The sequence below is a fragment of the Microcystis aeruginosa NIES-843 genome, from assembly GCF_000010625.1.
Classification (GTDB): domain Bacteria; phylum Cyanobacteriota; class Cyanobacteriia; order Cyanobacteriales; family Microcystaceae; genus Microcystis; species Microcystis aeruginosa.
The window spans coordinates 2587544-2702886 of sequence record NC_010296.1 but is presented as its reverse complement, the minus strand read 5'-3'; the positions used below and the strand labels follow the sequence as shown (position 1 = coordinate 2702886).

The window sequence follows — 115343 nt, the reverse complement described above, 5'->3', positions numbered from 1 at the left end:
GTGGTGGCCACCGTCGCCCCGGCCTCCGCCCGCAGCTGGGCTGCGGTAAGGGTGGAGCCGCTCAGTCCTGCGTAGACGTTCTTGTCGAAGACCAGTTTGTCCAGAGTGGAGTTGAAGTCCCGCAGTTGATCCACCCCATTAAGACCTGGGGCCTCGTTGAAGGTGAAGAGATCGTTTCCTCCCCCCCCTGTGATGATGTCGTTCCCCTGGCCGCCGATGAGGGTGTCGTTACCCGCCTGTCCCTTCACCTGGTCGTTGCCCAGCCCACCGGAGACCAGGTCGTTGCCATTGCCGCCGTTGAGATCATCGATGCCATCCTCACCGAAGAGGCTGTCGTTGCCCTCTCCGCCATACATATCGTCGTTGCCAGTGCCGCCATAAATCTGATCGTTGCCGGCATCCCCACGCAACATGTCAAAGCCGTTTTCACCGTAGATGGTGTCATGTCCTTCACCGCCATCGGCAAAGTCATTGTCATCGCCGGCCCAGAAGGTGTCCGCGCCTCCATCGCCCCACATGCAGTCATCCCCAGCCAAGCCCTTGAATTGATCGGAGCCGTTGGTGCCGCCAAAGAGCTCACTGGCCTTGCCCTCCCCGTTGGGACTGAACACACCGCGGGCATCAAGGTAGTTGCCACCATTGCCGACAAGCACCCCATTCACATAGCCAGCCCTGCCCACCAGCCGTTGAGTTCCGGTGACATCCACCACCGTCTGAGTGGCCCCAAGCAATAAAGCTTCAGAAGAATAGGTGTTGAAGCTTTGCAGGGATCGCTCATAATCAGCATCATTCACCGCAAAGATCTTGTGGTAGAGATGCTTCACTCCCGTGGCAGCCATCACCATGTCGGCCACCGTCTTGCCCTTGATTTCCTCCACCAGATCCGTGGCAGCCAGCTTGCTCAGGTAGTAGGTTTCATCACCCCGCTGCAGTTGCTGCATCTGGTAGGCATAGATGAAATCATGGGTGGGGCCAAGCATACCGCCGGGGGTTTTGGCCTCTGCCAATCCCCCCAGCCAGAGGGAGATATTTTGGAAGTCCTGGTTGCCGCTGGGCGTGTTCACCGGCGCTGAGGGATTGAGGGCATCGGAGCTGCTGCCGCTGTAGAGCAGGCCCATGAAGGCGTCATCCCCCATGGCCAAATCCGCCGCAGCGGAGAGGGCCGCGGCGTAGGTGGCTGCCGCGCCTGGAGCCGAACTGGCTTGCAGTTGATTCCAATAGGAGAGATTGGCATTGCCCGAATAGCCACTGAGGATGGCATCGCGGGCGTAGGCCATGATGAACGTCTTCAAAGATTCGGGATGAAGCAGATGGGCTCCAAAATCCTTCCAGCTGATATAGGGCCGCAGGTTGGCCTCCAGGGATGCCAGGTTGGCGTCAATGGCATTGTTGGCCTGCACCAACCCGGTGGTGCCCCCTGGAGAGGTACGCACGTCACGAAGGTAGGTTTGAATCTGGCGACGGGCTTCATTGAGGGAGGTGATGCCGGTATCCAGGCCGCGGGCGATGTTGAGGGCACCCAGATCCAAGGGCAGGCCCACCAGGGCGTTTTGAAGGGTGTTGGTGATGAATTCATCGGTGGCGTTGCCCACCTGCTGGCTCATCCCTGCGGCGATCTGCCCTGCTGTGTGGCGCGTGTAGATCTGGGGGGCGAGAAAGGCCTGCAGCAGCGGGATGTCCATCTGCCCGCCGGGGTTAGCCAGGCCCGTTTGCTGGTTCACCGAGGTGAGGGCCACGGTTTCGGTGAGCTGGGAATGGCCGAAGCGAAAGGCGCTGGAGGCGAATTCCGCCAAGATGCTGGCATTGAAGCCGGCGTTGTTGTTGTTGCCCGCATTGGCACCTGCGAATGCACCCAGGTTGGGGGTAATGCGCCGCGCGTACTCCTGCAACACATGGTGTTGGTAGAAGTTTTCATTGGCCAGCTTGGCCATTTCAAACAGCTCTTGTCCGGAAAGGGCCTGGTTATTACCATTGTTTCCGGCATTTTGGGCCAGATTGGCCTCGATCTGAGACAGGATATTGTTGTGGGTGGTGACAAAGATCTCATGCATTGCCGTGAGACCAATATTTTCATTCAGGCGCCCATCTCCGCCCACAGCGTGTTCATTCAGCCGAGAGGGATCCTTCAGATCACCGTTGGCTTTGAAGGGATCGCTACCAGCAGGCTGGGGAGATCCTTTCCAGTCACGGGCCAGATCGATCAGAAACGCTGAACCCGCCTTGGCCAGCACCTGATTGGACGTGACATCCGCCGTATCAAAGACGTAGCTCTTCTGCCCCGACACCTTGTCGAGTACCACAAAGGCATAGCGGCCTGCATTGGGCTGGCCCTGGGGGATGATCTCCACTAGGGGTACAGACAGCACATCGCGATCACGCAAGGTCAGGCCAATGCGCTCGGCATTCTTTTTCAGGTCAAACCAGCGGGCGGTGGAGTTTTGCGGATCTGCGAGCAGCCGGCCCGTCAGTTCACCATTGCCCTTGTATTCCCGCATGAAAATGGCATGGCTCTCCACCGAGCCATAGACCTGGTTGAGATCAAAAAAGGCGGAGGTCTGGTTGAAGCTCTCGCCATTGCGTGGGGTGAGCTTCAGCACGCTCTGGCTGCTGCCGTTGGTGGTGGTGGAGGCAACCACGCCGGTGAAGGCCGCCTTGCTGTTGATGGTGGTCACTATATCGTTGAGGGTGGCACCCGCACTGATCACGATCAGCTGCTCATTGAGTACCAAGGTCCCCCCACTGGTGCCAGTGAAGCTGGTGCCGATGGCGGCGTTCTCATTGTCCACATCCCATTGGCTGGGGCGGCTGTAGCCCGCTAGGCCTAGCTCCGCCACCAGGGCATCGCGGCTGCCCTCGCCGATCTCCACCTGCACGGTGTTGGTGCGGGAGAGAGCCATGAAGTTGGTGGGCGAGCCAGGGGTGTAAAGGCTGTCTCCGGGGAGCAGGGGGATCAGCAGGCTGCCATCCTTACCCTTGGCGAGAAAATCCATGCCGTGGTCGTTGTATTGGCCAAACAGGGCGAAAAAGCCTGAATTCGGCAGGGGATTCCCAGTATTGGAGCCATTCACCCCATTGCCACCGGTGAGAATGGTTTCATGGCGGGTGTTGTTTTTCTGGCTCACCCGCTTGCCAGCCTGGGTGCCAGCCTGGGTCCACTCCCTGGCGTAGGGATCATCCAACACCTGCAGCGCTGTCTTGCCGCTTTGATTGGAAACCAGATTGCTGATCAGCCTGGGGCTGGCATCGAAGATGTGGGGATTGCTGGGATTGGCAGAGCCGCGAAGGCTGTAATCAAGCGTATAGTTTTGGTCGTAGACGACTGCTCCTGTCTGGAAGTTGATCGTGAAACCACCCGTGGCTTGCGTGAAGCTCTGGCTGGTGAGACGGCGAAACAGTGTGCCTGTCGCCCCGGCCATGAATTTCGGATCTGTGGTGGACAAGGGGTAGGGTGCCGAGATGGGGGTGATGCCGCCACCCACCTGGTAACGCAATTGATCCGTGCCATCGACAAAGCGGATGCCGCTGGTGGCCCTGGCACCCGTCACACCCGGACTGAAGCCAGGCAGAACGGCGAGACGGGGATCGTTGTTCCACTCCTTGTAGACGCGATATTGATAACGGAGAAAAAACAGATCGTCGATTGTGAACGTGTCAATCACCGAATCGAAATTGGGATTTGGCATGATTTGGTAGTGTGCAATACTTTTCCTACATTCATTATGGCACACTGAGGTACAGCCGACATCCATTTGACGCTCCCATCGCTAAAAGCGAGGGATTCCCTGTTCATCCAGTTACCTTATTTATTAGGCTTTCACCTAATAGACAGTGGGTAGTCTGTCCGAGGGCTTGAATTTCTGTCCGCCCGACAGTATTTGCTTTATTGAGAATGTTTATAGCGGCGTTTTCATCCCTGTCCAAGACACACCCACAAGAACAAACATGAGTTCTTACAGATAATGTTTTCTTGACAATATTGCCACAATCAGAACATTGTTGGCTAGTATATCGTGGATTTACCGCTACCACAAACTTCCCGTGTATTTTTCCAAAGTAGCCTAGCCAATCGGTGAACATTGACCAACTTGCATCTGAAATAGATTTAGCAAGCTTAGGATTTTTCACCATATTAGATACCTTCAAGTCCTCATAGACTACCAAATCGTTAGATTGGATTAACGCTTTTGCTGTCTTGACGGCAAAATCTTGGCGTTGTCTAGAAACTTTTAGATGAAGGCGAGCTACTTTAGATTTCTGCTTTAACCTTTTTTGGCTTCCCTTTTTCTTTTTTGAGAGTTTACGTTGAGCCTTTTTTAGTCTTTTTTCCGACTTACAAAGAAACCGTGGGTTATCAATTTTATCCCCATTAGAGTCAGTCAAGAAATGGTTTAAGCCTAAATCAATCCCTACTTCTTTTCCTGTAGAGTCAAGTGGTTCTTTTCTCTCAATGTCTAAGACAAATTGACAATAAAAGCCATCTGCTCGTCTAATAAGCCTGACTCTCTTGATTGTGGTTTTGTCTAAGAGTTGACGGTTAAAAGTGCCGATTAGCTTTAATTTTCCTATCCCTGTTTTATCCGTGATGTGGATAAACTTATTAGACCTCTTGCATAATTTTTTTATGGTATAATATAAGGTTTTGCTTTTTTCTCAATTCTTAGATTGAAGTGGAAAAAAGAATAAAATGTGATCTTAGGTCAGGAAATCATCTATAATTTTGCTATGTTTATTAGCAAAATTATGGATTATCAAAACTGATCAGATGAACAATTCAAACGCCGTTTCGGTGTGTATAAACAAACCTATAGAAAGATGGTAGAATCAGTAAAAAGTGTTGAAGCCGACTCTAATTCACCATCTAAAAGGGGACCGAAACCTAAACTATCTATAGAAGAACAAGTTTTAGTAACGTTAGAATATTGGCGAGAATATAGAACATATTTTCACATTGGTACAAGCTGGGAACTATCAGAATCAACTATATGTCGGATTGTAAATAAGACGGAAAAAATGCTTTTACAATCGGGAAACTTCCGTTTAAAAGGAAAAAAAGCTCTACTAAATCAAGCAGAGATACCGGTCGTAACGGTAATGGATGTAACGGAAACTCCCATTGAACACCCCAAAAAGAAACAGAAAGATTTTTTGGGGGGTAAAAGAGGTTATCATACTTTAAAATCCCAATTAGTAGCTGATCAAAATACCGAGGAAATTATCTGTGTCTTTTGTGGGAAAGGCAGAGGTCATGATTTTAGTTTATTTAAAAAAAGTCGAGTTCGTTTTCATCCTTTAACTACCAGCATAGAAGACAGTGGTTATCAGGGAATAGCTGCATACCATAGTAATAGTTATACACCGAAAAAGAAACCGAAAAATGGAAAATTAACAGACTTAGAAAAGGAGTATAACAAGGCTTTGTCCAAAGAAAGAATTATCATTGAACCTATAAATAGGAAACTCAAAATCTTTAAAATCTTATCCTGTAAATATCGGAATCGTCGTCGAAGATATAGTTTAAGAGTTAACTTGTTGGCGGCTATTTATAACTGTGAGTTAGGGATAGGTATAGCAGCTTCTTAAAAGTTGCCTAAAGATTAATCAAGTCAAGGAGAATTTATTCTCAATTATAAAAATTGAGATAGTTTGTGCCGCTTAAATAAAGAGGTTTTGATAACCAAATTAAAGCAGCTCTAAAGAGTTTTGAGTTAAAAGTTAAACTTCAAGTTTTCATTCAGGACGAATGTACTGATTAACTAATTTTTTTTGGGAAAATTAGTTAACCCATCATTACAACATATAATTAATTTGCAAGAGTTCTATTGATTATTTTATCTAAACCCAATTTTTTAATCGTCTCTAAAATAGCCATCACATGACCATGAGGAAGACTTCTAATCACTTCAAAATGATTGGGAATGCCTTCAGTCATTGACAGTGTTGCTCCTTTAAGAGCCAGTTTCAGATTGTCAATAATATCATCGGGTAATTTTGAGAGATTGGCAAGGGTTCTTTTTTTGACTTGTTCTCCTTCTCGGTAGGACTCTCGAAGAAGAACAGCGGGGGGGGAATTACGGTTAGGAACTTTTTCTATATACATGACCACTATTTTAGCAAATGGAGAGAATTCTTGTCCATTAAGAAATATTACAAATTACATGGGTATATTAATAAAAGTTAATGGGTGTATCCATTGATAGATAAGGGTTTTCGGCTGTTATGGTATATATGTATGGGGGAAGTTCAGATATATCAAGGAAAATCATAAATCGAGGTTAACCGTTTGTCCCGTAATGGTTTGAGCCTTTTTTGCTGACCGAAAACGCCTAAGTCCCATTATGTGGACTTCGGTGGAATTATAGAGGAAGAAGGCACATTCTGTGGCTATACCATTCCGACCCGTCTGCGGATTGGATGGTACTTTGGCACTGAGCGGTTTGAGTCAGAGGGTGAGTTTTTCCGAGTCACGATTGTTGACATCCTCACCGCCGTAAACGGACGGTGATTCCCAAACCTCACGATTTGGGTTTCTGCTTCTTTCCCGAAGGATTTTTCGCACCTGCCTTAACAGATTTACTCTGTTCTGGTCTTATGGTCGCTCTACAGACTGACACCGCAAGCCCTGCGGCCAAAATATTTTTACTAGCGTTAATATCTCGGTCATGGTGTGTTCCACAGATTGGACAGTCCCACTGTCGAATATTTAACGGCATTTTCAAGGGCAATATACCCGCAATTACTACACCTTTTAGAGCTAGGAAACCATCTATCTATTTCGATGTAGTTTCTCCCATACCAACGGCATTTATAGGCTAATTGTCGAGTGATTTCTCCCCAACTAACGTCAGATATTGCCTGAGATAATTTCGGGTTTTTGACCATATTCTTGACGGCTAAGTTCTCAACCACAATCGTTTGGTTTTCACGGACTAATTGAGTGGTTAGCTTGTGTAAATGGTCTTTTCTGTTATCAGTAATTTGGGCGTGAATCTTGGCTACTTTGATTCTCGCTTTTTCCCGATTTTTTGAGCCTTTCTGTTTTCGAGAAAGACTTTTTGGGTCCTTTCGCAGTCTCCGATAATGCTTTTTAAAGTGCTTAGGATTAGATACTTTATCGCCATTGCTGGTAATTACTAGGCTACTAATTCCTAAGTCAATTCCGATGGCTTTATCTGTTACTGGTAATGGCTTAATCGTTGGGTCATCAAATCTAATTGAAATATGCCAACGTCCTGAGGGATGTAATCTGACTGTTACTGTGCTTGGTTCACAGCTTTCTGGTATTTTTCTTGACCATCGAATAGGTAAAGGTTCTGTGCATTTGGCTAAATAGATTTGTTTGTCTTTAAATTTAAAAGCAGACTTGGTAAATTCGGCACTTCCTCCCTGATGTTTTTTCTTAAAGTTAGGATACTTAGTCCGACCAGCAAAGAAATTAGTAAAAGCTGTTTGTAAATGTCTTAACCCTTGTTGTAAAGGTACACAGCTTACCTCGTTGAGAAAGTCTAATTCTTCTTGTTTTTTCCACTCGGTTAGCATTGAAGAAGCTTGAGCGTAGCCTACTCTTTCTTGTCTTTCATACCAAGCTTGTGTTCGTTCGTGGAGAGCTTTGTTGTAAACTAATCTTACACAGCCCAATGTGCGCCGCAATAGCGACTCTTGTGTTGGTGTGGGGTAAAATCGGTAAGAATAGGCTTTTTCCATGTCTCACATTTTAGCGTATATCGTGTAAATGCGCTAGTATTTAACAGCAAAGCCGCCGTAAAACGGCGGGGTTTCAGACCCAAAATTTCCGATGATGCAATCTATCGGTAGAACGATCGGACATCAATAAAGAAATTACAGCCAACTTTGTAGAATGAAGTACAGCCAAAGTAAGGAGGGACTACGGGTGTGTGGCAAGTGATATGGAATACTGTGCTATCGGAATTCTCCGAGATCACCGATGTGGCTCAAATTATCCGCATCATTTTACGCTTCCTGCTTGCGGCGATCCTTGGTGGTCTACTGGGGTACGATCGGGAGATCAAGGGCAAGGCGGCAGGGTTGCGAACGCATATGCTGGTTTCTTTCGGGGCAGCACTCTTCGTCCTCATTCCTCAACAATCTGGGGCATCGATCGCAGATTTAACTCGTGTGTTGCAGGGCTTGATCGCTGGGGTGGGATTCCTTGGGGCCGGATCGATCATTATAGGAAGGCACCAAGAGGAGGCTAAGGGGATGACCACGGCGGCGGGCATATGGCTAACGGCGGCCATCGGCGTAGCGGCTGGGATGGGGCGAGAAGCGACGGCCATTCTCAGCACTCTCTTAGCCTTGGGAATCTTATCCTTAATTCCCAAGGTCGAACGGTTGTTTGAACGCCGTGGAAGGGGGAGTTAAACGGGGTCGGAGTATTCGGGCGGATAGGGGTTGAAGATGTACAAGTACTTCATACCCGCGTTAAACTGCATATCTTGCCCCATGCCGTTGGAGCCCAAAGATGATCAAAATTTCCGTTGATTCACAGGTGTCGTTTTCTCGATCCTTGGTTTATGCCACCTATCGGGACAAGCTGATGGAGTTGGGGCCGTATCTGCCCAATGTGCGATCGCTGCAACTCAAGTCTCGCCAGGAAGCGGAGCGACTGGTGCGACTGGTGCTGGAGTGGCATGGGGGTGGGGACATCCCAGCCGCTGCTCGGGCACTTTTGAGTGAAGAACTGTTCACTTGGACGGAATACGATATCTGGGACAACAATGAGTTTACTGTGGACTGGCAAATTGAAACCCATGCCTACCGAGAGGCGGTGTTTTGCGCTGGCAAGAACCGCTTTCTGGATCGAGGCAATTGCACATTGGTGGAAAGCCGAGGCGAAGTGAGGATTGACCTCAGCGCAGTTCACAGTGTGCCACCCTTCTTGCTCAGTCGCTTAGTTCACCTAGTCGAAGAGCTTCTGGCCAAAAAGATTGAACCGAATCTGGTGCAGATGGGACAGAGTGTGCGGAAGTATCTGGAGCAAACGCAGAAAACCCAGTAACGCCAGGAAAGGGATAGACTATGGGGTAGCGATCTGGAAGTAGTGGTGAGTCGAATTGCTTATTTAGGGTTTGCTGAAAAAGTTTGTTGGTGGGGTTAGGAGTCGGTCGTCGGTCGTCAGTAGCCGGTCGTTTCAGGCTTTGTTGCCCTCTTTTTTTTGTACCGGTTTATGTACTACAAGAAGGATAATGCAAGGTTTTTGAATGTCCCAATCCTATTTTCGCAGCATGAACATCGGATTTTAACAGGTCAAAAGCCTTATTTTAAAAGGGTTTTACCATTATTCAGCAAGCCCTATTTAGCGGGACTCAAACGATAACAAAAGATAACTGAGGGTATAATGCTTGGCAGATCAGCGCTTCACAATGCTAATACATAATCAGCGCCTTGCTCAATAATTGTAGAGGCAATTTCCGTTTGACATCCCATGGCATCAATACTTACTAAACAACCTCGAATTTCTCAAATCTTCAATAATTCAGGAATAGCAGTAATCTCATTGGATTTTTCAGCGACTTTTCGTTGACCAAGTACCAAATGATTAGTGGCTGACCAGACACTTACCATAGGAATTAAACTGCGGTTATTTCCTCGTTCTTTTGCCCCTCGTCAGGTTTTCCCGTCCACATTTAAGAGTTCTCCATTGGTCACCTGATGAACTGCTTGCATCCAACTAATAAAGCATGACTGGAGTTCTTCTGATTTTAAACGGGCAAATAATCGGATCAATGTATCATGAGAGGGAATCCCATTAGGCAGAGCTAGAAAAGTTTTTAGCCATTCATATTTGGTTATACCATAGGCAGCAACTGCTTCCCAGTTGTTCGCCCCACAAATGGTTGCACAGATAGTAATCACAATAATATCTATCAGCAAATGCTCAATGTTGTGTAACGCTCTAGGGTCTTTTAGAGTGCGTGTTTTTCAATCAGGGCTGTTGGTGATGAACATTTGTCCGTTAACATTGTTTTGTGCGAACCTGTAAACAGATAGTTAATATTCTGTATACTAACTTGAAAAATTTAATATTTATCTCCTAATTGCTATTACATGAGGATATCTTGTAGATTTATTGCGTATCTTCAAGAATTGTGTGCGATTGCCCTGGCCACCTAACGAGCATATATAAACGAGCATATATAATAATGAAGAGAATAAAATGCTTGACGAAACTCATTAGATCGGAGAAAGGAGGTCAGTCATGGATCTGGTACAGTTTGTGGTAGTTATCATCGTGGTTGGGGTTCTATTGTGGCTCGTGAACAACTACATTCCGATGGACAGCAAGATCAAGCAAATCCTGAACATTGTGGTTGTCATCGCCCTCGTTTTGTGGATTCTTAAGGTGTTCGGATTGCTGAGTTTTCTCAAGGGAATTCGTATCGGTAGGTGAGTGATGTTCTAGACGGAAGGAAAGGTTGAATTATTATGGATCTGATGTCCATCACACTGGTGGTGCGCTGGCTAATAGGCTGGGGATTGATGTGGCGGTTGCCGCGACTTCCAGACCTTTCAGTCGTCGGTTCGCCTAAAGTCTCGGTCTTGATTCCGGCGAGGAATGAAGAGAGTACCCTCCCTAATTTGCTAACAGCCTTAAAGCAGCAAACATTCAAGCCCTACGAAATCATTGTCATCGATGACCAGTCCGCCGATGCTACCCCACAGATCGCCGAACAGGCCGGGGTGAAAGTAGTGCAGACTAGCCCTTTGCCCACAGGTTGGACAGGGAAAAACTGGGCACTCAAAACCGGATATGCAGCCTCATCTGGCGATATTCTCGTCTTTCTCGATGCCGACACTGAGCCAGGGGAGGAGCTGCTCCGCAGGCTGGTGGCAACTGTTCAACACTTAGGTGGTCTGGTCTCAGTTCAGCCCTATCACCGCACTGAACGCCCCTACGAACTGTTAGCGGTTCTGTTCAATCTCGTCGGCTTGATGGCCGTCAAACTGGGAGCAAGAGGTGGTGTGGCTTTTGGACCGGCTATGGCTACCAGCAAGCATGACTATGAGCGGGTCGGCGGCCACGACGCTGTGGCAGGATATGTTGTAGAAGACTGGTTCATGGCTCATATTTATGAGAGTGCGGGACTGCCAGCAAGTGCCTACATTGGTCATGGCCAACTGGACTATCGGATGTACCCCGGCGGGCTGCGGGACTTGGTTGTTGGTTTCGACAAAAACTTTGCAACGGCAGCAGGGGAAGTCTCTTGGCTGCGGATGCTGGCGGTTGTGTTCTGGCTTTCAGGGCTGTTCTGGGCGGCTTGGTGTCTGCCCGCATCCCTATTCGGCTGGCCGATTGTCGGGAATTCATCCTTACTATATAACGTACTGCTTTATCTTGCCTTCGCCATACAGTTAGCCATAATTGTATGGCCAGTGGGTTCATTCGGAGCAATCGTCTTTTTCTTCCCCATTCCGGTTGCCTTCTTCATTGCAGTGTTCCTGCTGGCAATTCTGAATCTCGAACGTGGTCAAATCGAATGGAAAGGACGAAGGATAAGTACCCGATGGCAAGGTGAATGAATGAGATTATCTATACTACAGTTACCGGATGGGGTAATTGTCGGGCTTTGTGTGGTCGGTTGGACAGCCTGGTCACTTTTGATCGGTTTTGTCGGTCATCGACTTCCCCTGAAATTCCTAGAAACGGACACCTGCCTGACCCGGCCACGACCCTGGGGGGAAGATAGACAATGGTACAATCGGGTACTGCGGATCAAGCGATGGAAGGATCGGTTGCCAGAAGCAGGGGATTTCTTCCCAGGAGGTTTTCGCAAAACATCCGTTGGCGGTGGGGACTGTGCCGTAATGTCCCGTTTTTTGGCTGAAACCCGTCGCGCGGAATACGTTCACATCGCCATCTGGCTGTTTTGGTTAGTGACGATGCTCTGGACTCCTGGCTGGGGTGTGCTGGTAAACCTCGCCGTAGGAACAGCCTTCAACCTGCCTTGTTTGTGGGTGCAGCGTTACAATCGGCTTCGGCTCCAGCATCTGCTCGTATTGAAAGGACAGGGAAAAACGATATGCTAAAGTATGAGCTTGGCTGTGAATTAACCTACAGCATTGAGCAAGCAAGCACTCTAATTCTTAATGTTGCTATTGTCAGCAACAACCATCAGATTATTGTTCAGGAAGACCTCCATTCTAACTCTCAACGGTCGATTGAGGAATACATCACTTCTGTCAGTGGAAACCGATACTTTCGACTCAATGCCCCTCCTGGCAATTTGCAAATTTCCTATCGAGCAACCGTTGGCTTATCTCCTTATTATTCAGACCCCAGTACGATTTTTGAAGTAAAGCCGGCCGATTTACCCCTCGATATCTTGTACTATCTTTATCCGAGTCGTTACTGTCAGTCAGATCGATTATTGCGCTTTGTCGCGGCTGAATTTGGCAATTTAGTCCCTGGTTATTCCAGGGTGACAGCTATCTGTAACTGGATTTATGACAATGTTTTGTATCTCTCTGGTAGCAGTGATTCTTTAACTTCTGCTTGCGATACAGCGATAGAAAGGGTAGGCGTTTGCCGTGATTTTGCCCATTTAGGTATTGCTTTTTGTCGAGCTTTGAACATTCCGGCACGCTTTGTTTCCGGCTACGCCTATGGTTTAAATCCCCCCGATTTTCATGCCTGGTTTGAGGCTTATCTAGGGGGTCGCTGGTATCTTTTCGATCCTACCCGCCTTGTGCCTCAGAGCGGGCTAATTCGCGTTGGCACAGGACGAGATGCAGCCGATGTTTCTTTTGCCACTATTTTTGGTCCGGTACAAATGAATCAGATGAGGCTTTTTATGGACTACTTACCCGATGCCAAGCCGATTTCCGAGAATATTTTGATACCGACAACAGAGGCGATCGCCATCTCTTGAGCGTACCCCAGTCAGGTATTCTATTATCGAAAATTTGGGTTGAAAACCCCGTCCTTTGAGGACGGCTTTAAGCTACAATGGAAAAAGCGATAACCAAGCTAAAAACTGAACCCTGACCACAGATAGTAGGGGGTTTCGTTCAGAAAAGAAGTCAAATTCGGCCTTGAACGAGTAAAACTTTCTAGGAAATAAGGTTGAACATGAGATTTTTTCGACTTGTTCAAAGTGGCCGTCCGGCATTCGGACACTGAAAACGGACGGGTCGAAAGTGTCAGACTTAAGCAATTAAGCGTTTTTCGCTATCTGCGTCAACCCCATTGACGCGACCATCCAAAAAAAGTGGCGTGGTGAGGATGTCAATAGTATTGTCTTTGAAAAACCCATTTTAGGAGTTGCCCATGTCATCCTCATCCCTACCCATTAAACCGGCTGTACTGGTTGTCATCATTGGTGAAACCGTCTTGCAAGACCGCATGATCAAGCTGCTGCAAGAGTTAGGCGTAACTGGCTATACCCTCTCGCAAGCCCAGGGCGCAGGTCGCCACGGCAACCGCCAGGGAGATATGGTCGGTTATAACACCAATATTGAGATCAAAACCGTTGTCTCGCAGGAAGTCTCGGAGGCGATCTTCTCTGGTCTCGTCGAGTATCAAGCTAATCATGCCTTAATCGCTTTCCGACAAAATGTCGAAGCGTTGACTGGGTTTGAGATAATTTGATTCGTCACTAACCCCGCCCTAAAAGGGACGGGGCTTGCCTAGACCAATTTAGGCGACGCAAGTAGAGACTACCGCATCGAGACACAATCTGGCACAGACTTCCGAATGCTTCCCTAGTTCGGATTCTCTCTAAGCTTTATTGGTAAAGCGTTGTTAGACAAGACATCTTGATTGTGTTGCGGTAAGGGACATTAACTTCACTCTTAAGGATTATCTCCATAGCAAGAGTTCCTGTTATCTCAAAAGACGGAAAACCGTTAATGCCCACCAAACCCAGTCGGGCCAGGCGGTGGATTAAGGAAGGAAAAGCTATCGGTAAATTCAACGACTTAGATATTTTCTATGTCCAGCTAACCACTGAACCTTCCGATAGCAAAACCCAACCAATTGCTATTGGCATTGACCCGGGTAAATTATTCTCTGGAATTGGTGTTCAATCCTCCCTTTTTACTCTTTGGAAGGCTCACTTAGAACTTCCTTTTAAGCGAGTAAGAGAGTGCCTAGACAATCGCTGCTTAATGCGAAGAGGACGTAGAAAAAGACGGATTAACCGCCAACTTTCTTTTAATCTAAGAGCGCATCGACAAAAACGATTTTCAAATAGAAGACAAGGAAAATTAGCTCCCTCAATTAGAGCTAATCGTCAACTTGAACTTCGAGACGTTTCTGAACTAACCAAAATCTATCCAATTACTGACATTTACTTTGAGTATGTCAAAACCGATATTGATCTAACTTCCAGTAGAAAAGGAGCTAAGTCTAGAAAAGGTTTTTCGCCAGTTATGGTCAGACAGAAATGGGCGATTGAGCAACTATCTCAATTGGCAAAAGTCCATACTCGCTTTGGTTGGCAAACCTCTAATCTCAGAAAATATTTGCGACTAGAAAAATCCAAAAATAAAGCAAAACAATCACCAGAAAGTCATGCTAACGATGGCATTGCTAAGAGGGAGGGAGCATCTCACCTTTGTAACCCCTAAATCAGGTTTTATGTCAAGCTATTTTGAAAGCCTTGCTAGAAACCAGTTTTAGGGACAAGTATAATTAGGGCTGGCTGAATAATGGTAAAACCCTTGTTGGTTAAGACTTTTAGAGTTTTTGTAAATCAAAAAGTACCAGATATGGGAGTGATCGGGGGGAAAATTCAGGGACTTTTTCCCTGCCTTCAAAATCGGTAAAACCCTACACCCCAACTGCCCCCCCGATGTCGGGGGGGTTGGGGGGGCCACACCCTGCCCCCAAGAAAAACTTTTTCAGCAAACCCTAATTACTCACTTGCATAAATGAGATACTCCCAAAGAGGGATATTTATGAAGTGGAATCTGACCTGCGGAATGTTGGATATAATCTAATTATGTACTAAAAACAGGAAATTCATGACAAATATTCACTCGATCATCGGTATATTCCCCTCCAATGAAGAAGCAGACATAGTTGTAAGGTGGTAAACGACGTAAATGTGGTGGCTCTACCACAAGACATGGGTTCCGTAAAGGAGATTTAATTTCTTCTCCCAAAGGAATTGGTTATGTTAGTGGAGATACCGAAAAACAGCTATCTGTAAGCGATGCCAATGGTCAACGATTGGGACAGATAACTGTTAGTAAGATTCAGTTAATTCGTCGTTCTAACGGTTTAATTGTTTCTCACTAACTTATGTAAAGCCGCCCTCCGCTATCGCTAAAGGGCGGGGTTTCAGACCCAGTTTTTCGATGAAAGCCCTGTTACTCTACCCTGAGTTTCCCCAGTCTTTCTGGTCTTACGATCGCTTTATGGAAATCGCGGGACTGAAAGCCACCATTCCACCCCTCGGCATCATTACTGTCGCCGCCCTCCTCCCCCAAAACTGGGAAATTCGATTTTACGATCGCAACGTCAATCCTGAAACAGAAGCCGATTGGGAGTGGTGTGAGTTGGTTATCCTCTCTGCCATGTTGGTCCAGAAGCCAGATTTTCAAGCTCTGATTCAAAAAGCCGTGCAGTTAGGCAAAAAAGTCGCCGTTGGCGGTCCCTACCCCACCTCTGTCCCCCAGGATGCCCTGGATTCTGGAGCGAACTATCTCATTTTGGATGAGGGAGAGTTAACCGTTCCCCTGTTTTTAGAGGCGATCGCTCAAGGTCAAAGCCAGGGAATTTTCCGCTCTGGGGACAAGCCAGACGTGACCCTCAGCCCCATCCCCCGCTTCGACCTGCTTCAGCGAGACGATTACTTAATGATGGCAGTGCAATTCTCTCGCGGCTGTCCTTTTAACTGCGAATTTTGCGACATTATTTCCCTCTACGGGCGCAAACCTCGTACTAAAGAGCCGAGTCAGACTTTAGCAGAGTTGCAGACTCTCTACGACCTAGGCTGGCGCGGTTCGTTGTTCATCGTCGATGACAACTTTATTGGCAATCAGCGCAACGTCAAACGCTTTCTCAGAGACTTGATTCCCTGGATGAAGCAGCACGACTATCCCTTCACCTTTATTACTGAAGCCTCGGTCAATTTGGCAGAGGATGATGAATTACTGCACCTGATGGCTGAGGCGGGGTTTTATTCTGTCTTTCTGGGGATTGAAACTCCTGACCAAGATAGTCTGCAAGTGACGCGCAAACTGCAAAATACTCGCAATCCACTGGTGGAAGCCTGTCGCAAGATTAATGCAGCCGGTTTGCTAATCTATGCTGGATTTATCTTGGGGTTTGATGGAGAGCGCTCTGGTGCGGGGGAAAGGATTCAAGCCTTTGTGGAAGAAACCAGTATTCCTCAGCCCATGTTAGGCATCCTCCAGGCTCCGCCCAACACGGCGCTCTGGAATCGTCTCCAGCAAGAACAGCGTTTAGTTGAGGGTGACAGCATCCATCCGACGGGAGATCAGAATAGCTTGATGAATTTTATCCCCACCCGCCCGATTGCCGAAATTGCCAGAGAGTATGTCGAAGGCTTCTGGACGCTGTACGAACCCAGCCACTATCTCCGACGCTGTTTCCAACAATGTCTCGGTCTGGGTTTGCAGTCAAAACACAAGCAAACCATGCAATTTCCCGTGGGGAAGGGGTTACGGCTGATTACCCAGTTAATCTGGCATCAGGGTATCCGCCGAGGGAACATTCGGGGACAGTTTTGGCGGCAATTATGGACGATTTGGCAAAAAAAGCCCCAAGTTCTCAATCTGTATTTAGGTCTGTGCGCGGCGGGAGAACATTTTTGGGAGTACCGGGCCTTAGCCAGAGAACGGATTACTCAACAACTAGGCTACGATCCCTTAGAAGTTTCTGGTCGTCCCAACCAGAACTGATTCTGACTCGATAAGGAGGATTGGATTGTATGGTCAAGAGATCGCTCCAGGCTTCCCCTTCGGGAATTAAACAGGCTAAACGAGCCTTTGCGCTCAAGGGGTGGACTCAGGAAAATCTAGCAGGGGAAGTGAACTTAAAGACCCGCCAGCCGATTTGGCGGTTTTTCACAGGGAAACCCGTCGATCGCCAGGTTTTCCTGGAAATTTGTTCGATTCTGGATTTGGATTGGCGGGAGATTGCCCTCGCTCCGCCCGCAGAATTTCCTGAACCTGGAGAACTGGCGAAAACTAATATTGATGCTCTGGTGCAAGAGGTGCGAGCGCGACGCCGGGACACCATCCAAAACCAGTGCGGCATCTTGCAGTTACTAGATATCAGCCATCCAGTCAGCATTGATGACATCTATGTGGATGTCAATATTTTGGCAGAAATTGGCAGTCAACAGTGGGTGGAGATTGCCGATTGGCAAAACTTGGGTTCCGATGAATTCGATCGCGTCGGTTTGGGAGAGGTTGAGCAGAAGCAAATACCCGGAATGCAGGCTGTTGAAACTTACTCAAAGCTCAGAGTTTTGGGGAGACCGGGGGTTGGCAAAACTACCTTTTTGCAACATCTGGCGATTCAGTGCAACCAAGGCGAGTTTGCTGCGAATCAAGTGCCGATTTTTATCTTATTGAGAGAATTTGCCGAGGAGTCCAGTCCCAGTGGTGAATTTAGCCTGTTCAACTACATCCGTCAGGCATTGCTCACCTCGGGAATTTCCAACCCGTCTGTGCTGGAAACCTTACTGCAAGCGGGCAGAGTCCTGCTGTTGCTCGATGGCATGGATGAAGTTCTCAACCAGGACATTACAGCAGTTCTGAGAGAAATTCGCCAATTCTCAGAAAAGTATCATCGCAATCGATTTGTAGTAACCTGTCGCACCGCTGCCCAAAAACTCCAGATTAGAGGTTTCACTGATGTAGAAATTGCCCCCTTTACCCAGGCACAAATCAGCACCTTCGCGCAAAAGTGGTTTGTGGCACTGAGCAAAACGACTGCTCAAGCGGGGCAGGAGCAGTCGGCTCAGTTTATGCAGAAGTTGGACTTGCCAGAAAACTGGCAATTTCGGCAACTGGTGGTGACACCTCTGTTTCTGCATCTCGCCTGCTGGGTGTTTCAGGGTCAAGGGAAATTTCCGAGCAAGCGGGCTGAGTTTTATAAACAAGGGCTGGATTTGCTGCTGGGTAAATGGGATGAAGCGAGAGGAGTCGAACGCGATCAGGTTTACCGGGGGTTTTTATTGCCCCAAAAATTGAGGCTGTTGAGCCAGCTTGCAGCAGTGACTTTTGAACAGGGGCAGTATTTTTTTGAGCAACGCACGATTGAGCAATACATTGGCGACTATTTGCGGAATTTGCCAGGTGCAACCCTGGAAGCAGAGGAACTCCAACTCGAAAGCGAAGCCATGCTGAAAGCGATCGAGGCACAGCATGGAATCCTCACAGAAAGGGCGCGAGGCATTTTTTCATTTTCTTATCTGGCATTTCAAGAATACTTCACGGCTCGAAAAATAGTTGCCAGCCATAATTTGCAGGCATTAGAACAAGCACTGGGAGGGTTGGTGAGTCACATCACCGATTCCCACTGGCGCGAAGTCTTCTTGTTAACGGCTGCCATGTTGCGAAGTGCAGATGCGCTGGTGCAGTTGATGAAGCAACAAATTGATGCCTTAGTCGCGCAAGACTCCTATCTGCAAGAGTTTTTGAGTTGGGCCAGCCAAAAATCCCAGCAGCTCCCAGACGAAACCAAAGTGGCGACCGCACGCGCATTTTACCTTGCCCTTGCCCAAAGCCCGCATACGGCAGATCGCTTTGCCTTAGCCAGCACGCTCGATCAGGGGATGTTTTTAGATGCGGCGTTGGAGAACTTGCTGGTAGAGTTTGCCATCGACCACAGTCAGGATTTTGCCTATGTCAATGCTTGTAGCGAGGCACTCAACAACATTCTGGTGATGGTTCTGGATGCTGGATTTTATAAGTCTTTGCAACAATTGAGAGACCAACTGCCACCTCCGAGTCAAAACCCGGAACGGCTTCAGCACTGGTGGCAGAAAAACTATTCTGCCTGGGTGGAACAGTTGCGGGGTGCGATCGCCAATTATCGCAATATTCATCATCCCTGGCAGTTTACGACTGAGCAACAGCAGCTGCTCCAACGCTACTATGAGGCCAATCAACTCCTGATCGATTGTTTGAATAGTAACTGCGAAATAACAGCCGCAATCCGGCAAGAAATTGAAGCCACGTTGCTGTTACCTCAAAAGGACTTGGAAGATCGGGAATGGCAAGGAGATTAAATTGATAGACCACTCATTTGGATTTTACGGGTTCGCTTTCTTTGGGATCATCCTGGCGCGATACTTTCTCGTGGCTGGGGGAACCTATTTGTTCTTCTATTCGCCCTTGAGTCAGTCCTTTGTCAATCACAACCTGCGGCATTGGTCTCCCTCTTGGCGATCGATTCAACAAGATATCACGCTCTCGGTTCTTTCGGCGGGGGTGTTTGCGCTGGCGGCGGCTTTCATCATGACAGGATACAGTTGGGGCATTACCCGCTTATACAGCCACCCTCAACAGTATGGGCTGTGTTATTTAGGGGTTAGTTATGGCGCTGTGTTGGTTCTCCAGGATGCCTATTTCTATTTCACCCATCGCTTGTTTCACCACCCGTCACTCTTTCGGTGGTTACACCAGGGGCATCATCGCTCGCGCTATCCTACCCCGTGGACTTCGTTTGCCTTTGACCCACTAGAGGCGATCGTTCAGTCTCTCTTCCTGGTCGGCATTGTCTTTGTCCTTCCCCTGCATTTCATCACGTTAATTGCGGCACTCACCACGATGACGATCTGGGCAGTGTTAAATCATCTTGGGATCGATCGCTTGCCTTCCTCATTTCCCCATCATTGGTTGGGTCGGTGGTTTATTGGTCCTGCCCATCATTCCATTCATCATCGCAAGTACACCGTACATTACGGTCTATATTTCACGTTCTGGGACAAACTCCTCGGAACTCAAGACCCCGATTATGAGCAGAAGTTTGATGAGCGTCTGACGGGTAAAGTCGATGGAGTTTAACTCGTGCATCGCCCGTTACGTTTTGTGTCGTATTCAGGCAATTCATACAGTTTTAATCAATTCACACATCAAATCAAACAACCATCTATCAGGGTAATAGCAGAAGCAGAATTGTTGACTCGACTCAGGTAAGCAGTTCTCAAATTCTACAAATTCAATAAGGAGACTTCTTGACATCCTCGCCGCCGTAAAACGGACGGCGATTCCCAAACCTCACGATTTGGGTTTCTGCTTCTTTCCCGAAGGATTTTTCGCACCTGCCGCCCCAGATTTACTCTGTTCTGGTCTTATGGTCGCTCTACAGACTGACACCGCAAGCCCTGCGGCCAAAATATTTTTACTGGCGTTAATATCTCGGTCATGGTGCGTCCCACAGTCTGGACAATCCCACTCTCGAACATTTAACGGCATTTTCAAGGGCAATATACCCGCAATTACTACACCTTTTAGAGCTAGGAAACCATCTATCTATTTCGATGTAGTTTCTCCCATACCAACGGCATTTATAGGCTAATTGTCGGGTTATTTCTCCCCAGCTTACATCAGATATTGCCTGAGATAATTTCGGGTTTTTGACCATATTCTTGACGGCTAAATTCTCAACCACAATCGTTTGGTTTTCACGAACTAATTGAGTGGTTAGCTTATGTAAATGGTCTTTTCTACTATCGGTGATTTGAGCGTGAATTCTGGCTACTTTGATTTTTGCCTTTTCCCGATTCTTTGAGCCTTTCTGTTTTCGAGAAAGACTTTTAGATGCTCTTCGCAGTCTCCGATAATGCTTTTTAAAATGCTTGGGATTAGATACTTTATCGCCATCGCTGGTAATCACGAGGCTACTAATTCCTAAGTCAATTCCGATGGCTTTATCTGTTACTGGTAGAGGCTTAATCGTTGGGTCATCAAATCTAATTGAAATATGCCAACGTCCAGAAGGATGTAATCTGACTGTTACTGTGCTTGGTTCACATCCGTCTGGTATTTGTCTTGACCACCGAATAGGTAAAGGTTCTGTGCATTTAGCTAAATAGATTTGTTTGTCTTTAAATTTAAAAGCAGATTTGGTAAATTCGGCACTTCCTCCCTGATGTTTTTTCTTAAAGTTAGGATACTTAGTACGACCAGCAAAGAAATTAGTAAAAGCTGTTTGTAAATGTCTTAAGCCTTGTTGTAAAGGTACACAGCTTACTTCATTGAGAAAGTCTAATTCTTCTTGCTTTTTCCACTCGGTCAACATTGAAGAAGTTTCAGTATATCCTACTCTTTCTTGTCTTTCATACCAAGCTTGTGTTCTGAGATGGAGTGCCTTATTGTAAACCAATCTTACACAGCCCAAAGTGCGCCGCAATAGCGACTCTTGTTCTGGTGTGGGGTAAAATCGGTAAGAATAGGCTTTTTCCATATCTCGCATTCTAGCATATATCGTGTAAATGCGCTAATATTTAACGGTAAAGCCGTCGTAGAACGACGGGGTTTCAGACCCAAATTTTCGATGAAAGTAGAGGGACAAAATGAGCAATTTGGAAATCACTCGCGGCACCACGAACGTTTTCGCTGACCTTGGTTATCCAGACGCAACCGAACGGCAAACGAAAACACGCCTAGCCCTGGCCGTTAACGAACTTCTGAAAAGTCGCAAGCTGAAACAGAGGGAGATTGCCATACTGCTTAATATCCCGCAGCCCAAGGTTTCAGCACTAAAAAACTATCGGCTCGATCAATTTTCAGTTGAACGATTGATGGAATTTCTCACGGCATTGAATCAAGACGTAGAGATCGTCATCCGGCCTCGCAGCGATACAAAAGAGGTCGGACATATTTCTGTTCTAGCAGTGCAGTAAGAGCAGCAGACGTTACGTCTTGTATCGTATTCAATCAATTCAATCAATTCAATCATTAAATCAAACAACCGTCTATTAGAGTAATTACGGAAGCAGATTTGTTTCTGAATTGATTAGGAGTAAAACGTCATGAATTTAAGAGAAATGAACCATTACGTCAGTTCGGCAGTCGTGGGTTCTATCATAATGCTAAGCTTATCAGGCATCCCCGCCGCTCATGCCGCTTTTATCCAAAATAATTTCGGATTGAGTAATCCCCATTCAACGATTACATTTGATGAGCATATTTTTCCTTTCTTGACACGTGTAACCACAGAATACTCCGATTTGGGAGTTACATTCTCACCCTATGGGCTTTACTTTGATGCGGGAGCAAGTCAAAGCTGAAGAACAAATAAACTACTTGACAAAAGCATCAATTGGGTATGGGATAGAGAAAAGAGTAGGGAAAAGACAAAAATGACTCCAGAGCAACAACAAGAACTTAACCAACATATTCAAGCGATAGCCAAGATTCTTCATCAGGAAGCTGAGGCTGAAAAAATTCAAACTTTAGAGGGAATAGAGACGACAATAAGAGAACAGACCTGAAAATATATAACTCCGAAACTAGGATTTTTTTTGGTCACAAAAACGACAGGAACTCAAGCCGGGAGACCGAGAAAAATAAAAAGCATCATCGGAGAATTATGCCTGACAGAAAAACAAGCAATCCGTTTAAATATTCCTCGTAATAACCAAATTAGTCCTTACTTAGAACGCTGTTGTTTAAGAGCTAGTGCCAATGTTTCTTATGAAAATGCCGCCAGAGATATTCAATTTTATATAGGGATGAAGGTCTCGGCTAGGACTCAACAACGATTAGTCCATCGCCACCAATTTGCCGAAGAAGAATCAGGAAACCCCGTTCAAGAAATTAGTCTAGATGGAGGAAAAGTGCGCTTAAGAACCGAAACTAAGGGAGAGGCTTGTATCTGGAAAGATTATCAAGCAATCTGTGTTGATACTTTCCTAATGGGACTTAAACAAATTTCAAGCCCAAACAAAGCCTAAACTGGCTTTGTAAGCGGCAAACACATCCCGATTCTCGGTCAGCCACTCAAAGAAACGGAAAGACATCGCTGTCCGAAAAGCTTCCAAGGCTTCCACAAAAGTGTTTAAAGGTCGATTCGCCCACTGCCTTTGCAATCCCCCAGTTAACTTATGCCACAGGATAAATGTATAGGCACAAAACACCAGGATAAAATGACGAAGTAAGCTTCGTTTATCCCTGACTTGATATTCCCTTAACCCTAACCATCCTTTGGCTTCTCGGTAGAATACTTCCACCCAATTTCTTTCGGTGTAAGTCCTCACTATCCACGAAGCTGTTACTGTATCTGCCTCAACTACATTGGTGATGAAATAGTCCACCTCTGTGGCTTTTTCCATTGAACTTGCATTCATGACGATCGCCAAGTTCCTTTCTCCTTCTAGTTGAGATATTTTCGCTCTGAATACCGCTACCCAAACCGTTTTTTCTTTATCTAGATTTAGGGTGATTTTCTCCCAATCCTTTTCTGATAGGCTTTTTGCTAGTTGCTCAAGCTGGATTGTTTCTTCCACACCCCCTTCTTTTTCAATAATTACTTTTCGATTTTTTGCCAATCCTCCTAAGTATTTTAGCTTTCTTTCTTCCAGGGCTTTGAGAAAATTTGTGTTGTTGCCATAACCAGCATCTATTAAGACGATTTTCGGTCGATAGCCTCTGGTTAAGCTCCGGTCAATTAAATCTATCGCTATCTCTGGTTTCTTCTTAAATTCTTTGTCTTCTTTCCCCTCGGCTAAGGAACTAGCCGGTTGATAAATTTCAATGTCTAGGGGGACACTTTTTTTGCCGTCGTAGAGATGGGTAGTGACGGCGACTATTCCGTTGTCTGTCTTGCCAATTTCTCCTAGGTACTGCCTGCCAACTCCGGCGGTCAGATTGCCACTTTTTCGATGTCCTGAGTCATCGACAATCAGGGAAAATCCTCGGGGGATTTGCGTCTGGCGGCATTGGTTCATCACTTGCAACCGACATTCATTCACCTGACGGTCTGACCAGGGAGATTCGGTCAAAAAGTGATGTAATCGGTTATAAACTACTCCGACGGCATTATTGGCAATTTGAGTGAGGTTTTTCCTCTCACTTTCCCCTAATAATCCTCCTAAATATTGTCTGAAGCCGTTTTTTTGCGCTTCGTTTTTGAAGCAATTGTCAAACCGCCGACACCATCGGTCAAAGCATGGGGGCATCGCGGCTGGGGTTGTCTCTTTCATCGCTGATCTTTCAACGTAAAGTGCTTACTCTTTAACGATTATACTCGATTTGATCTTTATTTGGCGTTTAAGTCCCACTAAGAAAAGCTTGGTTTGGAGAGAATGAATCGTTAATATATTGGGTTAATCAACAACCTTTATCTGACCCCCTTACCTGTTTGGGAGACGGACATCCCGGTATTGGGAAAATTGTGAAAAACTGGGATTGTCCAGGAGAAAAAAGAGAAATACTTGACTGGTTTCATTTGGTAGAAAATCTTCATAAAGTCGGCGGTTCAGTGAAGAGATTGAAAAAAGCAGCAAGTTTATTATGGCAGGGCAAAATTGAGGAAACAATAGCATTAATCTCTCCTTTAAAAAACGAACGAGCTGAAAATTTCTGTCGTTATTTAGAGATTCATCGTCATCGAATTGTTAATTATAATTACTATCAACAAGAAGAGATTTGCTCTATTGCTTCGGGAGCCGTTGAATCCACGGTTAAACAGATTGACCGACGACTGAAAATTTCTGGAGCCCAGTGGAATGAAGAAAATATCCCTCAAGTGCTTAAACACCGCTGTGCTTACCTAAATAACAGTCTTTAGCTATTGAATAGTATTTATGTTCTGACAAAACTGACTTGCTCCCCTTTGATGCGGCTAATGGCGGAGGCAGTATCGGCAACTTTGTACCGTACGGCTTTGGGTCAGCCAGATTTCCCATAGGTATCAACTTCACCAAACCACAAACAGAGGCAGCGTTTAGCTTTAAAAGTGGAGATGGAACTACTACTTTCCAAGCTTTCTTGGGCGGAAACCTGGTTGAGTCATTCAATGCTGTGACCACAAACCCCGCAAACCCAGCATTTTATGGGTTTCGTGATATTACATTTGATGCAATAAGCATAACAACACCTGGTTGTGGAGCTGCGATTTGTCCTGAAATTGTGGATAATATCCAACTCCCGACTGCTTCGAGTTCAATTCCTGAACCCTCCTCTATTCTTGGGATTCTCGCCTTCGGAACTCTAGGAATAGGTGCAGCCTTAAAACGCAAATCTTGAAGATAGTGCTAGAGGCATTTCCTATAAATGCCTCACCTTGCTTTTTTACAGAGATCATCTAAACAAATTCTAACGATAACTTTCCCTTCTGTGTCGAACTCGCATCACTTTCACAACTTGGTTTTTATCATCAATTTCGTAAATAATTCGATACTCTCCAACTCGAACACGGTAATCTTGTAGGGAGTTTTTCAACTTAAGACATCCAGATGGTCTAGGATTAGTGTTTAAGGCTCTAATGACCGGAATAATACGCTCAAATAAATCAGCAGGTAATTTTCTTAAATCCCGTTCCGCCTGTTTTTCTAGAAGAACTTCATACATCCGTTGAATAATCTTTGAGAAAGTCATCTAGAGAACGAAACTCAAGGGGTTTCTGGCGCATTTCGGCTAAAGCCTTTAAATCTTCAATCGCTTCAATTTGCTCTAACATCTCTTGATAAACCTCAATATCGAGAATAACCGACACTGGTTTCCCATCGCGTAAAACTATTTCAGGGTCTTTAGGCTGAGTTGTCATAATTTAGCTGTTTAGTTAGTATTTATTTCTATTGTAGATTTTAGCAAAGGCCAATTCAAGTTTGAAGTGCACCAGTACCTGACTGATTGAAGAATACCTCAGATGGAGTGCGATAGTCAAGGGCTTTTCGGGGTCGATGGTTGATTAAGTCTGTCACTCGGTCTACCTCAGCTTGTTTGACGATGAGAGAAATTTGTCCCTTTCGGGAAAAACTGCCGCATGAGACCGTTAGTAAGCTTTTACGCATTTAAGTTACATTGACAGCATTACCCTTATTTTTAAGTTTTCTACTCCATTTAATAATCAATCCCCCTTCATTTAAAAGCTGATTGACTACTTTTTCCAGTTCTTCTTTATTTTCAAATTCTCGATTAGCTATGTACTCTTTAGCGGAATGCCACACTAATTCTATTAGGTTGTAATCTGGACTATAAGCTGGTAAAAACTCTAGCCTAATATTGGGCAACTCTTTTTCCACCTGCTCAATAACATCTTTCTTTTTGTGATAACTAGCATTGTCTAATATGATGATAATTTTCGGTCCTTTTTCTCGAAAATCTTCGGGCAGATTTCCCAAGTTTATCCATTCTTGACGAATCTCTTCATGAAGTTTCTTTAATTGTTCATGGAAAGTTTCTGAATTTCCTTTTTTGCTCATAAAACAGACTCGTTTTTTGTCATTATATCTTAAGGCTCCCATCACATTCACCCTTCCTCTTTTTCTTTGTCCATTCACTTTTTTTCGCTTTCCTTTTTTTGTCCAAGCTCTCCTTCTTATTACTCTCAAACTAAATCCACACTCATGAGGGGCTGTGTGGCGAACCTGCGTCGCCACCTTGAAAGCCCCGTCCCAAAACCATACCTGGATTGACTCTGGCTTTTCTTTAGCCAACCTTAAATATTCATCTAATTTTTCTTTAAATGCTTTTCTTAATTTCTTGTCTTGCTTATCTTCTAGACTATATTTCGCCCAGATATACACATACTTTTTTCTTCTCAATATTCTTCTCACTTGCGAGCCACTCAGTTTAATTCTTGTTTCCTTTTCTAGATGCTCTGCTAATCTTGCCGCTGTCCATCTCCCGAATTCATATCCAAATTCCTTCGGGTCTTCATCAACTATTTTTAATAGTAAATTAATATATTCCTCTGTGGCTTTTTTATGATTTCCATTTTTTCTCCCATCTTCTAGACTTTCTAAATTGTTAGGATCACCGTGAACACACCAAGGGGCGACCGTTTTGAGTGAACAGCCAATAAAGTCAGCTATTTCTCGTTGAGTTTTTCCGTCGTTTAGCAAGAGAAACATTAAAATTCTTTCCCTAACCTCTGCTCTTTCTTCTTCTTTAAGAGCTTTTTGTAAGTTTTTCTTTTCTTCTAAGTCTAGGAAATCTTTTGCTGGCATAAGTAGGATTTTTCTAAAATTACTATTTCTATTTTAGGTGGTTTAAGTGCGTTTTAGCTTATGCTCGTTGAGTCCTCGCTCCCAAGAATGGTAAGGATTAGCAAAGTAGCATTTAACTCCTAATTGATGTGAGGAGCTTCGTCTTGGGTTTCCTCTCTTGGTGGTACAAGTCAGGTTACCTTGATGAGCCTCCTCATTGGAAGACTACCCTAGTGGTGCACTTCATTTTTGAATCGGCGTTTGGTTGTTTTCGTCTTCCTAAGTCCAAAAATCGAATTTATCACGGCATTGAATCAAGGGGCGGCGCTATTTATTAATAAAAAAAGGTAGTTCTAGTGCATCGCCCGTTACGTTTTGTGTCGTATTCAAGCAATTCATACAGTTTTAATCAATTCACACATCAAATCAAACAACCATCTATCAGGGTAATAGCAGAAGCAGAATTGTTGACTCGACTCAGGTAAGCAGTTCTCAAATTCAATAAGGAGCGTACATCCCACATTCCGCACCCTCAACTGTCACATAAGCTGTCCCCCGCCAGAGACTTGAGTAAAAATACCTAGCTGGTGAAGGTTTTCTCGGTGGCCGCTAGGGGGGTCTTGAGACCCCTAATTATGAAAAAATAGGAATTGTTGGAAAACTGAGGCGAGTGGACTGTTCGACCATGAATCAATCAACAGAAATTGAAGTCAAAAATCTAGACCATCTGGGATTAGTAGCCGGAATTATCGATGAAATAGGAATCGTTGAAATTATCAACGAACAAGTCTCAATTGAGCGAGGAGAAATTGTCACAGCTGGGCAAGTCGTGAAAGCAATTATCCTGAATGGATTGGGATTTGTCTCCCGAGCCTTGTATTTATTTCCTCAATTTTTTGAAGATAAAGCAACCGAACATCTGCTGGGAGAGGGCATCGAACCAAAACACCTGAATGATGATAAAATTGGTCGAGTAATGGACAAACTTTATCAACTTAATGTTTCGGTCATTTTCCTACTGATTAGTTTAGCGGCCGTGAAAAAATTTGGTGTAGCAACCGAGAACTCCCATTTAGATTCGACTTCTCTATCAGTAGAAGGAGAATATAACAAGGAATACCCAACAGTAGAAATCCTGAAATCAGGAGCAGTGGGAGAAGAAATTGAAACCAGACAACAGCCAATAAAAATTACCTACGGATACTCCCGCGACCGAAGACCTGACTTAAAACAATTTATGATTGACTTAATCGTAAGTGGGGATGGAGATGTACCTTTATTCCTGAAAGTAGGGGACGGAAATGAAGCGGACAAAGCGGTTTTTGGTCAAATCGCCCGAGAATTTAAAAAACAAGTTGACTTTGACAGTTTAATAGTCGGCGATAGCGCCCTCTATAGCAAAGAGAATTTAAAACTAATGAAAGAAATGCGTTGGTTGTCTCGAGTACCATTAAGCATTAAAGAGGCTCAAGAGTTGGTTGATAGCATCTCAGAAAAAGAGTTAACCGATTCAGAAATACCGGGTTATTCCTGGCGGGAAACCATCTCTAACTATGGGGGGATAGAACAAAGATGGTTGCTAGTTGAAAGTCAAGCTAGACAAGAATCAGACTTGAAAAAATTAGAGAAAAAAATCGAGCAGGAAAAGAATTCTGCCCAAGAAAAAATCCGGCAACTATCCCGAAGAGAATTTGAGAATAGAGCGGTGGCGTTGGCGATAGCCAAAGGATTATCTGACTCCTTAAAATCTCATCAGTTAACGGAGATTAAAGTCAATCTCATTCCGCCTGAGTCCCAGGGGTCAAAACTCAAATCAAAAGACGATTTACCCTCTCAAAGCTATCAAGTCAAGCCGAATTAGAGTTGAATTTGACCGCCATTGAGAGGCTAAAGAAACGAGCAGGACGATTCGTTTTAGCAACTAACGATTTGGAGAAACAACGATTAAGCAGTGAGGATATACTCAAAAAATATAAAGGGCAACAAGCTCCGGAAAGAGGATTTTCTTTTCTCAAAGACCCCTGCTTTTTTGCCCACAGTGTCTTTCTCAAATCTCCCCATAGAATCGAGGTCATGGCCATGCTCATGGGCTTGTGCCTGCTGGTTTATACTATTGGTCAAAGACAACTTCGTTTAAGTTTAAAACAGCAGGAGACGGGACTGAAAAATCCGTTGGGTAAGTTAACTGACCGACCGACGTTACGCTGGATATTTCAGTGCTTTCAAGGGATTCATCTCGTCCGTATTCAAGACAATCAAAAGATTAGCAACTTAACGGATGAGAGGCGCAACATTTTGAGATTTTTTCCCAAACCTTGCCAGGAATATTATCTCTTATCTTGACCAGATGGATTGACTTCAAGGGGTGACAAAACAAAGCGAGCAACTGGAACATCTCCCCCTAGATGTTAAGTCTGATTGCCTAGTCATTCTCAACAAGCACTGTTTATTGAGAATGACCGGGGGAACTCTGAAATTTTCGGCTTAGTTGCCGGCAGCTTGCCGCCAACTCACTCCTCTAGATAAGTATTTTGACTCGCGCCCCTTCCTCTTTTGAGACGTTGTGACACTTAGGGTGCGGAATGTGGGGTACATGATGAGATTGATGAAAACTGGTGCTAAATTTGTGATCAAAGGTACTTTAAGTAGCGGAATTCTCTTCGGTGGATTGATAATTGTGGCTAATCCAATGTTAGCCGCTACAGTCACTGTCGGATGTGCTGCAACGGATTCGTGTACTCTAACTGAGCTTTTTAATGGTGGTTCTATTCAGGTAAGCTAAACGGCTTTTACTTCGGATCACCGATATAGACTCCAAAAGGGTTATAGCTGTTGGATCATGCAGGTTAAGCGCCGTTTAGCTTAGGACAAGAAATTCTAAGTAACTGGTCTTTGGTAAATAGTAGTATAACTGGGACAGCTACCAGCTTTGACTTCAATAATATTGTAGTACAAGAAGAAGACCCGATAGCCTTTGGTCATGGAGTAGCCTATTATGCTAACAATCAGGAACTGAGTGTTTTTGGTGCAGGGACGAAAAGCTTCAGTTACAATTTCAAGGTTACAAGCCTAGAGAACGATATCACTGAGATAACATCGCCTCTGCGATATCGTTCTCTCAATGGTTTCTCACCTTTTTTAACAGGGACTATTGACGTGGGAACTACACAAGGAAGTAACAACATTGGTAGTGCTACTTCAATATATTCCTTCTCTCAAGTCATCAATGGACCTCCTGTAGCTATTCCTAACCTATCTAGTTTTTGGGGTTCTTCGTTACTTGGTATGGTTCGATCAGGGGGCAGAAATCGGCTAAATCCTTATCTGGCAAAAGACTTAATTGATTAGCTCGTTCTAGATTGAAAACAATTGGCAAAAATCGAAGCAATGTCTTTCTATATAAGGGTTTCACTCCTTATAACTCCCGTCCATTGCATAACACAAACCGAAGAACCGTTTTTGGGTAGATACAAGTATTGATATTTTGTCTGATTATGATGTTGGTTTTGCCCAATTGGGATACCTTGGTGATGGATCACAGGGAAGGGCATACCAGCAACTTTTTCAACTTGCCCCTGTTTCCAGTTCAGTTCCCGAACCCTCCTCTGTTCTTGGGCTTCTTGCCTTCGGCACTTTAGGAGCAGGTGCAGTCCTCACGCGCAAAATTAAACCATCTAAATCCACTGGAAAAGAACTAGAAAAAGATTCCTAACAATCAGAAAACCCCACAAACGCCCCTTCAATAAGAAAATGAAGGGGTTTATTATTGCCTCAGCCTGAATCGAATGTTGATATTGACCCCGCAATGCAACTTCAAGCGATACCGCCGCTCTGTTAATTCCTTGACTGATTATTCCAGTTTGGGTATATTGTTGAGTGATATAAATTTCTAAAAGTATGTCGCGGGAAAAACCCTTGTATTGGGTGGCCTCTGCGAAAAAGGACTACCTGACTTTCCCTGCCGAGGTGCAGGACGATATGGGCTATGCCCTTGGTCTAGCGCAGTTGGGGGGTAAACATCCAAAGGCTAAACCTTGGAAGGGTGAAGGGGCAGGAGTATTTGAGATCGTCGAAGATCATCGAGGCGACACTTATCGAGCGGTCTATACTGTGCGCTTCGCTGAAGTTGTTTACGTTCTGCACGCATTCCAGAAAAAGTCGAAGTCTGGAATCAAGACACCTCAAGAGGATGTAAAGCTTATTGTTGAACGGATGAAACGCGCACAAGCGGATTATGAAAGTAGAGGGACAAAATGAGCTATTTGGAAATTACTCGTGGCACCACAAACGTTTTCGCTGACCTTGGTTATCCAGACGCAACCGAACGGCAAACGAAAACACGCCTAGCCCTGGCCGTTAACGAACTTCTGAAAAGTCGCAAGCTGAAACAGAGGGAGATTGCCATACTGCTTAATATCCCGCAGCCCAAGGTTTCAGCACTAAAAAACTATCGGCTCGATCAATTTTCAGTTGAACGATTGATGGAATTTCTCACGGCATTGAATCAAGACGTAGAGATCGTCATCCGGCCTCGTAGCGATACAAAAGAGGTCGGACATATTTCTGTTCTAGCAGTGCAATAAGAGCAGCAGAGACAAAAAGAGTGGCCTTACCGTCTGTTAAGGGCGGCGCTATTTATTAATAAAAAAAGGTAGTTCTAGTGCATCGCCCGTTACATTTTGTGTCGTATTCAAGCAATTCATACAGACTCAATCAATTCATACAGTAAATCAAGCAACCGCCTGTTACAGTAATGCCAAGAGCAGAATTATCAACTCGAATCAGGAAATTCAATCGCTATAGTTCGCCATACTATAGGATTTACAAAGCTTTTACCGCATAGCGTTGGAGGGAAAAATGACTTTAACTAACCGTAAACGAGCCGTGGGAATCTTCTCTAGCTATCAAGAGGCAGAGAAGGCACTGAATGGATTACGAGATGACGGATTTGCCATGAATGAGGTATCAATCATTGCCAAAGAGCCTGAACGACTGGAGCAGAGCAACCGGATTGGTGAGACACGAGTTCAAGAGCTTACCGAAACAAAAACAACTCATATTGACGAAGGAGCAAAGACCGGGGCAGCTGCAGGCGGAGCCATCGGAGGACTGACAGGCTTGCTGGTTGGGTTGGGCATATTGGCAATTCCTGGAGTGGGCCCCGTCATGTTGGCAGGGGCGGCTGCAACTGCGATCGCTACCACGTTAGCTGGCGGTGCAATCGGGACGGCTACCGGAGGTTTGGTAGGTGGTCTAATTGGTCTAGGAATTCCAGAAGATCGGGCACGAGTCTATCACGATTATGTGGTTCGTGGAGACTACCTGTTGATCGTGGACGGTGCAGATGCTGACATCCTTCAGGCTGAAACAATTCTAAAGCGCCGAGGGATTCGCGAGTGGGAAATTTACAATGCCCTAGCAATTGAAGGCTATGTCGATCCTCCTGCTTCTCGTTTGTAAAATCGGAAATTATTAAAGGATTTGCATCATGAAAAAGATCACAACTTTAATCCTCAGCAGCCTTCTACTGATTGGAACTGTGGCTTGTGAGAACAACGCTAAAACTAGCACCAACGCCCCTTCTTCCACAGAGGAAACGGGGCAAGTTCCTGATACTAAAACAGTCCAAAAGAACCAAAGCGATGCGTCTAGTCAAGTGCGCCGAAATCAACTCAATTCTGATATTCGCGCTCGTGAGCAACGCAACAATCTAACTGGAGGAGATGCGGATCGCGCCAACAGTGACCTTTCCAGTGAAGTTCGCTCTAAGCTAGAAGCCAACATCCCGAAAGGGCAACTTACAGTTTCTGCTAAAGATGGAGCGGTAGTCGTCTCTGGAACCGTAGAAACTCAAGAGCAACTCGACAAAATTGACCCCTTGGCAAAACAAATCAAGGGTGTCAATAGTGTCAAAGTTACAGCAAAAGTGGCGTTGTCAAATTGAAAGATGCTCCGAATCAGCTTGGAACTGAAATTACTTTGATAGCAAGGATTGCATTGCATCTTTCATATTCTAATCTGACAACGCCGCAAAAGTTGCGGTGAGCATCTCACCTTTGTAACTCCTAAATTAAGTTTTATGTCAAGCTATTTTGAAAGCCTTACCAGAAGCAAGTTTTAGCGACAAGCATAATTACTCACTTGCATAAATGAGATGCTCCCAAGTTGCGCCAGCAGCTCCAGCTAAAAAGAAGTAAACAGAAGATAGCAACTGTAACTAACCTTGAAGACAAGGGGCTTAAGCCCCTTGTCTAATCATTGCTTTAGGACTTACGCATTGACAGAATTTCCGTAGTATGCCTTTGAACTTCAGACTATGGCTTCCAAGTTATTGAGGTCAAGGAAGTTGGATGCTAAATTATTGACAATAAAAGAGCGGATGACCTCAGTAAATAACTCTCTTTGTCAGGAATACCAATTAACAATTTGCGCTTTAAATCGGAGAAATTCTAACTGGGGTTTGCTGAATAATGGTAAAACCCTTTTAAAATAAGGCTTTTGACCTGTTAAAATCCGATGTTCATGCTGCGAATATAGGATTAAGACCTTCAAAAACCTTGCATTATCCTTTTTTTAGTACATAAACTGGTACAAAAAAGAGGGCAACAAAGCCTGAAACGACCGGCTACTGACGACCGGCGACCGACTCCTAACCCCACCAACAAACTTTTTGCCGCCAACCCTATTTAGTTCCTAGTTCAACCGAGACTAACCGATTCACTTGACATCCTCGCCGCCGTAAAACGGACGGCGATTCCCAAACCTCACGATTTGGGTTTCTGCTTCTTTCCCGAAGGATTTTTCGCACCTGCCTTAACAGATTTACTCTGTTCTGGTCTTATGGTCGCTCTACAGACTGACACCGCAAGCCCTGCGGCCAAAATATTTTTACTGGCGTTAATATCTCGGTCATGGTGTGTTCCACAGTCTGGACAGTCCCATTCTCGAACATTTAACGGCATTTTCAAGGGCAATATACCCGCAATTACTACACCTTTTAGAGCTAGGAAACCATCTATCTATTTCGATGTAATTTCTCCCATACCAACGGCATTTATAGGCTAATTGTCGGGTGATTTCTCCCCAGCTTACATCAGATATTGCCTGAGATAATTTCGGGTTTTTGACCATATTCTTGACGGCTAAATTCTCAACAACAATCGTTTGGTTTTCACGAACTAATTGAGTGGTTAGCTTGTGTAAATGGTCTTTTCTGTTATCGGTGATTCGAGCGTGAATCTTGGCTACTTTGATTCTCGCTTTTTCCCGATTTTTTGACCCTTTCTGTTTTCGAGAAAGACTTTTAGATGCTCTTCGCAGTCTCCGATAATGCTTGTTAAAATGCTCAGGATTAGATACTTTGTCACCATCGCTGGTAATGACAAGGCTACTAATTCCTAAGTCAATTCCAATGGCTTTATCTGTTACTGGTAATGGCTTAATCGTTGGGTCATCAAATCTTATTGAAATATGCCAACGTCCTGAGGGATGTAATCTGACTGTTACTGTGCTTGGTTCACAGCTTTCTGGTATTTTTCTTGACCATCGAATAGGTAAAGGTTCTGTGCATTTGGCTAAATAGATTTGTTTGTCTTTAAATTTAAAGGCTGATTTGGTAAATTCGGCACTTCCTCCTTGATGTTTTTTCTTAAAGTTGGGATACTTAGTACGACCAGCAAAGAAATTAGTAAAAGCTGTTTGTAAATGTCTTAACCCTTGTTGTAAAGGTACACAGCTTACCTCATTGAGAAAGTCTAATTCTTCTTGCTTTTTCCAATCGGTTAGCATTGAAGAAGTTTGAGCGTAGCCTACTCTTTCTTGTCTTTCGTACCATGCTTGTGTTCTGACATGGAGAGCTTTGTTGTAAACTAATCTTACACAGCCCAAAGTGCGCCGCAATAGCGACTCTTGTTCGGGTGTGGGGTAAAATCGAAACGAATAGGCTTTTTCCATACCTCACATTTTAGCATATATTTCGTAAACGATGCTCATATTTAACAGTAAAGCCGTCGTAGAACGACGGGGTTTCAGACCCAAATTTTCGATGAGGAGCAAACAAACCCCGAAAGCCCTTGTCTTTAAGGGTATTCATGGTTTCTTTGGCAGCATACCAACTATCTCCTGTGACTGTCTCTGGTTTCAATCCCCAAGCTTTTACTTCGTCCAACATTTCTAAGAAATATTCATGTTTTGTCTGACCCTCCTGTTTATTAACGATTCGATAATTAACGGGAACTGACCTTCCTTTACAATCGGTATAATATCAGGTAACTGCGTTAATACCTTTGACTACTTTTTTGTGTTTACCACCAGTAAAAGTAATCGATTAACTCAGCTTTAGCTGGGTGACTATAAGGCTTGTCAATTACCATGTCGTCTGTACTGATTGTTCCTCCTTCAAGTTCGATTTGAGGAGCCACTTCATCAAACAAATCCTTGGGTGTATAGTTCTCTCGCCACAAGAAACGATTGACACTGTCATGAGATAAATTGCCCAGAATTTGAGCCAAACGAACACAGCTTATATATTTAGGTTCGCCGAGCAAAAATAGGGTGTAAATAGCCAGATTACATTGAGCAGTTGTTGGCTTCGTAATGTTTCTCATCAGTTGTTCTGTTATAAGAGATGCCCTTGTGTCAGGAAATCAAATCGGAGAGGGTTTTGTCAAGAGTCGAGAGAGAAATTGTATCTAAGACTAACAAAATTAGACCACCCACATTTAAGCCTTTTTGTCAATGCGTAATTTCTGTGCTTGCAGAAACGGTATCGTTACATTTTGTGTCGTATTCAAGCAATTCATACAGACTCAATCAATTCATACAGTAAATCAAACAACCACCCGTTACAGTAATACCAGAAGCAGAATTGTTAGCTCAACTTAGGTAAGCAGTTCTCAAATCCAACAAATTCAATAAGGAGAGCATCATGAGCTTAAAAGATAGAACCGAGGCAACCGCCAAAAATATCGAAGGTAAAGTTCAAGAAGCAGTAGGAGATCTGACTGGCGATTCCAAAGCTCAAGCAGAGGGCAAGGAAAAACAGGCAGAGGCAAAAGTTCGTCACACTATCGAAGATGTGAAAGATGAAGTCAAAAAAATTATTGATTAGTAGGTCATTTGTCACGGCAACCGCCATTCAGACAAATGATTGAAACCCAGATTTCATCGGAACTCTTCCTCAAAAAATGGCTTCTTTCGAGACAGGTGAAATACTAGGACAAGGCGGCGTAAATAAACCCAATATTACCAGATATCTAGCTTCTCAAAGAAGTCGAAGATCTCTCCCTCGGTAAACTTACGCCGTCAAAGACTAGAAAAATCTTTCTCGAAAGGGTCTAGACAGTAGTTGTTCATCATCCATGTATCATCGATTCATCAAATTCTTTTTTGGAGTTAAAATGATGTCACTTCAACAGATTCGTCGCTTTTTTGTCACCATTATTTTAACTATAATGCTGGCAATTACTATAGCTTTTGATTTTGGAACTACAAATAGTTGGGCTGCAACTTTACCCACCCAATCGCAGACTCAAATCGCAAGCATGAATCGAGCCAAGGCAGTTACGAAAAATATTGAAGGCAAAGCTCAAGAAGCGATTGGCAACATGACAGGCGATCCCAAAGATCAGATGATGGGAAAAGCCAAGCAAGTCGAAAGTCAGGCTCGTAACGCAGCAGAAGATATAAAAGACCAGATGAAGTTAAAAGGGCGGGCAAAAGCAGTCACAAAGAACATTGAAGGCAAAGCTCAAGAAGCGATAGGTAAAGCTACTGGCAACCGCCAAGATCAAGTTGCTGGAAAAGCTAAACAAGTCGAAAGCCAAGTTCGCAATGCAGTAGAAGATGTGAAAGATACGGTTCAAGATATACTCAATTAAGGATCGATGACTGAATTTTCATTACTTTTCTCTAAATCAAGGAGGGAAATATGTTTGATCTCGTTTGGACTGCCGTTGTTATACTTTTCATCCTCTGGTTGTTAGGATTCTCCATTAACATTGGCGGCAGCTTAATCCACCTGCTTTTGGTTTTGGTGCTGATTGGCGTTGTCTACAACTTGTTTATGAGGCGACGGTAATTGTTGATTCTCGAACACAGAAAGGGTCAAAAAATCGGGAAAAAGCAAGAATCAAAGTAGCTAAGATTCAGGCTCGAATCACCGATAGCAGAAAAGACCATTTACATAAGCTAACCACTCAATTAGTTCGTGAAAACTAAACGATTGTAGTTGAAAATTTAGCGGTAAAAGACCTGGTAAAAAACCCGAAGGTAAGCGCATCTTAACAATCCTTGACAAAATGAACTTTATGTGAGTTGCTTGCCCACGATTCAGGCATATTTGAGGAGAATTTGCCATCTCAATTGTTAAGCAAAAATCGACCCATTTGGGTCGATTTCGTAACTATTCTGATTGACTGGTATCACTTGAAATGCCCACGCGGATGACAAAATTGGCCAATTGTCAATAGCGTTTGAGATGCTCTCACCCTGTAAAAAACCCGAAACTAGCTCAAGCTATATCAGATGTTAGTTGGGGAGAAATCACTCGACAATGAGCCTATAAATGCCGTTGGTATGGGAGAAACTATCGGGAAATAGATATAGCATTTCTGATTCACAAAAGGTACATTCCCGAGCCTGAACAGCTTAATCAGCAAAGGTTTAACTGTGCCGCACAGATGCGAGAAACGCTATAGATGGTTTCCTAGTTCAAAACGGTGCAATAATTGTGGGCATATCGTTGAGAAAATGCCGTTAAGTGTCCGAGAATGGGAGTGTCCTGAATGTGGAACTTGCCATGAAAGGGATGTTAACGCCAGTAAAAACATTTTGGCCGCAGGGCTTGCGGTATCAGTCTGGGTCGCGAGTGTCAGACCCGAACAGAGCAAGTCTGTGAAGGCAACTGCTAAGAAGCAGAAACCTAGATCGTGAGGTCTAGGAATCACCGTCCCTTTTAGGGCGGTGAGGATGTCAATCCCACCCCCTAAATCCCCCTTAAGGGGTAATTCTATCGTCTCCCCTGAAAGGGGAGATAAGAGAGGGGTGGGGACTGAGGGGGGTGGGGGCTGGTTTGCTCAACCGAACGGTATTGGGTAGGGGAGGTGTGAACGATTATAATTTAATTTTAGGGACCTGCGTAGGAATAATATCCCAGCCAGACACTCGCTCTGTAGAAGAATCAGACCAGCCATAAATGGTACATTATCAAAGCGCAAGTCCCTTATGTTGTTGTGCTGTTTAGTTATTCAAGGAGTTTTTGTATGGAATCCACAAAAGAGCGCGGGCAATTAATCATCATTGGTGGAGCAGAAGACAAAGAAGGAGATTGTCAAATCTTGCGAGAGTTTGTTCGCTGTGCTGGCGGGACTAAAGCTAAAATTGCCGTGTTAACGGCGGCAACAAGTGAGCCTCGTTCGGCTGGAGAAACCTATACCCGAGTGTTTGAGCGACTCGGTGTCGAGGATGTGCGTGTCCTCGATACCATTCACAGGGAAGATGCCGACGATCCAGAAAACCTGAAAATCATTGAGGAAGCCACAGGAGCGTTTTTTACCGGGGGAGATCAAGCCCTAATCATTGAACACATCAAGGGAACTCAGCTAGATGCCTTACTTCACCAACGCAATCGGGAGGGAATGGTGGTAGGTGGGACAAGTGCCGGTGCTGCCATCATGCCCGATCTGATGATTATTGAAGGAGACTCGGAAACCAACCCACGCATGGACGCGATAGAGATGGGTCCGGGAATGGGATTTCTGCACTCAGTGGTGATCGATCAGCATTTTGCCCAGCGCGGACGGCTAGGTCGCCTGATTTCCGCTCTCTTACAGCAGCCAGCTAACTTAGGCTTTGGCATTGACGAAGATACAGCAGTAATTGTGGACGGTGACGAATTTAAAGTGGTGGGGCGTGGGGCTGTAACAATTGTCGATGAATCAGAAGCAACTTATGATAATTTAGACGAACTGCTCAAAGATGAAGCGATGGCAGTGTGTGGAGTCAGGTTGCACATCTTACCTCAAGGATTCCGCTTTAACTTGAAAACTCGCAAGCCCGTTTTCTCTCGATCAATAGAGTTAAAGGATAGCAATCCTAAAAAGGAGGCAGAAGTTGAAAGGGAGTAGGTCGGAGGGAACAATCAGTGGTGGCTTGTACCCGCCACTGATTGGAGAATTTATTTAAATCAGAAAAATATTGACTCTGAGGTCTAAGAATGAATCACGATCGGGATGATGAAACCAATCTTGAGCGGCGACAAGAACTGCTACATGATGAAGAGGCTTTTCGACTTGATCAAGAAGAGAAACGCCTGCGATCTGCCAGACGAAGTAATACCTTAAATTGGATAATTAATAGCATTTTCGGGCTGGCAGGAATAGGGCAAATACTACTGGTAATGAGGTTCTTGCTGCGTTTGTTTGGTGCGAACCCACAAAATCAATTTGCTCAGTTGATTAATCATCTATCTGCACCTTTCATTGCGCCATTTTCCACCTTATTCATTAGTCCTGCTTCATCTGGTGGAGCAAACATATTTGATGTTAATATTGTGATTGCGATCGTAGCCTATGCTCTCTTGAGCTATACTTTGCACGGCTATAACTTGCATTTTTTCCTCAAATCACTCTAGTATTAGATAATGCCCGCTATCAAAAATGTAAAATTGTTGATGAATTGGCTCTTTCTTTGTCAATATAGTTACTCTATCTGCCGTCTTATTGCCTAATCTAAATTTAATTGAAAGCCTGGGTAAATTGGTCAAAAATAAATGTTTATATGGTAAATATTATGAAAACTTTTCCGACTTTTCTTCAGCTATTTATGAATGTCTGAATGATGCCCATCTGAAACATAAAAAAGAACTGGATTCCTTGCTCACTCTAGGATTTCAGAAGTTTAATAAATCTCAGATTATGAACGACTAAAGTATATCAGTCATCAGTCATCAGTAATCAGATGTGAGTTTTCAGTTCACAAGGACCGAATCTAAAACCTAATTGGTTAAGCTAAAAGCTTTGATGTGCCTAGTTTCTAACCTTCTTTTTAGGTGAGAGAATTGCCAGATTCTTTCTTTTGCCTCTTGCATGAGTGACTCTTGCCTTCAGAACCTGATTACTGTTTACTGTTTACTGACCACTGAAAAAAACTCCCATCAACAGTGTCTCACTGATTACTGTTTACTGTTTACTGATTACTGTTTACTGTTTACTGAAACAACTCCCAACACTTAATATATGAAATGGACAGATAAAGATCAGATAATTATGCAAGGGATCGATCGACCCCTAGGCAAATATTATGCGGCACGATTGAAAGCTCAGGGAACCTGTTTAGTAGCGGGGGTGGCTAGTGGCTGCGGTGGTGAGATAATCGCAGAGATACCAGTGTTTGATCTAGTGGCCGAGGCCGTTGCTGAAGCGGGAGAAATCAAGACCAGTTTAATTTTAGTCCCCCCCAATCAAGTCCTAGATGCGGCCTTAGAAGCGATCGCAGCAGCCATCCCCCAATTAATTATCGTCACCCCCGGAGTTCCCCCCTTGGATCTGGTGGAATTATTAAAGATAGCTAGTACCACCGGGACATTAATTCTCGGACCTGGCAGCCAGGGTGTAATTATTCCCAATTATCTTTGGTTGGGTATTTGTGAACCGAATTTTTATCAATCGGGGACAATCGGTCTGATCACCCGCGGCGATCGCATAGGGGATGAAGTGGCGAAAACTTTAACAGCAGCGGGGTATGGTGAATCTATGGCGGTAAATTTGGGTACTGACGGCATTATTGGCTCCAATTTGTCCCAATGGTTGCAGGTTTTTGAGGAAGATGACAATACCGAGGCAATTCTCCTCGTCAGTCAGGTGGGGGGAAAGGCCGAAATCGAGGCAGCCAAATATATTGCCTCGGCGATCGAAAAACCAGTGATTGCCTATCTTGTGGGGTTAAATGCAGGGATTGAAACCAATTTCGGCGATACAGAAACAATTATTTCTAACCAACTTTCCTACTCTGTTGCCGCTAAGAATACCAGAAAAGATAGCCTACGTCATTTTCAAGAAGCTGGGGTGACAGTGGTGGAAAAATTGGCCGATTTACCCGCCTCTTTAGCTAAAGTCTTGTGCTGAATTTGACCCCATTGCCTCGATAATATTTATAATCTGACAATATTCTGCCAAAATAAGCACCTAACAGGATGTTTCACCCCATCCTGCCTAGCAGATTTTCGATGACAATTCCTGAGAGCTACTATATCATGGTAGACCACCTGTGATTCCTCAGACTGGCCAAGATAAAGATGGCAACAGGCAAAAATTAGGAAAAATCAGCGACAATCGAAACGGCAAGATCAAAAAAATTTCTATTCTAGATTGACCCTTATCAGCAGACCAACTATCCCACCCTTCTAGACAACGACCCTAAGGATAACTTCTATGGCGCAACAAAATAAACCAAAAACCGACAATATCCACCAAATCGATACCTATTGGGGTCCCCGATGGCTCGTAGAGGAACGGGACGCTTGCGGAGTCGGTTTTATTGCCGATGTGCGCGGTTCCGGCAGCCATCAACTGATCGAACAGGCCCTTTTAGCCTTAGGTTGTTTGGAACACCGGGGAGGCTGCAGCGCCGATCAGGATTCCGGGGACGGGTCCGGTATGATGACCGCTATCCCCAGAGATGTCCTCGCTCCTTGGTTCGCCGAAAATGGCTTAAATATGCCGGAATCTGAGCGCCTAGGGGTGGGTATGGTCTTTCTTCCCCAAGCGGCCCAAGAACGAGCCGAGGCTAAATCACATATCGAGGAAATTGTCAATAAATATAATATTAAGATTTTAGGTTGGCGCACTGTTCCCGTCCGTCCCGAAGTCCTCGGAAGACAAGCAAGGGAAAATCAACCCTACGTCGAGCAAATTCTGGTTACTTCCCCCGATTTAGCCGGTTCTCAATTCGATCGCCTACTCTATATTGCCCGTTCTGAAGTGGGTAAGCAACTGGCCGATGATTTCTATTTCTGTTCCTTTTCCTGTCGCACCATTGTCTATAAAGGCATGGTACGGGGCGAAATCCTGCGAGAATTCTATCTAGACCTGCAAAATACCGCCTATAGCAGTCAATTCGCTATTTATCACCGACGTTTTAGCACCAATACCCAACCAAAATGGCCCCTCGCTCAACCGATGCGCTTATTGGGTCATAACGGCGAAATTAACACCCTTTTGGGCAATATTAACTGGATGTCGGCCCGGGAACCCGCTTTAGAAACGGAAGGTTGGACCCACGAAGAATTACAATCCCTGACTCCCATTGTTAACCCCGCTAACAGCGACTCCTATAACCTCGATAGCGCCCTAGAATTATTGGTGAGAACCGGTCGCAGTCCCCTAGAAGCAGCTATGATCCTAGTGCCGGAGGCCTACAATAATCAGCCGGATTTACAGGATTATCCCGAAATTATCGACTTCTACGAATACTATAGCGGTTTACAGGAACCCTGGGACGGTCCGGCTTTACTGGTCTTCAGTGACGGGGGAATCGTCGGCGCTTGTTTGGACCGCAACGGTTTGCGACCGGCCCGTTATAGCATTACTAACAACGGTTATATCGTCGTTTCCTCGGAAGCGGGAACTATTCCCCTCGATGAAACCACCATTATCGAAAAAGGTCGTCTCGGCCCCGGTCAAATGATCGCAGTTGACCTAGAAAAAGGCGAAATTAAGCGTAATTGGCCGATTAAACAGGAAATTGCCCGAGCTAATCCCTACGGTGCATGGGTTAAATCCCAACGCACCTTGATTGACAAAGAAACAGCGATAGACATTCCCGCTCCTAGTCATCTCCTTCCCCGGCAAACCGCTTTCGGTTATACTGCCGAAGATGTGGATATGATTATCGTTCCCATGGCAGAACAGGGAAAAGAACCGACTTTCTGTATGGGTGATGACACTCCCCTAGCGGTCCTCTCCAGTAAACCCCATCTTCTCTACGATTACTTTAAACAACGTTTTGCCCAAGTTACTAACCCCCCCATCGATCCCTTACGGGAAAGTTTAGTCATGTCCTTGACTATGTATCTGGGACGACGGGGCAATATACTTAAATTAGGGGTTGATGACGCACATTTACTGAAATTAGACTCTCCCCTGCTCAATAATGCGGAATTAGCCAAAGTTAAAACCTCTAGCTACAGAACAGCCGAACTTTCTACCCTTTATGATCTGACCACCGGACCGGGGGGATTAGAAACCGCGATCGCTCATTTGTGCGCTGAGGCCGCCAAGAAAGTAGCATCGGGAGCGGAAATTTTAATTCTCAGTGACAGGACTGCTCCTATTGACGAAAAAACTAGCTATATTCCCCCCTTATTAGCTGTTGGTGCCGTCCATCATCACCTGATTCGCTCACACTTGCGTTTAAAAGCTTCGATCGTTATCGACACGGCCCAATGTTGGAGTACCCATCACTTCGCTTGTCTAATTGGTTATGGCGCTTCCGCAGTCTGTCCCTATCTGGCCCTAGAAACGATCGCCCAGTGGTGGATCGAGCCAAAAACTCAGAAATTGATGGAAAATGGCAAATTAGAAGCTATTAGCCTCGAAAAAGCCCTAATTAATTACCGCAAATCCGTAGAAGCAGGATTACTGAAAATCCTCTCGAAAATGGGTATTTCTCTCCTATCTTCCTACCATGGGGCGCAAATTTTCGAGGCGATCGGTCTGTCGGCAGATTTAGTTAAACTAGCTTTTAACGGTACTACCAGTCGCGTCGGGGGTTTAAGCATTGCTGAAGTGGCCCAAGAAGCGATCGCATTCCACAGCAAAGCTTTTCCCAATCTTACCGCTAAAAAACTAGAAAACTACGGTTTTGTCAACTACCGTCCGGGGGGAGAATACCACATGAATTCCCCAGAAATGGCGAAAGCACTCCATAAAGCCGTGGCCGCTCACTCCCAAGGGGAAGGATATGACCATTACGAAACCTATCGCCAAATCTTGCAGCAAAGACCCGTTACTGCATTGCGCGATTTATTAGAATTTAACAGCGATCGAGCCTCAATTGCCATCGAAGCAGTAGAATCGATCGAAAGTATCCTGCAACGCTTCTGCACAGGGGGAATGTCCCTCGGTGCCTTGGGCCGGGAAGCACACGAAACCCTAGCGATCGCCATGAATCGCATCGGAGGTAAGTCCAATTCCGGAGAAGGGGGAGAAGATCCGATCCGTTACACCAGCTTAAGCGATGTGGATGCAGAAGGACATTCCGTGACTATGCCCCATCTAAACGGCTTAAAAAACGGTGATACGGCTAATTCTGCCATTAAACAGATAGCTTCGGGTCGTTTTGGAGTCACTCCCGAATACTTAATGAGTGGAAAACAGCTAGAGATTAAAATGGCCCAGGGAGCAAAACCGGGAGAAGGAGGTCAATTACCCGGGAAAAAAGTCAGTTCCTATATTGCCATGTTACGGCGATCAAAACCGGGAGTAACTTTGATTTCTCCCCCTCCTCACCACGATATCTACTCGATCGAAGATTTAGCGCAATTAATCTACGATTTACACCAAATTAACCCCCGGGCCAAAGTTTCCGTCAAATTAGTGGCCGAGATCGGTATCGGCACAATTGCGGCCGGAGTTGCCAAAGCTAACGCTGATATTATCCAGATTTCTGGCCACGATGGTGGTACAGGTGCATCACCCCTAAGTTCGATCAAACACGCAGGTAGTCCCTGGGAATTGGGAGTAACGGAAGTGCATCGGATGTTAATGGAAAATCAACTGCGTCATCGGGTGATTTTGCGCGCAGATGGAGGACTAAAAACCGGTTGGGATATCCTCATGGCTGCTCTGATGGGTGCGGAGGAATTCGGTTTTGGTTCCATTTCCATGATTGCCGAGGGGTGCATCATGGCCCGCGTCTGTCACACGAATAATTGCCCTGTGGGAGTCGCTACCCAGCAGGAACGTCTCCGCACTCGTTTTCCAGGAATTCCCGCTCATGTGGTCAATTTCTTTACTTTGGTGGCCGAGGAAACGCGGCAATTATTAGCGAAATTAGGCTATCACAGTTTAAATGAGGTGATTGGCCGGGCAGATCTGTTAAAAGTGCGCTCCGATGCTCGTTTAACTAAGACAGAATCCCTCAATCTTGATTGTTTGTTGAATTTACCCGATGGCCGTAGCGATCGCTCTTGGTTGCAGCACGAGGAAGTACATAGTAACGGTGCTGTCCTCGATGACGAGATTCTAGCAGATAGCGAGATTAAACAGGCGATCGAGCAACAGGGAACCGTCAGCAAAACCTACAGGATTGTCAATACCGATCGCTCCGTGGGGGCGAGAATTGCGGGGGTAATTGCCCAAAAATACGGTAATGACGGCTTTGAAGGCGAAATTAAGCTCAATTTCCAGGGTGCGGCCGGTCAAAGTTTCGGAGCATTTAATTTACCCGGTGTCAATCTCCATTTAGAGGGAGAAGCTAACGATTATGTGGGTAAAGGCATCTACGGCGGCGAAATCGTCATCTTACCGCCCCAAAACGCCAATTATCAGCCCGAAGATAACGCTATCATCGGTAATACCTGTCTCTACGGGGCCACCGGTGGGGTGTTATACGCTAATGGTCGCGCTGGTGAACGTTTTGCTGTCCGCAATTCCACTGCGAAAGCAGTTATCGAAGGGGCCGGGGACCACCTCTGTGAATATATGACCGGGGGGGTAATTGTCGTGCTTGGTTCCGTCGGTCGCAACGTCGGCGCCGGGATGACGGGAGGATTAGCTTATATCCTTGATCCGTCCCTACCGGAGAAACTCAACCCCGAAATTGTCAAGATTCAACGGGTTGGCACGGCTGCTGGTGCGGAACAGTTAAAATCTTTAATTGAGGCCCATGTAGAACGCACTAATAGCCCCAAAGGTAAGTTAATTTTAGCTAATTGGGATAGCTATCTCGGTCAATTCTGGCAAGTGGTCCCTCCCTCGGAAGCGGATAGTCCCGAAGCGCAAATTAGCGCGGAGAAAACCTTAACTTCGGTGTAATTTCTTTGGGGTGCGTTACGCTTTGTTAACGCACCCATTGATTAATTTTTTGACTGCGGAGTTGATTAATGGCTATGCTGCCCATCCCCACCACCTATACTAGCTATACCCAAGCACAGGAACATTTTCTTCAGGTTTTAGAACAAGTAGAACTGGGAAACTCGATCGTTATTGTCCAACGTCAGGGTCATCATGATGTGGCCTTGATTGCTGCTGACGAATTATCCGCTTTATTAGAAGAAGTTTATCTTTTGCGCTCTCCAGCTAACGCTCAACGACTTTTTCAGTCCTTAAATTGGTCACAAGAAAGATTATCTCAGACAGCTGCCACCACTTCTCTAGAAGAATTACGTCAAGAATTGGAGACCGAGATTGAGCAAGAAAAAGCCGCAGAAGTCTGAAACCGAAATTGTGCGAATTTTTACTCAATTATGCCTAATCTAGTATCTCCAAATTGATTATATGGGGACATATTAACCTTAATTATTTAGACTACAGTTTTTATCGCTGCATAAGTCGGAACATTTGCTAAAATTTAGGATATATTCACTTTGGCTATCTTTGATGTCATAATTTGGCAATGACAAACGAAAAACTCAGATTTATCGATCTTTTTGCTGGTATTGGAGGATTTAGATTAGCTTTCGAGAGCGTTGGTTATGACTGTGTATATTCTTGTGAAATAGACGAAAACTGTCGAAAAGTAGGAAAACGAGCCAGATTTAGAGATACAAGGGGAACTCTATTTTTTCCCATCTGCGAAATAGTAGAATTAAAGCAAGATACAAGCAATCAATCAATATTTAGCATCTTCTTAACCTCATCTAGAGAATAAGTTTGACTATCTTTTTCTTCTTCTTTTGCCTGTATTAAATCTTCCAAATCCTCTAAGTCTTCTAAGATTTCTTTAATTTTCATAAACTCCTCATAAGTTAAAACAGCAAATTCTTTTTTGCCATTTTTGATTAAGAATTCAGGATGTAATTCAATCATTGTTTTCTCCTTAATTTAATTGTAGATATTTTGTCGATGTTTAACACGATAAATCACTAAAGTGATTTCTTCAACCTCAAATAGAATTCGATAGTTACCCACCCTTAAGCGATAATTAGGGGTAAAATTCTTTAATTGCTTGACATCTCCTTGTAAATTATCCGTAAACCAGAAGTTTTTTTCTGGTTTACGGATAATGGATTCCAGAAATTTAACCGTTACTTCAAGCTAAGTCTGCTAAAATCCTGATGACCCCCTCACCCAGTCAGCTACTGCCAAGGCTAAGATAATGTTAACGCTCCCCCCCAATTAGGGTTTTTTAGGCGATTGCGTTCCATATTTTCAGAGTTTACGTCAAGGCGATAGCGCTAGAAAAAAGCCACAGGCAATGTATTCCATCCTGCGGACTGATTGACTAGAGCCACATCCGTTTTACTATCACCATTAAAATTACCTGTTAGTACGTTAACGTTCGGGTTAGCAGCCCAAGAAGCAAAATCTCCGATAAATTGGTTTGTTACAGAAAAACTCCCATTTCCTTGAGAGAAAGCTACTGGCAATGTATTCCATCCTGCGGACTGATTGACTAGGGCCACATCCGTTTTACCATCACCGTTAAAATCACCCGTTCGTACCCTTACGTTCGGGTTGGCAGCCCAAGAAGCAAAATCTCCGATAAATTGGTTTGTTACAGAAAAACTCCCATTTCCTTGAGAGAAAGCTACTGGCAATGTATTCCATCCTGCGGATTTATTGATTAGGGCCACATCCGTTTTACCATCGCCGTTAAAATCACCTGTTAGTGCGTCAACACCCGGATTAGCAGCCCAAGAAGCAAAATCTCCGATAAATTGGTTTGTTACAGAAAAACTCCCATTTCCTTGAGAGAAAGCTACTGGCAATGTATTCCATCCTACGGATTTATTGACTAGGGACACATCTGTTTTACCATCACCGTTAAAATCACCCGTTAATACCCTTACGTTTGAGTTAGCAGACCAAGAGGCAAAATCTCCGATAAATTGGTTTGTTACGGAAAAACTCCCATTTCCCTGAGAGAAAGCTACGGGCAATGTACTCCATCCTGCGGACTGATTGACTAGAGATACGTCTGTTTTGCCATCACCGTTAAAATCACCCGTCAATACCCTTACGTTTGAGTTAGCAGACCAAGAGGCGAAATCTCCGATAAATTGGTTTGTTACGGAAAAATTCCCATTTCCTTGAGAGAAAGCTACGGGCAATGTACTCCATCCTGCGGACTGATTGACTAGGGACACATCTGTTTTACCATCACCGTTAAAATCACCCGTTAATACCCTTACGTTTGAGTTAGCAGACCAAGAGGCAAAATCTCCGATAAATTGGTTTGTTACGGAAAAATTCCCATTTCCTTGAGAGAAAGCTACGGGCAATGTACTCCATCCTGCGGACTGATTGACTAGGGACACATCTGTTTTACCATCACCGTTAAAATCACCCGTTAATACCCTTACGTTTGAGTTAGCAGACCAAGAGGCAAAATCTCCGATAAATTGGTTTGTTACTGTCAAGTTTCCATATGAGTTACTAATACTACCACTAATCGAATACTGCCCCAAACTACCGTAATCTGTGTAACCAGTAGTAAGAGGATTACCTTTCCCAATACCGTCAATTTTGAGGTAATAGGTTCCGGCTGCGACATTTGCTGTAATATTTGCTGATAATAAATCCGTCGGATTAGATGATGCAATTAGAGTTCCCGCAGAATTGTATAACTCTGCCAAAATATCTAAATTTGGTCCACGATTAAATGGATTCACCGTCAAACTAATCGCACCCGCACCTGTAGTAAAACTATAGAAATCTACATCCGTATTGCGCTCAATGATACCATTACCACTAACAGAAGCACCAGAAACCGTTAATGCTTTCGCAGTAGCAATTGTACTACCAGTATCATCGGTTCGGTAGCCAAAACCATTTTGGGTGGTAATAATTTGCAAATCATCTTGAGTATTATTAGCGGAAGCATACTCCCCTTTACTCCACTGGGATAGGTTCTGATAGTATCCTACTCCCATAATTGGTGCCCAGCCAGTATCCCCACTACCATGTCCTGCGTAGTATCCCTCACTGGGGGTAATTCGTCCATCATGGGATAGTCCGAGAGTATGTCCTACTTCATGGGAAATAGCTTCAGCCGTATATTTTTCGTTACCATTACCTAGTTGGTCATCAAAAACAAAGGTGGGAGTATCACTATTCCAGTTAAAAGAACCAACGTAGGCAACTCCTCCTGCTCCAGCACCGAACCAGTCATAACTGCTCCCACCAATAGCAACACGCACACCCCAGCGAGTGTCACCACTACCACTTTTAATCAAATCATTGATATTCGTTGGAGCTTGAGTTGTGACATTAACATTAAAGGGGATGAAATCCTCCGCCACGCGCTGCCAAATATACTGGATTCTTTCTAGTTCAGCATTACTAAAAGACCCTGTATTGCCATCAAAATCGAAAGCAGGAGTAACAATATTAGCCTTATTATAGGCTGTATTCCAAGAAGTACCAGAAGTAGTATGCCCGTTAAAATCCAGATAAATTGTGTGATTTGCTCCTGCTAAGCTGTTAAGGGAGAAAGTTTGAGATAGATTTAAAGCGGCTGATACAGTGGCGGCTGACTGTTTCGGTTGATTCTTAACTAGATTCGGATCAAATGGAGGAAGAGCGCAGAATGAGCAGTTACACCCAGCAATGTGTTGTAAGTTACTTGAAACCAGAGAACTTAGAGATTGGCTAGTATTAAGCGATACAGACTGGGAATTTCCTGTCTTTAGGTCATTTTCCTGCGCCGACTCAGCTAAAATCGCACCTTTACGCCCAAGAGGATCTGTGTCATCAATCTGAGCATCAATGCTATGTCTTGTTCCTTCGTCAATTTGTTCTAAATCTGTAGATAAAAGCGTGATAGTAAGAGGATTGAGCAAACTGTCACGAACAACGAAATCAAGAAAATCAGCCATCTTTAATTTCCTCCAAAACAAGAGAGATCAATAATTAAGTAGGTAGGCGTTAAAAATTATCAGAGCCCCCGCCTCCCCTGCCCCCCTTATTAAGGGGGGTAGGGGGGATCGAACCTAAAATCGATTTTTAATTTAAATATAACCGGCTACCTACAATGGGAATTGTAACCGTTCAAAGCAGAAATGTTCAATCTTGTAACAAAATTTTATAAGATTAACCTTAATTATCTAGACCACAGTTTTTATGAATCCCCTCGTTAATTATTTTCGCAACCTGCAAGAAATCCACTCCTCCCAAGCAGCAGTAAAAGAAACCTCCTACTACGGCACTCTCGAAACTCTCCTCAACGAAATCGGTAAAACCCTAAAACCGCGAGTCCGCTGCATTATCAACCTCAGAAATCAGGGTGCGGGATTGCCGGATGGGGGACTTTTTAACGTCGATCAATTCCAAAAAAATCAAGAATTAGAACCTTTTACGGCGATTTTTCCCGAAAGAGGTGCGATCGAGATTAAGGGAACCAAAGAAGATGTCAAAAAAATCGCCGCCAGCGAACAAGTACAAAAATACTGGCAAAAATACGGTCAAGTATTAGTCAGCAATTATTGCGATTTTCTGCTCATTGGTCGCAATAGCCAAGGTCAACCGGTGGAATTAGAAGCCTATAGTTTAGCCCCGTCAGAAGCCGAGTTTTGGCTGAAAACCTCAAATCCATCCAATGATTAATTTTTTGACTGCGGAGTTGATTAATGGCTATGCTGCCCATCCCCACCACCTATACTAGCTATACCCAAGCACAAGAACATTTTCTTCAGGTTTTAGAACAAGTAGAACTGGGAAACTCGAAAGATTATCTCAGACAGCTGCTACCACTTCTCTAGAAGAATTACGTCAAGAATTGGAGACCGAGATTGAGCCAGAAAAAGCCGCAGAGGTCTGAAACCGAAATTGTGCGAGTTTTTCCTCAATTATGCCTAATCCAGTATTCCGTCAACCCCGTTAAGCTTTTTTCACGAAAATAACGTCTTTTTCGACCTTGACTTGATAGGTGGTTAGATTGCCTTTTGGGGGTTTATTCGTGACGACCCCAGTGGCGGTAAATTTTCCCGTATGGCAGGGACAAGCTAAAATCTGTGCGCCAGTATCCCATTTCACCGTACAGCCTTCATGGGTACAAGTCGGGTTTACTGCACTGATCTTTTTCGTCTTTTTCTCCCAGATCAGGAGCAAGGAGCCGACCGGGGATTTTTTATCCAGAAAACTGCCTTTGGCTTCCAATTCTTTGAGGGTAATGCCCGTCACTTTCACAAAGCCATCCGCCGCTTGGGCCGGGGTCATCTCTTGGTCGGTAGCCGTCGCTAGGATTTCTGGGGCGCAGGCCATGGCTCCGCCAACACCAACGAGGGCAACAAATTCACGACGATTCATGGGATTAGGTTTTTCCAACAGTAACGTTAACTTTCACTGTACCGTAGAAGCTCTTTCCATTCAATTAACTTCTAAGTGCGAGTAGAGAGGGCCAGTAAGCAAACGCCTGACCAGGATTAGGCTTCAGAAGCTAGTTGCGACCGATAATTAATTTTTGAGGGTTCAAAAATGGCAAAAATAAGGATTAAATGGCATAAAATATGTAAATAGACTATTTAGTTAATTATTATTCATTCTTAATTCTCCTGACTCCTGACGACCGACTCCTGACTCCTAACCCTAACAACAATTTTTGATTTTTACAACACTCCTAATGAATCCCCTCGTCAATTATTTTCGCAACCTGCACGAAATCCACTCCTCCCAAGCAGCGGTAAAAGAAACCTCCTAAGACTAAGATAATGTCAACGCTCCCCCCAATTAGGGTTTTTTAGGCGATCGCATTTTAAAATTTTGTTTCATGTAAGGCGATCGCCTTTGGGAATTTCAGTTCACATAAAGGCGATCGTGCTAGGCAAAATCACCCACAAAGTGTTGATCTCCTGAACCGAGTTTCCAGCCGCCGATCCAGTCATACTGAATCGAGTTAGATTGAAAGCCCGAACCGTTATAGGTTAATAATCCTGCATATTGAGGACTACGGATGAAAACATCATCTTTGCCATCGTTGTTAAAATCACCCACAAAGTGTTGATCTCCTGAACCGAGTTTCCAGCCGCCGATCCAGTCATACTGAATCGAGTTAGGTTGAAAGCCCGAACCGTTATAGGTTAATAATCCTGCATATTGAGGACTACGGATGAAAACGTCATCTTTACCATTACCATCGAAGTCACCCACAAAGTGTTGATCTCCTGAACCGAGTTTCCAGCCGCCGATCCAGTCATACTGAATCGAGTTAGGTTGAAAGCCCGAACCGTTATAGGTTAATAATCCTGCATATTGAGGACTACGGATGAAAACGTCATCTTTACCATTACCATCGAAGTCACCCACAAAGTGTTGATCTCCTGAACCGAGTTTCCAGCCGCCGATCCAGTCATACTGAATCGAGTTAGGTTGAAAGCCCGAACCGTTATAGGTTAATAATCCTGCATATTGAGGACTACGGATGAAAACGTCATCTTTACCATTACCATCGAAGTCACCCGCCAAATGTTTATCCCCTGAACCGAGTTTCCAGCCGCCGATCCAGTCATACTGAATCGAGTTAGGTTGAAAGCCCGAACCGTTATAGGTTAATAATCCTGCATATTGAGGACTACGGATGAAAACGTCATCTTTACCATTACCATCGAAGTCACCCGCCAAATGTTTATCCCCTGAACCAAGTTTCCAGCCGCCGATCCAGTCATACTGAATCGAGTTAGGTTGAAAGCCCGAACCGTTATAGGTTAATAATCCTGCATATTGAGGACTACGGATGAAAACGTCATCTTTACCATTACCATCGAAGTCACCCGCCAAATGTTTATCCCCTGAACCAAGTTTCCAGCCGCCGATCCAGTCATACTGAATCGAGTTAGGTTGAAAGCCCGAACCGTTATAGGTTAATAATCCTGCATATTGAGGACTACGGATGAAAATATCTTTAGAAGGACTAGAAACTGAACCACTAATCGAATACTGCCCCAAACTACCGTAATCTGTGTAACCAGTAGTAAGAGGATTACCTTTCCCAATACCGTCAATTTTGAGGTAATAGGTTCCGGCTGCGACATTTGCTGTAATATTTGCTGATAATAAATCCGTCGGATTAGATGATGCAATTAGAGTTCCCGCAGAATTGTATAACTCTGCCAAAATATCTAAATTTGGTCCACGATTAAATGGATTCACCGTCAAACTAATCGCACCCGCACCTGTAGTAAAACTATAGAAATCTACATCCGTATTGCGCTCAATGATACCATTACCACTAACAGAAGCACCAGAAACCGTTAATGCTTTCGCAGTAGCAATTGTATTGCCAGTATCATCGGTTCGGTAGCCAAAACCATTTTGGGTGGTAATAATTTGCAAATCATCTTGAGTATTATTAGCGGAAGCATACTCCCCTTTACTCCACTGGGATAGGTTCTGATAGTATCCTACTCCCATAATTGGTGCCCAGCCAGTATCCCCACTACCATGTCCTGCGTAGTATCCCTCACTGGGGGTAATTCGTCCATCATGGGATAGTCCGAGAGTATGTCCTACTTCATGGGAAATAGCTTCAGCCGTATATTTTTCGTTACCATTACCTAGTTGGTCATCAAAAACAAAGGTGGGAGTATCACTATTCCAGTTAAAAGAACCAACGTAGGCAACTCCTCCTGCTCCAGCACCGAACCAGTCATAACTGCTCCCACCAATAGCAACACGCACACCCCAGCGAGTGTCACCAGTACCGCTTTTAATCAAATCATTGATATCCGTTGGAGCTTGAGTTGTGACATTAACATTAAAGGGGATGAAATCCTCCGCCACGCGCTGCCAAATATACTGGATTCTTTCTAGTTCAGCATTACTAAAAGACCCTGTATTGCCATCAAAATCGAAAGCAGGAGTAACAATATTAGCCTTATTATAGGCTGTATTCCAAGAAGTACCAGAAGTAGTATGCCCGTTAAAATCCAGATAAATTGTGTGATTTGCTCCTGCTAAGCTGTTAAGGGAGAAAGTTTGAGATAGATTTAAAGCGGCTGATACAGTGGCGGCTGACTGTTTCGGTTGATTCTTAACTAGATTCGGATCAAATGGAGGAAGAGCGCAGAATGAGCAGTTACACCCAGCAATGTGTTGTAAGTTACTTGAAACCAGAGAACTTAGAGATTGGCTAGTATTAAGCGATACAGACTGGGAATTTCCTGTCTTTAGGTCATTTTCCTGCGCCGACTCAGCTAAAATCGCACCTTTACGCCCAAGAGGATCTGTGTCATCAATCTGAGCATCAATGCTATGTCTTGTTCCTTCGTCAATTTGTTCTAAATCTGTAGATAAAAGCGTGATAGTAAGAGGATTGAGCAAACTGTCACGAACAACGAAATCAAGAAAATCAGCCATCTTTAATTTCCTCCAAAACAAGAGAGATCAATAATTAAGTAGGTAGGCGTTAAAAATTATCAGAGCCCCCGCCTATCAGCACCCCCCTTAATAAGGGGGGCAGGGGGGATCGAACCTAAAATCGATTTTTAATTTAAATATAACCGGCTACCTACAATGGGAATTGTAACCGTTCAAAGCAGAAATGTTCAATCTTGTAACAAAATTTTATAAGATTAACCTTAATTATCTAGACCACAGTTTTTATGAATCCCCTCGTCAATTATTTTCGCAACCTGCACGAAATCCACTCCTCCCAAGCAGCCGTAAAAGAAACCTCCTACTACGGCACTCTCGAAACTCTCCTTAACGAAATCGGTAAAACCCTAAAACCGCGAGTGCGCTGCATTATCAACCTCAGAAATCAGGGTGCGGGATTGCCGGACGGGGGACTTTTTAACGTCGATCAATTCCAAAAAAATCAAGAATTAGAACCTTTTACGGCGATTTTTCCCGAAAGAGGTGCGATCGAGATTAAGGGAACCAAAGAAGATATCAAAAAAATCGCCGCCAGCGAGCAAGTACAAAAATACTGGCAAAAATACGGTCAAGTATTAGTCACCAATTATCGCGATTTTCTGCTCATTGGTCGCAATAGCCAAGGTCAACCGGTGGAATTAGAAGCCTATAGTTTAGCCCCGTCAGAAGCCGAGTTTTGGCTAAAAACCTCAAATCCATCCAAATTTGCCGCCGAACACGGTGATAGCCTCTTAGAATACCTAAAGAGAGTGCTTTTACAGGCGGCTCCTATCACCTCACCAGCCGATGTTGCTTGGTTTCTTGCTTCCTATGCGCGCGACGCAAAAGCACGCTTAGAACATCATTCCGATCTTCCCGCTCTGGCCAATATCCGTCAAGCTTTAGAAAATGCCCTCGGTATCAAATTTGAACGGGAACAGGGAAATAAATTTTTCCGTTCTACCCTCGTGCAAACCCTCTTTTATGGTTTATTTTCTGCTTGGGTATTATGGCACAAGCAAAACCTCAATCGCGAGGATAAAGAGGATAAGTTCGATTGGAAATCCGCAGCCCACCATCTCCATGTTCCCATGTTAGCGATCCTATTCGAGCAGATCGCCGCACCGAGTAAGTTAAAGTCTTTGGGATTAGTAGAAGTTTTGAATTGGACCGGTGCAGCTTTAAATCGAGTGCGACGAGAGGAATTTTTTCGTCAATTCGATGAGGGACAAGCGGTACAGTATTTCTATGAACCATTTTTGCAAGCTTTTGATCCTGATTTACGCAAAGAATTGGGAGTTTGGTACACTCCTCCGGAAATTGTTCGCTATATGGTAGCGCGAGTCGATCGAGTTTTACGAGAAGAATTAAATATTGAGGACGGTTTAGCTAATCCCGATGTTTATATTCTCGATCCTTGCTGTGGCACCGGTGCTTATTTAGTCGAGGTTTTGCGCTATATTACCGATACTTTACAGGAAAATGGGGCGGGTGCTTTAGCCATGGCTTTGGTGAAAAAAGCAGCCATAGAAAGAATTTTCGGTTTCGAGATTTTAACCGCTCCTTTTGTCGTCGCTCATCTACAATTAGGTTTATTCCTGCAAAGTTTGGGTGTACCTTTAATAGAAGATAGTGAACGGGTGGGGATTTATCTGACTAATGCTTTAACTGGTTGGCAACCTCCCGATGAGGAAAGTAAACAGAAAATTCAACAGCTACAATTAAGTTTTCCAGAGTTAAATAAGGAACGAGAGGCAGCCGATGAAGTTAAGCGCGGTAAACCGATTTTAGTTATTCTCGGTAATCCTCCCTACAATGCTTTTGCTGGAACCAGTCCCGCGGAAGAAGCAGGTTTAGTGGAAGTGTATAAACAGGGTTTAATCTCCGATTGGGGGATTAAAAAGTTTAATTTGGATGAGTTATATGTGCGCTTTTTTCGTTTAGCAGAAAGATGTATTTCAGAAAATACCGGTAAAGGAGTTGTTTGTTATATTTCTAATTTTTCCTATCTCGGTGATCCTTCTTTTGTGGTGATGCGGCAAAGATTTTTACAAGAATTTGATCGCCTTTGGTTTGATTGTCTCAATGGGGATAGTCGCGAAACGGGAAAGTTAACCCCTGAAGGTAATCCAGATCCTAGTGTTTTTTCTACTCAATACAATAAGGAAGGGATTCGAGTCGGGACAACTATCGGACTAATGGTAAGAAAGGAAGTAAGGAATAAAAATGTTGATGTCTATTTTCGCCATTTCTGGGGAGTTGCTAAACGAGAACAGTTATTAGATAGTTTAAATAATCAAGATTTTGATGCTTTGTATCAAGTCTCTAACCCAGAACAATCTAATCGTTATTCTTTCCGTCCCTCCGATGTTTCCTCTCACTATTTAGCATGGCCAAAGTTAACAGATTTATCTGATGAAGCTCCAATTACAGGTTATAAAGAGAATCGAGGCTATAGTTTTATTGATAGTGATAAAACTATTCTTTCGGAAAGGATAAGTAAATACTTTGATCAAAATGTTTCATGGGAAGAATTAGCATCACTTAATACAGGTTTAACTAAAAATGCAGCTCGATTTGATGCCAAAAAAGCCAGAGATAAAGTCTTAAAGTTACGCAAAAAATTTAATCCTCAAATGCTGTTACCTTATCTGCTCAGACCCTATGAGGTTAAGTGGTGTTATTATACTCAAATTAGACCGCTTTGGAATGAGTCTAGACCTTCGCTATTTATTCATCAATTTCAAGGTAATTCCTTTTTAGTCAGTCGTCCTGCTGGTGTTGCCTCTCCCGAAGGAATACCATTTTATTTTACTAACTGTTTAGGAGACTTTGACTTTATTAGAGGTCATGCTTATCACTTTCCTATACGATTACGTCAAAATTCAGAGAAGGTGAATACAGAAGATAATACTCAAGGAAAATTATTCGATTCCAGTAACTTTAATAGTCCTTCAATAAAAGCCAATCTTTCGGAAAAATCTCGTCAATACTTAAATCAACTGGGTATTAATAATATTGATGAAAATATCGAGAATGCCTCCTTAATTTGGCTGCACTCGTTAGCGATTGGGTACTCTCCCTTGTATCTTCGGGAAAATGCCGACGGTATTCGTCAAGACTTCCCAAGAATTCCCCTTCCCAATAGCCAAGAATTATTAATTAAATCTGCCCAACTAGGACAAGCGATCGCCTCTCTTTTAGACACAGAAAACCCCGTTATAGGAGTCACCAAAAAACCGACCCCTGCACTGCAAAAAATCGCCTTGATTTCCTGCACTGATGGGGGAAATTTAAACCCAGATAAGGGGGATTTAATTATTAACGTCGGTTGGGGACATGGGGGTAAAAATGGTGTGACAATGCCGGGTAAAGGAAAAGCGATCGCCAGACAATATACAACCGCAGAAATGAGCGTAATTAGCCCAGAAATGCGAAAATTATTAGGAACGACCACCTATGATATTTATCTCAATGATCGAGCCTATTGGCAAAATATACCATCCCGGGTGTGGGAATATACCATCGGGGGTTATCAAGTTATTAAAAAATGGCTAAGTTATCGCGAGGAAAAATTATTAGGACGGGGATTAACTATCGCAGAAGTGCAGGAAGTAAGCGAGATGACTAGAAGAATTACTGCGATTATTCTCCTAGAATCATATCTAGATGATAACTACCAAAATATCAAAACAGCCGTGTATTCTTTTTAACTTAGTGTCAGCAGAATTCCCTCGCTTTTAGCGATGGGATGAATGCTGATACTAAATCCGTTGAGTACAGGCTAGTTATGAGACGAGGCACTCATGCAAGAGGCAAAAGGGGAAATAAATAATCAGTTTTTAATAACAGGATTTAGTATGACATTCAGTTTTTTTCCCACTTCCCACTCCCCAATTCATAATTCATAATTCCCCAAGGATTGGATGATTGAAGCCTTCTGAAGCAAAAGAATATCTGTGATTGCTATCAAAACTGTTATATTATATAAAAATATTTCTGAGATTTTTTCTATGCCTCTAATTAGGGTCTGCTGAATAAATCTAAAAACCTTGTTGGATAAGACTTTTGGACTTTTTTCCCCTCAAAAAGTGCCAGCCATTGCGGGGATCGGGGGAAAATTCAGGTACTTTTTCCCTGAAAATTAGGTAGTTGACCACCTCAAAACTGGTAAAACCCCACACCCCACACCCCACACCCCACACCCTGCCCCCAGGAAAAGCTTTTTCAGCAAACCCTAATTAAAATTCAAACTTCTGTCACCTCCCTCGATGATGAGACGGTTAATCAACTTTTGCAGAGTCTTTCGGCTAAATTAGCTAAACATCTGGGAAAACCCGAATCCTATGTGATGACAGCTTTAGAATCGGGTATAAAAATGACTTTTGCTGGTACTTTTGAGCCGGTGTGTTATGTGGAGATTAAAAGTGTTGGTTCTATTTCCGCCGCTCAAACTAAAAGCATGAGTAGTGATTTTTGTCAAGAAATTGAGGCTTATTTAGGAATACCGAAAAATCGCATTTATCTAGAATTTGCCGAGACGAAAGGTGATCTTTGGGGATGGAATGGCACTACTTTTGGCTAATTTATGCCAAAATTATCGGAGATAGGGCTTATTTTAACTCTCTGGTGAGGATTTTTGCCTGTTCAATCCAAGCTAACATCACCGCAATATCGGGACTTGACATCCTCGCCGCCGTAAAACGGACGGCGATTCCTCACCACGCCACTTTTTTAGGGTGGTCGCTGAATGGGGTTGACGCTTCACCGAAAAACGCTTAATTGCTTAAGTCTGACTCTTTCTCAACGTCCGTTTTGAGTGTCCGGATGCCCTCCGGCCACTTTGAACAAGTCGAAAAAATCTCATGTTCAACCTTATTTCCTAGAAAGTTTTACTCGTTCAAGGCCGAATTTGAATTCTTTTCTGAACAAAACCCCCTACTATCTGTTGTCAAGGTTCAGTTTTTAGCTTGGTTATCGCTTTTTCCATTGTAGCTTAAAGCCGTCCTTTTAGGACGGGGTTTTAACCCAAATTTTCGATAAATCGCGTCTTTGCAGATTAGCCACCTGAAAATTGATGTTTGTGCCAATTGCGGGGATGAGCCTTTTTCTGTCAACTCTTGAGGTTGACGCGTTTCATTTTAAAATTGGCACATTCAGTCATCATTGATGGTATAAAAGTAGAATAGAGAGATTATACTGAGTATAGAAAAATTACAGCTTTGTTTCTAAAGATGAAGTGTAACCTAATTTGGTATCGAATCCTGACGACCGGCTCCCCAAAACGAAAACTTTGTACTTCACCATTAAGATAACTGCTATAAGATGAATTTATTAGAAGAAGTTAAGGCAAAAACTAAAGAATTTCGTACCGATAACTATCCTATGTCAATCGGAGAGATTATTAGTCTTTATAATAACAAAGAAATGACAATTAATCCAGATTTTCAAAGATATTTTCGTTGGACAATAGCCCAAAAAAGCCGATTCATAGAATCGATACTATTAGGAATTCCTATTCCCTCTATTTTTGTCTATCAGAGAGAAGAAGATAGTGTTTGGGAATTGGTGGATGGATTACAAAGGATTTCAACAATTTTGGAATTTGTTGGCGATTTAAGAGATGAGGACGATGAAACTAAGAAAAAACCGAAACTGGTGCTTCAAGGTACTAACTTATTACCTAGCTTAAACGGAGTTATGTGGGAAGGTGCAGAGGAAGGAGAGTATAATTTGCCCCCATCTCTAAAAATAGACTTCAAAAGAGCGAAAATACAGGTTCAGATTATCCAAAAAGAATCGGATAAAAATGCTAAGTTTGAAGTTTTTGATCGTTTAAATACCGGTGGCTCTTTTTTATCTTATCAAGAGGTGCGTAATTGTCTTTTGATTATGCTAGATAAAAACCTATATAAGTGGTTAGAAGACTTGGCAGAAAATGAGAACTTTAAAAATTGTATTTCCCTATCCGAGCGATTAAGACAAGAACGCTACGACTTGGAACTAATTCTTAAATATTTTGCCCTGTCTTCTCCCACATTTGATCCAAAATCATTGAACAAAAAAGAGGTTAATGAATATTTGACTGACTATCTGATAGAATTATGCAATTCCAGGACTTTTGATCGTGTGTTAGAGCAAGAAAAATTCGCTAAAATGTTTTTATTGCTTGATCAAGCGACGAATGAAGATACTTTTACCAAATATGATGGAACAAGATTTAAGGGTAAATTTCTCGATTCTGCTTATGAAGCGATCACCACAGGATTACGAGAAAATATTGATGATTACTCTACTCAAGATATTGAACTGCTAAGAACAAAAATTCAGGAAATGTGGTCAGAATCTGACTTTATTTATAACATCGGTACGGGATCGAGAGCTAGAACTAGAATGCTCAAAATGATTGAATTTGGCAAAAAATATTTTAAAAAGTAATGAGTAAAGATAATAGAACTATCGAAATTCTCCAGAAAAACTTAGATGAAGATATGGCATGGCGAATTAAAGAACTTAGTATTTTAAAAAATAAAATTCCTCCACAAAAAGGAACTGAGCAAGATGTATTAATTAGAGCCGGAATAACCACTCTCTATGCCCATTGGGAAGGTTTTATTAAATATGCAGCAGAATGTTATTTGCAGTTTGTTTCCTTAAGAAAATTAAATTATCATGAACTGGATTACTGTTTCGTTGCCCTTGGTTCTAGAAGTTCTATAAATGAGTTAATAAAAACCAATAAATTTAAGTTACAAAAAGAGATGATCAAAAATTTACTTGATAACCTAGAAAATAGAGCTTCTATACCCTACGAAAATATTATTAACACCAAATCTAATCTCAATTTTGAAGTTTTCACTGATATCTGTACTATTCTAGGAATTGATGATAGTGATTATCAACTGCGGCAGAAAGCTATTGATGAACAACTTCTCACCCAAAGAAATAAAATTGCTCATGGCAAGTATTTAACTATCGATTATGAAGAATACATCAATACTTATAATTTAGTAATTAAATTAATCAGAGATTTTAAAGATGATCTATTAAATGCCGCCGTGACGGAACAGTATAAAAAAGTCAAAAGTATATAGGGTTAATACTAAATCCGTTGAGTATGCGCTACATATCAGAACAGGCAAAAGGCAAGAGACAAAAGGGGAAATAAATAATCAGTTTTTAATAACCGGATTTAGTATGACTCCATCACTATCAAGAACTGTTCCAATAGTGGCAAGAGACGAAGTGACTAATCGGAGTAACTTGTCTTTTGTCTCTGCCAAATTCTTATCTTCTGTATTGCGCTGTAAACTTTGAGTATTATAAATTTTTTTAATTAATTCTTCACCAGCAGAAAAAACATTACTATCTGAATATTTGGTTGTCCTGGCTTCTTCAAAAAATATATTAATTCCCTCTGACCATTCAGCTTTTAACTCTGAGTCATCTACTTGCTCTAATAGATTATTACTAAGAGATTGAAGTTCTTGAAGCTGCGTTTTGACATGAGGTGCTTTCGCATAAATTCTTCCCCAAGTGGCCAAAAAATCAAAAGTTTGTTCGGCAATTAAAGGGGTTCCGTCCGCAAGACTAACTTTAAAAAAAGCGTCGAGGGCAGGGGCAAGAAGCGCAAAAATTGGTAATTCCCAACTATTGACAGAAGCGGTAAGAACAAGTAGGCTGATTCTAGATGGACTATCAGGGGGAATACTATTGCGAGATAAAATTGACGCAATAAATAACCAAACAACCTCATTGTTAATCTCGCTGTCATTCTGTAGAAGCTTACGTCCCAATACCCCTAAGCCGATTTCTGAAGCTTTGATCGATCCCAGTGCCAACAGATCTGCAAACTCTCTAACATGACTATCCACCCTTCTCAGATTGCCGAAAGCTCTATCAATTTCTTCTCTAGCGTTATCACTATCGCCAGAGTCTAAAAATTGTTGTACTCTTCTAAGCATCGTTGTCATTCTGTTTGGGGCGAAGGGATAAAGGTAAGACCACTGCGAATTTCAATATCTACACGGGCGTTTTTAGTTTTACGTTTAGAATCCTGAAATGAGTGCGGTTGTGCCTCTGGAGTGACACCACCTTGCTCACTAGCATTTGTAACAAAGCGTTCAGCTTTTCTAAACGCTTGTTTCCGTTCCTCTCGTTGACATTCGCTGCATTGCCCTTTAATATTAGCAAGAAATGATAATCCTTCTTTAGCAGTAACAGGATTTTTTCTTGCCCAAGAACAACTGTATCCACCCTCTTGCTGGATATCGTCTCCTTGAGCTTGTACCCTCCCACGATAAGGTTCTGACGAACTCGACATATTAAATGTTCAAATTTATTCATTTAAGACAATTATATAGTAATTATCAGCAAAAGTATCAAACAAAGCCCAAATACTTGATTAGAATCAATTATCAAAAGTTTAGCTATAAAATTATGTAGAATGCTTTCGACGACGTACTGGGAAATTACTTGACAAAAAAAAGTTGATAGAACCAAAACGGTCTATCAACTCTTAAAGTTATCTATTCAAGAACTAAAAATTAACGTTCCTGAAAGACGATTTTTTTGTCCAGGGAAGGACGGTTATTCGACTTAGAGGGGTACTTACTACCACCACTGCGGGGAGTTTTATTAATCACCGGTTTACTGCTCGTCGCTGCGGGAACTTCCCAATCGGTTTTCATCCACTGGGGACAATTTTGATCGTAGATCATTTGCAGGGCAGCCGCCGCGATCGCTTGGGGATCGTATTCTTCACTTAAATCCCGCACTAAAGGCAAGAAAGAAGCCATACGTTCCCCCGATAAAGCCTCTTTTAGCTGATTTTGCAGCTTGGCCAGGCGTTTTGCTTCTACTTCGGTGCGGCTAGGAATGGGACTAGATTCCAGACGTTGACGCAAACGCTGTTCAATCTGACGTAATAAACGCCGATCGATCGGTTCTACTAAAGATATAGCAGTTCCCGTTTTACCGGCGCGGCCGGTGCGGCCAATGCGGTGAATATAGGTTTCGGCATTATCCGGCAGATCATAGTTAATAACGTGGCTGAGATTTTCCACATCTAGACCGCGGGCTGCGATATCCGTGGCTACCACTAATTTAATTTTGCCCTCGCGGAAACGTTGCACCAGTCGTTCCCGTTGCACTTGGCTTAAGTTACCGTGGTATTCATCCACCGTTTGCCCCGCTTCTTGCAGTTTGCTGGTTAATTCGGCCGCGGTTTGCTTGGTGCGGACGAAAATAATCGCCGATTCTAGGGGTTCGATCTCTAACAGGGGTTGCAGGACTTTTAATTTCGTCCAACCGCGAGGGATCAGATAAATTTTCTGCTCAATCTTAGCAGGAGCGGCCTGGGGTTGAGAAACCGTCACAGAAATGGGAGATTTCAAGAAATTAGCGATTAAATCGCGGATTTCCCGGGGCATAGTTGCCGAGAAACAGGCGGTTTGACGGGTGGAGGGGGATGCTTGCAGAATTTTCTTCACATCATCGATAAAACCCATACTGAGCATTTCGTCCGCTTCATCGAGGACTACCCAGTTTAGGGATTCTAGATGGAGTTTTTTGCGATCGAGCAGATCGATTACCCGGCCGGGAGTCCCGACCACAATCTGGACACCTTTTTCCAGACTGCGGATCTGACGTTCCATGGATTGACCACCACAGACTGTCAGGATAAAGAGACGACGATCATCAGAGAAATCTTTGATGGCGCTGGCCACCTGTTGGGCTAATTCCCGGGTGGGGGTGAGGATTAAAGCTTGAACGTTAGGATTTTTGGTGTCCATGCGTTCCAGTAAAGGCAGGGAATAGGCGGCGGTTTTGCCGGTTCCCGTTTGTGACATTCCTACCATGTCATGCCCTTCTAGAAGGAGAGGGATGGCTTTGGTTTGAATTTCGGTGGGGGTGGTGAATCCAAGCGTTTCTAGGTGTTGAAGACGGCTATCGGATAAACCTAAATTGTTGAAACCAGTGGTCATAGGGATTGTTTTGTGGGAATTAAATAAGAAAAATGGAAAAATTAGACTATTTCGCCGTAGAGATCGTAGGTATCGGCCGCAGTGATTCGGACCTGTACGATCGCACCTAGAATCGCCTCACCTGTCACATAAACCAAGCCATCCACTTCCGGGGAAAAACGAGCGGAGCGCCCGATTAATTCTCCTGTTTCTGGGTTTTCCTGTTCGATGAGAACATCGACAGTTTGACCGATATAAGCTTGATTTTTGCGTTCCGAGATCGGTTGCTGAGTTAACATCAACCTTTCGCGGCGTTCGTCCATAATTGCCTGTGGCACTGGATCGGGCAGGTCAAAAGCGGCTGTACCTTCTTCGGCGGAGAAGGTAAACACCCCGACGTGATCGAACTCATGACGCTTGACAAATTCCAGCAGATGGCTGAAATGTTCCTCGGTTTCTCCGGGGAAACCGACGATAAAAGTCGTTCGTAAAACCGCGTTCGGGATAGCTTGCTTGATCCGCTCGATAATGCCATCGTTGACTCGTCCTTGCCAGGGACGGTTCATCCCCCGCAGGATGTCGGGATGGGAATGTTGTAGCGGCAAGTCTAGATAGGGTAAAACATTCGGGGTCTCTCGGATCGCCTCGATAACCTTTGGCGTTAACCCGGTCGGGTAAGCGTAGTGAACGCGAATCCAAGGTATATCGACTTCTCCCAGCGCTCGCAAGAGTTCCGCTAATTTGGGTTCGCCATATAAGTCTAACCCATAATTGGTTGTTATTTGCGAAATGAGAATTAATTCTTGCACCCCTTGGCTGGCCAATTGTCGCGCTTCGGCCACAATGGACTCGATCGAACGGGATCTTTGATCACCGCGCAGCTGGGGAATAATACAGAAAGCACAGCGATAATCGCAGCCTTCGGCCACCCGCAGATAGGCGACTCCCTCGCTGGTGGTGCGATAACGGGGCAGATTTTCGTCGGCGATAAAAGTGGGATCGGCGCTGACTTCCTTGACTCGTTCTCCCGTCTCTACCCGTTCGACGATCTCGACAATTTTCTGATAATCCCCCGTGCCGACAATGGCCACGGCTTCCGGCAATTCCGTCAGGAGTTCATCTTGGAAATGTTGGGCCATACAGCCGGAGATAATAATTTTTTTATTAGCTTCCGCCAGTTCCACGAGGGTGCGAACGGATTCTTCTCTAGCTGCTTGAATGAAACTACAGGTATTAACGATAACGTAATCGGCCAACTCCTCGTCATTATCTACGGGATAGCCGGCCTTGGCCAGCAGTCCTAACATATGCTCGGAGTCGATCCGGTTTTTCTCACAGCCTAGGTGTGAGATGGCGATGGTTGGCTTATTGCCCATGCGATCGAGTATCAACCAAATCTTAAACTTCTCTTTTAATGTTAAGACATTGTGAACTACTCTCAACGGATTTGAGAGCTTCCTGCTTCAATGGGATGCGCTTTCTACCTCGAAAGATAGCAAGTCTTACCTTCCCGACCCAGGCAGCAGTCCTAGTTCCTAAGACCCACACTTTTTCTTGCAACACGACCCCCCGAAGCTCGGTTATCGCTTAAGGAATAGTGGTCAAGACCCGTTTATGATAACATAGTTTTTTGGAATTGTCTATATACAAAGTCAGCATTGATGAGGGGAACTGTGGGGCGAATTACTTCGCCCCTTGAAAAGCCCCGTCCCATCGCACTAAGCGCGAGGGACGAATGCTGGCACTAAGTTAAAATAATTTCCCCCCCGTGGAACCGTGGGTAGGCCTTCACCCTGTTAAAATGGGTGAGCGGCGCATGGTTGGGGACGCTAAGAGTAGTATACGCTGTGAACTTAATTGCAACTTTCAAGACAAAAAACCCGATTATTGGCGTGGTTCATCTCGCCCCCCTGCCCACTTCCCCCCGTTGGGGTGGCAGTCTCAAGACGGTGATCGAGCGGGCTGAACAGGAGGCGACGGCTTTGGCTGCCGGTGGTGTTGATGGTTTGATTATCGAGAATTTTTTTGATGCCCCCTTTACTAAGCAACAGGTGGATCCCGCCGTGGTTAGTGCCATGACTTTAATTGTTGATCGCATTAAAAATCTGGTGGTCCTACCGATTGGTCTTAATGTTCTCCGCAATGATGCCCATAGTGCTTTAGCGATCGCTACCTGTGTTAATGCCCAATTTATTCGGGTTAATGTGCTAACGGGGGTTATGGCCACCGATCAGGGCATTATTGAGGGTCAGGCCTACGAACTCCTGCGTTATCGCCGCGAATTGGGGTCTGAGGTCAAAATTTTAGCGGATGTTTTGGTTAAACACGCCCGCCCCTTGGGAACCCCTAATCTGACTACGGCAGTGCAAGATACGATCGAACGGGGACTGGCAGACGGGGTGATCCTCTCCGGTTGGTCCACCGGTAGCCCCCCTAGTTTTGAGGATTTGGAACTAGCAGTGGCGGCGGCCAAGGGAACACCGGTTTTTATCGGCAGCGGGGCTGATTTGGACAATATTGGGCGGTTGCTGCCGGCTGCCGATGGGGTGATCGTGGCTAGTTCCCTCAAGCGTCATGGCAAAATTACTGAACCGGTGGATCCGATCCGGGTGTCGCAATTTGTGGAAACGGCCCGGCAGATCAACGATCAAAAGGCAAAAATTAATAATTCTCTCCCTTCTTTGCCTCTGTCCACATAACCCCTTGCTAGAATGGCGGATAGTTTCAGGGGATAGCTATCCTAAGTTTTTAGGAATTGAAAACGTCCTAATTAACACAATATGGTTAGGCAATTTTTCCTTTCAACAAAGTACATTTAGATTTCTCTCCTGACTCCTGACTCCTGAATTCTGCTGTAATTTAATCTAAATAATATTATGCGTCGTCGTTCTGTACCTTGGATTCATCGCTACTCCCGGCCTCTAATTGGGGGCGTTTCGATCGTGGGGGCGATTCTGACCGGCTATTTAACCATTACCAAACTGACGGGAGGGGCTGCGGCCTGTACCGCCGGGGCTACTGATGGGGCTGGTTGTAGTGGTGTTCTTAATAGTCCCTACGCTACGGTTTTCGGGCTGCCCTTGAGTTTGTTCGGTTTTTTGGCCTATATTGCCATGGCGGTTTTTGCCCTCAGCCCTCTATTTATTAATGGGGAAACTCAGAAAAATCTCCGCAAAAGTTTAGAAAATAATACTTGGTTATTGCTGTTAGCGGGGGCGACGGCGATGGCGGTATTTAGTGGTTATTTAATGTATATTCTAGCCACGGAATTAAAGGAATTGTGTCCCTACTGCATCACTTCGGCTTTGTTCGCTTTAACCTTATTAATTCTCACAATTGTTGGTCGCGAATGGGAAGGTTTAGGACAAATTATACTGCCGATGGTTGTGGTGGCGATGATTACTTTGGTGGGAACTTTAGCGGTTTATACGGGAGTAAATTCCCCCACCGTGACAGGAGGAAAAGAAGAAATTACCCGGCCAATGACAGCGGCTAAACCTCCCTACGGTTGGGAAGTAACCACGGTTCCGGGAAAAGCAGAAATCGCCCTGGCTAAACATTTAAAAGCAATTGGTGCGAAGGAATACGGGGCTTTTTGGTGTCCCCACTGTTACGATCAAAAACAGTTATTTGGTAAGGAAGCGGGAGAAATCCTCAAAAAAGAAGGGGTTTATATCGAATGCGATCCCCAAGGGGTTAATGGTAATCCCCAAGCTTGTCGCGATGCCGGAATTAAAGGTTTTCCCACTTGGATTATTAGGGGTCAAGAATATTCGGGAACCCAAAGATTAGAGAAATTAGCGGAGATTTCCGGTTATACCGGCCCGATGAATTTTAAATATACAGTTCCGGGACGTAAGTAGAAAAATATTGAGGGGTTGAACCTTGTTCAGCCCCCATATTTTATGGCTTTTATGGCGTTGCTGATTTTAAGTATTAAGTGTCCTCTAGGCAATTTTTCAAACTTAGTCCTAAGCGTTCGTTGTGGATACGATGCACAATTACCATTCATATCTCAATTCAACAACACCAGAACAAGTTCTTAGTTTTAAATAAGATAAACATTTCTCCCACAAAATCCTGGTTCTTCCGAACTTACACTGTAGAAAATTCCCTAAGCTCCCTCTCTGTCCAGCAATGCTCTAAAGTTGATAAATATCAATCTAACAAAAACTCAAAGCCTTACTATACAAGCTTTACAAGCATGAGTTGTTAATAATTTTGCATAACAGGTTTGGTAGAGTCTCGTTTATTTTTGTCCAGGTACTTATTTTCTATCAAGATGTCGAGAGAACAAAAAAATGTTTGGTAAATTGTTAAAATATTATCAAAGCTAATAAAGGAGTAATTTCTCATGATTGCCATTAAAGAAAACTTTCCCCAACTTACTCCAGAAGAATACTTTGCTTGGGAAGAAAAGCAACTAGAAAAACACGAACTGATCGATGGTCAAGTGTACACTATGAGCGGCGGCAGCAAAAACCATAGTCTCATCTCAGTTAGATTTATTACCCTGTTTTCCAACCACCTTGAAAGCACTGGCTGTGAAGTAGGTAACTCAGATCTGAGAGTCAACATTGTCGAAACAACTAACTACACTTATCCTGATGTTAGCGTAACCTGCGACGATCACGATAAAACTACAACCCAATACATTACTTATCCTTGTCTCATTGTTGAAGTTCTTTCACCTAGTACCGAGTCCTATGATAGAGGTGGCAAATTTAGAATGTACCGCAAAAATCTAGTTTTACAAGATTATTTATTAGTGAGTTCCACCAGCATCGAAATGGATTTATATCACAAAAATGATGCTGGTGAATGGCTCATTATTAACTACCAAGAAGGCGATACCGTAGAACTCAAAAGCATTAATCTAAGTTTTCCGATTGAACAAGTCTATCGCAACCTCGACCTTACCCCAGAAACAACACCTTGAAATTGAAAAATCTTGTTAATAAGTTGGAAGCAATCTATCTATCTATACTAGGGAGTAAAGTATGCTCAAAAAATCATTATCTATGACTATCACCATAGCTACTTTATTGGTAGTATTATGGCAAACTGAGGGTGCAACCCAATCGTCTGGAAGAGAGATTGCCTGTAGCCAGATAATCAATGATTTCAAAGACGGCACTCTGACAACAAAATGGAACAATGGTCGCACCCATAGAGAGAAAGTTTTTTGGCTCTTCGGTTTGTGTTATGCAATGGACGGAGGTTATAAGGGATGAAACCCTTATAGAGAAAGATATTTGGCGATTTTTGTCAATTGTTTTTGATCTAGAGCGAACTAATCAATTAAATCTCTTGCCAGATAAGGATTTAGTCGATTTATGCCCCCCTATCGAACCATACCAAGTAACGAAGAGCCAGTTTTTTTTACTGCGGGTACGAATGGAGTTTATTTAAACTGGGAAAACTCACAGGATAGGTTTCTCATCAAAACCAATGGTTCGGCTTTTGAACTTGTAAGAGGTCAAAACTGGCAAACTTACAGGGGTACTCGTCGTGCAACTGACATACCAGGAGTCAATATCGAGCGATCTGCTTATTCCTACCCTGATCAAGTTGCTGGAACTTTCCTTTTAAGGTTGTCGTATAGTAGGCGTGTACCTTGATGAAAACAACGTTAAGCCGTTCAGTAATGAAATCAGAATTTGGCAAATTAACTAGCAGGATGGCATTAATGTCTATCTCAAATTGTGTGACTTTTCTCTTTATTTCAACTAGCTTTCTGCTACTAATAGAACCAGTAAAAGCACAAGATTGCGGTAGCAAAAATGGCATTAGCATCCCTTGCTGGGATGATTTTAAGGACTCTGATGAAGGCAGTGAATCACTCCCTTTTTACCCCTATGCCAAAAGACCTAATGGTTGCAGTATTCCGGGTGGAAGACCGGGAGAATATGATAACTTTGGTAGCCTTGGCTACGACTTCAGTTTTAGAGAACCTTGCAATAACCACGATCACTGTTACTATACTTTAGGCACAGATGCCAATGATTGTAATACCATTTTTCAAAAAGTATGTCATACTTGGTAAAGGTATAGTTTGTGTGGTAAAAAGGCAATGAGTGGAGTCCCTAATATTAATGTTGCTGAGTCAGTAGAAGACTTAAAATCCTTGTTGAAGCAACAAGTAACCTCTTTAAACTTTGCTAAAGTACAATCCCTGTATCTACTAAAAATTAAGGAGGTAGAAACGGTTCGTCATCTCGCCGTGTTAATAGGACGCTCAGAAAGAACTATTCATCGCTGGTTAAGTTGTTATCGAGAAGGAGGGATAGAAAATCTCTTGTCAGAACCAGAAAAACTGGGAAGACCCAAAAAGATTTCAGTGGAAGAAGCCGCTCTAATTCAGAATGAATTAAAAGACCCAGAAGGATTTCAAAGTTATAAAGAAATTCATTTTTGGGTATCAATTATTTTAGAAATACCCACCAGTTATATAACTGTTTACCGTCTCGTAAGAAATGAATTACAAGCTAAATTAAAAGTGGCTCGACCTCAAAATTTAAAACAATTACCAGGAGAAGTAAAAATATTCCAAAATAATCTATCTGAACAGCTACAAGCTTTACTAGAAAAGGAATCTGAAAAAGTTAGTCAATATTTAAAAGTCCGCTTCTGGTGTCAAGATGAAAGTCGCTTCGGCTGTCATACCATTGTCAGAGATAAAATAACAATTAAAGGCATAAAGCCCCTTGGTAATTTTCAGTATAATTTTCAATATCTCTGGCTCTATGGTTTAATAGAACCTCGAACAGGTAGCAGTTTTTTCTATGAATTTTCTCATTTAGATGGGGAATGTTTTAATCAATATTTAACGCTTTTTTCTCAAGCTTTTTCTGAGGAATTACATATTATTCAATTAGATAATGCTCCCGCACATACGGCGACCGACCTAGAAATACCTGATAATATTATCCTATTTTATCAACCTCCCTATTGTCCAGAAGTAAATCCAATTGAGAGAGTTTGGCTATATTTGAAAAACCTATTGGCCTGGGGCAATTTTAACTCCCTTGATAACTTAAGAAGTAAACTTTACCATCTTTTAAATTCTCTATCCAATGACACGATCGGGTATTTGACGGGATGGTCTTGGATTTTAGAAGCTCTATGTCTGTCAGGAATTTAGAAAAATGGTATAACACCAGATATAGAGCAGAACTTTTTCAGGTTTGTCATAATGGGGCATCACAACCCCTAAAACCCCAAGATTTTTTCACGGGTGGCGCATCAAGGGCTGCTGTTATCGAAAACTGTCTGACTCGTGCTGATTTTATGTCACAAGCAGTTTTTGCAGTACAACACAGGTATCATAAGTAGTCATGCAAAATTAATTACCCAAATAAAAAATTAAGAAGTATAATACATAAAAAAACGAAGCAGCAGGAAAATACAATGAGATTGATTAGAGACCTAAACCCCGAGAGCCAGAAAATGCTAGAGAGAATTTATCGAGCTAGTAAACATCATCAAGTAAGAGAGCGAGCGAAATGTATACTCTTAAGTTTTCAGGGAACCACGATAGAAGAATTGAGCGGAATATTTGGAGTTACGAGAAAGACCATCTATAATTGGTTGACGGCCTGGGAAGATAGAAAACTAATTGGTTTTTATAATCGTCGAGGAAGAGGGAGAAAACCTAAATTGACAGAAGCACAAGGTCAACAAGTTATTGACTGGGTAAAAGAAGAACCGAAAAGCTTAAAAAAAATCCAGATAAAAATTGTAGAAGAAGGGAAATTAACCGTAAGCAAAGACAAGATAAAAAGACTCATAAAAAAAATCAACATGAGGTGGAAAAGGGTGAGAAGAGGGGTCGCCAAAACCCCTGATGAGTGGGAGCTTGAGGTCAAACTACCTATTTTAGAAGAACTAAAAAAACAGGAAAAAAGAGGAGAGATTGAGATAGGATATTTGGATGAAATGGGAGGGGATTCAAAGCCTTGTATTCCTGACGCTTGGCAAGAAGAAAAAACCACGATAAAGTTACCACCAATTGAAGGTAAAAGACTAAATATTTTAGGAATAATGAAACGAGATAATCAATTATTTTATGAGACACAGGTCGGAACGGTTACTAGCGAGATAGTTATTAATTTTCTGGATAAATATTGCCAAAATATACAGAAAAAAACTGTCATAATAATTGACCAAGCTTCCATTCATACCAGCGAGGCATTTATGGAGAAACTTGAGGAATGGGAAAAGAAAAACTTGAAAATATTTTGGTTGCCCACTTATTCACCTCATTTAAATTTAATTGAAATATTATGGAGATTTTTAAAATATGAATGGATTGAATTTAGCGCCTATAAAGACCGAAAGAGCCTCCTCGCTTACGTTAAAAAAGTGCTGGACAATTTTGGAGGCGAGTATGTAATTAATTTTGCCTAGGTACTTACAGAGGCACAAAATGCGCAAGCGGATTATCGAAAATTTGGGTTAAAACCCCGTCCTTTTAGGACGGCTTTTCCTGATTTTTAATGTAGCACTTAAGAACTTCCAGTGGCGCACCTCCTACAGAAGAGACAAAATAACTGGGCGACCAAAGAGCATCTTTTCCGTACGGCTTAGGATAACCAGCTTGTCCATATCTACGACTAGAGACTCCTTTTAAAGAATTGACCATTACAGAAATAGCTAGTTTCGGTGGGTATTCAATCAATGCGTGTCCCGCATTTCTCACAAACTGAATTAAGAACCTAATTTGGAGGTTAAAAGTTGGTGTTTTTCAAAAATAAGAGAAACCCGCTTAGTTATCAAGGAATAATCTGACTAAACTAATCAAAAAATTCCTGAATTACTGGAAAAATTCCGTCAATTAGGGAAAATGTTCACGACAAAGTTAGCTGAATTTATAAGCAGCCATTTTTAAGACTATTTAATGATCTTTGAAAACTCTTCAACTTATCCAGTTCCCGCTATCGCTTGAATTCTAGAGTAAGCTATCGCTAAAATATCTTGATAGGGACAAGAACTGGCAATTGCGATTAAAATTCTTCTGACACTAACAGTAATTCTAGCTCCTAATTTAAGGAAATTAAGGCGAATTGTTCCCACTGTCGCTTTGGCAAAAGAAGTTTTAGCCAAACAATTTTGACGAAAAGCTTGCATTAAAACATAAGCCATTGATGACAACCAAAGTCTTAATTGATTACTCTCAAATGTCTGTGTCGAATTCCGGTCAGCAAATAAGTCTAATTGTTGCTCTTTAATTCGATTTGACCTCTCCCCTCTGGGGCAATATTTTTCAGTGTAAAGTTTAGATGGGGGAATCTTTGATGCAGGTAAAGAAGTCACAACGTGGCGAATTTTTACGCCCTCACTACCAGGACAAACTTTTGTCACCACTCTTCTTGAACGGCTCCAGGATTTTTGGGTTTGATAACATAGGGAACGATACCAAGTCGATTCTGGTACCAATTTCGCCAATTCTCCTAACTCTTCATCGGGAGAAAATAACGTCTCCATTAATTCAGTAACTGGCTGAAGTCTTTGCTCGTAATCTGCCTTAGCTTTCTCAATTACATCGGTCGCTCGTAATTTTAATTGACTATTCGTTGCCATTGCTAAAACATAATCAACTCCTGCTTGACTTTCGCAAAATTTCATGATATCTTCACGGGAATAGGCACTATCTCCTCGTACTAATATCTGCGTATCTGACCATTTTTCTCGAATTATACCGATTATTCGCTGCAATTCTTCTAATGCTCCCCCAGCAGTATCTACATGAGAAGACCGGAGTTTAGCTACTAATAAATGATGCTCACAGAAAATATACAAAGGAGCATAACACACTCCTTTATAATAAGTATTGAAAAACGCTCCCTCTTGATTTCCATGCACTTGGTCATCGGTGACATCCATGTCTAAAATAATTGGTTTCGGTGGCTTTTTGTAGGATTCTAGAAAGATGTCCACAAAAGCTTTTTCAATTTCTTTGGGGTTAGGCTCGATTTTATGGTAACGACTGTTCTCTTGATTGATGACTGTTTCCGGACAATATTCTAGTCGATTAATTGTACTTTTTCCCGCTAAATTTGCTTGGGCTGAGTCAATAAAATTTAGTTTTTTCAATGCTATTGCTAAAGCTGGAGCATGACGTAATTTATCATGATCATTGACATCCTCATATCCCAAAACTATCCCATAAACTCTTTGTGCGAGTAGTTCATGAACTGAATATAGCAATTCTTGGAGCTATGAGGTACAATAGAAAGTAAATAGACAAATAATAGAACTTACCAGCTTCCTATGAGACCCTATTCCGTAGATTTTCGCCAAAAAATTATCGATGTCTGGAAGAAAGAAAAAATTTCCATTCGAGGACTAGCCCAGAGATTTGACGTGGCTAAAAGCTTTATTCAGAAGTTATTGAAGCAACATAAAGAAACAGGAGATATCCGTCCTCGTCCGCAAGGGGGAAGTCCGCCAACCAAGTTAAATAGTGAACAACTGATAATTTTAATAGAAATCATCGAAGCTAACAATGATGCAACTCTCGAAGAATTATCGGACTTACTGTATGAAAAGACACAGGTGAAAGTCAGTAGAGCCACCCTGGGGCGGCTTACGCAAAAACTCAATTACAGTTTCAAAAAAAAACACTACACGCGGCGGAAAAAGAAAGTGACAGGGTACAGCAAAAAAGAGTGGAATACTGGTCAGAAGTTCGGGAAATTGAGGCATCAAAACTAATTTTCATCGATGAATCGGGGGTAAATTTAGCCCTTTTGAGACTCTATGCTAGAGCCTTAATTGGCCGAAGAGCTCGGGGAAGAAAACCACAAAAAAGAGGGAGAAATATTTCAATAATTAGTGCTATAAGCTTAGAAAAAGTTGTCGCATCAGTCAACATATACGGTGCAGTGGATGCGGTAACATTTGAAGGATTTATTCTAAAGGAAGTGCTGCCAAAAATTAAAGAAGGAGACTGTCTGATCATGGATAACGCCAAGATTCATCTCGGAGAAATGGTCAGAGAAATAATCGAACAAGAAAAAGCTAGACTCATCTATTTACCTCCTTATTCTCCCGAATTCTCTCCTATTGAAAACTTTTGGTCAAAAGTGAAAGCGACGTTAAGAAAACTGAAGGCGAGAACTTACAAAGACTTAATAGAAGGGATTGAATTGGCTATGTTAGAAGTTACTCAAAAAGATATTCGCAATTGGTTTACTCACTGTTGCTACTGTACCTCATAAGTCAGAGAATTGCTATAATCTAGATAGGATGAATTTCGATAATCTCGAAAACATTCGGCAAACCGAGCCGTTATTTTTAGCTTTTGGTCTAACTCTGCCATCAAAATAATTCCTGCATCTGAGGTGATTTTTCCTCCCTCAAAATTAGCGATTACTTGTCTTCCATTGAGGTTTCCAAAATTTAATTGATTGAGTCGAGACTGGTCTGAACTAGGAGTCATAAACTTGACATACTTTAAATAGTTTTAATGATTAAATTATAGCAAGCTTTTGACTTCATTCTCTACTTAAAATTGAGACTTTATCAACTAATTAACCTAAAAATACGCATTTTAAATTTGTTCTTTTTTCAAGGTCTAATTGATGATGAGCTTAAGTTGAATCCTAACAACACACTGTCGTTTTTGCTACAAGGCGATCACCCAGTCAAAACCCAGATTTTGTAAGGCTTCGGGGGTTGGTGATCGTACTTTTTGTGAGAAATGCGGGGTGTATATGATCAGACTCCCCGTTAAATTCCAATATCTGAAAATTCAGGTTCTTCCGAACTTACATACTATTTGTTGACATTACCACCGGCGGCAATTAAATTAATAGTTTTAAGCAAAAAGTAAACAATCCCAACCCAGCAACTAAATCTAATGAGCTATCGCCATAACTTGACCCAATTATTAGAAGAAATTAATTTACAGAAACCTTCGATCAAAATTCCTACCTTTGTTACTCATGACTTGGTAGATACTTATCAAATTTGTCGTCTAATTGATGATTTCATTTTTGAATATTTTCAAGAAAATAGAAAAACAGACACAGACATTGCAGACAATAGGGATCAAAAAATCGATGATGCTTTGGATGAGTTCCAGTCTAAAGTAGTTGAAAAAATCCTGAAAGAAAAACAGGATTTTAAAAATATATCTCTCAAAAAGAAGAAAGGATTTAAAAATATTTTTGAGTTTGCTCAATGTGAAAACTTGTACTTATCGAATAAATATGTCAATCTTATCTCGGAAAGTCTAGGTCATACTTTAGAAGAAATTGCTTCTATTAGTTCACAGGTTTTTGTACCAGAAAAAATTCTAAATTTTAAAATCAAAGGTGTGGATTTAGTAGTTTTTAATCAAGGAATAATCAAATACACTCAATTAAAAACTAAAAAAGATACTCTTACTGGTAGCCAGAGTGATCGGAGTATCAATGAATTAAAAATACATCCTAACTCAGTTTTTGCCGCTGCTTTAGATATGGGCAATTCTTGGACAATTAGCAAAACCAAAGCTAAAGAGAATAATATTGAGCTATTAGCAGGGCAAGCTTTTTGGTCAATGTTGGACTTAGATTATGAAACTATCCTGAATAAGTTAAAGATGACAGTCAGGAAAATCGAAAAAAAACTTTATCAAGTTTAGCTACTTTGATGTATAATAGAGAGGTAGATAAGTTGCTAATTATTGGTTATGACTCAGGTAAATCTACAAAAAGCCGCTAATATTCTCGGTGTAACTACCGCAGAAATACTAACATGGCAAAAGAAAAAATTAATCAAAGGTCAGAAAATTAATCAAGTTGATTGGCTATTTGATCTCGAGCAATTAACCAATCTTAAAAATAACCAATTCCCTGGAGAATTGAAAATCTTACAAACTGTTGAGCCAACTAATTACACAGTTATTGAATTATTTGCTGGTTGTGGTGGTATGGCTTTAGGTTTAGAAAATGCGGGACTAAAAACGCAATTACTGGTGGAAATCAACCAAGATTGTGTTAATACTTTAAGACTTAATCGACCGCAATGGAATGTTATAAATCAAGACATAAAAAAGATTAAATTTTCCAATTTTAGAGACAAAATAGATATTGTAGCTGGAGGTTTTCCCTGCCAACCTTTTAGTTATGCTGGGTTAGGAAAAGGATTAGAAGATTTGAGAGGAAGCCTATTTTTTGAATTTGCTCGTTGTTTACAGGAAGTGCAACCTAAAATCGCTATAGCCGAAAATGTTCGAGGATTATTAAGCAATAAAAAAGGAGAAACTCTGCAATTAATGCTGGAAGCTTTACAGGAAATCGGTTATTATGCTGCTTATCAAGTTTTATCAGCCCAATTTCTCGATGTTCCCCAAAAAAGAGAAAGATTAATTATTATCGCCACCCGTCAAGACCTAAATATTAAACCCATTTTTCCCCAATATAGAAACTATACTATTTCTCTGAAAAAAGCTCTAGAGAATTGTCCAAGTTCTCCAGGAGTAGAATATAAAGAAAGAAAAAAAGAGATTATGTCCTTAGTTCCCCCAGGAGGAAATTGGCGGAATTTGCCGATGGATATTCAAAAAGAATATATGAAAAATAGTCTCAAAAATCACGGCGGACGGACAGGATATGCTAAAAGATTATCTTGGGATGAACCGGCTTTAACTATTACCTGTAGTCCGGCACAAACCCAAACAGAAAGATGCCATCCCCAAGAAACTCGTCCTTTGACGGTGAGAGAATATGCACGAGTGCAGTCCTTTCCCGATGATTGGCAATTTACCGGTAATTTAACCTCTCAATATCGACAGATTGGTAACGCGGTTCCCGTTAATATGGCCTATCATCTTGGTGGCTGTTTAATTAATATGTTGCAAGGGGATTATATCGGGGAAACACAGCCAAAAACCGAACAGTTAAGCATTCCAGGGTTAGAAGTTAATTAATTTTGACTAAAAGTAAATAGGGCTTGCTGAATAAATGTGAAATGTAGGCAAGGTAAGGGTTTTAGGGATCGTCGCCCGTACTTTTTCAGCAAGCACTAACTATTCATAATTACTGACACGCAAAAACTATTGATTTAGGATAACAAATACAATTATAATACTTTTGAATCACCGATAACTGTTTCAGTTTTATTGTTAGATGGTATAGGGAATCTCAATAAATGGATGTTGATTGAGATCAAAATCTTGGGTATTACGAGTGACTAATTTGAGATTATAGTAAAGGGCGATCGCTGCTTGAATGGCATCAGGCAATTTCCATTGAATAACCTTTTTGTTAGGCTGTTTGGTTGCCTTTTTTTTGATTTGTTCACGACGGATTTGAATGACTAAATCAGTGATGTTGACATCTAAATCTATCAGGGGAAATGGCTTAATAACTCTCCTGCTTTTTCAAAGGAATTATTATCATTAAAACCAATGAGAACTTCGGCTTTAGTAATGACAGAAATATAACTTTCATCTCGGTGAGCTTTTAGATAAACTGTAGCTTGGGTAATACCATTAAAATGGTCGATTAAAATACAGGAGTCTATTAATCGTTTCATATCCACTCCTCCCGAATTTTTTGCTGATATTCTAAGCCATCTCCTTTAGTCCAGATTCCCTTAGTTTTATCTAATAAGGCTTCAAAATCGGCTTCTGTCTTTTCATCCTCAACTACTTGAATGTTAATGGCTAACTTTGTTCCTGCTTTAAAGGGTAAGTTAGAGAGGATAATCTTCTGAGAATGATCGATGGTTAAATAGGTTTGATAACTATTCATAATTATTGACAAGCAAAAACTATTGATTTAGGATAACAAAGACAATTATAATACTTTTGAATCACCGATAACCGTTGCAGTTTCATTGTTCTTAATAAAACTTAATATACTTCAATTTTCTCAAAAAAATCGACTGGCCTTTACAGGACTCGGATTAATGGGACTTCGCAAGAAACGTTAATCCAATAGTTAGGGTTTGCCGAAAGAAGCTAGATACAATTGAGTAACGCACAGAAAACGGGTTTCTCGGAGAAACCCGTTTTCTACTCATGCACTCATGCAAAAAGGGGAATGAATAATCAGTCTTTAATAACCAGATTTAGTATAACTACTTCTTGCATGAGTTCCTATCCTAACCAAGAAATTGATTTTGTCCGATTTTACTGTCCGGGATCTGTAGGGTTGATTCATGAATCAACCCTACCCCACCAGAAATTGATTTTGTCCGATTTTACTGTGCGGGGGGAATAACTTCTAACGGAATACTTTCAGTTTCTCCATCTTTAGATGGATTGACATCCGGACTTTTTTCTGCATCTGGAGTTTTTTCCACCGCTTTGGTTTCCGGGGTGGGGGGATTTTCGGGGGGTACTTCTGGACTGGGGTTCTTTTCCGGGATGGGAGTGAATTCCACCGGGGTTTCGCTTTCAGGAGACGGGGAAACTTCGGGGGAAGCTTCGCTATTGCGGGTAGTTTCCGCGGGAGTTTCTTCTATCCGGGGAGATTCTGGGGTAGTTGCGGGGGTAGTTGCGGGGGTGTCTTCGTTGATGTTTTGTTCTTCCTGGGGACAAGCTGCCGATTCTAAACCGAGATGACATCGGACTTCCTCCCGTCCCAAAGACACGGCAATTCCCGACACCGACATTAACAAAGCTAGGATGGGTAAGATATTGTTCATAAAATTAGACTTGATTCTACTCCTCGACATCACATTATCTATTTTAGATAAGTAGCTGGTTATAATTAAACCCACATTCCGCACCCTCAACTGTCACATTGAAAATTTTATCTAAATCGTCAAAACGATTGCCGGCTCTGAATTACAGGCTAATTTGTTTGCCCAGCAGACGCACAATTAGCCCTAAAAATCTGATAGCTCTGATACCAAATTATTGAGATCAACTCTCATTAAGCTGGCGATCGCTGACTAGAGTGTGACACTTCATAATTCTTAGTAATCGCTAAAAGTCTTACTATACAAGGGCTAGAGCAACTTTTGATTTCAACGACTAGGGTGCGGAATGTGGGATTAAATTAAAAATGGATTTTAGGTTCGATCCCCCCTGCCCCCCCTTGATAAGGGGGGTGCCGATAGGCGGGGGGATCCCCCCTTAATCCCCCCTTGATAAGGGGGGCATCTGATAATTTTTAACGCCTACCTAAGCTAAACGGCTTTTACTTCGGATCACCGATATAGACTCCAAAAGGGTTATAGCTGTTGGATCATGCAGGTTAAGCGCCGTTTAGCTTACTTAGGATCGAACTGATATTGAGAACCCTTTGGCCCCTCATTGCCGCGATTAGCACGCACCAAGGGAACTTGGTTAAAAATGTTAAAATCCGTGGTGCTTCCCTGCAAGGTGATTCCTCGATTTAAACTTTCGACTACAGTAGCACGGTCAGAACTTTTAGCGATCGCTTCTCCTAATACTTTCATGCTATCGTAGGCGGTAGCAGTACGCCAACTGACGCGACCGCGCCAACTTTTCAGCGCATCTTTGGCAAAAGGATCCGTTGCTTGGAAACTCCAAGGTACTGCTAGAACTAATCCGTCGATGCTATCCGCTCCTTGAATAAGGATATCGGGTGTATAAAGTTCATTTCCGCCTAATAAGAGCATTCCAGACGATTCTTGGGCAATAGCCACGGCTTGATCAATGCGATCGCCGTCTTTACTCAAGGCCAAAAATACCACCTTAGCGCCGGCTTGTTTTGCCTGATCTATGGCGGTTTTAGCGTTAAAATTGGCTTTGGTTGTGTCTATTGCCTTAACTATCTTGCCTCCCGGTTCCTTTATTGCTTTAGCAAAGGAATCCTTTAATTTTTGACTATAGGGACTATCGGAATTATAAAAAAGAACCACTGAGGGAGAATTCTCTTGCTTACTAGCATAATTAGCCAAAGTTTTGGCCACTGCTTCCAGATAACTGCCTAAAACTTCCTGAGATTTATCCTTAAGGGGAATGGTTTTCAGGGTTGCATTTCCCGTTTGACTAACACTGGTAGTCAGGGGAGAAAGAATGGCTAATCCTTCTTTTTCGTAACTTTCAATCGCTTTTTGACTAAAAGGATCGATTCCGTGGCCCATAACTGCCAAAACTTGACCGGATTGAATCAGATCATCAGCGATCGCTTTTGATTGTAACCCACCGCCATCATTAGCGATAACTATTTCCAAAGGATTACCCGGATTAGAATTATTAAACTCCTCTTGATACCTTGCCACACCTCGGAGAATTTCCTTGGCGCTGTTGGGGTCGTTAGCGATGGGTACAACAACGGCTATAGTCTTTTGATTACCTTTTTGTCTGGCTTTGGCGTTATTGTAATAGATTTTGCCCTCCGGATCGTTTGCTTGGGGAGTGGCTGCTAGTTGGTAAGATGCGATCGCATTTGCCCAATCTTCCTTTTTAAAGGCCGCTGCGCCTTTTTCTTTGTTAGGAGTGGAATTAAGCAGTATTTTCTCACCTTGGCTAAATAAATCGGGATTTTTAGCCGTATTACTCACAAAAGTTGCCTTGGTTTGCTTGTCTGGGGTTTCTTCCAGGACGACTGGGGAAGTATCGGGTTTGGGAATCAGCATTTGCAATAGACTCCAACCCCCTAAACCTGCGGTTAAAGCGGTAATTATCAAAGCGAAGGGAAGTAACCAGCTAGATTTTTGGCCGACTCTAGTTGTACCCCCCGGGGAGACCACAACCGTGGTTTTAACCGTCGTTGTTACGGGATCCATCGCTTCCCTAGGTAGGCCACAGATAGGACAATCAGGAGTAGTATTGTCGCAGGGTTCATGACCTCCCGCAATCGCTTGCGGATAAGTTTTACCATCTTTAGGGATACCGTCACATTGCCAAGTAGTCATAATCAGTTATCAGTTATCAGTTATCAGTTATCAGTGGGTAAGTTATCAGTTATCAGTTATCAGTGGGTAAGTTATCAGTGGGTAAGTTATCAGATTTGAGTTTTAAGTGAGCAGTATGTGTTAAGTGAGCAGTATTAAATAGCAGTTTCTTGCCATCTTTTCACTGTTTACTGATTACTGTTTACTGTTTACTGGTCACTGATTACTGTTTACTGGTCACTGGTCACTGTTTGAGGACGTTGTCGTAAGCTTTGGAAATAGAGGCCACCGATAAGCAGTAAAAAGAGGATATAGGCAACAATTTGACTGATATAGAGGTTTTGACGATAACCAAACAGAGATTTGAGGAGGAGTCCGGGGAAAGTGCGATCGCTCAAAATTTGGGAACCGTCCCAAACTTGAAAACCGAGAAGACAGGAGGAGGGGAGAGAAGGACAGAAATGGCGATAAAAAGGGTCAATTTCACTTAAAAGACTGATTCCTGCGTCGATATGTTTCAAAACACCGATGAGTAATCCCGCAACGATTAAGAGCAGCAAAGTCCCCATAATTTGGAAAAAGAGACGGATATTAATTTTTACTCCCCCCGCAAATAGGAGAGTTCCCAACAAGGTTGCGACACTTAACCCTGCTATCGCACCGAAGGTTTGTATCTGCCAATCTTTTTGGAATTGGGCCAGGATAAAGAGGACAGTTTCAAATCCCTCCCGCAAGACAGCGATAAAAACGAGCAGAAAAATCGCTTTTCCTGCCCCATTTTTCGCTTTTAAACCCGCTTTTACCGCACTTTCTACCTCAGATTTCAAAGATTTGGCCTGTTGAGTCATCCAAATTAACATCCAACTCAACATCAAGACGGCAATCAGTCCAAAAGTGGCGGCCAGTAATTCCTTGAGCATTGGTACGAATGGACTAGGAGAAGCATCCACTTGCAAAAGGATTCCCCCTAGCAAAATACCTACCAAAACACTAGCCACCACTCCCGCACCAATACCACGATACACCCATGAGTTAAGTTGCGATCGACCCGATTTTTGTAAACAAGCGAGGACAATTCCCACCACTAAAGCGGCCTCGAAACCTTCCCGGAGAGTGATAATAAAAGTGGGTAAAGCGGAACTAAGATTCATAAGCTAGTGGATAAACTCTAGCTTTGATCCTAGCTCAAGCAAAATCCCGCAGCATCTTGCGAATTTCCAGATTGTGTAATTCTTCTTGTCCAATCATACCGCGAGCGAATTCTTCCAGGTAAATACTGGCATCTTCGACGGTTTCTAGGAGTGCTTTGTACAAATCAAGGGATTTTTTCTCATGATTGAGGCTCTCACTCAAGATTGCTTTGATATTGTGTTCATAGCTCTCCTCGATGGGGGCAATTTTTAAGCTAGGATGACCTTCTAAACCGGTGAGAATTTCCCCGACTTGTTGCGCGTGGGTGAGGGATTCCGTGGCCTGAGTCTGGAAAAATTGGACGATGGGGATGCGATGGGGACCTGTCACCATCAGGGAATAGTGGGTGTAACGGACAACTCCCGCTAGTTCAAATTCCATGATTTCGTTCAGTTGTTCGATGGTTTTGTCTCTGTCTAGTTCTCGCATAAGATTCTCAATAATTTTTCTCTAATTGCAATTGTAGCTAATCCAGACTGGCTGAATAAATCTAAAAACCTTGTTGGCTAATATCTTTAGGCTTTTTTGCCATCAAAAAAGTGCCAGATATTGGAGTGATCAGGGGGAAAATTTAGGCACTTTTTCCCTGAAAATGCCTAAAACCCTACACCCCACGACAAACCCTTTCAGCAAACCCTAGGTGCTGAATCGAGGCGATCGAGTCAAAAAGATTTTAGCCGGGGGAATAGCAACTCAAGAGGTCATTAAAGGTTTCATTTTGCCTTAAACCATCGAAAACAAAGTTATTACGCACTAATTCGCCACATATATCCGGTTCTATGTCTAGAGCTTCCCGTAAACAGTCGATCGCTTTTTCTTGTTGACCGAGGGCGGCATAACAGCAGGCGGCATTATACCACGCATAGCGATCATCTTGATCGATTTTTAACGATTCTTCATAACAGGCGATCGCTTCTGGTAAACGCTGTAATTCCTGTAAGATCACACCCTGTTGATACCAGGACCAGTAATCTTGCGGTCGGATATCGAGGGCGGTACGATAATTAAATAAAGCCTCTTGGGGATTGCCCCAATCCCGGAAAGCGTCGCCGCGACGATACCAGGCCCAATAATCCCGGGGTCGCGCCCCCAAGGCCAGATCATAGAAAGTGATAGCGCGTTCGTAATTTTTCAGCAATCGATAGGCCTCCCCTTGCCGGTAGGCTGCCCAATAGTCCCCCGGACTATGACTTAGGGCCCGTTGAAAACAAGCGATCGCTTTTTCGTAGTCCTTTAATTCCTGTAGATAAACACAACCTTGGTCGTACCAAGCCCAATAGTTATCATCCTTTACCTGTGCGGCGTTAGCATAACTTTGAGCCGCTTCTTCATACATTCCCAAGTCTTCTAGTATCATACCCCTTTTGTACCATGCCCAATAATCATCTGGATAATATTCTAAGGCTTTTTCGTAGCTGATTAAGGCTCCAAAATAGTCCATTCTTTCTTTTAAAATATTGCCTTGGTCATACCAGTCCCGATAGCTATCCGGACGGCATTCGAGCGCTCGATAGACAGTGAGTAGATAGGTCATAGTGATTAATCGATAGTAAGTAGGGAGGCACAATTATTTGTAGGATGGGTTAGCGGTAGCGTAACCCATGCGGGGGTTGGGTTTCATGCTTCAACCCAACCTACGTTCATCTTATATTTAATTCCACCCACCTACTTAATTAGAGCCGTCAGTCTTATCAGTTATCAGTGGGATTGTTCGGTGGGCAGTGGGTGCTTTTTCCCTGAAAATTAGGTAGTTGACCACCTGAAAATCGGTAAAACCCTACACCCCACACCCCACACCCCACACCCTGCCCCCAGGAAAAGCTTTTTCAGCAAACCCTAGTTATACTTTTAGAACAGATTCAGATCCGTTAAAGCGCCGAGACTGCTAGAGGAGACTAACTTGGCGAATTTGCCGAGAATTCCCGTTTTATAGCGTGGGGGGCGCGGTTGCCAATGGTTACGACGACGGGTTAATTCTTCTTCCGATACATTTAAACTCAAGAGACGCTGACGAGCATCAATAGTGATTTGATCCCCCTCCTCTACTAGGGCAATTGTACCACCCACCGCCGCTTCTGGAGCGACGTGACCGACCACCATGCCGTAGGTTCCCCCGGAAAAACGACCATCGGTAATTAATCCCACGGAATCCCCTAAACCGGCGCCGATAATTGCCGAAGTGGGGGCCAACATTTCCCGCATACCCGGTCCGCCTACTGGTCCCTCGTAACGGACAACCACCACATCCCCGGCTTGAATTTTTCCGGCTAAAATTGCCTCTAAACAGGTTTCTTCCGATTCAAACACCCGCGCCGGTCCGGTGATTACCGGAGTTTTCACGCCGCTAATTTTGGCCACGGCCCCCTCTGTGGCCAGATTTCCTTTTAAAATGGCTAAATGACCCTCTTTATAGACAGGATTGCTAAAAGGACGGATAACATCTTGGCCTGAGGGCGGTTGGTCGGGAATATCGGCTAAAATCTCGGCGATAGTCTGACCGCTAATGGTGAGGGCATCCCCGTGCAGTAAACCATTAACCAGGAGAATTTTCATCACTTGGGGAATACCGCCGGCTTTGTGCAGATCCACGGTAACGTAACGCCCGGAGGGTTTAAGATCGCAGATAACCGGTACACGCTGGCGGATGGTTTCAAAATCATCGATCGATAATTCTACCCCGATGGTGCGGGAAATGGCTAAAAGGTGCAGCACAGCGTTAGTGGAACCTCCCACCGCCATAATTACCGAAATGGCGTTTTCAAAGGCTTTACGGGTCAAAATTTGGCTAGGGAGAATCTGTTTTCTAACCGCCTCGACCAAAACCTTGGCCGATTCTTCGGTACTATCGGCTTTTTCCGCATCTTCGGCGGCCATGGTTGAGGAATAGGGTAAACTCATCCCCATGGCTTCAAAAATGGAAGACATGGTATTAGCAGTAAACATTCCACCACAGGAACCAGCACCGGGGCAAGCGTTGCGTTCAATTCCGATGAGGTCTTCTTCACTGATTTTACCGGCGCTGTACTGTCCCACGGCTTCAAAGGAACTGACCACGGTTAAATCGCAATCTTTGTAGCGCCCCGGTTTAATCGTGCCACCATAGACGAAAATAGCGGGAATATTCATCCGGGCCATGGCAATCATTGCCCCCGGCATATTTTTGTCACAACCCCCGATAGCGAGGACTCCATCGAGACTTTGACCATTACAGACGGTTTCAATGGAATCGGCGATTACTTCCCTAGAAACGAGAGAATATTTCATCCCTTCTGTTCCCATGGAAATCCCGTCACTAATGGTGATAGTCCCGAAAAGTTGCGGCATTCCCCCCGCTAATCTCGTGGCTGCTTCGGCACGCATTGCTAAATCATTAATTCCCATGTTACAGGGGGTAATGGTGCTAAATCCGTTAGCGATGCCGATGATTGGTTTGCTAAAGTCCTCATCCCCAAAACCTACCGCTCTTAACATGGCCCGATTAGGACTGCGTTGGGTACCTTGGGTAACAATGCGACTTCTGTAGTTATCTGCCATAACTTTATCTTTCTCCAATGGCGGCTGACGGGTGCGATCGCGGCTCAAGTTCTCCAATCGCACCTTTATTTCTATTTTCTGACTTTTGGCCGCTCTGAGCAGGTTTTAGGACAGTCCATCTCTAAAGAAAATATAAAACTGTGGGATGATTCAGGGTACAACTATAAAATCAGCAATATCGAGAGTTCCTGTTAATCCAGTGATTTCGATAATTGCGTCGGTGGCTGCATTAAATTCTCGACATTGGCTCCTAAAGTCAAATTAACCGAGGCTCGAATGGTATCGATTTCTGTGGTAAGGTTAATTTATCAGTGCGAAATCAGCCGCTATCAGGGTAGGAACAGTCAACAAATTGGCAAATTCAGAGCCACTTCCTAAACCAGCAGCACTACCATTTTGATTGTAGTAAATACTGCCACTGCTGTTACTGTAAACGATAAAAGCGCTGCTAGTGGCGACTAAATCATCGTCAGCGACGCTGGCAAATTCAGCCGGTTGACTGAAGCCATTGCCAATGATACTTTGTAAGGCAGTAAAGATGGCTTTACTTAATACTATTTTATCACTGCCCGAAGTGAAATCGCTGATGGCATCGATGCCTAAATTACTACTATTGAAGATAAAATTATCGCTACCATTACCACCAGTAAGTAAATCATCACCAAAACCACCAATTAACCTATCGTTTCCGTTTTGACCGGTTAATTGATCGTTGCCACCACCACCAGTTAGAGTATTATTAAGGCTATTCCCGGTTAGTCGGTCATTACCGCTATCGCTAATAATATTTTCGATGGTGTTATTTGCCGAAAAAGTCAATTTTAGATTATTGGTGACGGCGGTTTGGACAGCAGTAGTCCCCAAGTTAACTCTTACTGCGGTATTTGTCCCAGTAAAGTCGAGGGTATCGATACCACCAGTGGTAGTTTCTTGGATGGTATCGCTTCCTAATGGGGTTGAAGCATTGAAACAGTAAATATCGTTACCATTAGCACCAGCGAGGATATTGTTACCGCTATTTCCGGTGATTTTATTGTCACCAGCGTTACCCGTACCATTAATATTATTACTGCCAATTAGTCTGAGGTTTTCCACATTATTGGGTAAGGTTCTAGTAATGCTGCTTTGTAGGGTGTCAGTAATAATTACTTGTCCAATTGCTTCGTCGGGATTGATGGTAGCATTAACCGCATTTGACAGGGAGCATCTCACCTTTGCAATGAGCATAAATACTTAGTGGAAAAATAGGCTTTTCGAGGGTAATTCTTGTTTTAATTCTCCATGTACGCAGTCTTTAAAAGCCTCTATTTCGTTCCAAGACACGATTAAGAGTGGCTTTTAGGCTAAGTATAATTACTTATCGCGTAAGTGAGATGCTCCCGCAAAACTTTTAGTATCATTATCCGAAAATTGAAAGAACGCAATGAAAATTTGCGTTTTCAAAAGTGTTACTGGGGTGGTTCCCTCGGCACAACGTTAAATGCTGGGGGACTATCTATTCCAGTGTCGGATCAAAAAAAAGCCTCAGAAACCGATTTAACTGATGAAGACTACGTTCTGGGTTTATGGGAGTTACTATATCAGGATCCACTCATCGAACTGCAAATCCTAACCATAAGTTCCGAGGACAAAGGGGCTGTTTTTGGGGAAAAGCTAGGCGAGGATTTGGATAATCGGGTTCGAGCCTTAAATCCATCCTCTAATCTGCAAGAAATGCTCGATCAGGCTGGCATTGGCCAGTTTTTTAGTCAATCCCAATCCATTATCGTCAACGAAAGCGATTATCAAAAAGCGATCGAATCCGCCACGGAACCATTAGGAGAATACCGCATAGCGATCGCCCGTGCGCTGGTAGCCCAGAGTGCTATTTTGGTAAGGGATAACTATGGCGAATTCGCCTTATCGGTTAATGGGGGATTACGAGATCAAATTGTCGAGCAAATAGCGGCGGAATTAGGGGGTACGGAAAAAGGAGTTTTGTCCGGCATAAAAGAGATGATTTCTGGTACGATCAGGCGTATTATTCAGAATAATCTCCAAAGAAAGCGAAATGGATTCACGGAAGAATATAGTGGCACTTTGGGAGATATTTTGATGTATCAAGCAAGGGGACAAAAGCTTAGAGACTTTGTTCGCACAACCGTTGAACGTCTGGAATATCCCACCGTATTAATCGCCCATAGTTTGGGTGGTATTATTGCCGTCGATTTGCTATTAGAACAACAATTACCACAAGTGGCTTTGTTGGTGACGATCGGTTCTCAATCTCCTATTCTTTATGAACTGAATGCTTTGGTGGGGATGGAATATAATCCCAATGCCAAGCTGCCGGATACTTTCCCCGATTGGTTAAATATTTATGATCGCAACGATTTCCTCAGTTATGTGGATGAGAAAATATTCCCTGGAAAGATAGAAGATGTGGAAATCGACAGTAAACAACCGTTCCCCGAGTCTCACGGTGCATATTGGAATAATGACAAGGTTTGGGATGCCGTTTGGCAGAAGATGGAGAAGATAGTTAATGGCTGAACCATCGACAACGCAAGCTATTCTGGTCGGCATTGAAAGGTATGCCGATTCTAATGCTATTCCGGATTTGAACGGTCCGGTCAATGATGTTTATCGGTTCTGTCAATGGTTACGATATCGCAATGTGCCTCCTGAAAATATTTCGGTTTTCGCATCTCCACTCGATCGCAATACTGGAATCGTTGACGAGATTACCAGTCTGATCAACAGTAAACCCTTAGAAGCGACCAAAGATATAGTCAATAAAGCTCTGCGCGAGGAAGCGAGAAAAAAAACAGCAAGCTTGTTTTTCTTGTTTTGGTCGGGACACGGTTGGATCGTCCCTCAAGGCGATCGTCGATTGATTTATGCCGATGCGACAATTGAGGACTTGAAGAACCTTAATTTAACTGCCCAGCTTAATGCTATGCAGACCGATTTATATAAAAATTTACCTCAGCAGTTACTAATCTTCGATGCTTGCGCTAATTCCCAATTATTAAAGATAACTCCACCTGACGATCTTCCCCCTATCGGTAAACATTTGCCAAGTCAACAACAAATGGTCATGCTGGCGGCTAATCCGGGAGAATATGCGATTAATAAAGGCGACGAACAAACGGGTATATTTTCACGAGAACTATTAAATGAATTGAACTCATTAAAAGATACAGAGGTTTGGCCTCCAGATCTGGAGTCAGTTATGCAGTCCGTGCAGAAAAAGTTCATCAAACTGCGAGAAGATAAACAAACCAGGCAAACTCCTTCATATCTTTTATCCCACATTCCGCACCCTAAGTGTCACAACGTCTCAAAAGAGGAAGGGGCGTGAGTCAAAATACTTATCTAGAGGAGTGAGTTGGCGGCAAGCTGCCGGCAACTAAGCCGAAAATTTCAGAGTTCCCCCGGTCATTCTCAATAAACAGTGCTTGTTGAGAATGACTAGGCAATCAGACTTAACATCTAGGGGGAGATGTTCCAGTTGCTCGCTTTGTTTTGTCACCCCTTGAAGTCAATCCATCTGGTCAAGATAAGAGATAATATTCCTGGCAAGGTTTGGGGAAAAATCTCAAAATGTTGCGCCTCTCATCCGTTAAGTTGCTAATCTTTTGATTGTCTTGAATACGGACGAGATGAATCCCTTGAAAGCCCTGAAATATCCAGCGTAACGTCGGTCGGTCAGTTAACTTACCCAACTGATTTTTCAGTCCCGTCTCCTGCTGTTTTAAACTTAAACGAAGTTGTCTTTGACCAATAGTATAAACCAGCAGGCACAAGCCCATGAGCATGGCCATGACCTCGATTCTATGGGGAGATTTGAGAAAGACACTGTCAGCAAAAAAGCAGGGGTCTTTGAGAAAAGAAAATCCTCTTTCTGGAGCTTGTTGCCCCTTATATTTTTTGAGTATATCCTCACTGCTCAATCGTTTTTTCTCCAAATCGTTAGTTGCTAAAACGAATCGTCCTGCTCGTTTCTTTAGCCTCTCAATCGCTGCCAAATTCAACTCTAATTCGGCTTGAACTTGATAGCTTTGAGAGGGTAAATCGTCTTTTGATTTGAGTTTTGACCCCTGGGACTCAGGCGGAATGAGATTGACTTTAATCTCCGTTAACTGATGAGATTTTAAGGAGTCAGATAATCCTTTGGCTATCGCCAACGCCACCGCTCTATTCTCAAATTCTCTTCGGGATAGTTGCCGGATTTTTTCTTGGGCAGAATTCTTTTCCTGCTCGATTTTTTTCTCTAATTTTTTCAAGTCTGATTCTTGTCTAGCTTGACTTTCAACTAGCAACCATCTTTGTTCTATACCCCCATAGTTAGAGGGAGCATCTCACTTATGCAATGAGTATTAATGCTTATAGCCGTCAACAACTAGAAAATCTTCAACTTGATCACAAAGAGAAATGAGATTATAATAGTTATAGCTTACAATTCAGAATATGGCTCGATAGGAGGAATAATTCAATGTTATCAGAAAATGAAAAAAGAATTAAAGAGTTATGTCAAGAGTTAGGGCAATGTCTCTATGAGCAATCCCCAATTAAGAAATTTAATAACTTGGGAGAGATAGAGGAGACAGTCAGAGATTTAATGATTCATTATGTCAACCCAGAAATCGGTATTTTTTTGTCAAAACAAGCACAGAAGAAACCGCCGGTCGGACGAGAAAAGTGAAAAGTATTTTGGGGGAATTACCAATTACAGAAAAACAAGCGAAGAAGTTAGAAGTAAAGCCTCGGACTCAGATGAGTCCAATGTTAGAGAAGAACTGTTTGTTATTAAGTGGCGATGAATCCTACGAGAAATCGGCGCAGAAAATCAAATCATTGACAGGGATTGCTGTTTCTCACAGTACCCAACAACGCCTCGTGCATCGCTATGCTTTTGAAGAATTACCGTCTAACCCAGAAGTCGAAGTGGAAGAAATGAGCATAGATGGCGGTAAGGTACGACTAAGAACTGCCAAGGGAAAAGCCTTGATTTGGCGTGATTATAAAGCAGTGAGTTTTCATCAACTGGGGGTAGCGGCCTTTTTTCAAGATAACTCGGCTTTATTAGATTTGGTTAATTCTCAAGTTTTGGCTGAACCTTTAATTTGTTTAGGAGATGGACATGATGGTAAGCTTTTACGCATTTAAGTTACATTGACAGCATTACCCTTATTTTTAAGTTTTCTACTCCATTTAATAATCAATCCCCCTTCATTTAAAAGCTGATTGACTACTTTTTCCAGTTCTTCTTTATTTTCAAATTCTCGATTAGCTATGTACTCTTTAGCGGAATGCCACACTAATTCTATTAGGTTGTAATCTGGACTATAAGCTGGTAAAAACTCTAGCCTAATATTGGGCAACTCTTTTTCCACCTGCTCAATAACATCTTTCTTTTTGTGATAACTAGCATTGTCTAATATGATGATAATTTTCGGTCCTTTTTCTCGAAAATCTTCGGGCAGATTTCCCAAGTTTATCCATTCTTGACGAATCTCTTCATGAAGTTTCTTTAATTGTTCATGGAAAGTTTCTGAATTTCCTTTTTTGATCATAAAACAGACTCGTTTTTTGTCATTATATCTTAAGGCTCCCATCACATTCACCCTTCCTCTTTTTCTTTGTCCATTCACTTTTTTTCGCTTTCCTTTTTTTGTCCAAGCTCTCCTTCTTATTACTCTCAAACTAAATCCACACTCATGAGGGGCTGTGTGGCGAACCTGCGTCGCCACCTTGAAAGCCCCGTCCCAAAACCATACCTGGATTGACTCTGGCTTTTCTTTAGCCAACCTTAAATATTCATCTAATTTTTCTTTAAATGCTTTTCTTAATTTCTTGTCTTGCTTATCTTCTAGACTATATTTCGCCCAGATATACACATACTTTTTTCTTCTCAATATTCTTCTCACTTGCGAGCCACTCAGTTTAATTCTTGTTTCCTTTTCTAGATGCTCTGCTAATCTTGCCGCTGTCCATCTCCCGAATTCATATCCAAATTCCTTCGGGTCTTCATCAACTATTTTTAATAGTAAATTAATATATTCCTCTGTGGCTTTTTTATGATTTCCATTTTTTCTCCCATCTTCTAGACTTTCTAAATTGTTAGGATCACCGTGAACACACCAAGGGGCGACCGTTTTGAGTGAACAGCCAATAAAGTCAGCTATTTCTCGTTGAGTTTTTCCGTCGTTTAGCAAGAGAAACATTAAAATTCTTTCCCTAACCTCTGCTCTTTCTTCTTCTTTAAGAGCTTTTTGTAAGTTTTTCTTTTCTTCTAAGTCTAGGAAATCTTTTGCTGGCATAAGTAGGATTTTTCTAAAATTACTATTTCTATTTTAGGTGGTTTAAGTGCGTTTTAGCTTATCTGGAATTTATTTGGTCAGATAGGAGAGAAACAGGAAAGAATTGAAATATTGGATTGGTATCATTTAATCGAAAACCTCTATAAAGTTGGCGGGTCATTCCAGCGGATTGATGAGGTAAAATGTTTTCTATGGAAGGGGGAAGTGGATGCTGCTATCTCCTGTTTTGAGGGATGGTCAGAGCCGCAAGTGGAGAATTTTATTATTTATTTGAACAAGCATAAACATCGAATTGTCAATTATGGTTATTTGCAGGCAGAGGGCATTTCGATTGGCTCTGGCTCTGTTGAATCAAAAATTAAACAAATTGCTCATCGTCTTAAAATTACTGGTGCAAGTTGGGAATCTGGTAATGTACCGCAAGTCCTTCGTCATCGCTGTGCTTATCTAAATGGTTGCCTTTTTTAACTTTTTTATTGATCTCATTAAGCATTTCTACTTATTGCAAAGGTGAGATGCTCCCATTTGACAGGGTTACTGTAAAGGCTTCATCAGGTTCATTGAGGTTATCATTGAGGATGGGAATGCTAATAGTAGCAGTGGCAGTATTAGGTGCAATGGTGATAGTTCCAGTTTTGCTAGTGTAATCTACATTAGCGGTAGCATCAATGGCTGTAGTGGTATAGTTGACAGTAATTTGTTGTGTACTTGGATTATTTACAGTGACGGTGAGGATTGCATTACTATTTTGACCTTCCACCACGGTGATGTCGTTGATGGAGAGTTGCGAGGTGACAGTGCTATCGTCATCATTAATCGTACCTTGTCCTTGATTATCGGTTATCGTAACATTACGACCATTGGCTTGTAAGTTACTCAGATTGACGAAGAAAGTCTCGTTATTTTCAACTTTAGTATCGCCATTGACAGCAACAGTAATCGTCTTAGAAGTCTCCCCAACATTGAAGGTTAAGGGAGTAGTAGCAATCGCTGTATAATCATTATCTGCTGTCGTAGCGGTTCCATTGGCTGTGGCGTAATTGAGGGTGACAGATGTATCAACTGGATTGGAAAGGGTGACGGTAAAGACTGCATTGGTAGTCCCGCTATTTCCTTCGCTAACAGTTACGTCATTGATTGAAATAGAGGCACTGTCATCATTATTAATTGTTCCCGTCACTGGGGTGGTCGTACCTATTGTATAACCTGTCCCCGCAGCGAGGGTTAAAATAACAGTTTCATCACTTTCTACTGTTGTGTCAGCAGTGGGGTCAACGATTACCGTCGCAGTCGCTGAATTAGCCGCAAAGATGACGCTGGTGGGAATAGAAGCGTAATCGGTTCCATTGGTTGCTGTCCCACTAACTGTATAGTTAACAGTTAAAGCATCAGTGGTTACTCCGGTACGGGTGAAGGTATAGACTAAGTTAGTTGTCCCATCTTCGGTAACACTTGCGGGAGAAACCGCAAGAGTAATACTGGGAAGAGTAGGACTAGAAACATAGCTAAAATAACTAGCAGTTAGACTTAATGCTGTTTGATTACTGATATAAGCAATCAGTTCATCTGCTTCGCTTCCTGGTTTGTTGATGTAGAGATTAGTAGTGGAACCAGAAACTGTTAAGAGATAGTCACTACTTGAACCGCGTAGTTGAATTGTATCATCAATCGTGCTAAAGCCGGCAATTTCCGCGTAGTCGCTAGTACCTTCAGTAGCTGTCAAACCGTCATCATAGAAGGTCTTTGTCGTATCTGCAAGAATAAAGCGATCGCTTCCTGAACCTCCTACTAAATAATCAGATTCTCCTGTACCGCCATCTGTTCCTTGTAGGGTGTCATTCCCATTACCACCATAAAGATCATCATAACCATCTCCACCATTCAGGACATCATTCCCATTCTCTCCATAAATGTAGTCACTACCAGCATTACCTGAAATGGTATCGTTACCCTCTCTACCATAGAGTTGCTCAACAGCTGTACCGCCAAAAATGACATCATTATAATCAGTTCCCTTAAACCCATCAAAACTCTCAATCGAAGTAAAGGTATCAGTTTCCGTACCGACAGTAATCGTTCCACTCCCAGCGGTGTCGTAGGTCATGGTTAAACCACTACTACCATAGCTGTAGTCAGCATGATAGCTATCACTACCAGCACCACCATTTATCGTGTCATTATTGCCTTCATCGCCGGTAAAGTAATCATCTCCTGAATCACCATTGAGGAGATCATTCCCATTACCACCATAAAGCTGATCATTACCTACACCCCCATTGAGGACATCATTCCCATCTTCTCCATAAATTCTGTCAAAACCAGCATTACCTGAAATAGTATCGTTACCACCTCCACCTTTGAGTCCACCCTCATAATATTCATTTTCTGTCCCGCCAAAAATGACATCATTATACTCAGTTCCCTTAAACCCTTCAAAACTCTCAATCGAAGTAAAGGTATCAGTTTCTGTACCGACAGTAATCGTCCCACTCCCGGTAGCGGTATTGTAGGTCATGGTTAAACCGCTACTAGCATAGCTGTAGTCAGCCTCATAGCGATCAATCCCACTACCACCATTTATCGTGTCATTACCGTCCTCATTGGTAAAGTAATCATCTCCTGCATCACCATTGAGGCTATCATTCCCACTACCACCATAAAGTTGATCATTATCAGCACCACCATTGAGGACATCATTCCCATCCTCTCCATAAATTTCGTCAAAACCAGCATTACCTGAAATAGTATCGTTACCACTTCCACCTGAGAGAGCGCCATAATAATAATAAAATTCACTTTCTGTCCCGCCAAAAATGACATCATTATACTCAGTTCCCTTAAACCCGTTAAAACTCTCAATCGAAGTAAAGGTATCAGTTTCTGTACCGACAGTAATCGTCCCACTCCCGGTAGTGGTATTGTAGGTCATGGTTAAACCGCTACTAGCACTACTGTAGTCAACCTCATAGCGATCAGTCCCACTACCACCATTTATCGTGTCATTACCTGCATCGTTGGTAAAGTAATCACTTCCATCCCCACCGTTAAGAGAGTCATTACCATTACCCCCATAAATATTATCGCTTCCCCCCAGACCACTTAAAGTATCATTGCCATCTAACCCAAAAATATTATCACTTGCAGAAGTTCCCGTAATATTATCATTACCATTAGTCCCCGTAAAATCTGCCTGTTCTACTTGAATAATTTCCCCATTTACTATAATTGTTGTCTGGTCATTCTCTGCTCGTAAAGCGTCTAAGGTTGCCACATCCAGACTGTTACCTTGCACCAACTCTGAAAAAATTGCCCCCTCATCTCCCGCACTATCCACCGGATTAATTTGAGCATCCACATAATGCCCAATCTCTTCTAAAATTACATTAATTATCGCTGCTGACGAGGCCGTATTTAAAAAAGATGCTGATAGATAAATCTTATTCGTACTGCTGGAATATGCACCATTCGCCGTCCCCAAAACTTCATCACTGAGTACCTCAATCGGGGGAATTTGACTAAAATTTCGGCTGTGCCACTGCTGTTGTAATTCCGTCGCCTTAACCACATCATAACTTGTGCCAAAAGCGATGGCCAAATTTGCCCAAAAGCCATCAGATTGAGCGAAATTGAACAAAACATCGTCAACAACAGGAAGAATCGACAACAGGGTAGAAGTCATGACAGTAACAGCAAAAGTTTATTGCTAATAATTTTAGCCCAACAAGCGCCAATTTTTCAAGGGGGATATAACAAAAATTTACAGAAAACGGGTTCCTTTGAGAAACCCGTTTTCTAGATATTAGGATAAGATTATTGGATTCTTGCCAAAGACTGCTTAAATTCTGCGAGAGAATTAGCGGTAGCTGCTAATTTTAGTAGCTCTTCTAAGATAGTAGGGTTAGTCATTTTGCCGATTATCTCTTCAATTTCTGAAGAAATCTGTCCAAACCGCACAGTTAAAACTGTTTTTATGTCATCGCGGCTTTTTTCTAACGCGCCAATTTCCTTACCAATTTCCTTACCAATTTCCTTACCGATTTCCCTACCGCGTTCTATTCCTCGTAACTCCCCAATTTCCTCACCAATTTTCCTTCCCCGTAACTCCATATTACTCATTAAAGGCATGGTTCTTTCCTCCTCAAATTGTTTGATTTTACTTTCTAAACTTGACTGTAATTTAGTTGATAGAGTCATCATTGTGTCGATGATTTCAAATAATTTAATTATTTGTTCCCTCTCGAACTCCTTTTCATATAATCCTCTGATTAACCTCCACTTCCACTGTTCCCGTTCTGGCAGCTTCCCAGTAGTCGCTTTTGTTTTCAGGTGTGCCATGACTATTATAGCAAAGGGATTGCTACTTGTTTCTAGTTCTGACCAGTTTTCCTCATAGTCCAGTAATTTAACCGTTGGGAATTTGAGGCTGACTTCACAACCAGCGATAGTATAATTATAGGAATCTGGTCGCCAATTTACTCGTTCATCCCCTAATATAGCGAGACTGATAACCGGTTTCTGATACAAATCAAAGGCCCGATAGTTATAAATATACATCCTCTGAGAGAAATTTTCTTCGTATTGACTTTGAATTTCAATATGAATCAAAATCCAGATTTCTTCACCCCTGAGTAACCAAACTTTATAGAGTTTGTCAGCAAAACGTTTTTTTGTCCTTGCTGAAGCGGTAATCCGTTTGAGTTCTTTTTCTAGGGATTCGGGAATTTTTGTCCAATCAATTAGTTGGTGAACTTCGGGAAAAAAGAAGTATAAAAATGCTTCAAAATACTCGGTTAATGCTTCTTTCCAGGGTTCATCATAATTGGCGGTTGTTTGTTTCATTATGACAATTTTAGTGGGTTGTTGTCAGAAGGCGATCGCTAACATAAGAACTAAGCAGTTAAAGTATTTAACCAATTGATTAAATCTTCAACCGTAGAGAAGTCGAATAAAGCTTCTCCTAATGCTTCGACATCATCAATACTTAACTGCATAATTTTAGTTTCCAATGCAGGATTAATCTCCCCTAACTTGCGTTTAAGTTGACGAAGAATCAATGTCTTTTCACGTTCAATACCCCGTTCAATACCTTGTTCGATACCTTGTTCGATACCTTGTTCGATACCTTGACGCATCCAACTGGTGGTAATTTGCATAACTCCCTCCTGTACGGGTTGACTAAATGTGCTAATCTCTTCTTGAAATTGTATCTCTTCCACCGGATTTAGATTGAGATAAGTATCAATAAATCCAGAAATTAATTCCATTTTCGCAGGATTTAACCTTAAAGTAATTAACAAGCGCAGACATTCCGCTTTAACTTTGGCTCGCTCTTTCTCGGCAATGTTCATCTTAGCCATCAAAGCTGAAGCAACCGGATTTGGCTGATTGAGAAAATCTCGCCAATTTAATCGATTTAACTGCACTACCTGATAGTTAAATTCTAACACCTTAAAATCGGTAAAATCGACTACATACTGACTAATTGCTTCTTTTTTGGGCTGGGAGTAAGAAAAAATTACAATCGGATAAATCGGTAAGACAAATTTCTCATGAAAGCGAGCAAAATAAGTAAACATTCGCCGATTAAACCATTTTCGAGAACTTTCCTGCGCCTCGACATGAATCAGAAAGAAAGATTCTTTTCCGCGAAACTTAACTTGTGCTACTAAATCGCTTTCATACCTTTCTCCTTCCGTGACATCAGTAAATACTTCTTTGTCTAAAAAAGTAATCGAGTCCCTATCTAAATAATCCATTACTTGAGGAAAAAATAACTCAATAAATTCGACAAAAAAGGTGGAGATTAACTCCTTAAATAAGCGATCATGGTCAATATTATTAGTCATGTAATATCATCTTAACTAATCTGAGCGATGAATGACTACCAGAAAATAATAACTTTTTGATTCTAACAAGTTTAAGGTTACTTGACAAGACTTACAGTAAAAGTGGACATTAAATCAATAAAAGTGGACAAAAGTGGAGCGGGTTAGCTCACTCTTAGGGTGTGTTAGCGTTAGCGTAACGCACCGTATAAGTCTGTATAATAAGCTACAAATTTTTCCCAACAGGCGATCATCAGAAATCCAGAAAACGGGTTTCTTGAAGAAACCCGTTTTCTTGATATTGAGGGTAAGCTGGGGGACAAACCAGAATTATTCAGGTTTGATTAACTGATTTAAATAGTCCTGAAAATCTGAGATTGAGTCAAGAGTAATCGCTTGTCTTAAGAGATTTTTCAGAAGAGAAGTGTCTTGAATTTGGCTAATCTTATTAACCAGTTCAGAAGGCACATTCTCAAACCGAATCTCAAGGGCATCAATGACAGATTCTCTCATCCCTTTTTCCATTCCCATTCTTTCAACACTGGTAATATAAGGCATTCGTTTTTCCTCCTCGTACTGATTTAATTCCTGTTGAAACTCCTGTTCTAATTCAGTGGGTAAGCTCATCAGCCAATCGATAAACTTAAAGAGGTTGATAATATCCTCTCGTTGATAACCCTGTTCGTACAACCGTTTAGTTAATGCTAATTTCGCTTCTTTGCGCTTTTTTCGGTTTTGCCGAGTTTCTAAAGCTTGGAGATGCGCCATCACGACTGTAGCAAAAGGATTGCGGCTGGCTGCTAAAGCTGACCACTGCTGCTTAAATTCTAGCAACTTGACGACCGGAAAGCGAAAACTCACTTGACAATCAAATAACTCACGCTCAAATTGATTGGGTCGCCAAGAAGCATTATCATCACCTAAAACTGCCAAACTCGCTACTGAACGCCTGTAACGATCATAAATACGGTAGTAATAGACAAACATCCGTTCAGCAAAGTCAATTTCTCGCTGACCCTGGATTTCTATGTGGATTAAAACCCAGGTCTCTTCTCCCGCCATACGATAAATTTTCACCAACTTATCGACGAGACGTTTGCCTAACTCAGCATCCCGCACCACTTGTTGAAGTTCTTTGTCGAGAAATTCAAAGCCTTGATTCCAATCAATACCCGCGTGAGCTTGAGGAAAAAAGAAGGAAACAAAGTCTTCAAAGTAGATTTCTAAGACATCTTTCCAAGGAGTATCAAAATCAGTATTTGGGTTAGTCATTTCAGTTATCAGTTATCAGTTCTCTTGAACCACCGAAGCAATTTTTGTGATATACTGTACTTACGCAGAAAACGGGTTTCTTTAAGAAACCCGTTTTCTCCAAAAGGCGATCGCTAACGTCAAAGCTAGGCAGTTAAAGTATTTAACCAATTGATTAAATCTTCAACCGCAGAGAAGTCGAATAAAGCTTCTCCTAATGCTTCGACATCATCAATACTTAACTCCATAATTTGAGTTTCTAATAAAGGATTAATCTCCCCTAACTTTCGTTTAAGTTGACGAAGAATCAATGTCTTTTCCCGTTCGATACCGCGTTCAATACCGCGTTCAATACCGCGTTCAATACCTTGTTCGATACCTTGTTCGATACCTTGACGCATCCAACTGGTGGTAATTTGCATAACTCCCTCCTGTACGGGTTGACTAAATGTGCTAATCTCTTCTTGGAATTGTATCTCTTCGGCAGGATTTAGATTGAGATAAGTATCAATAAATCCAGAAATTAATTCCATTTTCGCCGCATCTAACCTTAAAGTGATTAACAAGCGCAGACATTCCGCCTTAACCTTAGCTCGCTCTTTGTCTGCAATAGGGTGATCCAGAAAACGGGTTTCTTCAAGAAACCCGTTTTCTATTCAATCTCCTGACTCCTGACTCCTAACTCCTAACTCCTAACTCCTAACTACTGATTACTGATAACTGATCACTGATAACTGAAAAGTTCCGCTAATCTTTAGATAAATTGCGAGAAACATACCAAGTAAAACCGCCGCCGATAACTGCCATAACTGCTAAAGCTAATAGTACCGGTCGGAGTCCGAATTGAGTTTCGGCGATACCCGCGACAGCTAAGGGTAAAGAGAGGGCAATATTAACGGCATTATTTTCTAAACCAAAGACTTTACCGCGCATTTCGGGGGGTGTATCTGCCTGTAGGGTAGTTTGCATGGGAACCCCGACTAAAGCGGCAAAAATCCCTAATAAAGCGGTCATAGCGAAGGCTAAAATTAAACTCTTTGTGGCTAGAGATAAACCGATTAAAGCTGCCGCCATACCCAGGGAACCCCAGAGACTTAATTGGGTGTGGGAGAATTTTTGGCCCCAATAACCCAAAGTAATCGCACTAACTGCCATTCCTGCACCACAGGAGGCTAATAAAAAGCCGAATTGAGAAGCTTTTAACCCGGGTAGTTTTTCCGCCATACTGACGGCTAATACTGATAGAGCAGCAAAAATACAGAATAAGATGACTAATTGAATTAGAGCGTTACGAACTTTATGATTTTTGTTGAGGTAACGAATGCCGTCGCGGATATCTTCCCAAACATGGGGCTGTTCTGCGGTAGGAATAACATATTTTTCGCTAGTTCGCAGGATAATTAGAATTAAACCGGCAATTATATAAAAAGCACCGACAATCATCACTTTGCCAATATCAAATTGTCCGGCTCTCGTGCCGAAAATGCTATCAGCAAAAGCTAATACCGGTTCACCGATGGCAAAACCGATAATTAATACTGCCATGGTGGTTAAAGTGTTGAGGGAATTAGCGGGTAGAAGATGACGACGTTTTACCACTAATGGCAGGGTAGATTGTTCGGCGGGGGCAAAAAATTGGGTTAGGGTGGAGACAAGAAAAGTAATGACTAACAACAGGAAAAAACCGAAGGGTAAATTAAATTCTCCCTGTAACCGGTAATGCCAATTTCTTAAACCGTCAGGCAACCAACCGAGGGGAACCGCTAAAGTTTGCTCGCGCACTAACCATAATAATAGGGGTATGACGAGGACAAAAGCCCCGCGTAAAAGGTTAGAAATAACTAAAACTTGTTTTTTTAACCATCTATCAACATATACACCCGCCACCGAACCCACTAACACCGCCGGAATTGTATTAGCAATCATTATCGCCGATACCCAGCCGCTAATCGATTGATCGGCTTCTTGGTAATGGGTGGCAATTAGGGAGATCATCAGGACTAAATAGAATTTATCCGCTAATTGGGAAAAAATTCCCCCCGCCCAGAGAGTGAGAAAGCGCGGGTTTTTTAGCACTGGGGCAAAACCCTGACTAGGATTGGATTTGGGCGCACGTTTAGGCAAGCGGTTCATGGTTTCTGCGTCGGATTGCCTCGGTGAGGAATCGGAAGAATTAAAAATAGGAGTGGAGGAGTCGCTAGAATTAGCGTCGCTAGTTTCTGAGTCAAACAGTTGCATTATGATAACTTTTACTATCTGTTTAAAATTCTAAGGGAGATAAACCCTCAACTAATGCCGAGGAGCGAAAAGTTTTTCCCAGATGATATTGAGTATAGCGGCGCAGCAGGCGATCGAGGTTAATCCAAGCTAGTTCTGAGGTAAGGTTTTCTTCTGGGGGAAAATCGGTTTTTCCTAGGCATTGCAGTAATTGCAGTTCTTGCCGCGTCAGTTTACTATCGATTTTGGGCGGGTTGATTGTTTCTGTGAGGGCAGCCAGATCTATTATGCCCCCTGCCTCGAAACTAAATCCTAGGCAATTGTCCCCAATTAAAGCTTTTCCCGTCAACAGGCAGTTATGGACTTGCGGCACTAAGCCGGCAATTATTAAGAAATGAAAAATTGCTTGACAAAGGTAGGGAAGTATGTATTGATTCTCGTCGAGGACTTCAATTCTGGCCAGATGGCCGCAGATTAATTCGTATAATTCCCTCTGGGGTTGTTCGCTCAGTGCGATCGCCAAAACCAGTTCGCAGAGGTATTGGCTAACGGTGAGTTTGGCGAGATTTTGACTTAATTTGGGATAAGATTCGATAGTTTCGGCTTGCACGACCTTATCTAGGGATTTTCCTGCGACTATTAACAGATTATTGACCACAAATAGTTCACTTCTACCCCGGAGGGAAGATTTATACTTGCGCGCACCTGGAGCGATGGCTCTAATTAAACCATACTCGGCGGTCAAAATAGTTAAGAGGCGATCGGCTTCTCCGAAGGTCATTCCTTGTAGATTGATTCCAGTAGCTTGATAGGTACGAGACATCATTTAATAATTAGGGTTTGCCGAACAAGTTTGTTGGTGGGGACAGGGTGCGGGGTGTGGGGTGTAGGGTGTAGGGTTTTACCGATTTTGAGGGGGTCAATTACCTAATTTTCAGGGAAAAAGTCCCTGAATTTTCCCCCCGATCACTCCCATATCTGGTACTTTTTGATTGATAAAAGGTTTAAAAGTCTTACCCAACAAAGTTTTTAGATTTTTTCAGCAAACCCTAGCTAATTGTCTTCCCAAAAAGACTTGAGCTAATCACCAAGCAAAAGTGAATCAGTCAGGACTATGGGGGAGATGCTATGGAGGTTAGCGGACTCGAACCGCTGACATCCTGCTTGCAAAGCAGGCGCTCTACCAACTGAGCTAAACCCCCGATCTGGTTTTTGAGACACTCTCGTTATTATAACCTATAGTGAAAAATATTACAAGTAAATTTTCCCCTTGCCTGCCATGTCTTATCTAGTCGCCACTTTTTACCAGTTTGTGGCTTTGTCAGATTATCGTCAAAAACAGCCAGAAATACAAAAATACTGCCAAGAAAGAGGAATTAAAGGAACTATTCTTCTGGCAGCCGAGGGGATTAACGCAACGATCGCTGGGAACAGTCTAGCGATCGCCGAGGTGATTAGTTGGTTAAAAACCGATACTCGTTTAGCTAATCTAGAGGTGAAAGAGTCTGTTTGTGATTATTTGCCCTTTCAACGCTTAAAAATTCGCTTAAAAAAGGAAATTGTGACTTTTGGTCAACCCAAGGCTAATCCTCTCGAAAAAACAGGAATTCATCTCAAAACTGAAGAGTGGAACCAATTGCTGAAAGAGCCGGACGTGGTAGTTATCGATACTCGTAATAATTATGAAGTGGCGCTCGGTACTTTTGCGGGATCGCTTAACCCAGAAATCCAGCATTTTCGCCAATTTCCTGAGTATATTTACGACAATTTTGATCGTATTAACAATAAGAAAATAGCTCTTTTTTGTACGGGGGGAATTCGCTGTGAAAAGGCGGCAGCTTTTTTATTAAATCAAGGCTTTTCTCAAGTTTATCAGCTAGAGGGAGGTATTTTGAAATACTTGGAAGAAGTTAGTCCCGATCAGAGTCTTTGGCAAGGAGAATGTTTTGTTTTCGATCAAAGAGTGGCACTAACAGCTAATTTAGAGGTAGGACATTATGAAATGTGTCCCGCTTGCGGTCATCCCATCGATGAAAAAGATAAACAATCCCCCAATTACCAAGCGGGAATATCTTGTCCCTATTGTAGTTGATTTTATCCTATCGTCCTGCTCCCATCTCCCTACTTTTCTAGGTTCTGGTTACTTTTTTTTGCGGATTTGTGTACCAGAAATCATGTCATGAAGGGCGCGTTTTTTCTTTGTCCAGGCTGCCAGTAAAAAGCCCAAATATAAGGGAGCAGTGGAGATAAATTTTAGTAAGTAGCGGCGATTGGCTCTTGCAAAAGATATGCGTCGGCCTTGGCTATCGGTGACGGATAAATCAAAAAACATTTTACCAATAGTGGCTTTAAAAAGATATTCTAAGAAAACATAATATAACCATTTAATCACTATTCCTAAACCGAGAGCAGTCAGGATGGCAATATGTTCGTGAGTAAAGTTAATTTTGGCTTGAATATTATAGATAATTGCTGCTACAAATAAAGCAACCCCGATAATTGTTGTTCCAGCTGCACTTAATCCTGCTGCATAGTAAACCCAGATTTCTTTGGCTATATCAAAATCAAGGTTTAAATCTTGAAAAGTTGACCATTGTTGTAAGCGAAAACAGATATAACCACCTAATAAAGCGGCGATAATAAGAACGATAAAAGAATCAATTAAAGAGGCTTTTAACCGGAGCCAAAACCCAGCATAACTGGGAGAAATTGCAGCGATTAAAGAAATAATTGCAGGATTGGGAATAGCAATAATTTTAGGTTTTTCAGGAGAAGAATTTTTAGTTTTTTTAGGTTGATGGGGATTGGCTTTAATATCGGTAATAATTTTTAGCAAAGTTTTGGTGTCTTTAGGTCGATCAATAGGTTTTTCTGCCATTAAATTATCGATAAAATCTGCTAATCGAGAAGGGATTTTTGGGGCATATTTACGCCAGTTAAATTCATTAGTATTAATATTATAAATTTTCGGGTCACTGGGTTCTTTACCAGTTAACAAAAAGACGAAAGTTTTGCCCAAAGCATAAAAGTCTGATTGGGGGACAGAGTGACCAAGAGATTGTTCAGTAGGAGCATATCCGGGAGTATAAATTCCTGTATTTTTGCCTCCTGCTAGGACGGTTTTAGTGACTTGTCGCGCCGCTCCAAAATCAATTAAAACTAATTGACCATCGGGTTTTAAGATAATATTAGAGGGTTTGATGTCGCGATGATAGAATTTATGTTTGTGAACCTCGTGGAGAATATTAGCTAACTGAGTTAACCAATCCAAAGCGAGATTATAATCAATCGGTTTAAATCCTCTTTGTTTTTGATATTCTTCTAAGTCAATACCAGCAATTTTCTCCATAACTAAACAGTGTAAAGCAGTTTGACTCTCCCGGGGATGATAAATAAAATAGTTTTCTCCTTTGGGAATACCGGGGTGATTTAATTGTTTTAAAAGATTGGCTTCCTGTTGAAATAAATCAATAGCTTTGCTGGAATCGTAGGTAAGAACTTTTAATACCTTGGGTATTTTATGTTCATCTATCACTTCATAGGTATTACCAAATCCACCCTTGGCACTCAATAAATTTGTGACTCGATATTTACCATTTAAAAGCAAGTCGGAACCACAGGATTGACAGTAACGACTCTCCTTGATACTTTTCGGTTTAGGACAATGAGGATTAATGCAAAAACTCATGGATTTTATTGGTAGAGTACAAAATAAACTTGATGATTAAAATATCCACTGATATATTTAAGGTTTATTGCCAAGAAAAAAGCCGCGCAATCCCAAAGTAACCACGGCACTTAAAAAAGCTACAACCATGGGGATAATCAGGGATTTAAACCCTTTCAAGTCCGCAATATCTTTAACTAGGATTGCATAACTATCTTCGACTTTTTCCAGTCGTTTATCCATCGCTTCGACTTTCTGATCAAGAGTTTTAATATCTCCTTTGATTTCTGTGACTTCCACCTTTAAATCATTAACATCTTTTTGGAGACTGTCAAATTTTTGATTAACATCTTTTTGGAGACTGTCAAATTTGTGCTCCATATCTCTTTGGAGATTGTCGATTTTCTGATTAACATCTCTTTGGAGGGTGTCGATTTTACTCTCGATCCTTGTCAGGACAGATTCGAGAGAATAGGTAACGGTTTCGCTAGTTTGTGTCATCATTAAAAACCTCTTGAAAATAACTACTTTCTTGAAATAAAAAATCAAGGTTTATTGCCAAGAAAAAAGCCGCGCAATCCCAAAGTGACCACGGCACTTAAAAAAGCTACAACCATGGGGATAATCAGAGATTTAAACCCTTTCAAGTCCGCAATATCTTTAACTAGGATTGCATAACTATCTTCGACTTTTTCCAGTCGTTTATCCATTGTTTCGACTTTCTGATCAAGAGTTTTAATATCTCCTTTGATTTCTGTGACTTCCACCTTTAAATCATTAACATCTTTTTGGAGACTGTCAAATTTTTGATTAACATCTTTTTGGAGACTGTCAAATTTTTGATTAACATCTTTTTGGAGACTGTCGATTTTCTGATCCACATCTCTTTGGAGACTGTCAAATTTTTGATCCATATCTCTTTGGAGATTGTCAAATTTTTGATCCATATCTCTTTGGAGAGAGTCAATTTTCTGATTAACATCTCTTTGGAGATTGTCGATTTTACTCTCGATCCTTGTCAGGACAGATTCGAGAGAATAGGTAACGGTTTCGCTAGTTTGTGTCATAATTAAAACCCTCTGGTCGATATAGCCAAATATAATTAGGTTATGCTGAAACAGTTTTTCGTGGGGGTGGGGTGTCGGGTGTGGGGTTTTAGCCATTTTCAGGTGGTCAATTACCCAATGTTCAGGGAAAAAGTCCCGGAATTTTCCCCCCTGATCACTCCAATGACTGGCACTTTTTGATGGCAAAAAAGCCTAAAGATATTATCCAACAAAGTTTTTAGATTTATTCAGCCAGCCCTAATTATTCCCCTATTGCCTATTGCTAGGAGCCAAGGACGATTTTGCTACCGGAAAATTTTCAATTGTGGCCAGAGATCGATCGTGGTAATTTAAGAAAGCGATCGGGGAACTCTAACAGGGAAGATCCCGACCCTAGCCAGGGAGTGTCTGTTTAACCGTCTGTCCTATGTACAAGTCTATTACTGTTTTAACGCTGCTGACGGGAATTATCGCCGTTGATGTGGTTTTTGCTCAATCCACTGTTAATCTTCCCATCACAGTTAAACGGGGAGAATCCTACGAAGGATTATTGACTAGAGCATCGCAATTAGCAGAGAAAACTATCATCAGTCGTTTTAATCAACAACAGGGTCTTAATAAAATTGATTTATTGATAACGGCCGAAAAATCAGGGGCGATCGCACCTCTCCTCTCGGTGAAGGTATCCCGTCAAGATTGGTTTGGCCATCCCAATATTCAACGCTGGGCTAATGTTTTTCCCTTTGGCAAAGCTCTCCTCGGTTTTAGCTCTCCCGCACCCGTAGTCACCCCGAAAAGTCCCCCCGCTGCCGTTAATCCCACGCCATCTCCAGCACCATCTCCCAGTGCTACCACTCCTCCTCCTCCCCCTGCTTTACCCTTCGAGGATGAGCCGAATAATGCTCCCCCAATCCCCATTCCTAACCAAAGATTAACCACTCCAGCTAATCGTTAATTGATAGGAAAAGGAGGGGCTTTCGGCAGATATATTGACTTTTAAGTGGCAAAACGGGGCTGAAACCAGTCTAGGGGAAAAATATCATCTTCTTGGGCGGTTTCTGTCCAACCGGTGACGCTCTCAAAACAAGTCCCCGTCAAGTTAGCACCCCTCAAGTCCGCTCCCTGTAGATTTACCTCTTGTAAACGCGCTCCCGCTAGATTAGCACCCGCTAAATTAGCCCCGCGTAAATCACTACCCGTCAGACGTGCCTCGCTAAAATTAGCCCTTTCTAAATTGGCCCCTTGAAAGTCCACCTCTTTAAGAAAAGAGCCGCTAAAATTGGCTTCCCTTGCGGAAATCTGACGACATTTAGCGCCACTTAACCGCGCTTCCTGCAAATTAGCCCAATTGAGATTGACTTTATCTAGGGTTGCCTCCAAGAGATTAACTAAGTATAAATTCGCCCCGCATAAATTCGCCCCGCATAAATTCGCCCCCCGGAGATTAGCATGGGAAAGATCCGCCCCACTTAATCGCGAGTTACGCAGGTTTGCCTGTACCATAAAGGCCCCGGTGAGATTAGCTTTGGTTAAGTCCGCTTCCACTAATTGCGCTTGACTTAATTTGGCATAGGTTAAATTCGCCCAATTCAAACTCGCTCCCCGCAGATTTGATTTAGTCAGAAAAGAGCGACTCAAATTAGTTCCGCGCAAATTTGCCGCCGCAAAATTGACAGCGATCAGAGTCACTTGTTGTAGGTCTAGACTCATCAAGTCAATGGCTAAAAAATCCCGCTCTCCTTGTTCGTAGAGTCTTAGTAACTGATTAACTTTCATCTCCCTTCTTCTACTTTAAGATGGTGGTTAAGAAGTAATCAACAAAAGCACCTAAAAACTTTGTCCGATAACTCACTCCGCTTTTAGATGAGAAATTTACGAGGGTCTCCTTTGAGTTTATGTAAAGTTTTTTATCGATTTTTTAAGGGAAGATAACCCGAACAGCAAGTTAATTTTCATCATAGTTAAGTAGCTTGGCTAAAACAGTTTGACTGGTTTTTCCAATTCTACCCCAGTCCATCGGGTAATTAGTATCTGAAACTACTCTTGTTAAAAAACTTATCTATTGTTCAAACTCGATTATTCAGCTTTTTAGTCGTCAGCCGTCAGCCTTGAGTCAGTATTCAGGAGTCAGGAGACTCCGAGACAGGAGACAGGAGATTATTTCTATTTATTCTTCCGACACCCCACACCCTACACCCTACACCCCACACCCCACACCCCACACCCCACACCCCACACCCCCACTTCCTCCATCTCCCAACCCCTGCTAATCCCCTAATTCCCTACTCTAAAGCGTAGATACGACCATCCATGAGCAGACGGGTGATCCCTTTAGCTTCCAGTTGAGCGTGAGCTTTTTCGATCAGGCGACCGTCGGGAACTTTAATCACTTTTTCCTTGCGCTTGGAGAAACGGCGAGCGATGCGATGACTTTCAAAGATGGGGAGAGTGCGCTGCTGGATTTCCTGAGGGGGAACCTTACCCAATTCGGCAAAATCCTTGAGGGGACGGGTGATTAATTCGGCAGCGCGATCGATCACCAAGTAACAGGTTTTGGGAAAAGCCGCCGCCGATAGGGGTAATATCTGTAATTGGGCTGTTTTAACGATAGTGGGGCCTAAATAGCTCCCCGCTAGTTCCTCCTCCTCCTCATCTTCATCTTCATCTTCATCTTCATCTTCATCCCAATCCTCGTCAAGCTCATCTTCCTCCTCCTCTTCCTCGATAGCTTCGACGAAAAACTCGGTTAAATTAGATTTTTCTGGGGGTTTATCGCCATTAATTTCTGTTTCTTCCGAATTATCTGCTTCTGGCGGGTAAGAGGTATCCATTAACAGGGTTAATTGTTCCACAGAAGCGATCGGTTGCTGAAAAGCCTGCTCATCCTTAGCTGCGATGTGGGCTGCCCGCAAACTAATCACCTCGATCGCTTTTTCCGATAAATCCGCTGCGGCTCCCTCTTCCTCAAGGCCACGAGGATTGCGGGCCAAGCGTTTTTTCTGGATTAATTGCTCGTATTCCTCGCTAGAAAAAGAATTTTTGAGAAAACGACTGACCGTAGAACTACTCACGCCATAACGCTCGGCTAAGGTGGAAGTGGTGGCCTCCGTTTCCCGATAAAGCTTAAGAATTTCTTTTTTCGTGGCATCAGTCAGTTTTCTTGCACTCATATTACTTATATAGTTATTTTTTAAGCGATAGGATCTTGCCGATGGCTAGTCAGGGGAAACTGTTGTCCTTGAGCGGATGTACTCTTAATCATAAAACGCTCTAGCCAATTAAAACTAAGCAATTCGTTTTCTAGTCCCTGTTCTAGTCTATCCTTGACTTCTGTTTCTCACCACTACTCAAGATTAAAAAATTGACGATGATATCAAGTGCTGCTAGTCAAAAAGCCTTATTAGTTCTGGCCGATGGTACGGTTTACGAGGGTTATTCCTTCGGGGCCAAGGGAACCACCGTCGGCGAAGTTGTCTTTAACACGGGGATGACTGGTTATCAGGAAGTCCTCACCGATCCCAGTTATGCCGGTCAAATCGTCACTTTTACCTATCCGGAATTGGGAAATACGGGGGTTAACCCCGAGGATGAGGAGTCAATTCGTCCCCAGGTGAAAGGAGCGATCGCCAAAAATATCTGCCACCGGCCCAGTAATTGGCGTTCTACCCAATCCCTACCGGATTATCTGGCCGATCATCATGTTATTGGCATCTATGGCATCGATACCCGGTCTCTGACCCGCAAAATTCGCTCGGTTGGGGCGATGAATGGGGCAATTTCTACGGAAATACTCGATTATCACGATTTACTGCGGCTGGTGCAGGCGGCCCCCAGTATGGCGGGGTTAAATCTCGTTAAAGAAGTTACCACCAAGGAAGTGTACGAATGGACGACTCCCACCCCCTCCCCCTGGGAATTTGCACCAATTGATAGTGATCAAGAACCGTTAACGGTGGTGGCGATCGATTTTGGCATCAAACGCAATATTCTCCGGCGTTTAGCCAGCTACGGTTGTCGGGTGATCGTGGTTCCCGCTGACACTCCCCCGGAAAAAATCGCCGCCTATAATCCCGATGGTATTTTCTTTTCTAACGGACCGGGAGATCCGGCGGCTGTCACCGAAGGTATTGCCCTAGCCAAGCAACTTTTACAAGGGGAAAAACCCACTTTTGGCATCTGTATGGGTCATCAAATTTTGGGGCTATCCCTAGGAGCAGAAACCTTTAAACTGAAATTTGGTCATCGCGGGTTAAATCAACCCTGTGGACTGCGGCAACAGGTGGAAATTACCAGTCAGAATCACGGTTTTGCGGTGCAGGAGGCATCTTTAAATCCGCAAGTGGAGATTACCCATCTCAACCTCAATGATCGCACCGTAGCGGGTTTAAAACACAAGTCTCTGCCCTTTTTCTCGGTACAATACCACCCCGAAGCCAGTCCCGGCCCCCACGATGCCGATTATCTGTTTGCCAAATTTGTCGATTTAATGCGGCAAGCAAAAAAGGATCGGTCGTAAATTTTTAGGATATACTAGGGTTTTGATTTTTACGGCTCTAGAGCTAGGAGGGGATTATTCCGGAAGCAATTAACTTGACCGTCAGCTTGCGAGGCACGCGTGAGGTCAGAGATAAGTACCAAATTTTCCGTTTGACGGGTCTTTTAGATGCCTTTTCCGAACCGACTTTTTGTAAGGTGATCGAAGGCTATGTGGAGCAAGGTCCCAAGGATGTGATTATTAGCCTCGCTCAGATTGATTTTATCGATAGCTCCGGTTTAGGGGCTTTAGTAAAATTGGTGAAAAAGGCCAAAACCGAAGGGGGCAGTTTACAAATTGTTACCAATCCCCGGGTAACTCAAACTGTAAAACTGGTGCGATTGGAGAAGTTTTTTTCCCTGCAACCCACCCTAGAAGCGGCGATCGAATATCTGGAAAAAGCGTAAATCGTGGAATCTCCTCTCGAAAAACTTCGCTTACAGGTCAGTGGCCAGGGTTCACCAATCCTAGAGGGTCTTGACCGATTATCGCCCGCTTCTCTGGCCTATCTAGGGGATGCTGTTTATGAATTATACATCCGCACCTATTATTTACTGCCGCCCCAGCGTCTGGGAGACTATCACGCTCAGGTGGTGGGCAAAGTCAGGGCCGAACAACAGGCTTTAGATTTAGCACAACTGCAGCCCTATCTGACGGACAAAGAAAAAGAAATTCTGCGCCGGGGACGCAATGCGGTCACGGGAAAACGCCGTCGTCTGACAGCCCAAGTCTATCAGCAGGCCAGCAGTTTAGAAACCCTGTTCGGCTATCTTTATCTGCAAGACCCCTCAAGATTACATCAACTATTAGAAAAACTAGAATTATAGCCCTCAGGGACGATTCCCGACTTTACTCTTAATCCATCCAATCATGAGCGATCGACCATTTCGTGGCAAGTCCGATAATAGTAATTTTCGCCGGCCCTCGCGGCCGAAAACCGGGCCAATTCTGGCTAAATCCCCGGCAGTAACTCCAGAAAACCAAGAAGCTGATGATCTGCTCTACGGTCGCCGGGTGGTTTTAACGGCCATGGAGGAGGAGCGCCAACTTAATCGGATTTGGGTAGTCAATCGACTCCGTTACGATCCCCGTTATCATACCCTCTTAGAAAAAGCCAAAGCCAACGGCACGGTAATTGATGAGGTGGACGATTTGCGTCTCGATCAGATTACCAGTAAGGCCAATCATCAGGGGATTGCCGCCCAGATGTCTCCCTATGAGTATATAGAATTAGCCGATCTGATCGAGAAAGCTAAGGGCAAAAGTCGCCACCCCGTCATCGTCATCGCTGAAGGTATTACGGATCCCCATAACCTTGGGGCAATTATTCGCACCGCCGAAGCCATGGGTTGTCAGGGGGTAGTTATTCCCCAACGTCGCGCCGCTGGGGTGACATCGACGGTGATGAAAGTGGCGGCGGGGGCCTTGGAATATTTACCTGTGGCCAGGGTGGTTAATCTCAATCGTGCTTTAGAAGAATTAAAAGCGGCGGGTTTTTGGCTCTACGGCGCGGCGGCAAAAAGTGGTAAATCCTTACACACAATTAATTTAACGGGTGCGATAGGATTGGTGCTAGGTTCGGAGGGAGAGGGTTTGAGTCTGTTGACCCAAAAGTCCTGCGATGAGTTGGTATCTATCCCCTTGGCAGGCAAAACCCCCAGTCTCAATGCTTCGGTGGCGGCGGCTATGGCTCTTTATGAAGTTTACCGTCAACGCTGGCAAAATTCCCCCGACTGAAAATCTGTATTTTTCGACACTCCCAATAGCCAAAAGGAGAAAGTATAAATAAAATAGGAAGGAAGTTTGCGAAATGTAAACGAACGTAACAAAACCACCAGAGTAGATTGAGACGGGGAACGAGATGAAAGAATTTTTGATTAGCTTACTGGAAATGTTCGGATTAGCCTACTGGGTCGAGATTAAAACCGACTATCCCAGATGTACTTATTATTTCGGTCCTTTTCTCGCTAAAGACGAGGCTGAAGTCGCTCAAGCTGGTTACGAAGAAGATTTGAAAACAGAAGGAGCGCAGGGGATTAAATTGCATATAAAACGTTGTAAACCCGAAGATTTAACTATTTTTGAGGAAAAAGAAGAAAGCAAGCTCCTGAATACCCTAAAGGTATTACGCAGTCAAGCTTCTTAACAATTTTCAGGGATCAGTAATCAGTGATCAGTAATCAGCTTCTGAAGGCAACAGGCAACAGGCAAAAGGCAAAAGGCTCCAAGAAAGGATTCGGCGATTCTCCTACCGAAAAAGAAGGCTAGAAACTAAGTAGAGCTTGCTTAATAAATGTGAAATATAGACGAGGTAAGGGTTTTAGGGTTCTGTTTCGCTCCCACAGGTGCAAGATTTTGAGAGAATCGTGGTTCAAAACCTGGCCTCTTCATCGGCCCGCGTCCTGTAGGGGCGAAGCATTCGGGCAATAACCTATCGGTGAAACCCTAGATATTCTATCCGAATGCTTCGCCCCTACTTTTTGCCGCAAACCCTAAATATCAATGGGAGCGATTTAAAAAACAGCTATATTCTGCTTCTGTCAGTCTTCCCGCTTCGTAGAGAGTATCGGTAATTTCTGCTAGGGTTAAAACCGAATAAGCTTGATAACCATGGCTACGAAGTTTATCTTTAACGGGGCCACCATGGTCGATAAAAACCACAATATCATTAACTAATAATCCCGCCGATTTAATCTTTGCTGCCCCCTCGATCGCACTTTTGCCAGAAATTAAAATATCGTCCACCACTACCACCGTTTCCCCCACTTGAAAATTACCTTCAATTACTCTTCTTGTGCCGTGGGCTTTTACTTCTTTGCGGGGGAAAATCATCGGATGATTTAATAATAAAGATAAACCCGTAGCTGTGGGTAAAGAACCGTAGGGTATGCCAGCAATGCGGTCAAATGTCAAGGTTTTTAATATTTCTCCATAGGCTTCAATTACCTGCTGAAAAATATTAGGATTAGAGATAATTTTTCTCAGATCGATATAATAGGAAAAAGTTTCTCCCGATGCTTGTACATAATCGCCAAACATCAAGCAACCAATATCAAATAATTGTAGAATTAAATCCTGATGAGGATGTTGTTTTAAAAGACAAACGTTAGCGGTCCAAGTATCATCTCCGCTCGATTCTTGCTGGTGATTTTGTTGAATTTTGTTGACTTCCTCGCGTAAATCCTTGACTTTTGCCCCCAAATCGGGTTGAGATAAAAAGTCTTGGGGTACAGGAATTAATAAACCCTCGCCATGACTATTTAAACCCACAGTAATTAACTCGGAGAATTTACTTTTGTCTTCCCAAATACTGCGTAATAAAATCAATCTTTCGGGGGCAAAATTGCGAATTTTTTTCAAAATCTCCGGTTGAGTGGTTCCCACTTCTAAAAATACTTG

General features: G+C 42.9%; 95 protein-coding genes, 1 tRNA gene and 24 pseudogenes (2 of these 120 running past the window's edge). 67 read left to right on the top strand and 53 right to left on the bottom strand.

Translation table 11 applies throughout. The annotated features are described in order from the left end of the window. Positions 1–3683, bottom strand: the 5' portion of a protein-coding gene (locus MAE_RS12945) for a peroxidase family protein (RefSeq protein ID WP_012265968.1). The gene continues 187 nt to the left of window position 1, outside the view; only the first 3683 of its 3870 coding nucleotides appear in the window; its start codon is at positions 3681–3683; the stop codon falls past the left edge of the window. Positions 3684–3786: 103 nt separating this feature from the next. After that, a complete protein-coding gene (locus tag MAE_RS12940; RefSeq protein ID WP_422730596.1) occupies positions 3787–4623 on the bottom strand; it encodes an RNA-guided endonuclease InsQ/TnpB family protein in 837 nt (278 codons plus the stop codon). A gap of 99 nt (positions 4624–4722) precedes the next feature. On the opposite strand from MAE_RS12940, the pseudogene MAE_RS12935 reads away from it, so the two are divergent. After that, a pseudogene (locus MAE_RS12935) lies at positions 4723–5580 on the top strand (IS5 family transposase). Between the two features lie 238 nt (positions 5581–5818). Here the strand turns inward: MAE_RS12935 and MAE_RS12930 are convergent. Continuing rightward, positions 5819–6097: pseudogene (locus MAE_RS12930) on the bottom strand (tail length tape measure protein); the annotation flags it as partial. A gap of 415 nt (positions 6098–6512) precedes the next feature. After that, positions 6513–7701, bottom strand: a pseudogene (locus MAE_RS12925) (RNA-guided endonuclease InsQ/TnpB family protein). 189 nt (positions 7702–7890) lie between these two features. On the opposite strand from MAE_RS12925, the gene MAE_RS12920 reads away from it, so the two are divergent. Both MAE_RS12920 and MAE_RS12915 read left to right on the top strand, forming a co-directional pair. Further along, complete coding sequence (locus MAE_RS12920; protein ID WP_002799018.1) at positions 7891–8379, top strand: MgtC/SapB family protein; 489 nt, start codon at positions 7891–7893, stop codon at positions 8377–8379. Positions 8380–8479: 100 nt separating this feature from the next. Next, the gene (locus tag MAE_RS12915; protein ID WP_002799017.1) at positions 8480–9016 is read left to right on the top strand and encodes a hypothetical protein; all 537 of its coding nucleotides are present in this window, start codon (positions 8480–8482) and stop codon (positions 9014–9016) included. 362 nt (positions 9017–9378) lie between these two features. Here MAE_RS12915 and MAE_RS35020 read toward each other — a convergent pair. Further along, positions 9379–9927, bottom strand: a pseudogene (locus MAE_RS35020) (ISAs1 family transposase); the annotation flags it as partial. Positions 9928–10216: 289 nt separating this feature from the next. On the opposite strand from MAE_RS35020, the gene MAE_RS12905 reads away from it, so the two are divergent. The 10 genes and pseudogenes from MAE_RS12905 to MAE_RS12860 all read left to right on the top strand — a co-directional run bounded on the left by MAE_RS12905 (position 10217) and on the right by MAE_RS12860 (position 20004). Beyond that, positions 10217–10408 (top strand): Thivi_2564 family membrane protein, encoded by a 192-nt coding sequence (locus tag MAE_RS12905; protein WP_012265960.1) that lies wholly within the window; start codon positions 10217–10219, stop codon positions 10406–10408. Between the two features lie 35 nt (positions 10409–10443). Then, positions 10444–11538 carry a glycosyltransferase gene (locus tag MAE_RS12900; protein WP_002799015.1) on the top strand — a complete coding sequence of 365 codons (1095 nt, stop codon included), beginning with the start codon at positions 10444–10446 and terminating at the stop codon, positions 11536–11538. Further along, positions 11539–12045 (top strand): hypothetical protein, encoded by a 507-nt coding sequence (locus MAE_RS35015; RefSeq protein ID WP_002799014.1) that lies wholly within the window; start codon positions 11539–11541, stop codon positions 12043–12045. Further along, on the top strand, positions 12039–12887 hold the full coding sequence (locus MAE_RS12890; RefSeq protein ID WP_041804103.1) for a transglutaminase-like domain-containing protein: 849 nt from the start codon (positions 12039–12041) through the stop codon (positions 12885–12887). The genes MAE_RS35015 and MAE_RS12890 overlap by 7 nt, the downstream gene beginning before the upstream one ends. A gap of 398 nt (positions 12888–13285) precedes the next feature. Further along, positions 13286–13606, top strand: coding sequence for a P-II family nitrogen regulator (locus MAE_RS12885; RefSeq protein WP_002752253.1), 321 nt, complete (start codon positions 13286–13288; stop codon positions 13604–13606). Positions 13607–13824: 218 nt separating this feature from the next. Further along, positions 13825–14550 (top strand): annotated as a pseudogene (locus tag MAE_RS12880) (RRXRR domain-containing protein); the annotation flags it as partial. Positions 14551–15046: 496 nt separating this feature from the next. Further along, positions 15047–15259, top strand: a pseudogene (locus MAE_RS36095) (hypothetical protein); the annotation flags it as partial. Between the two features lie 59 nt (positions 15260–15318). Next, positions 15319–16887, top strand: a complete 1569-nt coding sequence (locus tag MAE_RS12870) for a B12-binding domain-containing radical SAM protein (RefSeq protein ID WP_012265954.1) — start codon at positions 15319–15321, stop codon at positions 16885–16887. 29 nt (positions 16888–16916) lie between these two features. Next, positions 16917–19226 (top strand): NACHT domain-containing protein, encoded by a 2310-nt coding sequence (locus tag MAE_RS12865; RefSeq protein ID WP_012265953.1) that lies wholly within the window; start codon positions 16917–16919, stop codon positions 19224–19226. A 1-nt stretch (position 19227) separates the two neighbouring features. Continuing rightward, entirely contained in the window at positions 19228–20004 is a 777-nt protein-coding gene (locus MAE_RS12860; RefSeq protein ID WP_016515453.1) for a sterol desaturase family protein, read from the top strand. Between the two features lie 213 nt (positions 20005–20217). Here MAE_RS12860 and MAE_RS12855 read toward each other — a convergent pair. Then, a pseudogene (locus tag MAE_RS12855) lies at positions 20218–21406 on the bottom strand (RNA-guided endonuclease InsQ/TnpB family protein). A 109-nt stretch (positions 21407–21515) separates the two neighbouring features. Between MAE_RS12855 and MAE_RS12850 the strand changes: the two are divergent. From MAE_RS12850 to MAE_RS12845, 3 genes and pseudogenes are all read left to right on the top strand, one after another. Beyond that, positions 21516–21845: a helix-turn-helix domain-containing protein gene (locus MAE_RS12850; RefSeq protein ID WP_002763223.1), complete on the top strand. Its 330-nt coding sequence runs from the start codon at positions 21516–21518 to the stop codon at positions 21843–21845. A gap of 129 nt (positions 21846–21974) precedes the next feature. Further along, a complete protein-coding gene (locus tag MAE_RS32190; protein WP_148204748.1) occupies positions 21975–22232 on the top strand; it encodes a hypothetical protein in 258 nt (85 codons plus the stop codon). A 72-nt stretch (positions 22233–22304) separates the two neighbouring features. Then, positions 22305–22859, top strand: a pseudogene (locus MAE_RS12845) (ISKra4 family transposase); the annotation flags it as partial. 18 nt (positions 22860–22877) lie between these two features. Here MAE_RS12845 and MAE_RS12840 read toward each other — a convergent pair. Then, positions 22878–24146 carry an IS701-like element ISMae34 family transposase gene (locus MAE_RS12840; protein ID WP_012264111.1) on the bottom strand — a complete coding sequence of 423 codons (1269 nt, stop codon included), beginning with the start codon at positions 24144–24146 and terminating at the stop codon, positions 22878–22880. Between the two features lie 80 nt (positions 24147–24226). Here MAE_RS12840 and MAE_RS27725 point away from each other — a divergent pair. Then, a pseudogene (locus tag MAE_RS27725) lies at positions 24227–24733 on the top strand (ISKra4-like element ISMae42 family transposase); the annotation flags it as partial. Positions 24734–24768: 35 nt separating this feature from the next. After that, positions 24769–25191: a PEP-CTERM sorting domain-containing protein gene (locus MAE_RS12830; protein ID WP_041804101.1), complete on the top strand. Its 423-nt coding sequence runs from the start codon at positions 24769–24771 to the stop codon at positions 25189–25191. A gap of 69 nt (positions 25192–25260) precedes the next feature. Here the strand turns inward: MAE_RS12830 and MAE_RS12825 are convergent, their stop codons facing one another. From MAE_RS12825 to MAE_RS12815, 4 genes and pseudogenes are all read right to left on the bottom strand, one after another. Next, positions 25261–25542, bottom strand: coding sequence for a type II toxin-antitoxin system RelE family toxin (locus MAE_RS12825; RefSeq protein WP_004159268.1), 282 nt, complete (start codon positions 25540–25542; stop codon positions 25261–25263). Beyond that, complete coding sequence (locus MAE_RS12820; RefSeq protein WP_004159269.1) at positions 25508–25711, bottom strand: type II toxin-antitoxin system Phd/YefM family antitoxin; 204 nt, start codon at positions 25709–25711, stop codon at positions 25508–25510. The genes MAE_RS12825 and MAE_RS12820 overlap by 35 nt, the downstream gene beginning before the upstream one ends. A 55-nt stretch (positions 25712–25766) precedes the next feature. Then, a pseudogene (locus MAE_RS35010) lies at positions 25767–25944 on the bottom strand (IS30 family transposase); the annotation flags it as partial. 14 nt (positions 25945–25958) lie between these two features. Further along, positions 25959–27116 (bottom strand): IS630-like element ISMae23 family transposase, encoded by a 1158-nt coding sequence (locus MAE_RS12815; RefSeq protein WP_012265945.1) that lies wholly within the window; start codon positions 27114–27116, stop codon positions 25959–25961. 664 nt (positions 27117–27780) lie between these two features. Between MAE_RS12815 and MAE_RS27720 the strand changes: the two are divergent. The 7 genes and pseudogenes from MAE_RS27720 (at position 27781) to MAE_RS35000 (ending at position 33588) form a co-directional block, all read left to right on the top strand. Beyond that, positions 27781–29438: pseudogene (locus MAE_RS27720) on the top strand (IS1634 family transposase). A gap of 1141 nt (positions 29439–30579) precedes the next feature. After that, positions 30580–30807 carry a PEP-CTERM sorting domain-containing protein gene (locus MAE_RS36090; RefSeq protein ID WP_041804098.1) on the top strand — a complete coding sequence of 76 codons (228 nt, stop codon included), beginning with the start codon at positions 30580–30582 and terminating at the stop codon, positions 30805–30807. 185 nt (positions 30808–30992) lie between these two features. Next, positions 30993–31352 (top strand): type II toxin-antitoxin system RelE/ParE family toxin, encoded by a 360-nt coding sequence (locus tag MAE_RS12785; protein ID WP_012265939.1) that lies wholly within the window; start codon positions 30993–30995, stop codon positions 31350–31352. Next, entirely contained in the window at positions 31349–31678 is a 330-nt protein-coding gene (locus MAE_RS12780) for a helix-turn-helix domain-containing protein (protein ID WP_008206581.1), read from the top strand. The genes MAE_RS12785 and MAE_RS12780 overlap by 4 nt, the downstream gene beginning before the upstream one ends. Before the next feature lie 274 nt (positions 31679–31952). Beyond that, positions 31953–32555, top strand: a complete 603-nt coding sequence (locus MAE_RS12775; RefSeq protein ID WP_002763225.1) for a general stress protein — start codon at positions 31953–31955, stop codon at positions 32553–32555. A 28-nt stretch (positions 32556–32583) separates the two neighbouring features. Further along, a complete protein-coding gene (locus MAE_RS12770) occupies positions 32584–33039 on the top strand; it encodes a BON domain-containing protein (RefSeq protein ID WP_002763227.1) in 456 nt (151 codons plus the stop codon). A gap of 372 nt (positions 33040–33411) precedes the next feature. Continuing rightward, positions 33412–33588 (top strand): hypothetical protein, encoded by a 177-nt coding sequence (locus tag MAE_RS35000; RefSeq protein ID WP_012265938.1) that lies wholly within the window; start codon positions 33412–33414, stop codon positions 33586–33588. Between the two features lie 271 nt (positions 33589–33859). Here MAE_RS35000 and MAE_RS12765 read toward each other — a convergent pair. The 3 genes and pseudogenes from MAE_RS12765 to MAE_RS34345 all read right to left on the bottom strand — a co-directional run bounded on the left by MAE_RS12765 (position 33860) and on the right by MAE_RS34345 (position 35701). Beyond that, positions 33860–35048, bottom strand: a pseudogene (locus MAE_RS12765) (RNA-guided endonuclease InsQ/TnpB family protein). Between the two features lie 10 nt (positions 35049–35058). After that, complete coding sequence (locus MAE_RS34350) at positions 35059–35265, bottom strand: hypothetical protein (RefSeq protein ID WP_002799008.1); 207 nt, start codon at positions 35263–35265, stop codon at positions 35059–35061. A 133-nt stretch (positions 35266–35398) separates the two neighbouring features. Continuing rightward, a complete protein-coding gene (locus tag MAE_RS34345) occupies positions 35399–35701 on the bottom strand; it encodes a hypothetical protein (RefSeq protein ID WP_012265936.1) in 303 nt (100 codons plus the stop codon). Positions 35702–36021: 320 nt separating this feature from the next. Here MAE_RS34345 and MAE_RS12750 point away from each other — a divergent pair, with 320 nt between their 5' ends. The 12 genes and pseudogenes from MAE_RS12750 (at position 36022) to MAE_RS29580 (ending at position 46964) form a co-directional block, all read left to right on the top strand. After that, positions 36022–36204 (top strand): CsbD family protein, encoded by a 183-nt coding sequence (locus MAE_RS12750; RefSeq protein ID WP_012265934.1) that lies wholly within the window; start codon positions 36022–36024, stop codon positions 36202–36204. 292 nt (positions 36205–36496) lie between these two features. Then, positions 36497–36973: a CsbD family protein gene (locus tag MAE_RS12745; protein WP_002803199.1), complete on the top strand. Its 477-nt coding sequence runs from the start codon at positions 36497–36499 to the stop codon at positions 36971–36973. A gap of 50 nt (positions 36974–37023) precedes the next feature. Then, a complete protein-coding gene (locus MAE_RS32175) occupies positions 37024–37173 on the top strand; it encodes a lmo0937 family membrane protein (protein WP_016515029.1) in 150 nt (49 codons plus the stop codon). A gap of 8 nt (positions 37174–37181) precedes the next feature. Further along, positions 37182–37310 (top strand): annotated as a pseudogene (locus MAE_RS32170) (transposase); the annotation flags it as partial. Between the two features lie 453 nt (positions 37311–37763). After that, positions 37764–38027, top strand: a complete 264-nt coding sequence (locus MAE_RS36440) for a zinc ribbon domain-containing protein (RefSeq protein ID WP_419866688.1) — start codon at positions 37764–37766, stop codon at positions 38025–38027. A 329-nt stretch (positions 38028–38356) separates the two neighbouring features. Further along, positions 38357–39220: a cyanophycinase gene (locus MAE_RS12735; RefSeq protein WP_012265931.1), complete on the top strand. Its 864-nt coding sequence runs from the start codon at positions 38357–38359 to the stop codon at positions 39218–39220. A gap of 89 nt (positions 39221–39309) precedes the next feature. Then, on the top strand, positions 39310–39726 hold the full coding sequence (locus tag MAE_RS12730) for a YggT family protein (RefSeq protein WP_012265930.1): 417 nt from the start codon (positions 39310–39312) through the stop codon (positions 39724–39726). Next, positions 39717–40021, top strand: a pseudogene (locus MAE_RS12725) (transposase); the annotation flags it as partial. The gene MAE_RS12730 and the pseudogene MAE_RS12725, both read left to right, overlap by 10 nt. A gap of 309 nt (positions 40022–40330) precedes the next feature. Next, the gene (locus tag MAE_RS12720) at positions 40331–41218 is read left to right on the top strand and encodes a succinate--CoA ligase subunit alpha (RefSeq protein ID WP_012265928.1); all 888 of its coding nucleotides are present in this window, start codon (positions 40331–40333) and stop codon (positions 41216–41218) included. Between the two features lie 306 nt (positions 41219–41524). Next, the gene (gene gltB / locus MAE_RS12715) at positions 41525–46129 is read left to right on the top strand and encodes a glutamate synthase large subunit (protein ID WP_012265927.1); all 4605 of its coding nucleotides are present in this window, start codon (positions 41525–41527) and stop codon (positions 46127–46129) included. A 68-nt stretch (positions 46130–46197) separates the two neighbouring features. Then, entirely contained in the window at positions 46198–46530 is a 333-nt protein-coding gene (locus MAE_RS12710) for a type II toxin-antitoxin system Phd/YefM family antitoxin (protein ID WP_002763237.1), read from the top strand. 179 nt (positions 46531–46709) lie between these two features. Next, positions 46710–46964 (top strand): DNA cytosine methyltransferase, encoded by a 255-nt coding sequence (locus tag MAE_RS29580; protein WP_080506977.1) that lies wholly within the window; start codon positions 46710–46712, stop codon positions 46962–46964. Here MAE_RS29580 and MAE_RS12705 read toward each other — a convergent pair. From MAE_RS12705 to MAE_RS27715, 3 genes are all read right to left on the bottom strand, one after another. After that, positions 46922–47122, bottom strand: a complete 201-nt coding sequence (locus tag MAE_RS12705; RefSeq protein ID WP_012265925.1) for a hypothetical protein — start codon at positions 47120–47122, stop codon at positions 46922–46924. The two genes, MAE_RS29580 and MAE_RS12705, sit on opposite strands and share 43 nt — an antisense overlap. A gap of 15 nt (positions 47123–47137) precedes the next feature. Then, the gene (locus tag MAE_RS36435; protein WP_223213090.1) at positions 47138–47317 is read right to left on the bottom strand and encodes a type II toxin-antitoxin system RelE family toxin; all 180 of its coding nucleotides are present in this window, start codon (positions 47315–47317) and stop codon (positions 47138–47140) included. Between the two features lie 173 nt (positions 47318–47490). Beyond that, entirely contained in the window at positions 47491–50133 is a 2643-nt protein-coding gene (locus tag MAE_RS27715; protein WP_012265924.1) for an FG-GAP-like repeat-containing protein, read from the bottom strand. A 244-nt stretch (positions 50134–50377) separates the two neighbouring features. Between MAE_RS27715 and MAE_RS12695 the strand changes: the two are divergent. Beyond that, positions 50378–50851: pseudogene (locus tag MAE_RS12695) on the top strand (hypothetical protein); the annotation flags it as partial. 32 nt (positions 50852–50883) lie between these two features. Beyond that, positions 50884–51074 (top strand): annotated as a pseudogene (locus tag MAE_RS35735) (hypothetical protein). 59 nt (positions 51075–51133) lie between these two features. Here MAE_RS35735 and MAE_RS12685 read toward each other — a convergent pair. Together MAE_RS12685 and MAE_RS27710 are read right to left on the bottom strand one after the other, a co-directional pair. Beyond that, a complete protein-coding gene (locus MAE_RS12685; RefSeq protein ID WP_041804096.1) occupies positions 51134–51562 on the bottom strand; it encodes a ubiquinol-cytochrome c reductase iron-sulfur subunit in 429 nt (142 codons plus the stop codon). A 510-nt stretch (positions 51563–52072) separates the two neighbouring features. Further along, the gene (locus tag MAE_RS27710; RefSeq protein WP_012265921.1) at positions 52073–54607 is read right to left on the bottom strand and encodes an FG-GAP-like repeat-containing protein; all 2535 of its coding nucleotides are present in this window, start codon (positions 54605–54607) and stop codon (positions 52073–52075) included. Positions 54608–54852: 245 nt separating this feature from the next. Between MAE_RS27710 and MAE_RS12675 the strand changes: the two genes are divergently transcribed. From MAE_RS12675 to MAE_RS12660, 5 genes are all read left to right on the top strand, one after another. Next, positions 54853–58317 carry a type ISP restriction/modification enzyme gene (locus MAE_RS12675; protein WP_012265920.1) on the top strand — a complete coding sequence of 1155 codons (3465 nt, stop codon included), beginning with the start codon at positions 54853–54855 and terminating at the stop codon, positions 58315–58317. Between the two features lie 527 nt (positions 58318–58844). Then, a complete protein-coding gene (locus MAE_RS12670) occupies positions 58845–59189 on the top strand; it encodes a phenylpyruvate tautomerase MIF-related protein (protein WP_041804095.1) in 345 nt (114 codons plus the stop codon). Next, a complete protein-coding gene (locus tag MAE_RS34085; RefSeq protein WP_173351072.1) occupies positions 59165–59386 on the top strand; it encodes a hypothetical protein in 222 nt (73 codons plus the stop codon). The genes MAE_RS12670 and MAE_RS34085 overlap by 25 nt, the downstream gene beginning before the upstream one ends. 543 nt (positions 59387–59929) lie before the next feature. Then, the gene (locus tag MAE_RS12665) at positions 59930–61042 is read left to right on the top strand and encodes a DUF262 domain-containing protein (RefSeq protein WP_012265917.1); all 1113 of its coding nucleotides are present in this window, start codon (positions 59930–59932) and stop codon (positions 61040–61042) included. Beyond that, positions 61042–61698, top strand: coding sequence for an MAE_28990/MAE_18760 family HEPN-like nuclease (locus MAE_RS12660; RefSeq protein ID WP_012265916.1), 657 nt, complete (start codon positions 61042–61044; stop codon positions 61696–61698). The genes MAE_RS12665 and MAE_RS12660 overlap by 1 nt, the downstream gene beginning before the upstream one ends. A 78-nt stretch (positions 61699–61776) precedes the next feature. Here MAE_RS12660 and MAE_RS12655 read toward each other — a convergent pair whose 3' ends face one another. The 4 genes from MAE_RS12655 to rimO form a co-directional block, all read right to left on the bottom strand. Further along, on the bottom strand, positions 61777–62478 hold the full coding sequence (locus MAE_RS12655; RefSeq protein ID WP_231859778.1) for a hypothetical protein: 702 nt from the start codon (positions 62476–62478) through the stop codon (positions 61777–61779). Between the two features lie 95 nt (positions 62479–62573). Further along, positions 62574–62927, bottom strand: coding sequence for a hypothetical protein (locus MAE_RS12650; protein WP_002741232.1), 354 nt, complete (start codon positions 62925–62927; stop codon positions 62574–62576). Between the two features lie 223 nt (positions 62928–63150). Continuing rightward, positions 63151–64590: a DEAD/DEAH box helicase gene (locus MAE_RS12645; protein ID WP_012265913.1), complete on the bottom strand. Its 1440-nt coding sequence runs from the start codon at positions 64588–64590 to the stop codon at positions 63151–63153. A 41-nt stretch (positions 64591–64631) separates the two neighbouring features. Further along, positions 64632–65945: a 30S ribosomal protein S12 methylthiotransferase RimO gene (gene rimO / locus MAE_RS12640; RefSeq protein WP_012265912.1), complete on the bottom strand. Its 1314-nt coding sequence runs from the start codon at positions 65943–65945 to the stop codon at positions 64632–64634. Positions 65946–66416: 471 nt separating this feature from the next. Here rimO and btpA point away from each other — a divergent pair, with 471 nt between their 5' ends. The 8 genes from btpA to MAE_RS12600 all read left to right on the top strand — a co-directional run bounded on the left by btpA (position 66417) and on the right by MAE_RS12600 (position 72978). Next, complete coding sequence (gene btpA, locus MAE_RS12635) at positions 66417–67268, top strand: photosystem I biogenesis protein BtpA (RefSeq protein WP_012265911.1); 852 nt, start codon at positions 66417–66419, stop codon at positions 67266–67268. A gap of 177 nt (positions 67269–67445) precedes the next feature. Then, complete coding sequence (locus MAE_RS12630) at positions 67446–68432, top strand: vitamin K epoxide reductase family protein (protein ID WP_012265910.1); 987 nt, start codon at positions 67446–67448, stop codon at positions 68430–68432. A 491-nt stretch (positions 68433–68923) separates the two neighbouring features. Further along, entirely contained in the window at positions 68924–69508 is a 585-nt protein-coding gene (locus MAE_RS12625) for a Uma2 family endonuclease (RefSeq protein ID WP_012265908.1), read from the top strand. 61 nt (positions 69509–69569) lie between these two features. Next, positions 69570–69803 (top strand): hypothetical protein, encoded by a 234-nt coding sequence (locus MAE_RS33805; protein ID WP_041804094.1) that lies wholly within the window; start codon positions 69570–69572, stop codon positions 69801–69803. Beyond that, entirely contained in the window at positions 69775–69981 is a 207-nt protein-coding gene (locus MAE_RS29570; protein ID WP_080506976.1) for a hypothetical protein, read from the top strand. Before MAE_RS33805 ends, MAE_RS29570 begins: the two co-directional genes overlap by 29 nt. A 205-nt stretch (positions 69982–70186) precedes the next feature. Beyond that, positions 70187–70615 carry a hypothetical protein gene (locus MAE_RS32155; RefSeq protein WP_158303522.1) on the top strand — a complete coding sequence of 143 codons (429 nt, stop codon included), beginning with the start codon at positions 70187–70189 and terminating at the stop codon, positions 70613–70615. 27 nt (positions 70616–70642) lie between these two features. Next, positions 70643–71713: an IS630-like element ISMae27 family transposase gene (locus MAE_RS12605; RefSeq protein WP_012265278.1), complete on the top strand. Its 1071-nt coding sequence runs from the start codon at positions 70643–70645 to the stop codon at positions 71711–71713. 266 nt (positions 71714–71979) lie between these two features. Next, on the top strand, positions 71980–72978 hold the full coding sequence (locus tag MAE_RS12600) for an IS630-like element ISMae24 family transposase (protein ID WP_012265903.1): 999 nt from the start codon (positions 71980–71982) through the stop codon (positions 72976–72978). Positions 72979–73042: 64 nt separating this feature from the next. Here the strand turns inward: MAE_RS12600 and tnpA are convergent. Then, positions 73043–73255, bottom strand: a pseudogene (gene tnpA, locus MAE_RS29565) (IS200/IS605 family transposase); the annotation flags it as partial. 236 nt (positions 73256–73491) lie between these two features. Beyond that, positions 73492–74772, bottom strand: a pseudogene (locus MAE_RS12595) (IS1380-like element ISMae9 family transposase); the annotation flags it as partial. A gap of 69 nt (positions 74773–74841) precedes the next feature. Here MAE_RS12595 and MAE_RS29560 point away from each other — a divergent pair. Next, positions 74842–75791, top strand: a protein-coding gene (locus MAE_RS29560; RefSeq protein WP_076611860.1) for an IS630-like element ISMae26 family transposase whose coding sequence is annotated in 2 segments (ribosomal slippage) — positions 74842–75184 and positions 75184–75791 — 951 coding nt in all. Because the reading frame shifts where the segments join, the coding sequence is not laid out codon by codon here. A gap of 11 nt (positions 75792–75802) precedes the next feature. Here MAE_RS29560 and MAE_RS12580 read toward each other — a convergent pair. Continuing rightward, positions 75803–76012 (bottom strand): annotated as a pseudogene (locus tag MAE_RS12580) (transposase); the annotation flags it as partial. Positions 76013–76247: 235 nt separating this feature from the next. Further along, positions 76248–76340 (bottom strand): annotated as a pseudogene (locus MAE_RS36430) (IS200/IS605 family transposase); the annotation flags it as partial. 92 nt (positions 76341–76432) lie between these two features. On the opposite strand from MAE_RS36430, the gene MAE_RS12575 reads away from it, so the two are divergent. Continuing rightward, positions 76433–77200 carry a hypothetical protein gene (locus tag MAE_RS12575; RefSeq protein WP_012265899.1) on the top strand — a complete coding sequence of 256 codons (768 nt, stop codon included), beginning with the start codon at positions 76433–76435 and terminating at the stop codon, positions 77198–77200. A 48-nt stretch (positions 77201–77248) separates the two neighbouring features. Beyond that, positions 77249–78487, top strand: a complete 1239-nt coding sequence (locus tag MAE_RS12570; protein WP_012265898.1) for a DNA cytosine methyltransferase — start codon at positions 77249–77251, stop codon at positions 78485–78487. Between the two features lie 419 nt (positions 78488–78906). Here the strand turns inward: MAE_RS12570 and MAE_RS34990 are convergent, their stop codons facing one another. The 10 genes and pseudogenes from MAE_RS34990 to MAE_RS35730 form a co-directional block, all read right to left on the bottom strand. Next, complete coding sequence (locus MAE_RS34990) at positions 78907–79095, bottom strand: hypothetical protein (RefSeq protein WP_012265897.1); 189 nt, start codon at positions 79093–79095, stop codon at positions 78907–78909. Beyond that, positions 79092–79313, bottom strand: coding sequence for a hypothetical protein (locus MAE_RS12560; protein WP_012265896.1), 222 nt, complete (start codon positions 79311–79313; stop codon positions 79092–79094). The genes MAE_RS34990 and MAE_RS12560 overlap by 4 nt, the downstream gene beginning before the upstream one ends. Positions 79314–79764: 451 nt before the next feature. Beyond that, positions 79765–80211: a hypothetical protein gene (locus MAE_RS12555; protein WP_041804091.1), complete on the bottom strand. Its 447-nt coding sequence runs from the start codon at positions 80209–80211 to the stop codon at positions 79765–79767. 570 nt (positions 80212–80781) lie between these two features. Then, positions 80782–82395: an ABC transporter substrate-binding protein gene (locus tag MAE_RS12550; protein ID WP_012265894.1), complete on the bottom strand. Its 1614-nt coding sequence runs from the start codon at positions 82393–82395 to the stop codon at positions 80782–80784. A 209-nt stretch (positions 82396–82604) separates the two neighbouring features. Then, complete coding sequence (locus MAE_RS12545; protein ID WP_041804090.1) at positions 82605–83525, bottom strand: FTR1 family iron permease; 921 nt, start codon at positions 83523–83525, stop codon at positions 82605–82607. A gap of 34 nt (positions 83526–83559) precedes the next feature. Next, positions 83560–83994: a ferritin-like domain-containing protein gene (locus tag MAE_RS12540; RefSeq protein WP_002731529.1), complete on the bottom strand. Its 435-nt coding sequence runs from the start codon at positions 83992–83994 to the stop codon at positions 83560–83562. A 244-nt stretch (positions 83995–84238) separates the two neighbouring features. Further along, positions 84239–85099, bottom strand: coding sequence for a tetratricopeptide repeat protein (locus MAE_RS12535; RefSeq protein WP_041804089.1), 861 nt, complete (start codon positions 85097–85099; stop codon positions 84239–84241). A 314-nt stretch (positions 85100–85413) separates the two neighbouring features. Continuing rightward, the gene (gene ilvD / locus MAE_RS12530; RefSeq protein WP_012265889.1) at positions 85414–87099 is read right to left on the bottom strand and encodes a dihydroxy-acid dehydratase; all 1686 of its coding nucleotides are present in this window, start codon (positions 87097–87099) and stop codon (positions 85414–85416) included. Between the two features lie 150 nt (positions 87100–87249). After that, positions 87250–87327, bottom strand: a pseudogene (locus MAE_RS36425) (bluetail domain-containing putative surface protein); the annotation flags it as partial. 72 nt (positions 87328–87399) lie between these two features. Next, on the bottom strand, positions 87400–88326 hold the full coding sequence (locus MAE_RS35730) for a M10 family metallopeptidase C-terminal domain-containing protein (RefSeq protein WP_012265888.1): 927 nt from the start codon (positions 88324–88326) through the stop codon (positions 87400–87402). 183 nt (positions 88327–88509) lie between these two features. On the opposite strand from MAE_RS35730, the gene MAE_RS12520 reads away from it, so the two are divergent. Next, positions 88510–89631: a hypothetical protein gene (locus MAE_RS12520; protein ID WP_193763621.1), complete on the top strand. Its 1122-nt coding sequence runs from the start codon at positions 88510–88512 to the stop codon at positions 89629–89631. Then, positions 89624–90442, top strand: a complete 819-nt coding sequence (locus tag MAE_RS12515) for a caspase family protein (RefSeq protein WP_012265739.1) — start codon at positions 89624–89626, stop codon at positions 90440–90442. Before MAE_RS12520 ends, MAE_RS12515 begins: the two co-directional genes overlap by 8 nt. Positions 90443–90635: 193 nt before the next feature. On the opposite strand, the pseudogene MAE_RS12510 reads toward MAE_RS12515, so the two are convergent. Next, a pseudogene (locus MAE_RS12510) lies at positions 90636–91433 on the bottom strand (IS1634 family transposase); the annotation flags it as partial. A gap of 143 nt (positions 91434–91576) precedes the next feature. Between MAE_RS12510 and MAE_RS29555 the strand changes: the two are divergent. Continuing rightward, a pseudogene (locus MAE_RS29555) lies at positions 91577–92232 on the top strand (ISKra4 family transposase); the annotation flags it as partial. A gap of 14 nt (positions 92233–92246) precedes the next feature. Here the strand turns inward: MAE_RS29555 and MAE_RS12495 are convergent. Continuing rightward, positions 92247–93404, bottom strand: coding sequence for an IS630-like element ISMae23 family transposase (locus MAE_RS12495; protein WP_012264998.1), 1158 nt, complete (start codon positions 93402–93404; stop codon positions 92247–92249). Positions 93405–93464: 60 nt separating this feature from the next. On the opposite strand from MAE_RS12495, the pseudogene MAE_RS12490 reads away from it, so the two are divergent. Continuing rightward, positions 93465–93872: pseudogene (locus tag MAE_RS12490) on the top strand (ISKra4 family transposase); the annotation flags it as partial. A 31-nt stretch (positions 93873–93903) separates the two neighbouring features. Here the strand turns inward: MAE_RS12490 and MAE_RS35725 are convergent. The 8 genes from MAE_RS35725 to MAE_RS12450 form a co-directional block, all read right to left on the bottom strand. Further along, entirely contained in the window at positions 93904–97083 is a 3180-nt protein-coding gene (locus MAE_RS35725) for a Calx-beta domain-containing protein (RefSeq protein ID WP_012265887.1), read from the bottom strand. Positions 97084–97214: 131 nt separating this feature from the next. Further along, positions 97215–98243 (bottom strand): hypothetical protein, encoded by a 1029-nt coding sequence (locus tag MAE_RS12480; RefSeq protein WP_012265886.1) that lies wholly within the window; start codon positions 98241–98243, stop codon positions 97215–97217. Positions 98244–98293: 50 nt separating this feature from the next. After that, entirely contained in the window at positions 98294–99250 is a 957-nt protein-coding gene (locus MAE_RS12475; protein ID WP_012265885.1) for a DUF4351 domain-containing protein, read from the bottom strand. A 309-nt stretch (positions 99251–99559) separates the two neighbouring features. Continuing rightward, positions 99560–100501, bottom strand: a complete 942-nt coding sequence (locus MAE_RS12470; protein ID WP_012265884.1) for a hypothetical protein — start codon at positions 100499–100501, stop codon at positions 99560–99562. 125 nt (positions 100502–100626) lie between these two features. Beyond that, positions 100627–101046: a DUF4351 domain-containing protein gene (locus MAE_RS12465; protein WP_231859777.1), complete on the bottom strand. Its 420-nt coding sequence runs from the start codon at positions 101044–101046 to the stop codon at positions 100627–100629. A 181-nt stretch (positions 101047–101227) separates the two neighbouring features. Then, on the bottom strand, positions 101228–102718 hold the full coding sequence (locus MAE_RS12460) for an MFS transporter (RefSeq protein WP_041804088.1): 1491 nt from the start codon (positions 102716–102718) through the stop codon (positions 101228–101230). A gap of 22 nt (positions 102719–102740) precedes the next feature. Continuing rightward, positions 102741–103523 (bottom strand): DNA repair protein RecO, encoded by a 783-nt coding sequence (gene recO / locus MAE_RS12455; protein ID WP_012265881.1) that lies wholly within the window; start codon positions 103521–103523, stop codon positions 102741–102743. Positions 103524–103826: 303 nt separating this feature from the next. Continuing rightward, a tRNA-Ala gene (locus MAE_RS12450) sits at positions 103827–103899 on the bottom strand. Positions 103900–103976: 77 nt separating this feature from the next. On the opposite strand from MAE_RS12450, the gene MAE_RS12445 reads away from it, so the two are divergent. Continuing rightward, complete coding sequence (locus MAE_RS12445) at positions 103977–104789, top strand: rhodanese-related sulfurtransferase (RefSeq protein ID WP_012265880.1); 813 nt, start codon at positions 103977–103979, stop codon at positions 104787–104789. 48 nt (positions 104790–104837) lie between these two features. Here MAE_RS12445 and MAE_RS12440 read toward each other — a convergent pair whose 3' ends face one another. From MAE_RS12440 to MAE_RS12430, 3 genes are read right to left on the bottom strand one after another with little or no spacing between them, the layout of a single operon-like run. Then, positions 104838–106385, bottom strand: coding sequence for a protein kinase domain-containing protein (locus MAE_RS12440; RefSeq protein ID WP_012265879.1), 1548 nt, complete (start codon positions 106383–106385; stop codon positions 104838–104840). Positions 106386–106442: 57 nt separating this feature from the next. Then, positions 106443–106865 (bottom strand): shikimate 5-dehydrogenase, encoded by a 423-nt coding sequence (locus MAE_RS12435; protein ID WP_041804087.1) that lies wholly within the window; start codon positions 106863–106865, stop codon positions 106443–106445. A gap of 44 nt (positions 106866–106909) precedes the next feature. Beyond that, a complete protein-coding gene (locus tag MAE_RS12430; protein ID WP_041804724.1) occupies positions 106910–107431 on the bottom strand; it encodes a lipolpp family protein in 522 nt (173 codons plus the stop codon). Between the two features lie 42 nt (positions 107432–107473). Between MAE_RS12430 and MAE_RS33365 the strand changes: the two genes are divergently transcribed. Together MAE_RS33365 and MAE_RS12425 are read left to right on the top strand one after the other, a co-directional pair. Further along, positions 107474–107611 (top strand): hypothetical protein, encoded by a 138-nt coding sequence (locus tag MAE_RS33365; RefSeq protein WP_158303521.1) that lies wholly within the window; start codon positions 107474–107476, stop codon positions 107609–107611. A 226-nt stretch (positions 107612–107837) separates the two neighbouring features. Then, positions 107838–108365, top strand: a complete 528-nt coding sequence (locus tag MAE_RS12425) for a hypothetical protein (protein ID WP_002798966.1) — start codon at positions 107838–107840, stop codon at positions 108363–108365. 41 nt (positions 108366–108406) lie between these two features. On the opposite strand, the gene MAE_RS12420 is transcribed toward MAE_RS12425, so the two are convergent. Both MAE_RS12420 and MAE_RS12415 read right to left on the bottom strand, forming a co-directional pair. Next, a complete protein-coding gene (locus MAE_RS12420) occupies positions 108407–109186 on the bottom strand; it encodes a pentapeptide repeat-containing protein (RefSeq protein WP_012265876.1) in 780 nt (259 codons plus the stop codon). A 506-nt stretch (positions 109187–109692) separates the two neighbouring features. After that, a complete protein-coding gene (locus MAE_RS12415) occupies positions 109693–110580 on the bottom strand; it encodes a helix-turn-helix domain-containing protein (protein WP_012265874.1) in 888 nt (295 codons plus the stop codon). A 197-nt stretch (positions 110581–110777) separates the two neighbouring features. Between MAE_RS12415 and carA the strand changes: the two genes are divergently transcribed. The 5 genes from carA (at position 110778) to MAE_RS12390 (ending at position 114090) form a co-directional block, all read left to right on the top strand. After that, the gene (carA, locus tag MAE_RS12410; RefSeq protein ID WP_012265873.1) at positions 110778–111926 is read left to right on the top strand and encodes a glutamine-hydrolyzing carbamoyl-phosphate synthase small subunit; all 1149 of its coding nucleotides are present in this window, start codon (positions 110778–110780) and stop codon (positions 111924–111926) included. A 74-nt stretch (positions 111927–112000) separates the two neighbouring features. Continuing rightward, positions 112001–112351, top strand: a complete 351-nt coding sequence (locus tag MAE_RS12405) for an STAS domain-containing protein (RefSeq protein WP_002768853.1) — start codon at positions 112001–112003, stop codon at positions 112349–112351. 3 nt (positions 112352–112354) lie between these two features. Then, positions 112355–112771 carry a Mini-ribonuclease 3 gene (locus MAE_RS12400; protein ID WP_002798953.1) on the top strand — a complete coding sequence of 139 codons (417 nt, stop codon included), beginning with the start codon at positions 112355–112357 and terminating at the stop codon, positions 112769–112771. 43 nt (positions 112772–112814) lie between these two features. Further along, on the top strand, positions 112815–113681 hold the full coding sequence (gene rlmB / locus MAE_RS12395; protein WP_012265871.1) for a 23S rRNA (guanosine(2251)-2'-O)-methyltransferase RlmB: 867 nt from the start codon (positions 112815–112817) through the stop codon (positions 113679–113681). A gap of 124 nt (positions 113682–113805) precedes the next feature. Continuing rightward, on the top strand, positions 113806–114090 hold the full coding sequence (locus MAE_RS12390) for a DUF1816 domain-containing protein (RefSeq protein ID WP_002798951.1): 285 nt from the start codon (positions 113806–113808) through the stop codon (positions 114088–114090). A gap of 353 nt (positions 114091–114443) precedes the next feature. Here MAE_RS12390 and MAE_RS12385 read toward each other — a convergent pair whose 3' ends face one another. Beyond that, positions 114444–115343, bottom strand: partial view of a bifunctional orotidine-5'-phosphate decarboxylase/orotate phosphoribosyltransferase gene (locus MAE_RS12385; RefSeq protein WP_012265870.1) — the 3' portion only. The gene runs 534 nt beyond the window's last position; the window shows 900 of its 1434 coding nt (coding positions 535–1434); the start codon falls outside the window, past its right edge; its stop codon occupies positions 114444–114446.

What these genes read in the sequence shown, in the direction of transcription:
- MAE_RS12675 (WP_012265920.1), top strand. Translation starts at nt 54,853, where the DNA reads ATGAATCCCCTCGTCAATTATTTTCGCAACCTGCACGAAATCCACTCC.
- MAE_RS12605 (WP_012265278.1), top strand. Translation starts at nt 70,643, where the DNA reads ATGAGTGGAGTCCCTAATATTAATGTTGCTGAGTCAGTAGAAGACTTA.
- MAE_RS12685 (WP_041804096.1), bottom strand. Translation starts at nt 51,562, where the DNA reads ATGAATCGTCGTGAATTTGTTGCCCTCGTTGGTGTTGGCGGAGCCATG.
- rimO (WP_012265912.1), bottom strand. Translation starts at nt 65,945, where the DNA reads ATGGGCAATAAGCCAACCATCGCCATCTCACACCTAGGCTGTGAGAAA.
- MAE_RS12575 (WP_012265899.1), top strand. Translation starts at nt 76,433, where the DNA reads ATGAGCTATCGCCATAACTTGACCCAATTATTAGAAGAAATTAATTTA.
- MAE_RS12665 (WP_012265917.1), top strand. Translation starts at nt 59,930, where the DNA reads ATGAATTTATTAGAAGAAGTTAAGGCAAAAACTAAAGAATTTCGTACC.
- MAE_RS12745 (WP_002803199.1), top strand. Translation starts at nt 36,497, where the DNA reads ATGTCACTTCAACAGATTCGTCGCTTTTTTGTCACCATTATTTTAACT.
- MAE_RS32190 (WP_148204748.1), top strand. Translation starts at nt 21,975, where the DNA reads ATGAATTTAAGAGAAATGAACCATTACGTCAGTTCGGCAGTCGTGGGT.
- MAE_RS33805 (WP_041804094.1), top strand. Translation starts at nt 69,570, where the DNA reads ATGCTCAAAAAATCATTATCTATGACTATCACCATAGCTACTTTATTG.
- MAE_RS12480 (WP_012265886.1), bottom strand. Translation starts at nt 98,243, where the DNA reads ATGAAACAAACAACCGCCAATTATGATGAACCCTGGAAAGAAGCATTA.
- MAE_RS33365 (WP_158303521.1), top strand. Translation starts at nt 107,474, where the DNA reads ATGCTGAAACAGTTTTTCGTGGGGGTGGGGTGTCGGGTGTGGGGTTTT.
- MAE_RS12390 (WP_002798951.1), top strand. Translation starts at nt 113,806, where the DNA reads ATGAAAGAATTTTTGATTAGCTTACTGGAAATGTTCGGATTAGCCTAC.
- MAE_RS12660 (WP_012265916.1), top strand. Translation starts at nt 61,042, where the DNA reads ATGAGTAAAGATAATAGAACTATCGAAATTCTCCAGAAAAACTTAGAT.
- MAE_RS12435 (WP_041804087.1), bottom strand. Translation starts at nt 106,865, where the DNA reads ATGACACAAACTAGCGAAACCGTTACCTATTCTCTCGAATCTGTCCTG.
- MAE_RS12550 (WP_012265894.1), bottom strand. Translation starts at nt 82,395, where the DNA reads ATGACTACTTGGCAATGTGACGGTATCCCTAAAGATGGTAAAACTTAT.
- MAE_RS12430 (WP_041804724.1), bottom strand. Translation starts at nt 107,431, where the DNA reads ATGACACAAACTAGCGAAACCGTTACCTATTCTCTCGAATCTGTCCTG.
- MAE_RS12825 (WP_004159268.1), bottom strand. Translation starts at nt 25,542, where the DNA reads ATGACTTTCTCAAAGATTATTCAACGGATGTATGAAGTTCTTCTAGAA.
- MAE_RS12460 (WP_041804088.1), bottom strand. Translation starts at nt 102,718, where the DNA reads ATGCAACTGTTTGACTCAGAAACTAGCGACGCTAATTCTAGCGACTCC.
- MAE_RS12600 (WP_012265903.1), top strand. Translation starts at nt 71,980, where the DNA reads ATGAGATTGATTAGAGACCTAAACCCCGAGAGCCAGAAAATGCTAGAG.
- MAE_RS12425 (WP_002798966.1), top strand. Translation starts at nt 107,838, where the DNA reads ATGTACAAGTCTATTACTGTTTTAACGCTGCTGACGGGAATTATCGCC.
- MAE_RS12445 (WP_012265880.1), top strand. Translation starts at nt 103,977, where the DNA reads ATGTCTTATCTAGTCGCCACTTTTTACCAGTTTGTGGCTTTGTCAGAT.
- MAE_RS12890 (WP_041804103.1), top strand. Translation starts at nt 12,039, where the DNA reads ATGCTAAAGTATGAGCTTGGCTGTGAATTAACCTACAGCATTGAGCAA.
- MAE_RS12780 (WP_008206581.1), top strand. Translation starts at nt 31,349, where the DNA reads ATGAGCTATTTGGAAATTACTCGTGGCACCACAAACGTTTTCGCTGAC.
- MAE_RS34085 (WP_173351072.1), top strand. Translation starts at nt 59,165, where the DNA reads ATGGAATGGCACTACTTTTGGCTAATTTATGCCAAAATTATCGGAGAT.
- MAE_RS12705 (WP_012265925.1), bottom strand. Translation starts at nt 47,122, where the DNA reads ATGATTGAATTACATCCTGAATTCTTAATCAAAAATGGCAAAAAAGAA.
- MAE_RS12420 (WP_012265876.1), bottom strand. Translation starts at nt 109,186, where the DNA reads ATGAAAGTTAATCAGTTACTAAGACTCTACGAACAAGGAGAGCGGGAT.
- MAE_RS12645 (WP_012265913.1), bottom strand. Translation starts at nt 64,590, where the DNA reads ATGACCACTGGTTTCAACAATTTAGGTTTATCCGATAGCCGTCTTCAA.
- MAE_RS12470 (WP_012265884.1), bottom strand. Translation starts at nt 100,501, where the DNA reads ATGACTAACCCAAATACTGATTTTGATACTCCTTGGAAAGATGTCTTA.
- MAE_RS29580 (WP_080506977.1), top strand. Translation starts at nt 46,710, where the DNA reads ATGACAAACGAAAAACTCAGATTTATCGATCTTTTTGCTGGTATTGGA.
- MAE_RS35730 (WP_012265888.1), bottom strand. Translation starts at nt 88,326, where the DNA reads ATGCTCATTGCAAAGGTGAGATGCTCCCTGTCAAATGCGGTTAATGCT.
- MAE_RS35015 (WP_002799014.1), top strand. Translation starts at nt 11,539, where the DNA reads ATGAGATTATCTATACTACAGTTACCGGATGGGGTAATTGTCGGGCTT.
- MAE_RS12555 (WP_041804091.1), bottom strand. Translation starts at nt 80,211, where the DNA reads ATGAACAATATCTTACCCATCCTAGCTTTGTTAATGTCGGTGTCGGGA.
- MAE_RS35725 (WP_012265887.1), bottom strand. Translation starts at nt 97,083, where the DNA reads ATGACTTCTACCCTGTTGTCGATTCTTCCTGTTGTTGACGATGTTTTG.
- MAE_RS12710 (WP_002763237.1), top strand. Translation starts at nt 46,198, where the DNA reads ATGGCTATGCTGCCCATCCCCACCACCTATACTAGCTATACCCAAGCA.
- MAE_RS12870 (WP_012265954.1), top strand. Translation starts at nt 15,319, where the DNA reads ATGAAAGCCCTGTTACTCTACCCTGAGTTTCCCCAGTCTTTCTGGTCT.
- MAE_RS12560 (WP_012265896.1), bottom strand. Translation starts at nt 79,313, where the DNA reads ATGAATAGTTATCAAACCTATTTAACCATCGATCATTCTCAGAAGATT.
- rlmB (WP_012265871.1), top strand. Translation starts at nt 112,815, where the DNA reads ATGAGCGATCGACCATTTCGTGGCAAGTCCGATAATAGTAATTTTCGC.
- MAE_RS34345 (WP_012265936.1), bottom strand. Translation starts at nt 35,701, where the DNA reads ATGAGAAACATTACGAAGCCAACAACTGCTCAATGTAATCTGGCTATT.
- MAE_RS12475 (WP_012265885.1), bottom strand. Translation starts at nt 99,250, where the DNA reads ATGACTAATAATATTGACCATGATCGCTTATTTAAGGAGTTAATCTCC.
- MAE_RS12535 (WP_041804089.1), bottom strand. Translation starts at nt 85,099, where the DNA reads ATGACCTATCTACTCACTGTCTATCGAGCGCTCGAATGCCGTCCGGAT.
- MAE_RS27715 (WP_012265924.1), bottom strand. Translation starts at nt 50,133, where the DNA reads ATGGCTGATTTTCTTGATTTCGTTGTTCGTGACAGTTTGCTCAATCCT.
- MAE_RS12515 (WP_012265739.1), top strand. Translation starts at nt 89,624, where the DNA reads ATGGCTGAACCATCGACAACGCAAGCTATTCTGGTCGGCATTGAAAGG.
- MAE_RS12495 (WP_012264998.1), bottom strand. Translation starts at nt 93,404, where the DNA reads ATGCCAGCAAAAGATTTCCTAGACTTAGAAGAAAAGAAAAACTTACAA.
- MAE_RS12735 (WP_012265931.1), top strand. Translation starts at nt 38,357, where the DNA reads ATGGAATCCACAAAAGAGCGCGGGCAATTAATCATCATTGGTGGAGCA.
- MAE_RS12570 (WP_012265898.1), top strand. Translation starts at nt 77,249, where the DNA reads ATGACTCAGGTAAATCTACAAAAAGCCGCTAATATTCTCGGTGTAACT.
- MAE_RS12815 (WP_012265945.1), bottom strand. Translation starts at nt 27,116, where the DNA reads ATGCCAGCAAAAGATTTCCTAGACTTAGAAGAAAAGAAAAACTTACAA.
- MAE_RS12850 (WP_002763223.1), top strand. Translation starts at nt 21,516, where the DNA reads ATGAGCAATTTGGAAATCACTCGCGGCACCACGAACGTTTTCGCTGAC.
- MAE_RS32175 (WP_016515029.1), top strand. Translation starts at nt 37,024, where the DNA reads ATGTTTGATCTCGTTTGGACTGCCGTTGTTATACTTTTCATCCTCTGG.
- MAE_RS12720 (WP_012265928.1), top strand. Translation starts at nt 40,331, where the DNA reads ATGAAATGGACAGATAAAGATCAGATAATTATGCAAGGGATCGATCGA.
- MAE_RS12865 (WP_012265953.1), top strand. Translation starts at nt 16,917, where the DNA reads ATGGTCAAGAGATCGCTCCAGGCTTCCCCTTCGGGAATTAAACAGGCT.
- MAE_RS12905 (WP_012265960.1), top strand. Translation starts at nt 10,217, where the DNA reads ATGGATCTGGTACAGTTTGTGGTAGTTATCATCGTGGTTGGGGTTCTA.
- MAE_RS12915 (WP_002799017.1), top strand. Translation starts at nt 8,480, where the DNA reads ATGATCAAAATTTCCGTTGATTCACAGGTGTCGTTTTCTCGATCCTTG.
- MAE_RS12630 (WP_012265910.1), top strand. Translation starts at nt 67,446, where the DNA reads ATGCGTCGTCGTTCTGTACCTTGGATTCATCGCTACTCCCGGCCTCTA.
- MAE_RS12820 (WP_004159269.1), bottom strand. Translation starts at nt 25,711, where the DNA reads ATGACAACTCAGCCTAAAGACCCTGAAATAGTTTTACGCGATGGGAAA.
- MAE_RS12750 (WP_012265934.1), top strand. Translation starts at nt 36,022, where the DNA reads ATGAGCTTAAAAGATAGAACCGAGGCAACCGCCAAAAATATCGAAGGT.
- MAE_RS12840 (WP_012264111.1), bottom strand. Translation starts at nt 24,146, where the DNA reads ATGAAAGAGACAACCCCAGCCGCGATGCCCCCATGCTTTGACCGATGG.
- MAE_RS12885 (WP_002752253.1), top strand. Translation starts at nt 13,286, where the DNA reads ATGTCATCCTCATCCCTACCCATTAAACCGGCTGTACTGGTTGTCATC.
- MAE_RS12650 (WP_002741232.1), bottom strand. Translation starts at nt 62,927, where the DNA reads ATGTCGAGTTCGTCAGAACCTTATCGTGGGAGGGTACAAGCTCAAGGA.
- MAE_RS12440 (WP_012265879.1), bottom strand. Translation starts at nt 106,385, where the DNA reads ATGAGTTTTTGCATTAATCCTCATTGTCCTAAACCGAAAAGTATCAAG.
- MAE_RS12770 (WP_002763227.1), top strand. Translation starts at nt 32,584, where the DNA reads ATGAAAAAGATCACAACTTTAATCCTCAGCAGCCTTCTACTGATTGGA.
- MAE_RS12540 (WP_002731529.1), bottom strand. Translation starts at nt 83,994, where the DNA reads ATGCGAGAACTAGACAGAGACAAAACCATCGAACAACTGAACGAAATC.
- MAE_RS27710 (WP_012265921.1), bottom strand. Translation starts at nt 54,607, where the DNA reads ATGGCTGATTTTCTTGATTTCGTTGTTCGTGACAGTTTGCTCAATCCT.
- MAE_RS35000 (WP_012265938.1), top strand. Translation starts at nt 33,412, where the DNA reads ATGGCTTCCAAGTTATTGAGGTCAAGGAAGTTGGATGCTAAATTATTG.
- MAE_RS29570 (WP_080506976.1), top strand. Translation starts at nt 69,775, where the DNA reads ATGCAATGGACGGAGGTTATAAGGGATGAAACCCTTATAGAGAAAGAT.
- MAE_RS34350 (WP_002799008.1), bottom strand. Translation starts at nt 35,265, where the DNA reads ATGTTGGACGAAGTAAAAGCTTGGGGATTGAAACCAGAGACAGTCACA.
- gltB (WP_012265927.1), top strand. Translation starts at nt 41,525, where the DNA reads ATGGCGCAACAAAATAAACCAAAAACCGACAATATCCACCAAATCGAT.
- recO (WP_012265881.1), bottom strand. Translation starts at nt 103,523, where the DNA reads ATGATGTCTCGTACCTATCAAGCTACTGGAATCAATCTACAAGGAATG.
- MAE_RS12545 (WP_041804090.1), bottom strand. Translation starts at nt 83,525, where the DNA reads ATGAATCTTAGTTCCGCTTTACCCACTTTTATTATCACTCTCCGGGAA.
- MAE_RS12625 (WP_012265908.1), top strand. Translation starts at nt 68,924, where the DNA reads ATGATTGCCATTAAAGAAAACTTTCCCCAACTTACTCCAGAAGAATAC.
- carA (WP_012265873.1), top strand. Translation starts at nt 110,778, where the DNA reads ATGATATCAAGTGCTGCTAGTCAAAAAGCCTTATTAGTTCTGGCCGAT.
- MAE_RS34990 (WP_012265897.1), bottom strand. Translation starts at nt 79,095, where the DNA reads ATGAAACGATTAATAGACTCCTGTATTTTAATCGACCATTTTAATGGT.
- MAE_RS12730 (WP_012265930.1), top strand. Translation starts at nt 39,310, where the DNA reads ATGAATCACGATCGGGATGATGAAACCAATCTTGAGCGGCGACAAGAA.
- MAE_RS12415 (WP_012265874.1), bottom strand. Translation starts at nt 110,580, where the DNA reads ATGAGTGCAAGAAAACTGACTGATGCCACGAAAAAAGAAATTCTTAAG.
- ilvD (WP_012265889.1), bottom strand. Translation starts at nt 87,099, where the DNA reads ATGGCAGATAACTACAGAAGTCGCATTGTTACCCAAGGTACCCAACGC.
- MAE_RS12775 (WP_002763225.1), top strand. Translation starts at nt 31,953, where the DNA reads ATGACTTTAACTAACCGTAAACGAGCCGTGGGAATCTTCTCTAGCTAT.
- MAE_RS12900 (WP_002799015.1), top strand. Translation starts at nt 10,444, where the DNA reads ATGGATCTGATGTCCATCACACTGGTGGTGCGCTGGCTAATAGGCTGG.
- MAE_RS12785 (WP_012265939.1), top strand. Translation starts at nt 30,993, where the DNA reads ATGTCGCGGGAAAAACCCTTGTATTGGGTGGCCTCTGCGAAAAAGGAC.